Source organism: Sorangium aterium (assembly GCF_028368935.1).
Taxonomy (GTDB): domain Bacteria; phylum Myxococcota_A; class Polyangia; order Polyangiales; family Polyangiaceae; genus Sorangium; species Sorangium atrum.
Map to the genome: position 1 here is coordinate 1,267,991 of NZ_JAQNDK010000003.1, position 115,343 is coordinate 1,383,333.

The following is a 115,343-nucleotide window of genomic DNA, read 5'->3' on the forward strand; positions in this document are numbered from 1 at the left end:
GCCGTCGGCGCCGTCATACGTCCGGCTGGCCCCGCGCCCTCCGATCCCGGCCTCACCGATCTCGATGGTCGTGTTCGTGAGCGAAGGCTTGAAGCCCACGTACGCGACGGCGATCGAGTGGCCGCCGAGCCCGCCGCCGCCGCGGCCGCCATGACCGCCCCGGCCACCACGACCGCCGGGGCAGGCGGCGTTCAGCCCCGTGGCCTCGCCTCGGGTCCCGGCTGCCCCGTGGTCGCCGCCCTCGCCGCCCGCCTGGCCCTCACCCCCGGCGCCGCCATTGCCGCCGCGACCGGTCTTCAGGACCACGTCGTTCAAGTCGACGACCGCGCTCCCCACGAAGAGGGCGATGCTCACCCCGCCGGCGCCTCCGCCGCGGCCGCCGAGCCCCCCGCACCCGCCCGCGCCCCCGGAGCCGCCGCCGGCGCCGGCCGCAGAGGCCTCGAATGGACACATCTGCGCGCCGGTGCCGCCCTTCGCGCCGCCGCCTCCTCCGCCGCCCTGGCCCCGCGCGCCCGGCGCTCCGTCGCCGGCGAGCGGACCGGTATACCCATCCAGGAACAGATCACCGAAGCCCGTCGCACCGGCGCCCGGACTCCCGTCGACCCCGTCCGCGCCATCCTGCCCCGCGGTGCAGCGCCGGGTGCTGGTCTCGCCCTTGCCGCCGTTCATCACAGTGGTCGGAACCCCGCTGGTTCCATCACCCCCGGACGCCAAGCCACCCGTCCCGCCCGTGCCGCCGCGCGAGTCGTCCGACCGATCGTCGGGCGTACCGCAGCTGTTGTTCACGGGGAGTCCGCCGGAGACCGTCGTGGCCGAGCACGCGGCGTTGCCGAAGTTGCCGATCATCCCCTTCTCGGCAGCGCCGTCCACGAACGCCCCATCGCTCGCCCCCGGCGCCCCGTCGCCCGCCTCGAGGATGCACCGCGTGAAATCGACAGGGACCCCGGAGCTGTTCGCGGCGATCGCCGATCTGCCTGCCAGCTCGGTGTGGGTCGCCGGGATCGAGCGCGCGATCACGTGGAGATCCTCGATCACCGCCACGCCGTCGCCATTGTCGAACGAGAGCGGCGTCTCGCCCTCGGGAGCGGTGAGGGTGGTCTTCTGCTTGTCGCCTGTCCAGCGCCAGCCGTTGTCGCAGTCGAGCCCGCCGAAGAGCGCGTGTCCTCCCGGCACGATCACCGCCTCATCGAACGTCTGGGCGCATATATAGATGCGCCTTCCCCTGTCCGGGGAGAGCTGGAGCGCCTTCGAGATCGTCTTCAGGGGCGCCGTCGAGGTCCCCGCGTTGCTGTCGTGCCCCAGGGTGCTCGAGACCCACACCCCGCAGTCCGAGGGGACCTTCGCGTGCTTGCTCGGAGTGCAGGCCTCGTCGGACACCTCGTCTTCGATGTCTCCGATCCCGATGATATCTGCTGGCTCCTCGAAGCAGCCGCTCAGCGCCATCGCGACCGGAATGAACCCCACTACCCGTGCATCAACCTTGAATCGAATCCTCATACTATTCCTATTCCGGTCAGCCCTGCGCGTTTTCCAAGCAAAGCGACCTGCGCGTGCCGCCGGGCGCGATCGCTACGCCTGACCGGTCCCGTGCGCGCTCGCCGGGGGGCGCCGCCCGGATGGAGGAGGGGCCGCCGGAGTGGTGAGCGCGGGGAGCGCGTGAGCACGCAACCGCCCCGCGCTGCCGGCGCAGGGCGCGTCGGCCCAGTTGCCCATCGCCGGGTATTCCGTGCGAACATCCGCCCATGAGCGCGAACCTGAGGGACCTCGTGCGCGAGCTGATCGAGGGCGGCGGCGGCGAGCCGATCGAAGGCGGTCGCTTCCTGCCGCTCGTCACGCTGGAGTCCGGCGCCCGGGTGGGGCTGGACGGCTCGGGCGCCTGGATCTTCGCGCCCGAAGGCGGCGGGGCGGCTCAGGTCATCGCGCCGGAGCGCGGGCGGGCCTTCTTCGAGGTGCTGGAAACGAAGCGGGACGACTTCGACGCGAGCATCGAGGCGGCGGCGACGGCCGCGGGCCTGCCCCCCGAGGAGGTGGCCTTCTCGTTCCCGGCGGCGGACGTCGTCCGCGCGGTGCTCGCGAGGGGCCTGCCGAGCATGACGCGGCTCGCGCTCTCGTGGCTCCGGTTGACGGAGGTGCGCGCGCTCCGCGCCGAGATCATGGCCGTCTCGCGCGACCCGACGATGCCCGTGCCCGTCCGGGACCTGGCGGAGCGGCTCACCGTCCCCGAGTGAGCCCGCGCCGCGCGGCCGGGCCCCTGCCCGGAGGCGGGGCCGGCGCGGGGAGGGGGGTCAGACGGTCGCGAACGCGTCGGCCGGGATGTCGAGCGCGGACGAGTCCTCGCGCCCGAGGATCTCGGCGGAGAGCTTCGCGTGCGGCAGCACGTTGGCCGCGAAGTAGAGGGCAGCGTGCTTCTTGCCCTCGTAGAAGGCGCGGTCCTTCGCGCCGGCGTCGCCGGCCGGGAGGCCCTCCATCGCCTTGAGCGCGATGACCGCGCCGTCGAGCAGGAGCCAGCCGATCGCGAGCTCGCTCATCATCTCGAGGAAGCGGTTCGCCGCGAGCGGCACCATCGGCATCTTGCCCATCTGGAACCACGAGAGCAGCCGCATCGCGGTGCCGGCGACGGCCTCGTGCGCCTCGCGGAGCTCCTTGATGCTCGCGGCGAGGACGGGGTGCTTCTCGTTGGCCTTCACGAACTCGGCCACGTCGTTCAGGAAGGCCTGCAGGTTGACCCCGCCGCCCTGGCCGAGCTTCCGCCCGACCAGGTCCATCGCCTGGATGTGGTTCGTGCCCTCGTAGATCGAGAAGACCTTCGCGTCGCGGCAGTACTGCTCGACCGGGTAATCCTTCGTGTACCCGGCGCCGCCGAAGGTCTGGATCGCCGTCTCGCAGACGCGGAACGCCTGGTCGGACGAGTAGGCCTTCACGAGCGGCACGAGCAGGTCGACCTGGCCCTGGTTGTAGGCGGCCGCGCGGTCGTCCTTGCCCTGGTAGACGGCGACGGCGTCCTGGTGGCGCGCGAGCTTGATGATGAGCGCGCGGATGCCCTCCACGCGGCTCTTCATGTCGAGCAGCATCCGCCGCACGTCCGGGTGATCGATGACCGGCACGCGCGGCGCGGTCGCGTCCTTCCACTGGAGGATCGACGAGCCCTGCTTGCGATCCTTCGCGTACTCGAGCGCGTTCAGGTACGCCGAGGACGCGACCGACACGCCCTGCAGGCCCACGGAGATGCGCGCGCCGTTCATCATCCGGAACATCTGCGGCATGCCCTGGTGCTCGACGGTGCCGACGAGCTCCCCGAGGCACGCGTCGCTCTCGCCGAAGTTGAGCACGCACGTCGACGACCCGTTGATGCCCATCTTGTGCTCGATGTTGCCGACGACGACGTCGTTCGACCCGCCGAGCGAGCCGTCGTCGTTCACCCGGATCTTGGGCACGACGAAGAGGCTGAGCCCCTTCGTGCCGGGGGGCGCGCCCTCGACGCGGGCGAGCACGAGGTGCACGACGTTCTCGGTGAGGTCCTGATCGCCGCCGGAGATGAAGATCTTCGTGCCGCGGATGAGGTACTTGCCGTCCTTCTGCTTCACCGCGCTCGTCCGCGAGGAGCCGACGTCCGACCCGGCCTGGGGCTCGGTCAGGCACATCGTCCCGCTCCACTGCCCGCCGTACATCCGCTTCAAGAAGAGGTCGCGCTGCCTCGGCGTCCCGAAGTGCTCGATCACCTCGGCCGCGCCGTACGTCAGCCCGGGATACATGTTGAGCGCCGCGTTGGCGCCGCAGAGGAACTCCTCCACCACCGTGTAGAGCGTGAAGGGACCGCCCTGGCCGTCGTAGGTGGGCGAGACCGAGACCGACTTCCACCCGGCCTCATACAGCTTGTCCCACGCGTCCTTGAACCCCGGCGGGGTCTTGACCTGCCCCCCCTCGATGCGACAGCCGACCCGATCGCCGACCGCGTTGAGCGGGCCGAAGACATCGCACGCGAACTTGTACGCCTCGTCGACGACCATCCCGACCTCGTCTCGCCCCCACGCGTCGTAGGGCGCGCTGCCGAGCAGCTCGTCCAGGCGGAATTGCTCGAAGAGGAGGAAGCGGATCTCGCGGAGGTCGGCCTTGTAACGGTTCTGGTGGGTTTGAGCGTTCGACATGGGAGACCTCCTCGTTGCCGCGGCAGGGAGGCGCTGGCAGCCGGTTCCCTTCCCGGTCTTCCGCGCAGCTGCGGCACAGTTCTGCATTCGCCTAGCATGTCGCCGCGGCGCGTCAACAACCGTCCGCAACATGTGGGGAATCTCGTGGAGATCCGTGAAGATCGGGGCATCCGAGGCGGGTCCTCGGCGGGGCTGCCGCGCCGGGATCCATGGCGTTGAACTGGCGAGCGGCGCGGCGTAGGCTCGCTCGCGCTCGACCATGTCCGACCCGGCTTACATCACGCCCAGCGGGGCCAGGAGGCTGTCCGAAGAGCTCGCGCGGCTCCGCTCCGTGGAGCGGCCTCGCATCGTCCAGGAGGTCGCCGACGCGGCGGCGCAGGGCGATCGCTCCGAGAACGCCGAGTACATCTACGGCAAGAAGAAGCTGCGCGAGATCGACCGGCGGATGCACTACCTGACCAAGCGGCTGGAGAAGGCCGTCGTGGTCGATCCGTCCGAGCAGCGCGGCGACAAGGTCTTCTTCGGCGCGACGGTCGAGATCGAGGACGAGGACGGCGCGCGCCGCACGTACCAGATCGTGGGCGAGGACGAGATCGACAGCGCGGCAGGGCGCATCAGCTGGCGCTCTCCGGTCGGTCGATCGCTCCTCGGCAAGCGCGCGGGGGACGTGATCACGGTGCGCCGCCCGGCGGGCGAGGCGGAGATGGAGCTCATCTCGGTGCGTTACGGCTGAGCGCCGCGCTGGCGCCAGGGCCGGAGAAGGAGACGGGAATCGGCATGAGGATCTTGCACACGATGCTTCGGGTCGGCGATCTCGAGCGCTCGATCGGCTTCTACAGGGACGTGCTCGGGATGGAGCTCCTGTCGCGGCAGGACTACCCGGAGGGCAAGTTCACGCTCTGCTTCCTCGGCTACGGGAAGAACCCCGAGCACGCCGAGCTCGAGCTCACGTACAACTGGGGCGTGGACAAGTACGAGCTCGGCACGGCGTACGGGCACATCGCGCTCGGGGTCGACGACATCCGCGGGGCCTGCGACCGCATCCGGGCGGCGGGCGGGAAGATCACGCGCGAGCCGGGCCCGATGAAGCACGGCAAGACCGTGATCGCGTTCGTCGAGGATCCGGACGGCTACAAGGTCGAGCTCATCGAGGAGTCGAGCCGGAGCCGGTAGCCGGAGCTCGAGGCCGGCAGATCGAGGTCGTCGAGGCGCGTCGACGCAGGGGAGGGCGCGGAGCGGCCGGAGGCCCAGAGGAGCCTCCGCGCTGCCCGCGCCTCGTCGCTGCTGCGCGCTCGCTTCGAGTCCGCGAGGCGCGGACGATCAGGCGCTCACGACCGGCGCGGCGTCGTTCGCCGGCTCGGGGGACGAGAGCTCGCCGCCCTCTGCCGCGGACGCCTCCTCGTCGGGCGCCTTGGCCGGCGCCTCGGACGATGCGCTGCTCGCGGCCGCCGCGGCCTTCTCGGCGTTCGGGCGTCGGCCGCGCGGCTTCTGCAGCAGCGACGGGGCGAGATCGCCGTCGCCGCCCTCGTGCCAGCGCAGGTACGCGACGGCGCGGCGGCACTCCTCGTACGCCTTCGCGACCAGCGAGATCGCGCGGGCGCGGCGATCGCCGGCGTCGGTGATCTTCGGCGCCGCGGACGTGCCCTTGCCGGGCTTCGCGGCGAGCGCGGCGAGGAGGCGCACGCCGAGATCCGCTGCGCGCTCGAGCTCCTCGTCCTCGACCGCCGTCTTGGCGCGGACCTTGTCCCAGGAGCCGCGGAAGAGCTCGGCCAGGGCGATGAGATCGCTCGCAAGATCCGCGTGTCCCTTGCCCTTGCGGATGTCGGCGACGCGCTGCTTGTCGAGGAGGTTCCTGTGACCGAGCGCCTCGGCGGCGACGAGGAGCGCCTCGCGCAGCGTGCCGGCCTCTTCGGTGAGCTTCTTCGTGTCGAGCTCGCTCGCGGGCGTGCTGTAGAGCAGATCGGCGTACCAGGCCGCGAGGGCGTAGTCCTCGAGCTCGTCCAGCATCGCGATCGGGTGGTTCGGTAGATCCCGGACGATCTCGTCGCGGAGCTCGCGCAGGTGGGGCAGGGCGGAGAGCACGGAGCTCACGGCCCTGGGGACCTCGACGTAGACGGTCACGAGATCGTCGGGGCCGAGCTCGAGGAGCTTCGGCTCAACGCGGCCGTACGCAGCGAGCGCGGCGGCCGGCGAGGACGGGAGAACGGGAGCAGGTGCTGCTTTCGGGGGTCTCGCCATACAGGTGTCTCCAGCGGAGGGCGCGCACACTGCCAGACGGACGCGCGAAGGGAAAGGGGGACCGCGCGATTGCCGCCGGAGGCTCGGCCGGAGGGCGCCCTGGCGCGAACAGACTCTCCGGCCGGGCGCGCTGTGCTCTGGTAGATTGCGGCGCGAGGACTCACGACATCATGTACGCGATTGCGATCATTCGTTACAGGCGACCGCTCGACGAGGTGCTCCCGGCCGTCGACGCCCACCGCGCCTATCTGAAGGGGCTCATCGAGCAGGGACTCGTGCTCGCGTCAGGGCCGCTCGATCCCCGCTACGGCGGCGCGCTCCTGCTCCGGGTGCCCGACGAGGCGGCCGGGGCGACGCTGGATCGGATCCGGGACGGCGATCCCTTCACGGAGAAGGGGCTGGCGCAGTACGAGCTCTTGCCGTGGGCGCCGGTGTTCGGAAAGGAGGAGCTCGACCGGGCCTTCGCCCCGAAGCCCTGAAGGGGGCGCCGGGCTGTTCATCGCCCCGGCGCCGTCCGCGCGGCCGCAGCGCGCCGCGCGCTACGGCGTGTCGAACGAGAGCACGCCCGCGTCGTCCGTCGTGGTGCGCCCGCCCGGCGTGATGCGCATCGCGAGCTCCGGCTCCCGGGAGACGACGGCCACGTCGTAGCCGGTCTTCGGCAGGAGGCCGGTGATCACATGCCTGCGCGTCGCGCGAGGCACCTGATAGGACAGCGGCGCCGAGCTCGGTTGCGGGTCCGAGCGCAGATCCGAGCGGAAGAGGACGACCGTGCCTGCCACGAGCGCGCCGTCGAAGCCGGAGCCCTGCGCGCTGTCGATCCGCGTCGCCGTATCCATCGCCGCGCCCGCGTCGGCCCCTTGGAGCACGTGCAGGAAGCGGACGTCCGTCGGAGCGGTCGGATCCTCCACGACGAGGCGGTGGGTCGTCGGCTCCATGGCCGCCGGCTTGTCGACGTTCTCGATCGGCACGGCCGTCATGCGGGCGTTCCGCGGCAAGAGGCTCTGGATGAACAGCGTCTGCCCCCGCGGGGTCACGGAGCTGGCCGTCCGGCCGGCGATCCGCGGCGCCGAGGTGGTCATCAGGTTGAACCGCTTGAACCGGCCGGCGGTGCGCGACGTCGCGCGGTCGTAGAGGACCACGTGATCCGGCTGCAGCCAGACGACCGACCGGCTCGCGTGGACCATGTCGCGGGCGGCGTCCGTCGGCGCCCAGACGTTCTCGCGGGTGTTGTACAGATCCGTCGCTATCCCCTCGGCGAACACGTAGCCGGCGCCCCGGGTCATGCGGGTGATCGGATCGCCGGCGGCGCGCCCCTCGCGCCACTGGCCGCCTCGCGCGACGATCTCCTTCTCGAACCAGCGAATGTTCGACGGCTTGTCGTTCTGCAGGGAGAGGGTGTTGTGGTAATCGGTCGTGGACCCGATCAGGTTGTTCGAGTAACTCGTGTGCTCCTTCGTCAGCCACTCTCCCTTCCGGTAGAGCTCGATCTGATTGCAATCGCCGATCTGGTGGTTGATGGTGACCCAGCCGCACCGCCAGGTGAACCACGTCGCGCCCGCCGTCCAGTCCGAGCGCGCGCGGAGGGAGCCGCGCCCCGGCGCCCGCTCGAAGAAGGCAGTGGGCATCGCCGGGCGAGGATCCGGCGGGAGCGGCGCGGCCGGGTCGAAGAGCATGAAGCTCAGGATCGCCCGGCTCGGGGCGGGTGAGCCCCAGATCTTGGACGTGCGCGCGTAGAGCTCGGGCGCGCCGCCCGCGATCGTGTTGGCCACGATCCAGCGCGACCTCTGCAAGCGCGCCGTGTTGCCCGTGAGCTGGTCGTAGACGCCCAGCGAGCCGAACAGCTCCGCGAAGCGCGGCTCGACCCAGCCCTGCAGCGTGTCGCCGTAGTTCGCCACCTCGTAGACCGGCCCGAGGTCGCTCCTCGACGGGTAGGTGATCGGGCCCGGCGCGATCGAGTGCAGGAACCCGTCCGTGAAGCGGTCCCAGGTTCCGCTGCGCAGCAGCCCGATCTGAGGTCCTGACTGGGCCTGGGCGCCGTAGCCGGCCGTATAGAGCCCGAGCAGCGCCTGGTGGAGGGTCGCGACGCCGCCGCTGCCGTAGAGAAAGCCCTCCACGGGCATGCCGCCGCTGGCCACGCCGAGCCCGTCGGACGGGACCCCGAGCTGCTTGGCCGCGGTCTCGGAGGCCTCGAAGACGGCGAAGGCCTGGTAGAGCCACGCCCCGGTCGCGTCCGCGCGGTAGCTGCGCAGCGTGTTGCCGAGCGCCCCCGCCGGCGCGCTCGGATCGAGCGGAGGGTCGTCCGCGTCGTCCATCGAGAGCGACATCAGCGTGACGCTGCGCAGATGGCCGAGATAGTAATTGTTCGCAGCCCACCTGAGCTGGAGCGGATCGCGGAGGAGCGCCGGATCGTTCATGACGCCGACCGGGTGGGGGTGCTCGTTGCCCGCCGTCGAGGCGTGGAGGTTGTCGTCAATCCACCTGAGAAAGACCTGCCGTATCTTGGCCTTGTCCCCGGCGGAGAGCACCGGACGGCCGCCGCTGTCGGTCGCGCCGTAGATCCAGTCGACCGTCAGCGGGAAGCCTTCACCCCACCAGCGCGAGCGGTCGCCGGTCGCGAACCCCGGGCGGCGGAAGGGCTGGCCGTCGGCCCTGCCCTTGCTCGCCTCCTCGATGGCATGCATCAGGAGGTTGCGCGCCCTGACAGCGTGGGTGGGGCGGGCCGCTGCGTCGGGATCGATGAGCGACATGAACGCGAAAAACTCGGCATACGCCTCGGTCGGATACTGCTCGTAGGCGTTGGTGCCGCCGTCCGGCCACGTCGGGTTTGGCCGGCCATTCGGATAGAACCGGCCTTCGTAAGCTGCGATCGCGCCCCGAAGCGCGGGCACCATGGCTTCCGTGTACATGCGGTTTCGGCCGTCCGCGGCCCACCCGCGCAGCCTGGGGAGGTGTTCGTTCGTGAGCCAGAGTCGCGGGTGACCGGCGACAGGCTGCGCGGCGGCGCGCCCCTGCGCCCCGACAAGGCCCAGAGAGAGCACCGCGGCGGTGAGGATGTGGTGAATCGGTCGCATGCTGGTTCTCGGTATCGCTGGGCGCGAACAGCCGCGCCGGCCAGCGTTGACCCACGCTGAACAGCACGCGTCGTGCCGAGTATCTGCGTGCGCGCCGCGCGTCGCCAAGGAAGGAGCAGTGCGCGTCCGTGTCACATGGCCAACATCGACGGCGCCGCCGAGCGGCTCGCGCGCGGCGACCTCATCAGCCCTCGGGCCGAGACGCGCGCATCATCCCTGTGGTCGAGCGGCGGAGGACGGCGCCGCGCACCTCGCGTCGGTGGTAATGTTGCATACCATTCATCTGATAAGGAGACGCCATCCCGGATGAGGTGGCGCTCGCGCATCGTGGGGCAGGACGGCGACGACGTCGAGCGGCGTAGAGCGACGTAGAAATAGCGAGCGCAATCGAAATATCGAGCGGGGTGAGCCCTCGCCTCCGCGCCCCTCCGCGGCCCCGGAAGGCGCGGACACCTCGGAACCTCGGAGGACACGCGCACGGCGGACCGAGGGCACATGACGCGAATCCGCCACACCTCCGCGCGGATCTGTCGCTATACTCGGCGAAGATAGGAGCGCTCCGCAGTATGCCGACGCCAGACTCCTCCCAGTTCCTTGGCGATCCTCGGATCCTCCGCGAGGGGAACCTCGTGAAGGGCACCCTGATCAGCTCCCGCGCCGAGGCCCTGAGGCAGAGCTATGGCGAGCGGGTCGTGGCGGATCTGAGCCGCCAGCTCTCGCCGCAGGCGGCCCGCTACCTCGACGATCCGCCGATGCCGCTGGCCTGGCACGACATGGCGCCGCTCCTCGAGATCGACTGCGCGCTCCTGCATGGGCTCTTCGGCGGCAGGATGGAGAAGATGCGCTTCTTCGGCGCGGAGATCGCCCGGAAGGACCTGACGACGACCTACAAGACGATGGCGGCGGTGGGCTCGCCGTCGGTACTCTTCAAGCGCTTCGGCCTAGTGTACAAGACCTATTTCAGGTACGGCGACTTCAGCGCGACGGCCATCAGCGACGCCGCGGGGAGGGCCACCCTCTCGGGCGGCGGTCTGCCGCTCTACATGTGCAGCCATGGTATCTCGGGCTGGGTCGAGGCGGGCCTCGCGCTCCTCGGCAGCCGGCGCAGCTCGGTCGAGCATACGTCCTGCAGGCACCGCGGCGCGCCGCGGTGCACCTGGTCGATCTCGTGGTGATCGGCCCTTGGCTCTGCTGCGGGAAGTCGGCCGGGGAAGCGAACCGCCAAGCCGCCAAGGGCGCCAACAAAACCGGGGAATAGGGGGGATGCCCGGACGGCCCCTTTTCCCCTCTCCCCTTGGCGTCCTTGGCGGCTTGGCGGTTTTTCTGCTGATCCGGGGCAAATTCCCGCAGTAGAGCTACGCGGCGGCCCGCCCGTCGTCCCCGAACGCCGCGCGCGCGAGCAGCCGCCGCAGCGCCTCGGCGCTCTCCTCCCACGACGGCGGCGCCGCCTCGGCGAACGCGTCCTCGTCCCAGGCGCGCGCGAGCGCCTCGCGGAGCGCCCGGCCGAGCGCCCCCGCATCGCGCGGCGGGACGAGCAAGCCGGTGCGCCCCGGCGTCACCACGTCCGGGATGCCCCCGACGCGCGTGGCCACCACAGGACGCGCGGCCGCGAGCGCCTCGAGCACCACGTTCGGGGTTCCCTCCGCCCAGCTCGGAAGCACCAGCAGATCCGTCGCGGCCATGTGGCGGGCAACCGCGGAGAGCGGCCGCGCCCCGACGGCGAGGATCCGGCCGCGCCCCTCGCGCAGATCGGCCGGCGCGCGCTCGCGATCGCGCCGCGCGGCGGCCTGCTCGACCGCAGCCCGCTCCGGGCCGTCGCCGACGATCACGAGATGGACAGGCTCGCTGCCGTCGCTGCCGAGCGCCTCGAACGCGCGCAGCAGCTCGTGGATCCCTTTCTCCCGGCTGACGTGCCCGACGAAGGTGACGATGCGCCCGTGCGCCGGGAGCCCGAGCTCGCGCCGGGCCGCGCCCCGGTCGGCAGGGCGGAAGAGCGCGCGATCGACCCCGTTGCGGACGAGGACCGCGCGTTCCTTCGGCGCGCCGAGCGCCACGAGCGCCTCGACCATCGGCCGGCTCACGCCGATCGCGCAGGCGGCGGACCGGAGCGCGCTGCCGACGAGCGGCCGCACCGAGCGCCAGCGGGCCACGACGTTCACGTCCGTGCCGTGGGCCTTCACAGCGTAAGGGAGGCCGAGCATCCGGGCGAGCAGCGCCGCGGCGCAGGCGTCGGGGTAGAGCCACGCCCCCAGCACGACATCGAACCGCCCCCGCAGCCGCGGGATGTACGGCAGGAGCCCCGCCAGGTAGAGCGGCGCGTTCACGGGCGCCAGCACCCGACCCGCCCCCGGGAGGTACGGCGCGCGCGCGTGGACCACCGGGACGCCATCGATCTCGTCGCGCGCAGGCACCGCCACCAGCCGGCCCGGACGCGTGCGCTCGCCCAGGAGCGATACGCCCGGGTGGTACGGGATCGCCGCGAGCACCTCCACCGCACAGCGGCGTGACAGCGCCGCGAGCTGCTGCCGCTGGAATGCGCACGACAGCGGCTCAACCCGGTTCGGAAAGATGCGCGTCACCCAGAGGACGCGCGGCTGCCTCAGCCAGCCCGCCTCCTTCATGCCCACGTTCACGCCAGGCTTCATGGTGTAACATTTGTTACATTCCATCGGTCCGCCCTCAGCGGGGCAGCGATGGACTCCGAGGTACGTCCTGCCCTGTCGGCGCACGTCCACACCGCGAGCGCGCGCCTCGCACGACCTGGCCCGCTCTCCGGAGCGTCCCTGGCAGCGCCGCGCAAGCCCGGCGCGGCGCGCTCCCGTGAGACGCGCATGCCGAGGCCAGATTTGTAATGTTGCAAACATCATCGAACGTGGGACGCTCCGGGCGCCGGGCGTGCCTGCCGGGGAGGGGAGGGGCGGCCGATTCGGGTCGCTTCGTGCCGCGGGGCTTGCCGCTCGACAGCGAGGGGGCGCGTGTTCTCGTTCGTCTTGCCGATGTGGGACTCCGACGTGACGGCACGGGCGGCGGTGGAGCAGAGCGTGGCGTCGAACGTCGGGGACGTGGGCTCGGGAGCGCTGATGGCTGGCGTCGTGGGCTCGCTCGAGGGCTCTCTCCGGGGCGAGGTGTCGCGTTATGGACTGAGCGTCGATGGGAGCTACGAGCGGGTGTTTCAGGTCTCGCTCGACTCGGCTCGACTCACGCCCTCCGACAGCGCCTCGGCGCGGCTCGGCGGGGGAGCGGGCTGGGCGCTCTCGCCGCTCGCGGACCTCTCCATGGCTGCGGCCGGCTACCTCGCGACCCGCCTCGGCGTGCGCGCCGATGACGCGCTCGCCGCGCGCGATCCCTTCCTGTCCGGCGATCGCCTGCAATACACGCTCTCCGCCGGGCCGGCCCTCTCCATCACGGCGTCGCGGCGGTCCTCGGTGCGCCTCGGCGCCGGCTACGAGCAGGCGGGCGCGCTCTCGGCCGACGACCCTGCCGCGGTCGGGATCGACGCGCACACGGGGCGCGCCGAGGTGAGCACCTCGTTCGACCTCGGCGCGCTGGACACGCTGACACCCGAGCTCCGGTACGAGGTCACCCAGTACCGTCACGCGCTGCTCGACACCGATCTCACGCGCGGCGCGGCCCGCGTCCACGCCGGCGCCGCGCTCCTCTCCGAGTCCCACGAGCTCACGCGGAACGTCTCGACGCGCGTCGCCGGCGGCGTGACCGTCGCGAGCCCGCCGCCCGTGCTGTCGTCGCGCGACGCGGTGATCGCGCCGGCGGCGCGGATCGGGCTCACCTATGTCGAGCAGCGCTATCGGCTGACAGCAGGCTACGCCTATGCCTACACGTCGCTCGGGCCGAGGATCGGATTCGGGCACGAGCACGAGGCGTCCCTCGAAGCGAGCTTTCGGCCCGCCCGGGGCGGCGCGACCCGCGACCTCATCGTCACCGGAGTCGCCCGCTTCTCGATCGGCAGCGCCCCCGTCGCCGCCAATCCGCCGCTCCACCTCACCCCCGGCGCGCCGGCGCCCTCCAGGGAAGGGTCGCTGTCCACGACCACGGCGCTCGCCGGCGCGCAGATCTCCTATCCCCTCTGGCGCGGGATCGCGCTGAGCGGCGGCGTCGATCTCGAGTACATGCGCGCCGCGCTCGATCCGGCGCCGAGCACAGGCGAGGCCGGCGGCTCGCTGAGGAGCATCGTCAGCGCCGGGATCTCGGGGACGCTCTCGACGGATCGACACCGGACGCTCCGCCGCGATCCCGACGGCGCATGGGACGACGAGCGCCGCAGCGCGATGATCCAGGGGATGCCCTCGGGCCGCTGGCAGGCGCCCGAGCCAGGCCGCGAGCTCGACGATGGCGGCGACGCTTCCGGCGAGACCCCAGGCGCCTCCGGCGAGACCCAGCCCGCGCGCGCCGCGCAAGCCGGCCCGCGCGCGACGCGCGACGCGCGATAACCCCCCTCGACACGCCAATCGCTCTCCCGGCCGGGAGCGGCGCGACGGCTCAGCCGCCGGAGAGCCGCCGAGACTACAGCGCGCCGAGCGGCGCACCCCTGACGTGGCGCGCAGCGGCTCAGCCTCGGTCCACGTGACGCAGCGGCTCAGCCTCGGTCCACGTGACGCTAAGGACTCGACGTATGCAATCCGTCGACGGCGTTACTCGTGCCGCGACTCCCCACGACAGCCCGCACGTCATCGGCGCAATCCGGCCGCGAAATCGCCAATTTCGCCGGGCCCGGCCCCGCGTGCGGCGGATCAGTCCGCCGTCGTGAAATGAGATTCGTCGGAGGCATCTGGCGATCTGCCCCGGTCTGCTCTAGTGTGGGTTCAACTACAACCGTATGTGCCCCGTCAGAGGCGACGCGCCGTGACGTGCGACCGCCCGGGGCCGACGAGTGGAGGGACGATGCTGGAGCTGTTCCGGTCGCCGCGCCGGGCCATGGTGTGGTTTGTCGAGGCCAGCTTGCTCTCGCTCCTGGTGTGCTGCGCGCCGGGCGTGCTCGTGGGCTGGGAGCACACGCTCGATGGGGAGCGCTTCGGACGGACGGCGAGCATCTCGTTGGTGGCGCTGGCGTCGCTCTATTATCACGGCCTGTACGGGCCCGAGCCTCCCAGGGCGCGGGCGCTGGTCCTGACGACGTTCCGGGCGCTCGGCCTGGCGGCGGCGGTGCTGTGGCTCGCGTTCTGGCTCGTGCCGGACGCGCAGATCAGCGATCGGGTGATCCTGACGTCGCTCGGGGCGGCGGCGCTCGTGCTCCCCGCGTGGCGCGCGGCGTGTGATCGGGTGATGAGGAGCGAGAGCTTCTCGAAGCTCGCGGTCGTGCTGGGCTCGGGCGAGCTCGCCCGCTCGTGCGCGGCCCTCATCCGGAAGGATGGACAGGTCCTCGGGCTGCGCCTCGCCGGCCGGCTCGTCCGCGACGAGGAGCCGATCGACGAGGTCGAGATCGCGGGGAGGTACCGAGACCTCCGGCGCCTCGTCGAGCAGCGCGGCGTCGGGGCGGTGATCGTGGCGACGTCCGAGCGCCGCGCCGCCTTCCCGCTGGAAGAGCTGCTCGATCTGAAGCTCCGCGGCGTCGAGATCGAGGAGGGCATGGATTTCTACGAGCGGGTGACCGGCAAGATCTGCGTGCGCGAGCTGAAGCCGAGCCAGATCATCTTCTCTCACGGGTTCAACGTGCGGCGGCGGACGCTTTTGGCGAAGCGGATCTTCGACGTCGTGTGCGCGACCGCCGGGCTCGTCCTCGCGCTGCCGCTGATGGCGCTCACGGCCGCCCTGGTGAAGCTCGACTCCAGGGGGCCGGCGCTCTATTCGCAGATCCGGACAGGCGCTCTCGGGAAGCCGTTCAGGATCCACAAGTTCCGCTCGATGAGGACCGACGCCGAGAAGGACGGGGCGGCGTGGGCCACCGAGAACGATCCGCGCGTGACCCGCGTCGGGCGGTTCATCCGGAAGACGCGGCTCGACGAGCTGCCGCAGCTCTGGAACGTGCTGGTCGGCGAGATGAGCATGGTGGGGCCGCGGCCGGAGCGCCCCGAGTTCATCGACGCTCTGGAGAAGCAAATCCCCTTCTTCCGGCAGCGGCTCTTCGTGAAGCCGGGAGTGACGGGACACGCACAGGTGCGCTGCCGTTACGGCGCGTCCGCCGAGGACGCGCTGGAGAAGCTCCAGTATGATCTCTACTATATGAAGAGCTTCTCGCTCTGGTTCGATATCTCCATCCTCATCGACACCGTGAAGGTCGTGCTCTGGCGCATCGGCGCACGGTGAAATGATCCGGCTGCCGCGCCGTGCAATGGCTGCGCTCTTTAACGCCGGGCCCGGTGGCGCGCCCTCTGCAGAGCACGCGCCAGAGATCGGCGGGCGTCGGTCTCCGGGGGGATTCGGCGATGAAGACGTGGAGATGGGCGAGCGTCGTGAGCTCGGTGCTTCTGGTGCAGGGCTGTGCGGAGCTCGACCCGGCGCCGGGAGAGAGCGTCGCCGTCGCGGAGAGCAGCCTGAACGTCTCGACCTTCCGCTTCATGGAAGGCGGAGAGTTGCCCTATGTGCTCGGCTTCTCGCCCGAGACCGGCCAGATCCTCGGCGGCGCGCACCAGCTCCTCATCCCTCGAACCGGCGGCCGCGAGGCGATCGACGGCGCCAACCTGCCCTCGCAGCTGCACCCCGACCTCCGGGGCTCCCTGCTCCAGCTCAACTCGACGCTCCGGGAAGGCGAGGCGCAGTCGACCGCGTTCGCCTCGAACTGGTGGCCGCAGCGGCAGAACGGGATCGCCGATCGCTGGAACTCGGCCAACAAGAACTACTCCGATCGGACCTCCGACCCGGACAACCTCTCTCCCGCCGAGAAATACGATGTCCTCTTCCACCCGGGGCAGATGGAGAGGCTCGGGGGCATCGCCGCGTGGAGCATGGACGACCTCAGGCGGCCTCCGTACCTGCGCAATCCTCCCTATATCCAGCCGGCGGTGGTCGTGGCCGGCCCGGTCACGCGCTGGGAGCTACAGCATCACGGGCTCTACCAGGGTGTCTATCCGGAGTACTGGTGGGGGCATTGCAACGGGTGGTCGGCCTATGTCGCCGCCGAGGGGGCCGGGCCGCGCCGCGACGTCCGGGTGAAGCTCTCCGGCTCGACCGTGACCGAGTGCGCCGCGGCGGAGACCGGCTGCGTGCTGTTCCGCATGGCAGACATCGAGGCGCTCATGAGCGAGCTCTACTTCAGCGACTCGGTGACCTTCTCGGGGCGCCGCTGCGAGACGCGGGCGGATCGGACGATGCGCGACGTCTACGGCAGGCCCGTCGACCCCGCCTGCCGCGACCTCAACCCGGCCACGATGCACGTGGCCATGACCGGGCTGCTCGCGGTCGGAGCCAAGCCGCTCCACGGCGACTCGACCGAGCGACAGAAGCTCATGTTCATCGTCGACCACACCTGGGACGTCGAGGTGTGGAGCTTCCCCGTCAAGCAGTTCTCGATCGATGTCATCGAGGAGGTGGACGCCCAGCAGGCCGCGCGGCTCCTGTGCGGCGGCGCGTACATGGGCGCCGACTGCTACAATTACCGGTTCAACCCGAGCGCGACGCGCTTCGTCCGCGTCGCCGCGCGCTTCTGGATGATCTCCGATTCGGTCACCGGCGAGACGCTGCTCACGCCGCCCGAGCAGCGCACCGTCCCGCTCTCCGTGTCGGAGCTGCACTATGTGCTCGAGCTCGACGACAACCTCACCATCCTGGGCGGCGAGTGGATCAAGAACCCCTCGATCGTCAACGGGATCAACGGCAAGGAGCTCCACCCGGATTATCTCTGGATCCCGGTGCGGGCCCAGGGCACGGGCGAGGACGCCGACGATCTCGGGGGCAGCGAGGACAACCCCTACATCTCGTACGCGAAGGTCAAGGCGTTGCTCACGCTCTCGCGGCGGGACGACTGAGGCGCAGCGCCTTACGCGCCACGCCAGAAGCGCCCGGTCCCGCCAGGAGCGGCGGGCGACCGCGGACGGCGGCGCGGCGGAGATTCAAGAAGCGTTGGCGGGGTGGACGGGACTCGAACCCGCGGCCTCCGGCGTGACAGGCCGGCGTTATAACCAACTTAACTACCACCCCAGACGTCAGCGATACGATCGCTCGGCGAGCGCCGAGCCTGCTTGGCTTTCCTTCCCATGAGCAAGCTCGCCACGAGCCAGACCTCCTCGCCTGGCCTGCACCGAGCGATGCAAGCCAACCGAGGGAGGCTCAGGCGAGCATCGGCTCAGATGACAGGGAAGAAAGCTGGCGGGGTGGACGGGACTCGAACCCGCGGCCTCCGGCGTGACAGGCCGGCGTTATAACCAACTTAACTACCACCCCAGACTGACATCACTACAGATCACCCAGGCCCCTAAACCCAGGAAGTGGGCGGGACAGGGGTCGAACCTGCGACCATCGGCTTGTAAGGCCGACGCTCTGCCGCTGAGCTACCCGCCCCGTCGGAGAGGTGCGCGACTGTACTCGCCGAACGGAGTCCGTCAAGATTTATTTCTCGCGGCCTCCGTCCCTGGCTGATCGAGCCCGCGCCTGCCCCTGGATCTCCTTGGCTTTCGCCACGCGCCGCGCGCCTGCCGCGCGCCCGTCGCCACGCTCGCGATCCGCGTCCAGGCCTCGCGTCGCTCGTTTGCTGCGATGGCAAGCGCCGTCACGAACGCCGAACGGACGTGCGAACAGAGCTGCTGAACCGTGTGACAACCTGATTCATCGATACACTTCTGGCGCAAAATTCCCGTGTGTCCGCGCTACGCTGTGCGTCAGCGGCGCCAGCCGCGCGTAGGCGTAGTGGGAGGAGCAAGCAACGTATGGCGGAGAAGATCGGCATCCTCGTCGGCTGGGAACAGTCGTTCCCTCAGGCGTTCCTCGAGAGGTGCAACAAGGTGCCCGGCGTCCGGGCGGAGATCGCGAAGCTCGGCGGGACGCCCGAGCGGTTCGAGAGCCCGTACCGGGTGCTCATCGACCGGATCAGCCAGGAGGTGAAGCACTACCGCTTCTACCTGAAGGCCGCCGCGCTCGGCGGGGCGTTCGTGATCAACGACCCGTTCTGGTGGAGCGCGGACGACAAGTTCTTCGGCTACTCGCTGGCGTCGCAGATCGGCATCGCGACGCCGCGCACCGTCATGCTGCCCCAGCGCGACTACATCCCGGCGATCGTCAAGGAGCGCAGCCTCCGCAACCTCGAGTATCCGCTCAACTGGGAGGCGATCGTCGACTATGTGCGCTTCCCGGCCATCCTCAAGCCCGCGGACGGCGGCGGGTGGAAGGACGTGTCGGTGGTGCGGAGCCAGGAGGAGCTGCTCGCCGCCTACAACGCCTCGGGGCAGAACGTCATGACCCTGCAGGAGTTCATCGACTTCGACGACTACGTCCGCTGCATCTGCGTCGGCAAGGATCGCGTCCTCCCGATCCAGTACGACCCCAGGGCGATCGGCCCCACGGGGCTCCGCGGCTGCTACGTGCAGCACGACAGCGAGCGGTGGCTCCCGAAGGCGCTGCACGACCGCGTCATCGAGGACGCGATCAAGATCAACAAGGCGCTCGGCTACGACATGAACTCGATCGAGTTCGCGATCCGCGACGGCGTCCCGTACGCGATCGATTTCACGAACCCGGCGCCGGACATGCACATCGAGCACCTGCGGGAGCGGTACTTCAACATCGCCGTCGACTGGATGGTCGCGTTCGCCGTGGAGTGCTCGCGGGGCGACCGGCGGACGCGGGACGGCTACGCGTGGTCGAGGCTCGTCCGGCCCTCCGTGGGCAAAGTTCGGCTCGGGGCCTCGTCATGACCGACGTCGAGGGGCTCCTCGACGGCCAGTTCACGCTGGGCATCGAGGAGGAGTTCCAGATCGTCGACGCGGAGACGCGCGAGCTGCGGTCGTACGTGAGCCAGCTGCTCGAGGGGGGGCCGGGCCACGAGCTGCTGCGCGGCCGGGCCCGCCCCGAGATGCACCAGTCGGTCGTGGAGACGGGCACGGGCGTCTGCCGGGACATCCGGCAGGCGAGGGGAGAGCTCGCCGAGCTGCGCGGCAGCCTGAACACGCTCGCGCGGCGAGGGGGGATGCGGATCGTCGCGGCCGGGACGCACCCGTTCAGCGACTGGAAGAAGCAGGACATCACCGACGGCGAGCGCTACCGGTGCATCGTGGAGGACCTGCAGGACGTCGCCCGCGCCAACCTCATCTTCGGGCTGCACGTCCACGTCGGCGTCAAGGACCGCGAGGTGGCGATGGCCCTCGCGAACCAGATCCGCTACTTCCTGCCGCACATCCTCGCGCTCTCCACGAGCTCGCCGTTCTGGCTCGGCCGCCCCTCGGGGCTGAAGAGCACGCGCAGCGAGATCTTCAAGCGCTTCCCGCGTACCGGGATCCCGGGGCCCTTCGAGTCGTACGGCCACTTCCAGCGCTTCGTCGACCTGCTCGTGAAGACGGGCTGCATCGACAACGCGAAGAAGATCTGGTGGGACGTCCGCACGCACCCGTTCTTCGACACGGTCGAGGTCAGGATCTGCGACATGACCACGCGCCTCGACGACACCGTGGCGCTGGCCGCGCTCGTCCAGGCGGTCATGGGCAAGCTCTATCTGCTCTACCGGCGCAACCTCGGGTTCCGCGAGTACCGGCAGGAGCTCATCGAGGAGAACAAGTGGCGCGCCGTGCGCTACGGCCTCGACGGGCAGCTCATCGACTTCGGGAAGCAGGAGCAGGTCCCCGTCCGCCACCTCGTCGGCGAGCTCCTCGAGTTCGTGCAAGAGTCGGCGGAGATCTTCGGGTCGCAGGGCGAGCTCGAGCGGATCCGGGCGATCCTCCGCGACGGGACGAGCGCGGATCGCCAGCTCACGGTCTACGCCAGGACGAAGAGCTTCCACGCCGTGGTCGACGACCTGATCGAGCAGTCGAGCCTCGGGCTGTAAGGCCCCGAGCGGCCCGGCGGCGGAGGCCGCCGCGGGGATGCCGCGCGCCGGGGGGAGCCATCCTCCCGGCCGCGGGCGGCTCCGGCGGAGGCGCTCGGCGGGGCAGGGGCGGCGGGACGCACCGCCAGGCGGCCGCCGGCCGAGGCGGCCGCCGTGCGAGAATTTCTGCTCGCGCGCCGGCTCTGCTACCGTGCGGCCGTGGGAAACGCTCCGCATCGCTGCGTCGCAGCTCTCTCGGTGGGCTGTCTGCTCGCGCTGTCCGCCGCCGCGGGCGCCGCGGGTTGCGCGTCGACCGAGTACGTCAACGAAGGTCCTGGGCAGCCGACGCCGCGGGCCTCCGGCTCGCTGCCTCCCGGATCGGTGGGCGCCTGCAAGCAGCCGTTCACGAAGCGGCCGCCCATCGTGAGCGAGGAGCTCTGGGCGCACGCGAAGCCGTGCACGCCGCGCACGCCGCCCTCGACCATCCGGCTCGGCTACGCGAAGGACGGCTCCGCGGGCGCCGATCCGGAGGCGGAGCAGCTGGTCGAGAAGGTGCTGGCGGCGCTCGCCGAAGGGACGAAGCCCGACGGCGGCAACAACCAGGTCACGAGCGCGATCCGCGCGGTGCGGTCCTACGCGGCGAGGAAGGACGAGCTGCGCGCCCGGATCGCGCGGGACTCCGCCTCGGATCAGGCGTGCGACGTGACCTACCTGCTCAACACGATGTCCGCCGCGCGGAGCAAGCTGTCCGGAGGCGACGCCTGCACCGCGGAGGTGTTCGACCCGGAGACGCGCGCCGACGCGTGCCTCTTCGACGCGAAGCGGCCCGAGGGGCTCTGGCTGTCGAGCGGCTGGTCCTGCATGACGTTCACCGGGGAGCTCGGGAACGAGGCGTCCTGCCATCAGCTCTGCGGTTACGACGACTACTGCGCGCGGCAGGTGTACTGCGCGGCGGGCGACGTCAACCTGCTGCTCTGCGCGCTCGGCGTCTGCCTGCCGGAGCCGTCCGCCGGCATCAAGTGACGGTCGCGCGGCCGTGCGGAGCTGGTCGGCGCTAGTCCGCGCTAATCGGCGCTAATCGGCCAGCAGCGCGCTCAGCCGCTCGAGGATGCCGCGGAGCAGCTCGCGCGCGCCGCGGAGCAGCGCGCGCACGTCGCGAAGGGCGTCGTGGACCTCGCCGGGCACGGGCAGGAGGCCCGCGCGGGCGGCGAGCGCCGCCCCCGAGACGAGCAGCAGGACCACCACCAAGGCCAGGAAGATGCGTCGGGGCCACCGCCGCCGTCGGCGGGGCGCCGGCGTCATCAGGGCCGGAGGCGCGGACTTGACCGGCAGCTTGCGGCTGGACGGTGGCGGCGGGAAGGAGGACTTGGGCGGCGGCTCGTCGAGAGAGACGGGGAGGATGCCGGCGAACGTGGCGGGGAGCGGCGTGTTCCCGGCGGGCGGCCGCTTGCTGCTGCGCGGCTCGCCTCGCCGCCCGGACGTGGAGCGGGGCTCCCCCCGCGCCGACAAGCGGCTGTCCGCGAGCTGGATCGCCGTCGCGAGCTTCTTCCGGCGCTCGGCCACGGCGTCCCCGAGCGCCTCGCGGACGAAGCGGCCGACGTCGCCCTCCGTCACCGGGGCGCCGAGAGAGATCGCGATCTGGTCGAGCGTTCGCTGGAACGACGCGCAGTCGCTCCAGCGGTCCGCCGGATCCTTGGCCAGCGCGCGCTCGATCGCCAGCGCGAGATCGAAGGGGATGTCCGGCACGAGCTCGCGGATGGGGACGGGGGCGAAGCGAATGATGTTCTCCATCGTCTTCGCGTCCGTCTTGCCGCGGAACGGGTGGTAGCCGCTGAGGGTCGTGTAGAGGAGGACCCCGAGCGAGAAGATGTCGGCGCGCCGATCGACCTTGCCCGACGTGAGCTGCTCCGGCGAGAGGTACGGGATCTTGCCCTTGAGCTGGCCGGCGACGTGCGTCTCGTGCAGGCGGCCCGTGGCCTTGGCGACGCCGAAGTCGACGATCTTCACGATGCCGTCGAACGACACCATCACGTTCTGCGGGGAGATGTCGCGGTGCACGAGGTCGACGAGCCTGCCCTCGTCGTCGCGCAGCTCGTGCGCGGCGTGCAGGCCGGCGCAGATGCTCGAGGCGATGCGCAGGAGGATCGGCAGGGGGACGCCGACGCCCCCGGTCGATTTCACCTGCTTGTTCAGCGTGGCGATCGTGTCCCCGTCGACCCACTCCATCACGATGTAGAGCACGCCGTTCTCGTCGCCGAGCTCGACGATCTCGACCGCGTGGGGGTGCCGGATGCGGGACGCGAGGCGCGCCTCGTCGAGGAACATCGCCTCGAAGGCGGGGTCGTCGCCGAACTCCGGCAGCATCGTCTTGATGGCGACGATCTTCTGGAAGCCGCGGGATCCTACGAGGCGCGCCGCCCAGACGGCCGCCATCCCTCCGCGGGCGACCGGCATGAGGAGCTCGTAGCGGCCCAGCGTGTCTCCAGGCTTGAGGTCCGACAGGATCTGCACGCGGTGGTCGTCCTACTGGATGGGGAGGCGGAGTTTGGAGGGGTAGGGATCGAGTGCCGCCGTTACGTTCGTGGAGGCCCGTAGCCTCGACGTCTGCCGGAGCGACGCAGCGCCATCGCGCCTGCACGTCACGAAGGAGGTCCCGCAAAGCCAGGGTGCCACGAAGCGTATACGGACCTCAAGCTCGGGGGCGAAGGCGCATCGGATGGACGCATCGCAGCGGAGGGTAGGCGAGCGCGGCCCGAAGAGAGAGCGCGGCGAGCGCGGCCAGGGCGATCGATGTGACGCGCGAGGAGATCGGAACGGATGCGAAGCGGTGCGAAGCGATGGGAACCGATGGGAACCGAGCGCCGCGAAAGGGAATGATTCGTTGCGTGTAAAGACGCGTGTAAAAGTGCGCGTAAAGGTGCGAAAAGTGCGCCAGCTCGCGTTGAAGACGCGGGCGCTGGAGTCGTGATACACGGTGAGCGACCTGCTCGACGAGGCCTCATGGAAGCCAATTTGCGCCCGATCCCGCCGCCGCACGACGAAGACAACGAAGACGTGCACTGGGCGCTGTCGACCGCGACCGCGCTGTGGGGGCGCGGGGAGCGTGACGAGGCCCTGAAATGGCTGCGCCGCGCCGCGGAGCAGGCCTCGGATGCCAACGCCGACCTGCGCGCCCTCGAGCTCTTCAAGGCCGCCGCGGAGGTAGCGCAGAAGATCGCGGCGCTCGACGCGGACACGGCCACGGCCTCGCAGCCCCCGACCGCGAGCGCGCCGCCGAACGCGGCCTTGAGCGCGCCTCCCCAGGGGTCCGGCGCTCCTGCCGCAACGGCGAGCGCGCCGCCGCCCAGGCCGAGCGCGCCGGGGGCACCGGCGAGACCGTCGCGTCCGCCGGGCGCGGAGGCAGGGCGAGCCGAGCGCGGCGGCGCGGGCACGAGCGCGCCGCCCGCCGCGATGCGGGCGCCTTCGGTCCGCGCGCCTGCCGGCGATGCGCCGACAGGGCCGCTCGCCTCCGCGGTGGCGACGTTCCGCGACGGAGCCGTGCCCAGGCCCGCGGCGGGGGTGGGCCGGCCGTCGTCGGTGGTGCCGGGGCGCGCCCCTGCGCCGGTGAGCGCAGCGGCGCTGCGCGAGGTGACCCCGACGCAGCTGTCGCCCGCGGCCCGCGCGCCCAGCCACGCGCCAGGGCTCCCTGCGCGCCCCGGCGCGGCGACGAAGACCGGCGCCCCGCCGGGTGCAGCTGCCTCGACGGCCGCATCGCCGGGCCGCGCTGTCCCGGCGAACGCGCGTGCGATCACCGGCTTCGCGGCGTCGCCCCACGGGAGGGTGTCGTCGACGACCGCGGTGACCGAGGAGGTCCCGGTGGTCAGGCTCCCGGCCGCGGGCGCGTTCGCTGGCCAGGAGCCAGGGCAGGGCGCGTCGGAAGCGGCGCGCGAGAGTGACAGTGGGGAGCAGCCGGCCGACGCGGATCCTCCGGCCGATCAGCGCGCCACGGTGCCGACGCCGACGGCCATGGCCGCGGCGCTGGCGCGGCGGCCGGCGGTCCCGCTCGGCGCGGGCTCTTCGCAGGAGGCGACCGAGCGGCGCCCGGGGCTCTGGCCGAGCACGGACGAGGAGGGCACCGCGCGCCGCCCCCTGACCCCGCAGGAGCAGCGGGTGCTGATGGAGCTCCGGATCGAGGACCTGGACGAGGAGACGCCGATGCTCGCCCTGGAGCAGCTGGCGGGCGACGGCAAGGCGCCCGCTGCCGCACCGGAGGCGGGTCCCGCGTCCGATGACCGCGCCGACTGGACCGAGGCCGAGCCGGATGAAGCCGACGCTGGCATCGCGTCTGCGGATCAGCAGGGAGACGGGGAGCCCTCGGACGCGGTGCAGGGCCGGGGCGCGGAGGGGGCGGCGTCCTGGTCGCAGGGAGCTCCGACGGACGATCGTGGGGGCTCGTCGGAGGACTCGTCGTGGAGCGATCCGCCGTACGAAGGGGAATGGCAGGCACCGCCGCCGCGGCTGCCCGCGTCGCAGATCGAGCCGCTGCCGGCGCTGCGGATCGCGGTGATCGGCATCTCGAGCGCCGGGGAGCTCCGGCTCGTTCCGATGGACGGAAGGAACGCTCCGCCACGGGGCGCGGCGCTCGGGATCCTCGTCCCGTTGAGCCCCGGGGACGGCGAGACGATCGCGCGGCTGCTCCAGCTGCGCAGCTGAGCTGCCGCGGCGCCGCGCGTGCACGTTCGGCAAGAAGTGGGGCATCCCGCGCATCGGCGATAGCCTCGGGGGATGCATGACGAACGGACGGCCCCGAAGCGGATCCGCGTGACAGGACTGCAAGAGGCCCAGCTGCCGGCGCTCGTGGCGCTGGAGCAGGCCTGTACGGCGATGCACCGCGAGGCTGGCCCTGGGGTGGCGGAGGTCGAGGCGCGGACGCTCGCCGATCTCGCCGCGCTGACGCGGCGGCACGACGTGCGCGTGGCAGAGGCGGACGACGAGGTAGCCGGTTACCTGGCGTGGCGCGACGAGGCGCCTGGGGTCGCAGTCCTGGAGGAGCTCTCGGTGCACCCGGACCACCAGCGATGCGGCATCGGCACGCGGCTGCTCGCGGAGCTCCAGGGGCGAGCGCGCGAGCTCGGCCTGAAGCAGGTCGTGGTGCGCTCCAGGGAGAAGGCGAGCTGGGCCCGGGCTTTCTACGAGAAGAAGGGCTTCGAGCCGCTCGGCGACGACGCGCCGGCGGAGGTCCGGGCGTGGTGGAGCGAGCAGGAGGCCTCCGGGAGCCCGCTGACCCGAGCCGGCGAGGTCGTCCTGTGGGCGGCCATCCCGCCGCAACGCCCTGAAGCGTTGGACGAGGGCGACGCGGGCGACGAGCGCGGCGAGAGCTGAACCCAGCCGGGCGGACCGTTCGCTCGGGGCCGTCCCGAGCCGACGGGCGCCCGGACGAAGGCGCGCGGCTGCAGAAGCGCGCGGACGACTCGGCCAGGGTTCGCCTGGCTGCGCTCGGACCAGCCGTGGGGCCTGGAACCCCGCCCGGGCGCGCGAGTTGACATAATGTTTCTTATGCGATCCAATGCCGGTGCGGCGGGCAGGGGAGCTCGGCTCGATTTCGCGAGCAAATTCATGCATCTGGGGCCGATGCGGGCCGCATCCCGCGGCGGTCGCCGCCGTTGCCGCAACCCCGGTCGGCCTCGCTCACGGCAACCTGGGTCCGCCGCACCGGTCGCCGCCGTTGCCGCAACCTGGGTCGGCCTCGCCCACGGCCACCGCCCCGCCGGTGCTGCCCGCCACGAGACCTGGCCGGAGGCCCCCCGTCCAGCGTCCCCCCGAAGCACGCCTCAAGGCGTCGGCAGCGATGCCCTGCGCGCCCCTCGGCCCGCCGGCATCAAGCCGCCGCGCCTCAACCTGTGCGTGTGTTCAGCCCTTCGGAACCGGGGGCGTCTCGACGTCCAGGCTCAGCAGCGAGCCGCCGTTCGTCAGGACGAACGCGCGCCGGCCGTACGCCGCCGGCGTCATCGCGATCCCGCCGCCGGTCTCGATGCCGTCGATCACGGCCCCGTCCAGCGGAGAGAACAGGAAGATCCCGTAGCGCGTGGTCGTCACCAGCAACGCCCCCGAGAACGGCACGGGGGCCGAGATGCCGCCGTCTGGCAGATCCCGGCGCCAGATCGTGCGGCCATCCTCCGGATCGAGCGCCCACAGGCCGGTCATGCCGGAGGACGCGAGCAGCACCTTCCGCGCGGGCACGATCGGACCGCCTCCGCTCCGAGGCTGGTGCGCAGGCTGCTCCCACAGGAGAAGCTCGGTCACGCCGACCGCCGCCTCGTTCACCCAGGCCCGGGTCCCGTTCTCGGCGTCGAGCGCGAAGACCCCGCCCGCGTAACCCGCCACGAAGACCACATCGCCCGAGGCGATCTTCCCGAGGACCGGCGTGGTGTCCGTGTCGAGGTACTTCGGCGTCTGGCCGCCAGCGCTCTGCTCGGCCTCGGCGGCCAGGTCGACGAGCGCCCACTGCTCGGACCCGTCCTTGAGGTCGTAGGCCATCACGACCCCGTCCGAGAACGCGGTGTAGACCTTGTCCCGGCCGAGCGCCGGCCCCGCGTACCCGGCGATCTCCATCCCGCCCGCCGGCGTCCGGTGCTGGTGCCAGCGCATCGCCCCCGTCGCCGCGTCGAGCGCGATCAACGTGTCGTTCGCGTTCGTCACGTAGAGAACGCCGTCGCGCAGCACCGGCCGCCGCGCGACCTTCGCGTTGGTCATGAAGCGGTAGAGCAGCGTGCCGTCCGACGCGCGCACCTTGTAGAGCGCGCCGTCGTCCGAGCCGAAATAGACCGTGTCCGACGCGGCGTCGTAGAGCGGCTCGCACTGCACCGGGCCGAGCGTCTCGAAGCGCCACAGGACGTCGCTCGTGTCCGCACGCACCGCGTACAGGCCGTGATCGCTCGATCCGACGAAGACGCGCCGGTGCGCCACGTCGATCTCGGGGCGGCCGCGCTCGTAGGCCTCGCCGACCTTGCGCGTCTCGGCGGTGATCTCGCGGCGCATGGTGATGCCGAGCGCGCCGCCTGGATGGTGCAGCCAGAGCGGCGCATCGGGCGCCGCAGCGACGCCCAGGTTGCCGCAGCCGCTCAGCGGCGCGAGCCCCAGCCAGACGAGCGCGACGCCCGCTGCGCGGCTAGTGCGGCGCATCGCCCGCCTTCTTCTCCGCGTTCTCACGCGCCCGGCGGAGCAGCTGCTCGATCTCCTCCGGCGTCATCGACTGGCCCTTCGGACCGCCGAACGCGGCGCGAGGCGGCACGGCGGCCGGATCGATCTTGCGCAGCATCTCCTCGACGACCGCCTCGAGGAACTGGAACGGGCGGCCCTCCGTCGACGGCGCCTGGAGCTTCTCGTGCGCGCTCTTGAGCAGCTCCTTCGCCTTGTCGGTGTCGCCCTTGGCCAGGTAGAGCCGCGCTTGGTGGTACAGCGCGAGCTCCTTGTAGCCCTTCATGTCGATCGCCTCGAGCTCCTTGAACGACGCGAGCGCGCCGTCGAGATCACCCTTGCCCTCCCGGGCGAAGGCGATGCCCTCGATGGCGCGCCCCTTCACGTCGGGATCGGCCCCGGCCAGCGGCGACGAGACCACGACGCTGTACGCGTCCAGCGCGTGAGCGTAGTCCTTCTTGTCGAGCAGCACCCCGGCCTGCCCGAGCTTCGCCAGGGTCGCCGCGCCGGTGCCGGCGTGCTCGTCGATGACCTTGTTGTACTCGGCGAGCGCGGTGGCCGACCGCTCGTCCGCGGTCTTGAAGGTCCTCGTGACGTCGAGCTCCTTCTCCTCGTCGGTGCGCGTGTCCTCGGCGAGCACCCTGCCCCGATCCGCGGCGACGGCCGCGACGAGCGCCGACGTGGACGCGGCGTCCTTCTTCTCGGCCCGCGACAGGTAGAACAGGACGCCGCCGGTCGCGACGATCGCCGCCACCACGCCCCACTGGACGATGTGGAAGTTCGCCTTGATCCACCGGCCAGCGCCGCTGGTCATCCGGCTGAGCGCGTCCTCGACCATCTCGCCCGGCAGCAGCTGGACCGGGCGGCGCCCCTCGGCCTGCTCCCTGCGGCGAGCGAGCAGCTCCTTCGCGCGGGCGTTCTTGTCCTTGGGCAGCTCCTCGCCTGTCGCCTTCTTCTTGCGGCGGCGCGCGGTGGCCTCGTCGCGGCGGCGGGATGCGCGGTTCGGCGCTGCCTCGACCGCCTCCTCGCTCGCCGCCTCCGGCGCGGGGGCCTCTTCGGCCTCGCCGACGCCGAGCGCGTCGGCCACGCGCTGCGCGGCCTCGTCGTCGCCATCGCCGCCGGCGTCCTTCACCGGAGCGCCGCGCGGCGGCCTCGCCGGGGCCGCCTCCGCGGCCCCGTCCTCGTCGCCATCGCTCCGCGTGGCAGCGACATCGCCGTCGCTCTGCGCGGATTTCTCTTCGGCCTGCTCTCGGTCCTTGTCCGACACGCGGCGGACTCTAGTCTCGCGGCCTGCGGCGTCAATCTGGCCGGTGAGCGGCGGGTGCTTCGTCGTCCGAGCGCGCCGGCGCCCCGGCCTCGTCGGGCGACCAGGGCGCAGGCGGCGGGGGCGGGATCTCGTCGGCGAGCGGGACGACCGCGCACGCGGACACCTCGACGTTCTGGGTCGCGTACACCACGAAATCGCCGTAATTGCCGGCCTGCGCGCCCGCGGCGGGCGGCAGCGTCGCGAACGCCTCGGTCGGCTCGCTCCCCGGCGGGATCGCGAGCGTGACCGCGCGCTCCGCGTCGAGCTCCGGCGCGCTGGCCGGGACGAGCGACGCGCCGTCCCGCTTCGGCGGGCGCCAGCTGCGCGTGGGCCTGCCGAACCGCACCTCGCCGGGGCGGCCGTCGTCGGTCCGCGCGCGGCAGATGACGCGCACGCCCTTGCCGTTGCCGGCCTTCGGGATCACGACGCCGAGGCCCACCCCGCTCTTCGCGAAGCGGCGCAGGCGGCCGAGATCGCGCTCGCGCGGCCCGCCGAGCAGGTCGAGGATGTCGGCCCGGAGCGCGAGCCCGAGCCCCCCCGGAAGCGGATCGGGCGTGCCGAGCATGCGCAGGAGCGGCGCCCGGAGCTCGGGGCCGGCGCCGAGCTTCACGAGGGCCTCCGCGATCGCGACCCGCGCGGTCTGGTACGGCTCCTGGCTCAGCCGCTCCGCGAGCGCCGGCCGCGCGGCGTCCTCGCCGATGGCCGCGAGCGCGGCCGCGGCGTACGGGCGGAGCCGCACGTCGCCGAGCGCCGCGATGAGCGGCGGCAGCGCCGCCTTCACCCGGATCTTGGCGAGCGCGTCCACGATCTCGCGCGCCCGCTCGAACGAGGTCACCTCGCCCGCGTCGGCGCCGCCGTCCTGCTCGGGGCCGCGGACCACCTGCCGCAGCCACGCCACGAGGACGTCGTCGCCGCGGCGATCGCCCGACTCCGCCAGCGCGAGCGCCGCGAGGCGCCGCCACTTGCGGTCGCGATCGACGACGAGATCGCGGGTGAGCGGCGCGCCCTCGCCGAGCCGCGTGAGGGTCAGCGCCGCCCAGCGCCGCACCTCGTCGTCCTCGTCGCGCACGAGCGCGAGGCGCAGCGAGGGCGCCGCCTCGGAGCGGCGCAGATCGAACAGCACCTCGCCCGCCTTGCGCCGGATGGCGACGTCCGCGTCGTCGAGCAGCGCCGCGACCTCGACGACGGCGTCGGCGTCGCCCGCGATGCCGCGGCGGAGCGCGTCGGGCCATCCCTTGCCCTCCTGCCGGAGGCCGCGGACCTCGTAACGCCCGTGCGACGCCTCGATCGCGCGAAGCTCCGACCGCATCGCGCCGAGCTCCGCCGGGCGCAGCGCGGAGACGTCCTCCTGCTGGCGCGGATCGGTCGCCACGTCGTAGAGCGCGCACGCGCCGATCTTGCGCGCGCAGACGAGCCGCAGCGTGCCCTTGGCGAGCAGCGTCTGCGCGTCCGTCTCGGCGAAGGCGAAGCCCGGGAGCGAGGGCGGCCCGCCCGGCGGGGCCGCCTTGCCCTGCTCCGCCGCCTCGTCGCCCGAGGCGAGCAGCGGCCCGAGGTCGGCGCCGCGCACGCGCGCCGGCCTCGGGATGCCGAGCCCCGCGAGCACCGTCGGCAGGAGATCGACGAGCTGCACCGGCGCCCGGACCACGCGGGGCGAGAGCAGGCCGGGCGCGCTCACGACGAGCGGCACGCGCGCCTGCTCCTCGTACACGGTCGTGCCGTGGTAGCGGCCGCCGTGCTCGCCGAACTCCTCGCCGTGATCGGCCGTGACGATCACGACGGCGTCCGGGCGCCCCTTGCGGACCTCGTCCACGATCGCCCCTACCCCCGCGTCCGCCATGGCGATCTCCGCGTCGTAGCGGTCGATGTCGCGGTCGCCGAGCGGGTGCTCCGGGTGCGCCTCGTACGGCTCGTGCGGCTCGAAGAGGTGCACCCACATGAACGCGCGCTGCTCCGGCCCGAGCCCGGCGAGGTAGCTCCGCACCTGCTCCAGACGGAGCTGGGCGCTCGCGAACTCGACCTTCCGGTACTCGAAATCGAGCGCCCGGTCGCGCAACGCGCCGAAGCGCTCGCCGTCGATGAAGAACACCGCCGGCGGGTAGAAGCCCGCCGTCTTGTAGCCGTAGCGGCGGAGGTGCTGCGCGAAGGTCTCGGAGTCGTCCCCGAGCCCTTGCAGCACGAGCGGGCGGATGTACTTGCCCGTCATGAGCGACGACACGGCGTACGACGTGTGCGGCGTCGGCGTGTACGCCGCGTCGAACCGCACGCCCTCGGCCGCGAGGCGATCGAGGTTCGGGGTGATCTTCCTGTCGTAGCCGTACGCCCCCACGTGGTCGGCGCGCAGGGCGTCGACGCTGATCAGCACGATGTCGCGCCCCCGCAGATCGATGGCGTGCCCGCTTGCGCGCTCGTCGAGCGGCGCGGCGTCGAGCGCCTCGGGCGGCGACAGCACGGCGGCGAGCTCGACCACGTGGCCGAGCAGCGGGCTGTGCGTCGCGTAGATCAGCCGGATGTTGTCCGCCAGCGCGAGCCTGTCCGCCGCGCCGGGCGCGAGCGCCGCGCCGAACGCGAAGAGGACGAGCGCGAGCGCCGCGCGCACCAGCCTGGGCGAGCGCCGCCCGTGCGCGTCCTCCAGGCGAGCCGCGCGCGCGGGCAGCGCCGGCGTCGCGAAGGTCGCCGCCGCGAGCGTGAGCGCCGCGAGCCCCAGGTGGAAGGCGGCGTAGAGGCGCGGCAAGACGCGCACGTTCGCGACCTCGAGCAGCACGATCGCGCAGATCGCCGCGAGGAGGAGCCACCTGCCGGCGGCCGCGGCGCGCGCCCGCTTCAAGGCGCGCGCCGCGCGCGGCGCCGCGGCGAACGTCGCCGCGGCGGCGAAGAGCGCGAGCGCCGCGATGAAGGGCGCGCGCCGGCCGCCCTCGAGCATGCGCCCCGTCGAGACGCCGAAGGCCACCGCGCCGCCGAACGCGCCCGCGATCAGCGCTGCCGCGGCGCGGAACGCCTTGCGCTCGGCGCGCATGACGATCTCGAGCACCGCGCCGAGGACGGCGGCGCACGGCGCCGCGGCCGAGAGCGCGAGCGGCAGGAGGTCGCGCAGGGCGCGGCCGAGCTCGTAGGGCCCGAGCAGCTCTCGCCACCGCCACGCGCCGACGACCAGGAGCTCGGCGAGCGCGAGCGCCGTGATCGCGAGGTAGGCGTCCGCCATGCGCCACCCGATCTCCGTCTCCAGCTTCCGCGGAGGCGCGTCGGAGTTCCCGCTCGGGAACGTGGCGCGGCTCGGCGCGGGCGCCGGCGTGGACGGGCGCGCCGGCCCGGTCTGCGGACGCGGCGCCGCCGGGGCCCGGTGGCCGGCAGGCCCCGGCACGACGCCCTCCCCGGCGGCCGTCGTGTCAGGCCGGCTCCCCAGCAGGGGCCGCCCGGAGGGCACGGGCCCCCCGGGAGGCCGGCCGGCGCCCCCATGGCCCCGCGGGCGCATCGGAGCGGCCCCGTTGCGCTCGGTCATGCGAAGGAGACTTCGAGGATCTCGTACGTGCGCGGCCCGGCCGGCATGTTCACGCGGACCTCCTCGCCGACCTCATGGCCGAGCAGCGCGCGCGCGAGCGGCGACGCGATGGAGATGCGCCCGACCTTGAGATCGGCCTCCTCGGGCCCGACGATCTGGAAGCTCTGCTCCTCGTCCGTGTCCACGTTCGCGAGCTTGACCTTGGCGCCGAACTGGACCTTGCTGCCGCTCAGCTTCGACGGATCGATCACCTCGGCGCGCGAGAGCGTCTGCTCGAGGTAGCTGATGCGGGCGACGATCATGCCCTGCCGCTCCTTGGCGGCGTGGTACTCGGCGTTCTCGGAGAGATCGCCGTGCTCCCGGGCCGTGCCGATGTCCTTGACGACCTGCGGCAGGTCGATCTCTTTCAGCCGTCGCATCTCTTCGCGGAGCCGCGCTTGCCCCTCGGGCGTCATCGGTACTTTCTCGGACATGGTGGGACGCTTTTAGCATGGCTCCCGGCCGGGAGACGACGGCCCTGGGCGCGCCGATCGCCCGAGGCGCCAGGCGCCCGGACCGCAGCGCGGGCTCCGCGCCGCCGTCGCCTAGCCGCGCCAGCGGACGATCTTCCGCGGCAGCCGCCGCGCATGGGCGTCCGCTGACTTGGTCGCGCTCCGAACGAGGGCCGCCGCCGTCTTGGAGAGCTCCTCGGGATGCGGTCCGCCGTGCGGGACGGCCGCGGCGTCCACCGTCGCCGTGGCCGCGCCGGTCGCCTCGGCGATCCGCACCTCGACCGGGACGTCCGCGGCCGGGAGCCGCACGAGGCCCCGGTACACGAACTCCCCTGGCGTATCTCCGGCGTCGGCCTGCTCCAGCACGTAGCGCGCGCCGGAGGACGGCCGCCCGACAGCCTGCGTCACAGCTGCGGCCCCGCGGGGGCGCGGCCCGACGCCGCCTTCTTGGCAGGCGCGCCGCGCGGCCCGCCCATCTCGTCGAGGAACCGGCGCGCGGTCACGGCGAACGGGCCACCCCAGTCCCGGATGACGGACTCGAACACGGCGCGCGCCTCGTCGGGCTTCTTCATCTTGAGGAGCGTCTCGCCCTTGAGGACGAGCGCCTCCGGATCGAGCCCGGAGCCCGGGAAGGTCCGCAGCGCGTAGTCGATCCGCGCGAGGGCCGCGTCGAACGCGTCTTCCTTGAGGTAGTAGCGCGCGACGTAGAGCTCGTGGCGCACGAGCCGCCCCGTCACGACCTCGAGCATGTAGGCCGCGTCGTCGCGGTACCGGCTGCGCGGGTACTGCCGGAGGAACGTCCGGATCTCCTTGTAGGCCTCGAGCGTGGTCGCCTGATCGCGCTCCTCGGCCGGCGGCAGGAACACCGTGTCGTCGATGTCCAGGTAGAGCGCCTTCGCCATCCGGTACTTCGCGTACTCGACGTTCCGGTCCGTCCGGTGCTCCTGGATGAACGCGCGGTACTCCGAGATCGCCTCCGGGTACTTTCCCTGCTCGAAATCGAGATCCGCGATCCTGAGATCGGCGAGCCGGGCGTAGCGGCTGTAAGCGAAGAGCCGCTTCACCTCGCCGAAGAGGGCGCGCGCGTCCTCCCAGTCCTTGGCCTGGAAGGCGGCCATCGCCTCGTTGTACGCGGCGCGCGCGTCCTCGGTGTACGTGAGGGTCGCGGTGCGGCCGTCGTTGAGCTCGAAATCGCAGCCCACGAGCCCGCCGAGGGCAGCGAGGCACCCGGCGAGGGCGAGGACAGCGGCGGAGGGTCTCATCGAGCAGGCCTCGTACCCAATCCGGCGCCGGCGCGCCAGGGCTTCCGCCGCGGGGCCGGGCCTGTGCTCCCTCGCTCCCCGCGTCGTGGCGCACGGCTGAGCTGGGGTATGGTCGACCCATGCCCGCTTCCTCTCCGCCGCCCGCCGCCCCGCCCGGAGGCGCCGCCGCGCCCACCGTGCTCGTGGTGGACGACGAGCGCAACATCCGCCGCACCCTCGCCCTGGTGCTGCAGGGCGAGGGCTACCAGGTCGCGGAGGCGCCGAGCGCCGAGGCGGCGCTGGAGCTGCTCGCGCACGGCGACAGCCCCGTCGACCTCGCCCTGGTCGACCTGCTCCTGCCCGGCATGAACGGCCTCGATCTCCTCCAGCGCGTGCGCCAGGACGACGCCACCCGCGAGCTCCCGGTGATCGTGATCAGCGGCCACGCGACCGTCAACGACGCCGTCAAGGCCATCAAGCTCGGCGCCAGCGACTTCTTCGAGAAGCCGCTGAACCGCGAGCGCGTCCTCGTCGGCGTGAAGAACGCGCTGCAGAACTCGCGGCTCGCCCGGGAGGTCGAGGACCTCAAGGCGCAGGTGCAGGCGCGCTACGAGATGATCGGCCAGAGCGCGGCGATGCAGCGGCTTTTCAAGGAGATCGATCGCGTCGCGCCCACGAAGGCGAGCGTGCTCATCACCGGCGAGAGCGGCACGGGCAAGGAACTCATCAGCCGCGCCATCCACCGGCTGTCGCCGAGGGCGCGGGGCCCCTTCGTCCGGGTCAACTGCGCCGCGATCCCGCGCGAGCTCATCGAGAGCGAGCTCTTCGGCCACGAGCGCGGCGCGTTCACAGGGGCGAGCGGACCGAAGCGGGGCTTCTTCGAGCAGGCCCACGGCGGCACGCTGTTCCTCGACGAGATCGGCGACATGGACCTCGCCGCCCAGGCCAAGGTGCTGCGCGCGCTGCAGTCGGGCGAGATCTGCCGCGTCGGCAGCGAGCACAGCCGGCACGTCGACGTCCGCGTGCTCGCCGCGACGAACAAGGACCTCTCGCGCGAGGTCGCCGCGCTGCGCTTCCGCGAGGATCTCTTCTTCCGCCTCGCCGTGTTCCCCATCAAGAGCCCCGCGCTGCGCGACCGCATGGACGACCTGCGCGCGCTCGCCGACGCGTTCATGGCGGCGTTCTGCAACGAGAACGGCCTCAAGCAGAAGGGCATCGATCCCATGGTCTACGCCGCGCTCGAGCGCCGGAGCTGGCCTGGCAACGTCCGCGAGCTCAAGAACGTGATCGAGCGCGCCGCGATCCTCTCGGGCGACGTCGTCACGATCGCCGATCTCCCCGAGGATCCACACGAGAACCCGTTCGAGGACGACGCGCAGGGGGCCGCCGGAGACGGCGCGGCGGCGCCCCCCGGCGCGGCCGAGCCGCCCGCCGGCGCGGCCCGCCACGAGCCGGAGCGCCCTCGCCTCACGCTCCGCGAGTTCCGCGATCGGGCCGAGCGCCGCTACATCGTCGAGGTGCTGGCCAGCCTCGACTGGAACATCTCGCGCGCGGCCGTGCTGCTCGGGGTCGAGCGCACGAACCTCCACAAGAAGATCCGCGCGTACGGCATCAAGCGAGGTGAGGCGCCGTAGGCACGGCCTGCGCGTCCCGCCTACGCGGCCCCCTCGAGCGCCCTGCGGACGGCGCGGAGGAGCGACTCGGCCGTGAAGGGCTTCCCGAGCACCGCGGCGCCTGGCCGGACGGCGAACGGGCCGTCGAGGGCGTCGCCCGTGTAGCCGGACATGAAGAGCACCTTCATGTCCGGCCTGAGCTTCACGAGGCGAGCGGCGAGCTCGCCTCCGGACATCTCGGGCATCAGCACGTCGGTGAGCAGGAGGTCGACGCGCCCGCGCTGCGCCTCGCAGACGCGCAGCGCCTCGCGCGGCCCGCGCGCCGTCAGCGTCGTGTAGCCGTGCTGCCCCAGGATCCGGCTCGCGAGCGTGACCACCGCGTCCTCATCGTCGGTGACGAGCACCGTCCCGCCCTCGCCCGGGCGCGGCGCGGCGCGGCGCTGGTGCGCGGCGCGCGCGCGCCGCGAGGACGCCCCGCGCGCGGAGAGCGGCAGGTAGATCTCGACGCGCGTGCCCTGCCCGGGCTGGGAGGCGAGCTCGATGTGGCCGTGCCACTGCTTGACGATCCCGTACACGGTGGCGAGCCCGAGGCCGGTCCCCTTCCCCCTCGGCTTCGTCGTGAAGAACGGCTCGAAGGCGCGCGTCCGCACGTCGTCGCACATCCCGCTTCCGGTGTCGCTCACGACGAGGCGCGCGTACCGGCCAGGCGGGACCGCCGGGTGCGCGTCGTGCAGGCTCCCCGCAGCGCCGACGCGGACCGCGCGCGCCTCGATCGACAGCCGGCCGCCGCCTTGCATCGCGTCGCGCGCGTTCAGCGCGAGGTTCATCACCACCTGCTCGAGCTGCCCCGCGTCCGCCAGCACCCGGCAGGCCGACGGACCGAGCGCGATCGCGAGATCGATGCTGCCGCCGACGGCGGCGCGGAGCGCGCCATCCATGCCGCGCACGACGTCCCGCAGATCCAGCACGACCGGCTGCGCGAGCCCCCGCCGGCTCACCGTGAGCAGCTGCCGCGTCAGCGACGCGGCCCGCTGCGCGGCGCGCTTGATCTCGGCGAGATCCTTCTGCACCGGGCTCTGCTCGTCGAGCTCCTCGATCACCAGGCTCGTGTAGTTCAGGATGATCGCGAGCAGGTTGTTGTAGTCGTGGGCGATCCCGCCCGCGAGCCGCCCCACAGCTTCCATCTTCTGCGCCTGGCCGAGCTCCTCCGAGAGCTCGCGCCGGCGATCTTCGGTGCAGCGCGCGGAGGAGACGTCGACGATGGCCCCGACCACGAGCCGCTCGCCGCGCGCTTCCGCGACGGTCTCGGTCCTCATCACCCGGACCGCCGACCCATCGCGGCGCGTGAGGAAGCCCTCGACCACGCCGGCCGACGTCGGCGTCGCGCCCGCCGCGCCCTCGCCGAGGAGGAGATCGGCCGCCGCGAGCGCCTCCTCCCGCGAGCCATAGCCGAGCAGCCGGGCGAGCACCTCGTTGCAGTCGACGAGGTGGCCCCCGGGCGCGGCAACGTAGAGCCCCGCCGGCGAGCAAGCCGCGAGCAGCGGGCTGTGCGCCACCGGATCCCTCGACGATCGTCCGCTGCTCATCGACGCATTGCCGTGGAGAAACGTTCCGTCGGAGAGACATCTCCGACAACCAGAACTGAAGCGCGGACTCCCCGTCTTTGCAACGTCGTTCACACAGGCCGCACCGCGAGCGTCGCTGCAGGGCGACGCGGCGAGCCGCGCAGCGTGGACGGTGTCGCCGTCTCCCCTTCTCTCTTCTTCCTTCTCCCCTTCTCCCCTTCTCTATTGCATCGAACTGGCCTAGACCGCGCCGGGGCTCGAGCGAGCCCGCTGGAGCGATCCATGTTCTTCCTCGACAGCTCGAACCCGGACGAGATCAAGGAGCTCTTCTCCTGGGGCGTGCTCGCCGGCGTGACCACGAACCCCCTCATCCTCTCGCGCGACGCGGGCTGCGTCGATCTCGAGCGGCGCATCCGCGAGGTGCTCGCGGCGTCGGCGGGGCCGGTGTCGGTCGAGCTGACGAGCGAGGACGAGGCGGCGATGCTCGACGAGGCCCGCGGCTATCACGCGTGGGCGCCCGAGCGGATCTGCATCAAGGTCCCGTTCGGCGACGTCGGCCTCAAGGTGACGCACGCCCTCGCGAAGCGCGGCGTGCGGACCAACGTCACGTGCGTGATGAGCTTCAACCAGGCGTACCTCGCGGCGCTTGCCGGCGGCGCATACGTCTCGATCTTCAGCGGGCGCATCCGCGACATGGGCTACGCCGCGACCCCGGTCATCGAGCGCACGCGCGCGAGGCTCGATCGCGAGCGGCTGGGCGCCGAGATCATCGTCGGCTCGATCCGCCACCTCATGGACGTGAACGAGGCGCTCGACGCCGGCGCGCACATCGTGACGGTGCCTCCCGCCATCTTGCGGAAGATGCTCCACAACCCGAAGACCGAGGAGACGATCCGCGAATTCAACGCCGCCTGGGAGAAGCGTGCTAAGTAGCCGCGCGTGAACGCCGAGCCCGGCCACGCGCGAGGAAACGGGGGAGACGACGGGGAAGATCGCGGGCCGCGCCCTCTCGATCACGGGGACGCCCCGGGTCGGCGCTCGCCGCCCCGCGCCGCGCCGGAGGCCCTCGCCGGGCGCAAGTACGCGGTCGAAGAGGTGAACCGGGCCCTCGTCGCCGCCGCCGGCCGGCCTCGGACGGCGCTCGACGTCGGCTGCGGGATCGGGCTCAACGGCGCGGCCGTCAAGCGCACCGGCGCGCGCGTGACCGGGATCGAGATCGCGCCCGGCTCGCTCGCACGCGCCGGCGCGGCGCTCGACGAGGTCCTCGCCGCCGACATCACGAGCGACGCCGCCGTGCGCGAGGCGCTCGGCGACCGGCGCTTCGACCTGCTCCTGTTCGCCGACGTCCTCGAGCACACCGCCGACCCGCTCGCCGTGCTCTGCCGCTTCCTGCCCCACCTCGAGGAGGACGGCCACGTCATCGTCTCGCTCCCCAACGTCGCGGCCTGGCCGGTGCGCCTCGGCCTGCTCGCCGGCCGGTTCGACTACGAGCCGAGCGGCATCCTGGACGACACGCACCTCCGCTTCTTCACCCGCGCGTCGGCGGTCCGGCTCATCGAGCGCGCCGGGCTCGAGGTGCTCCGCGTCGAGCAGAACCCGATGCTCGTCCGCGGCGCCAAGGGGCTCATCCTCCGCGGCCTCGGCGCGGGCGACGACCCCACCGATCTCGCCAGCTCGCTCCCCTACAAGGCGTATCACGCGCTCGTCCGCCCGCTGGAGGACGTTGTCGCCGACCGCGCGCCCGGCCTCCTCGCGTTCCAGCACGTGATCGTCGCCCGGAAGCCGCCGCGCCCGCGCCGGATGCGGCTCACCGTCGGCATGCTGACCATGGATGAAGAGGAGAGCGTCGGCGCCATGATCGGCGAGATCAGGAAGGCCGCGCCCGACGCGGAAATCCTCTGCGTCGACAGCTCCACACGGGACAGGACCCCCGAGATCGCGGCCGGCCTCGGGGCGCGCGTGCTCCGGCAGGTGCCGCCCCGCGGCCACGGGCCGGCCATGGAGCTCCTCATGTACAGCGCCGCCGCCCGGAGCGATCTGCTCATCTACCTCGATTGCGACTTCACCTATCCGGCCGAGAACATCCCCGTGCTCAGGCGCCTCGTCGAGGAGGAGGGCGCCGACGTGGTGAACTGCGCGCGCACCCGCACGAAGCCGGCGGCCATGCCGGTCCCGAATTACATCGCCAACCGCGCCTTTGCCGCCATGACACACGCGATGCACGGCATCCCGACGTCGGACGTCCACAGCGGTATGCGCGCCTACCGCTGCTCGGTGATTCGCGCGTTCGATTTCGACGGTGAGGGCGACGCGTTGCCCATCGACACGCTGCTCTTCCCTGCGAAGTGCGGCTATCGCGTGGTGGAGATGCCCATCGAGTACAACGAGCGGGTCGGCACCTCGAAGCTGCGCAAGCTGGCTGGCACGGTGTGGACGATGATTCGCCTGCTGCGCGCGCTCCCCGTCGGCGCCCGGCTCGGCGACCGCTACGAGCGCCGCTAGGCGTCACGCCGAGCGGCGATGCAGACGAAGCGCGTCGCGCTCATCGGGGCGTGACGTGAATGTGGCGATAGCGACGCGGTGCGGCGTCATCTCGACCGCGTGGTCATCGCATTTCCGCCGCCTATACTCCGCACCTTGCAACACCAGAGGAGGCAAGAGATGCGGTTTTTGAAGTGTTTTTGCGTACTAGGTGTGTCCGCGCTGATGGGCTCGGCGGCGGGAGCGGGGTGCGGGGGCGACGACGCCGGCGAGACGAGCTCGAGCTCAGCAGGGGGGACCGGCGGCGGGGCTCCTGGCGACTGCTCGCCGACGAACCCGGTCTGCACGGCTGTCGCGTCCGACTGCATTGCCGTCCACGACAATCAGGGGGCGACCAAGTTCGGTCTGCGGATGGCGCAGCTGACGGTCACGAAGCCCGACGTGCTCGCGGTCGGCTATATCGCCCGCCTTGTCGCCGAGGGCCTGACGATGAATCTGCCCGTGTGCAACTTGAATGGCACCGGGACCTTTTCCTGGTTGCTCGAGTTCGACACGGCGACCGGCAAGCTGCGCACCGGCGGCGCGATGCCCACGAGCGACCCGCTCGCGGGCTACTGCTTCGCCAACATGTCTGCAGGCGCGTTCGAGATCGCGCCGAAGGAGCTCGACGCCCCCCTGACCGACGGCGCATGGAGCGGCGCGGCCGACATCCTGAACGTCCCGATCTTCCTGGACACGGGCGCGGCAGACGCGGCCGCCGAGCCGATCGTCCTGCCCATGCACGAGGTGCAGCTCACCGACGCGAAGGTGTCGGCGGACAACAACTGCATCGGACGGTACAACCGCGAGGGGCTCGACCCGATGGAGGCCTGCCTCCCCGGCCCGGACGGCGATCCCCCTGCGTTCATCAACGGCGGCAAGCTCACCGCGTTCATCACGCTGGAAGAGGTCGATCGGGTGATCATCCCCGGGATCGAGCAGAGCCTCTGTGTCGTGCTCTCGGGCGATATCGGAGAGTACGGCACCGGTGAGACCCCGAATACGTGCAAGCGCGACGAGAGCGGCAAGATCGTGCTGAAGGGCGACTGGTGCAGCGCGACGAACTCGGCCGCGACGGACGACTGCGCCGACGCCTATGCGCTTGGCGGCGAGTATGCCGCGAGCGCGGTCAAGATTACCGGTCTCTGTCCGCAGTAGCGCTTGCGGGGGGCTCTCCGGGGAGCGTACGATCTGTCGTGGCGTCCTGAAGCCCGCGCCCAGCGGGCGCGGCGCTGCGGGTCGTGCTCCCCCGGAGGGTTCCTTATGCCCCGCCTCATCAAGCATTTCTCCGCCATCCTTGCTCTCCTCATCATCGCCGGATGCGCCGCTTCGGGCGGCGGGTGCGCCGGCTGTGGAATGACCCCCCTCCCCGCCGGCTTCAAGCCCGCGGATCGCATCGAGAACGCCGGCGCGGCGCGGCTCACGCAGTCGGGCGTCGAGTTCCTCGAGCAGAACCTGGGTGTCCTCGGGCGCGCGCTGCTCGGGGGTGGGGACGGCGGCGTGATCACGTTCTCCATCCCCAGGTCTTCTGGGACCGGCTACACGGTCTGTCCCGGCGGAGCCGACCCGAACGCGAGCCCGCCCAGGTGCACGGCGGAGATCGACGTGGGGAGTGCGGCGCTCCAGATCGAGCCGAGGACGCCGCATAACCTGCGAATCCGGGGATCTCTGCCCGTGCGCCTGCAGAACCTCCCGATCCTGGTCAACCTGCTCATCACGGACAGCACGGTCATCGCGACCCTCAACGGCAACGACGCGTGCCCGCCCGACGACCAGACCTTCACGAACATCAACCTCGACATCGAGCTCTCCGTCGAGATCGACGTCAATCCTCAGCACTCGCGGCAGGGCTACTCGCGCGTCAAGATCGTCCGGCTCGACATCGGCAAGGATCAGCTCGAGTCGAGGCTGCGGCTCAACTGCGGCGACTCCATCGCCGGCGACATCCTCGATTTTCTGCGCCCCATCGTCCTCCCCCTCCTGACCGGCTCGCTCTCTGAAACGCTGAAGGCCCAGCTCGACCAGCAGCTCTGTCTGAAGGCGGATCCGACGCAGGACCAGGCCTGCCCCGACGGCACGAACGACATCGGCGGCGTCTGCCGCTACGGCACGCACGCGAACGACGAGTGCGCCTCGATCCTGCTCGGCGTCGAGGGCCACATCGATCTCGGCCGGCTGCTCGCGAGCATCTCCCCCGGCACGCAGGGCGGTTTCGACCTCCTGCTCGCCGGCGGCGGCATGAGCGAGCGGGACGACGGCTCCGATCTCGCGTGGGGCGACCTCAACCCGGTCGGCAACGGGCTCACCCTTGGCCTTTATGGCGGCGCCGAGCCGGTGCCGACATCGAAATGTGTGCCGCTGTCGAACATGGCGCTCCCGGCGGGCATCCCGATTCCCGATGAGCTCGTCGCCAACACCGTCTCCGACTGGCCAGCCGACCTTCCCGGCCCTCACGTCGGTCTCGCGATCTCCGAGCGTTTCGCGAATTATGCCATGAACGGTCTCTACAACAGCGGTCTTCTCTGTCTCGGCATCTCCACGGAGACGGTGCCTCTCCTCAACTCTGGCACGCTGGGGCTGCTGACCCCTTCCGCAAAGGATCTCGCGCTGCAGCGCGAGTCGCAGCAGGTCGCTGTCGTCATCCGCCCGCAGGCGCCGCCTCGGGTCACCTTCGGTGATGGCACGAACGGAAGTGACGACCCGCTGATCCGCATCCGGCTGGACCGGGCGAGCTTCGATTTCTACATCTGGTCGCTCGACAGGTTCATCCGGTTCATGACGGCGACGTTCGATGTGGACGTGCCCATGAACCTCTCGGTCACCCCCGAGGGTCTCACGCCGGTGATCGAGGCGCTCAGGGTCGAGAACGGCGAGGTGACAAACAACGGGCTGCTCCGGGAGAACCCCGAGAACATCGCGGAGGCGCTGGGCGGCCTCCTCAGCGGTCAGCTCGGGCAGCTGATCGGCGGCGGCATCCCGGCGATCGATCTCGACGGGCCGCTCTCGGCGCTCGGGCTCTCGCTGGTCATCCCGGAGTCGGCCGAGGGCGCGGGCTCCCCCGGCCTGAGGAAGCTCACGAAGGGGCAGGACAACTACCTCGGCATCTTCGCGGCGTTCGGAACGACGGCGCAGCAGCGCTCGCTGCGGAGCGACACGCAGGCCGAGCTGAGCCGCAAGGAGGTGCGCGCCGAGGGGCTCCGCCTGCCCACGATGACCCGCGACAACGGGCCGACGGCGCGGCTCGTCATGAGCTCGCCGCTCGACGACGGCACGCGGGCCGTCGAGTACTCGTACCGCATCGACAGCGGCGTGTGGCGCCCGTTCAGGCGCGAGCGCGTCGTCGACCTGCACGACGACTGGCTGCGGCTCCAGGGGCGTCACGTGATCTCGGTGCGATCGCGGATCGCGGGCGCTCCCCTGTCGCTCGATCCCACGCCGGCGACCGTCGAGATGGTGGTCGACGTCGATCCGCCGGTCATCTCCGTCGGCGCCGCGGTGGACGGCCGGGTGCCGCTCGAGGTGAGCGATCGGGTCTCGGACGCCGCGCGCGCGAAGGTGCGCGTGCGGCTCGATGACGGCGCGTGGTCCCCCTGGTCGACGGCGGCGGAGACGACGTCGGTGGACGTGGGCGACGCCGTCGACATCGAGGTCGAGGCCGTGGATGAGGAGGGCAACCTCGGCACGGCGCGGCAGGCGATCCTCCGCGGCCGGGTCCCCGTCGACCCGTCGGCGGGCTGCGGATGCGTCATGGCTGGCGGCGCCGGCGAGGCGCCGTGGGGCGTCCGCTGGCTCGGCCTCGCCGTCGCGGCGGCGGCCTTGCGGCTCGCGCGGCGCGGCGACCGGGGGTCGTCGCCTCGGCGCCCTGCGCGGCGCGGTGCGCGCGGCGTGAAGGGCGCGCTGGCCGGGGCCGCCGTCGTCGCGCTCCTCGGCTCGCACGCCGGATGCTCCTGCAGCGAGGAGCCGGAGGAGGTGGAACAGGGGTGCGTCGCGCCCGACTGCACGACGCTGGAGCACGGGCTCATCGGCGCGTACACCTCGGTCGCGGTCGCCGCCGACAAGCGCACGGTCTGGGTCGCCGGCTACGCGGAGGCCGACTGGCGCAACGCGTTCGCGTGGGGCGATCTCGTGGTCGGCACGTGGGACGGCGAGGCGGTCGCGTGGGAAGCGATCGACGGGGTGCCCGCGGAGCCCCCGGTCGACCCGGCCCGGTTCGACGTGAGCGGGTTCCGCGGGGGCCAGACCGAGCCCGGCGACGACGTTGGCCTCTGGACGTCCATCGCGGTGGCGCCGGACGGAAAGCCGGCGGTGGCCTACTACGACCGCACGAACCGCGCGCTCAAGTTCGCGCAGCGGCAGGGAGACACGTGGGCGGTGAGCTTCGTGCAGCAGGCGCCGAGCAGCGATATCGGCCGCTACGCGAAGCTGCTCTTCGTGAAGGAGTTGCCCGTCATCGCCTACCTCGCGATCGAGCCCGGCGAGGGCGGCTCGGTCACGTCGAGCGTCCGGATCGCGACCGGCGAGAGCGCCACGCCCGGGGAGGGCGCGTGGCGGTTCGAGGACGTGGCGAAGGACGAGGCGACGCCGTGCCGCGCGTTCCTCTGCGGCGCCGGGGCGAAGTGCATCCGGAGCACGGGGCGCTGCGCGACGCCGCTCGCGGCCGGCGACTGCGAGCCGGGGTGCGCCTCCGGGCAGGCGTGCATCGACGACGGCGGCTCGCCGGCGTGCGCCGCGATCTCCGACGGCAACCGGCTCGAGACGTACCCCGAGGCGATCGGCGACTACATCGCGATGGCGCCCGACGATGCGGGCGGGTTCGGCCTGGCGTTCTACGATCGCATCCACGGCGACGTGGTGATCGCGTCGAAGTCGATGGGCGCGTGGGAGACCCGCATCGTGGACGGCGCGGCGCCGGACGGGACGGACACGGGCGACGTGGGCATGGGGACGTCGCTGTTCATCGATCGCGCTGGCGACTGGCACCTCGCCTACGCGGACGGCCGCTCGGAGGGGCTGCGGTACGCGCGGGTGAAGGGAGGCACGGAGGTCGAGCCCTCCGAGGTGGCGGACGACGGGCTCGGGATCGAGGGCGCCCCCTTCGAGGACGGGCAGCACCTCATCGGCGACGACGCGAACGTGTTCGTGACGGCGGCCGGGGAGGTGCGCATCAGCTACCAGGACGCGACGAGCGGGGCCCTGCGGCTCGCGATCGGGACGAAGAGCGGCGACGGCCACAGCTGGCTCATCCGGGCGATCGAGCAGGAGGGGTTCGCGGGCGCCTTCTCGCGGATCGTGGAGGTGGACGGGCGGCTGCTCATCGCGAACTGGTGGCGCGTCGGCGGACAGACCACGAAGGGAGACGTGGCGCTCGTCGCTCCCTGACGCGCGCGCCGGGGCGCGAGCGCCCGGGCCGTGAGATGACCGGATCGCCGCGTGCGGCGTCCCCCTGGAGCGCTCGGTCGACGGATCGCCGTTGAGCAGGCGATCCGCCGACTGGGTATGCTCCTGGGTCGGCGCGGCCAGGGCGCGGGTGCGCCTTCTGCGAGGATCTGCAGGCAGAGCGAAGCGTCACAGGAAAGGCTTGGGACGATGAGAGCGACGGAACGAACGAGCAGCAACGCGGTGAGCAACGCATCTGCGCCATCCGATGGAGCGCAGGACCAGGCCGGCGCGCCCGCGCGGCGCGCCGCGCGGCGGCGGATCGGCGTCCCGTTCTCTCTGTGGCTGCTCCCCGCCGCGTCGGCCGTCGCGGCGCTGCACCTCGCCGGGTGCTGGCCGCTGTCCTACGCCGAGGATTGCAAGGAAGACTCGAGGTACTGCCCCCCCGAGCCGACGGGCGGCGGCAACGACCCTGGCCCCACGTGCGAGCCGGACCCGACCCAGGACGCGAGCACGGTGGTGGACCGGTGCGCGGTGTTCGCGAGCGCGGGCGCGGCGTCCGGAGGAGACGGGACGAAGGCGAGGCCGTACGCGTCGCTCTCGGAGGCGATCGCGAGCGCGAACGGCAAGCGGGTGCTCGTGTGCTCGAGCGGCGTGTTCGAGGAGAGCGTCACGGTCAAGGCGGCCATCGAGGTGATCGGCGGCTTCGACTGCAACGCGGGCTGGACGTGGAGCCCGGCGGCGCGAAGCACCCTCGGAGGGCCCGCGAACAAGGTGGCGCTCACGCTGACCGAGGACGCGGGCGGAACACGGGTGCGGAGCTTCACGATCAGCGCGGCCAACGCGACGGCTACGGGCGGGTCGTCGATCGGCGTGGCGGTCGCGGACATCGACGCGCAGCTCGATCACGTCGACGTCATCGCAGGCAACGGGATGAACGGCGCGAACGGCGAGACGCCGGCGGTCGCGCAGGACGGTTCGAACGCGCTGGAGGACGTCTCGAGCGCGTGCCTCGTGGCGGTCTACAGCGGCCAACCCGGCGTGACGACGTGCGGGGACGGCGAAACGAGCGGCGGCGTCGGCGGCCTGGGGGGACAGCCCGCGGTGGATGAGGGGCGCGGGCAGACAGGTGGCGACGGCACGCCTCCGGCGGTCTCCCCGACCGAGCTCGGCCTCGGCGGCACCGGACACGGACAGACGGGGGGAACGGGAGAGACGACCGAGTGCAGGGACGGCGCGAGCGGTGCGAGGGGCGCCTCCGGCAGCGCTGGCGCAGCGGGCGACCGCACCGCGCTGACGCTGGTCGGCGTCAGCGGAGGTGACGGCGGCGCAGGCGTCAACGGGACGCGCGGTCAAGGCGGCGGCGGGGGCGGGGGCGCGAAAGCAGGACGCTTCTGCATGGCCAGCGGAGGTGGCTACATCGACGGCGCGGGCGCAAGCGGCGGCGGCGGCGGGGCGGGCGGCTGCGGTGGAACGGGAGGCGGCGGTGGCAAGGCCGGCGGGTCGAGCGTCGGGATCCTCAGCCTGGGGACCAAGCTGGCGCTGACCGATGTGACCATCGCCGTCGGCAAGGCGGGCAATGGAGGTGAGGGCGGGGGTGGAAGCCCCGGTGGCTCGGGCGGCATGGGGGGCAAGGGGGGGAGTCGCGTCGCCGGGTCCGGCTCGCTCGCGGGTTGCATGGGTGGCAAGGGTGGTGCGGGCGGCGATGGCGGCCCTGGCGGCGGCGGCCGAGGCGGCCACGCGGTGGGCATCGCCTACAAGATCACGCCCAGCCCCGCGGCCGCCGAGGTGCCGTTCACCGGAGGCACGGCTGGCAACGGCGGCTCCGCCGGGCTCGGTGGCTCCCCCGGGAGCGACGGCGCGGCCGGGGTGAGCGGCGCCTGCTGGGATTTCGCCAGCAACACGAGCTGCCCGCAGCAGTGATCGGCGCCGACGCGCCGTCAGGCGACCAGCGACGCCGCGCCGATCTCCGCCGTCGCCGGGCCGCTCACGCGCGCGCGCTCCGCGGCCACGAGATCGAGGAGCTCTTTCCGGGTCGCCTGCCCGCTGTCGAGCAGCGCGCGCATCGCGCCGTCGACGCAGCCCTTCACCCGCGCCAGGCGGGGAGCGCTCTCCCCGCCCTCCTGCGCGGTCAGCATGTCGTGCAGCATCCGCCTGAGCCCCGCCATCGCTTCGGTCTTCGAGCGCATCGCCATCACCTCGCCCGATCGGCCTAGCGAAGGCGGCGCGATCCGGCCAAGTTTCAGGCGCGCGGCAGCTTGCCCAGCGCGAGGTCCGCGGCGTCGCGCTCGATCCCCGCGAGCGCGACCCCCGGGCCCTTCCGCGGGACGAGCACCACGCGGCAGCGGCCGCTCGTCGCCGTCTCCAGGTGCGACAGCCCGAAGTCGAGCGCCGCGCCAAAGGCGAAGACGAGCGCGCCCATGCCGAGCAGCTCCGGGGAGCCCGCGCGCGCGCCGTCGACGAGCAGCGACACGCCCAGGTACGTCCCCAGCCCCAGCGCGACGAGCCCTGCGTAGAGGGCGAGCCGCGGGTACCGCACCTCGCGCGTCGCCCGGAGGAGCGCCTCGACCGGGATGTACGTCTCCCGCTCCCGCAGCGTCCGGCCGAACAGCTCTGTCCGGCTCCGGACGGTTACGCCCTTCGGGCCGACCTCCAGCGCGGCGGGCCGGCGGTACCGCAGAAGGAACCGCCCGGCGAGCCGGAGGACGTGCATCGCGAGCAGGATCCCCGTCGCCGCCAGCAGCACGAGCGCCACCGGCCCGCGCGGCGGCGGAGACAGCTCGCCCGCGAGCCGCGCCGTCGCCCCGCCGTCGCGCTCCGGCGCCCACTTCTCGTCCCCGGCGGCCGCGGCGCCCTCCTGTGCGGCGCCGCTCGGGCTCGGCGCGCGGCTCGGCCGCCTGGCGGGCGAGAGCGCGTCGCGCAGCAGCGAGCGCACGATCGGATCGCGCACGTCGTCCACGAGCGCCGCGGCCTCGGCGCGCGCGTCGGGCGAGGTGCTCCCCCGCAGCGCCGCCGCGGCGATGATCGCGCCCGCCCGGCCCAGCTGGGGCAGCGCGCCCTGGTCGGCGCGCCGCACCAGCGCGGCGATCGACCGCCAGAGGCCCGCGGCGCGCTCGCCCAGCGCGGCGTCCAGCGCGGTCAGCGCATCGACGGAGGTGTACGTCGCCAGCCAGACGAGCGCCTCGGCGACGCGCCCCTCCGCCTCCGGCCCGTCGGGCGGCGAGAGAGCGACCCCGCGCGCGAGCAGCGTGGCCAGGAGCACCCGGGTCGCGCTCCCCGCGCCCTCGCTCGTGCCGCGCTCGAGCGCCCGGACCACGTTGCCGAACCGGGTCTCCGCGTCGGCGACCGACAGTCCCGCCCGGTCGACGAGCTCGGCGAGGCCGCCCTCCAGGGTCGTCCGCCGCTCATCCGCGGCGGCAAAGGCCGCGGTGTGGACGACCCGCGCGAGGTCGTCGCCGCGGGGGTGTCCGGCAAGCTCATCGAGCACGGCGTACGGAGAGTGTTCGGGCGTCATCGGCGCGGGCTGGTCGGATTAACTGAACGCCGCCGCTTTGGCTAGTGTTCCGCGCGGCCCGGGCGGCACTCCGCCCCGGCACGGCCGCCTTCGCCCCGGCGCGGCCGCTCTCGCCCCGGCGCAGCCGCTCTCGCCCCGTGCGCTACGGCTTCCGCGCGCCGCCCTGCTCCAGAAGCGCCTTCTCCACGAAGCCCATGATCAGCTTGAGCTGCCGGTTCGTGACGTGGAGCTTCGACCAGATGACCTTCCCGTCGGTGTTGAAGGCGATCTCATCCACCACATCGATCCTCGTGATCCCCAGGTCGATGGTCCGGATCGCGTTCAAGGTCTTCGTAAGCTCCTGCGCGTGAACCAGCGCATCTTCAGCAGATTCATCGCCCGCCGTGAGGGCGAGGTCCGCGCCCCCATCCTTGGTCGGCGTGACCGTGAGCCGCATCCACGCGAGGCTGCGCGGGACCGCCTGGACCCCGCGGAAGGCGTTCGCCGGTGTGAGCATCGAGATGACGATGCCCGCAGCCGAAGATTTGTTGAACCCTTTCATGGACTTCAACTTGGACAGCTGATCTTCTTCGGCAGCGGGAAGGACCACGAGCAGCCGCCGGTCCGGCACCATCGCGAAGATGCGCTTGCTGCGGTCGGCGGTGGCCCGGGCGGCGGGGACGGGGGCGTCTTCGATCCACGAGCCGTTCGACCGCTGGACGATGATGTCGACCGCCGCGCGCATGGTCTCCTCGGGCGCCCGGTAGTCCATGACGGCGACGACCTTGCTGGAGTCGCGGAGCTGCGGCCCGGCGATGAGGAGGTGGTCGATGTCCCGGATCGGGTCGATACCGGTGTCGCTGAAGAAGGACTGCCACTGGGGGATGGTCGTCAGGATGCGGCCGAACCACGCGCCGAGCTCGTGGCTGCGGAGCCGGTCGCCGGCGATGAGCACCTGGACGTTCGGGTCCTTCGACGCGAGCTTGCCCGGCGCGCCCGCGGCGCTCAGCGGGGTCCGCAGGTTCGGGTGATCGCCGTCGCTCTCCGTGCCCCCATCGCCAGACGCGTCCGGGCCTGCGTCGCCCGGCGGCTTCCGGCGCGGCCGTTCGGGCGCGCCCGCGTCCGGCGCCTCCGGCGAGGCGCTCGCCGACGCCGTGGGCGGCGTCGCGGGCGACGGCGTCGCGGGCGCGGCGGCGCCCGCCCCGGAAGGCGCCCCCTCACCGCCGCTCGCGGAGGGCGCAGCCGCCACCGCGCTGGGGTCGTCCGCGAGGAGATCCAGATCGATCGGCACGATCGTCTCGCCGGCGTCGTAGTCGGCCAGCTCGCCCCGGAGCGCGAACATCGCGTCGAGCCACGCGAACAGCGGGGTCGGGAGCAGGGGCAGGTGCAGGAGCGCCGCGACGACGGCCGCGGTGACGAGCGCGCGCCTGGATGCGGCGCGAACGAGCGGAACCGCCGCGGTGCCACGGCCCACGCGCTGGGCCTCCGTCGTGTTGTTCAAGCCACGCCCCGGGGTCCGTTCCGCCACGGCGGTACCCTAGCAGCAGCCGTCCGAACGGCATCCGAGCCCCGGAGCGCGCCCTCACCGCGCGTCGCGGCTCCGTGGCACGTCGTTCGCTCGGGCGATGGTCATGCGATGCCGCCTGCCCCGGCGCCCGCCATCGCCAGCTCGAGGGGCGCGCGCTCCGCAGAGAAGTGGATCGACACGTGAGTGACCAGGTACTAAGACCGCCGAGCCGACCCGACCCTACGGGTCGATCATCAGACCGCGAGGATCGGGAAGGCCGGTCCTCGCCCAACGCTGTGGATGCGATGAACCGCTCTCAGGCGCCCCGCCCCCGCGGGCAGAAGGACCCCGCTCGATCGCACGGCAGCGGCAATGTCCGCACCGACGACCTGCGGAACCCGCAACCGGCGCCGGGCGCCGAACGCGCCGGGGGCGGCGTCGTGCGCACCTCGCTCGTGTCCAGCGTGCTCGGGTTCGTCGCCGCGGCGGCCTTCGCCGGCACCGCGGCGTGGGCGAGCGGATGCCAGGGCGAGGCCCCTCCCGGCCCCTCCACCGAAGGCAACTCGCCGCCCGAGCGGACCTCGTCCCTCCCCCGCCCCGCGCCGACGTCCTCCGCGCGCGCCGCCGCGTCCGCCGAGGCGCCCAGGGAGGCCCCGGCCGCCGCGCCTTCCGAGGCCCCGGAGCCCCCCGCGCCCGACAAGCCGTACACGGGGCCGCTGCTCGGCTCGATCGTGCCGCAGGCGGCGGTCTATCCGACGATGGAGTTCTCCAAGCAGCGGCTCGGCTACATCCGGCTCGGCGGCAAGGTGCCGGTCGATCCGAAGCCCATCAAGGGCGGTAGCTGCGCCAAGGGATGGTACCGCCTCCTCGACGGCGGCTACGTCTGCGGGAGGTCGGCCACGACGGACCTGTCGAACCCGCAGGTCCGCCTCGGCATCACGCCGCCGAACCTCGACGACGTCCTCCCGTACAAGTACGCCTTCAACACGACGCACGGCACGCCCCTCTACCGCTCCGTCCCGTCGAAAGACGAGATGATGCGCTACGAGCCGTACCTCGATTCCGCGAAGCGCAAGCGGAAGGAAGAGGAGAAGCAGCGCGCCGAGGCGCTCTACGAGGAGACCGAGAAGGAGGTCGCCGCTGCGGCCGCCGCTCGCGCCGAGGCCGCCGCGAACCCCGCGCCGGTGGCCGCGGTCGCGGCGGATCCGGCTGCAGTCGAGGACAAGGCGGCGGCCGTCGCCGAGGCCGCGTCGCTCGGCATCGCGCCGGCGCCCGTCGAGGAGGAGCCCGAGAAGCCCTGGTGGGAGAACGTCGACGACAAGGGCAGGCCGCGCAACGTCACGCTCGCCGATCTCGACAAGGACGCCGACTCGACGGTCGCGAAGCGGATGGTCAAGGGCTTCTTCGTCGCGGTCGACAAGACCTTCGGCTGGAACGGCCGCAGCTGGTACAAGACGACCGCGGGCCTCGTCGCGCCGAGCGACCGCATGTACATCATCAAGCCGCCGGCCTCGCAGGGCATCGACTTCCCCGAGGGCGCGAAGTCGGTCGGCTTCATCCTCGCGAAGTCGGCGAGCAAGTACCAGTTCGACGCCGAGAAGAAGTCCGTCACCGTGGCCGGCTCGCTCGAGCGCTTCGCGGCGTTCGGGCTCACGGGCGAGTCCCACACCCACAGGTCGACGGTCTACCGGAAGACCACCGAGGGCTGGTGGATGAAGGGCGCCGACGGGACGTACACCGATCTCGGCGCCCCGCCGCCGGATCTCGCGCCGGGCGAGAAGTGGATCGACGTGAACCTGTCGCGCAAGACGCTGGTCGCGGTCGAGGGCGACAAGCCCGTCTTCGCGGCGCTCATCTCGCCGGGGAGGCGCTCGAAGGACAAGAAGAAGGATCACCCCACGCACACGGGGGTGTTCCGCATCCGCGAGAAGCACATCGCGACCACGATGGACGGCGACGGCACGGTCGCGGGCGATCTGCCCTACAGCATCGAGGACGTGCCGTTCGTCGCGTATTACGACGGCTCGTACGCCCTCCACGGCGCCTTCTGGCACGGAAACTTCGGCCGGGAGATGAGCCACGGCTGCGTGAACCTCTCGCCGCTCGACGCGAAGAAGGTGTTCTTCTGGAGCGAGCCCAGGCTCCCGCGCGGCTGGCACGGCGTCTGGGCCACGCCGGAGAACCGCGGCACGCTCGTGTCCATCCACGAGTGAGCGGGTGAGCGGGCCGCGCGCGCCGATCGGCCACGCGGACGAGGACGCAGCAACACGGTGCGCTCCCCCTCGAGCGGGGCGCGCGTGGACCGGCCGGACCGGGCTCGCCGCGACGCATGAGGACGAGCGCGCGTCGGAGCCGCGCCGCGCCTCGCCTGGGCCCGCCAGCGGGCCTGCCCGCCCGCCGCCCTGCCTCCGCCGGTCGCTGGAAATCCGGGCGGGTCGTGCTCGGAACAGCTTGAACGGTCGCTTTGACAGGGCTCCCTCTTGACTCGGGGCTCCCCTTCGCACACTTGTGGAGCCGCCATGGACCAGTTCTCGGCGCACCTCGACCGCGGGTGGGATCTCGTCCAGCGCGGGGACACGCGCGGAGCAGAGGCGTCGGCCCGACGGGCGCTCGAGCTAGATCCGAACTCGCCGGAGGCTCACAACCTGCTCGGCTTCGTCGCGGCCCTCGAGGGCGAGGGCGAGGAGGCCATCGAGGCGTACCGCCAGGCGATCGCCCTCGATGACACCTACCTGGAGGCGATGCTCAACGCCGCCGAGGTGTACATCCATCCGCTCGGCGATTTCGATCAGGCGATCGAGATGTGCGACCAGGCGCTGGATCTGGCCGAGGTCGACGAGGAGATCATCGACGCGCTCCTCCTGAAGTTCGACGCGCTCCTCGGCAAGGGCGATCTCGACGAGGCGGCCCAGGTCGCGGCGAAGATCCCCGAGGGCCCCTACGACAACCCGAACCACACCTTCCTCGTCGGCCGCGCGTTCTACGAGATCGGCCAGGCTGACAAGGCCGCCGCGCTCATCGAGGAGGCGGCGCTCAAGGATCCGCGGCACGCCGAGGCCCACTACTACCTCGGCCTCATCCGCGACGAGCGGGGCGACGTCCGCGGCGCGACGCAGGCCTTCCTGCGCTCCCGCGAGCTCGACGTCGAGCTCGGCATGCCCCCCTGGGCGCCGAGCCGCGACGGCTTCGTGACGCTGGCGCAGAAGACGGTCGCCGCGCTCAACCCCGTGCTCCGGCGCTACGTCGAGGGGGCGGAGCTCTACATCTCCGACGTGCCCGGGATGGAGCTCGTGGCCGAGGGCGTCGATCCCCGCGCGCTGGTCCTCCTGGACGGCCTCAACGCCGACGAGCGGGAGCGGGGCCTCCGCGGCAGCGCCGATGTCCACCCGTGCGCGCGGGTCTTCGTCTACGCCCTCAACGTCGCCCGCCTCGCGGGCAGCATCGAGGCGCTGGAGCGCGAGATCAACCTGGCGCTCGAGCGCGAGATCACCGCGACGTTCCTCGAAGCCGAGCAGAACGAGCGGACCGAGAAAGAGCTCAACTGAGCGGGCGAGGGCGCTCCTCGCCACGACCGCCGCGCCGCGTGGGCGCGCGGGGCGCCGCTTACTTCCACTTGACGGCGAGGATCTCGGTGCTGATGCCGGGTGACGAGCGGATGATGACGGAGCTCATCAGCCGATGCACGGCGCCGAGCCCGACGCCGAGCCCCTGACCGGGCATCCTCGGCGTCAGCCGCGCAGAGCTCGACGAGGACGGGCCGCGATCGCTCTTCGGCCCCACCTCCTCGAGCAGCGCCAGCTTCGGGTCCAGGCCTGGGCCGGAGTCGCGCACGATCACCTCGACGCCCCACCGGCCGCCGCCCGTCTGCGTGTCATCACGGATCGCGCGGATGCTGATGCTCCCCCCGCCGCCGTGGCGCACCGCGTTCGACACGAGCTCGGCGATCGCGATCGCGAGCTCGTGCTGGGCGCGCTCCGAGAGCCCTGCCCAGCGCGCGATATGCGCGCCCTCGGCCGCGCAGGCGAAGCGATCCTCCTCGCGCGTGACGGGGATGCTGAACGCGGGCGGGGACCTCTGCGTCACGCCGCGCCCCTGTCGCGGACCACGGCGACGACGCACGTCGCGTCGTCGAACGACTTCTTGTGGACGTCGACGATCCGGCGGGCCATCTCCTCGGGATCGAGGTCGCGGAACGCGCTGAGATCGAAGCCGCTGGAGATCCCGTCGGAGTGGAGCAGGACGACGTCGCCGGGCGAGATGGGGAAGCGAAAGCTGCGGAGCCGCCGCACGCGCCGCCCGAGGATCCCCGCCGAGCAGAAGCTCGGCATGGCCGTCCGCGTGATCGCCTTCATCGCGATGTTGCCGACGCCCGAGAACTCGAGCTCGCCCACGCTCTCGTCGATGCGCAGGAGCGCAGCCGCGGCCCCGCGCGTCGACGCGAGCTGCTCCCCTGCCCCGGTCAAGAGATCCTCGATCGGCATCGACGCGTGATCCTCCACATACCGGCAGAACGCGGAGGCGGCCTGCGCGGCGTGGGGACCGTGACCGAGCCCGTCGGCGAGGCCGATCAGCACCCAGGGGGACTGTCGGACCACCACCACCTCGTCGCCGGCGATCTCCTCGCCGGCGGCGACGCAGCACGCGGTCCCGATAGCGACCGTCATCCGAGGTACTTCCTGACTGTCACGGTCGTCCCCGCGCCGGGCGCCGTCTTGACGTCGAACGCATCCATCAGCGCCTTCGTACCGCGGAGGCCCGCGCCCATACCGTGACGCGAGCGGTACTTGCCGCTCAGGATCTCCGGCAGGTTCGTGATCCCGGGCCCGTTGTCCTGCGCGACGATCTCGATCGCACGCATCGGCGAGGTGAGCGAGCGGACGACGACCTGCCCGCTGCCCGCGTACCTGACGATGTTGCGCCCGAGCTCGGAGATCGCCGTGACGATCTTCGTCTGCAGGACGTCGCTGACGAGGTGCTCGATGCAGAGCTCGCGGCCGGCTGACCGCGCGCGCAGCACGTCCTCCTCGTTGCGCACATCGATGGTGATCTCACGCGGCGCAGGGGCGGCGTGGTCGAGCTCACCGAGCTCGGAGATGCACCGATCGAGCTGCGCCTGGTCGCGGACGAACAGCTTCACCCCGCGCTTCACCTCGACGAGGAGGCGCCGGAGATCACCCTCGCGCGCGACCATCGGATCGACCTTCGCCTGCCGGATCCCGCAGTCGATGACGCTCTTCCTCACCGCAGGCGAGAGGAACTGCGCCAGCACCGTCTCGATCTGATCGGTGATCGAGCGGCCGACGATCTGCGGAGACGACGGCACGGGGCCGCGCGCCGACTGCGGCGTACCCGGCATGCGCGTCGACACCGGTCCGCTGGACCGGCTCGACGGCGGCCCCGTGGCGCCGCCGCTGGAGGGCGGTCCGTCACGAGGAGGGATCTTCATGCGACACCTCGTTCGTGAGCTCCGGCGGCATCATGTCGTCCTCCGCGGACGGCGCGAGCATCTCGACGGCGCGCTCCAGGTTGAGCGCCGTCACCACGCCAGGGATCTCGAGATCCATCTCCACGAGCGCGATCGCGACCGCGGGGCGCAAGCCGCACACCGCCGTCCGGACGCCCATCAGCCGGGCCGTGAGCGCGATGTCACGGATGGCGCGGGTGAGATAGCTATCGAGAATCTCGACACCGGAGAGGTCGACGATGAGGCCGCGGGGCGATCGCGCTTCGATCGACCCGGTCACGTCGTCGCGCAGCTGCTCCACCTGGCCGTCGGTGAGCCCGCCCTGCACCGAGACGATTAAGTTCCCGAAGAGGCCCACGATGGGGACCCTACCCGCTTGCATCAAGTGGACGTCTCCTTCCTCGCGCTGAGCTGCAGCTGTGTCGTGGTCATTGCACCGCTGCCCGACGGATCGAAGGCGGCCCGTGGGCCGCCAGGGGTGAACGGCTGTCCTGTCTGCTTCTCGTTGTCTTTGGCCGCGCCGCGGCGGGCCCCCATGAGGGACGCGGGCGTCGGCTTCTGGCCGGCGAGCGCCATGCTCTCGCGCAGCGCATGCTTGAGGTTGCGCGCGGCGCGCACGGTGCCGAGGTTGATGCCGAGCTCCACCATCGTCTGCGCGACGGCGGGCCTGACGCCGGTGATCCGACACCGCGCGCCGAGCAGCTCGACCGCCTTCATCAGCTTCATGAAATGGTCGGCCGTCCGCGTGTCGATCACCTCGACGCCCGTCACGTCGATGATGACGTAGCGCGACTGGCGGCGGACGATCTCGTCGAGCAGCCGCTCCATGATCTGGGCGCTCCTGCGCGAGTCGACGACGCCGATGATCGGCAGCGCGAGGACGTCGTCCCACAGCTCGAGGATGGGCGTCGAGATCTCGTCGATCGCGTAGCGGAGCCGCTCGACGAGCTCGCCCTTGGCGCTCTCGCTCTCCACGAGATCGCGGTTCTTCGCCTCGAGATCCTCGATGAGGCGCTTCTTCTCGGTCGCGTCGCGGAACACGGCGACGGCCCCGGAGATCGACCCGTCCTTGCCCCGCATCGGGCTGGCGCTGACCGTCAGGAACAGGCCGGACACCGGTCCGTGCTCGATGCGCGGCTCGGTGAACAGCGAAGGCACGCGGACCGACCGCGGCTCGACGTCGTCCCCCTGCGGCCCCGCGGTGGGCGCGAGGGTCGGCATCGCGCCGCCCGCCACGCCGTTGGAGCGGCGGGCGACCCGCCCGTCCTGGTCGGCGGACTTCCTCGCGAAGAGCTCGACCTGATCGACCGTCTCGCCGCGCAGCGCGCGCGACAGCGGGTGCTCGGACATCGGCCAGGGGGTCGCGCGATCGGGGAAGAACAGCGTGGCGTCGCCGGGCCCCGCGTCGTCCCCCGAGCTGAGGTCGAGCGGCGCGCGGCCGAGCATGTGCTCCGCGGCCGGGTTGCGCATCAGGAGCTCGCCCCTGTCGTCAACGACGGCGACGCCGTCCGCCATGCTGTCGAGCACGAGCTTGAAGATGCCAGCCTGTCGCCGCAGCTCCTCGTCCGATCGGGCCAGCTGCTCGCCGCGCTCGCGCGCCTCGCGCGTCGCCCGGTCGAGCTGCGCGGCCTGCTCCTTCGCCGCGCGCTCGTGCCCCTCGATCTGCTGCTCGAGCGTCGCGATGCGCTCCGTGAGCCTCGCAATCTCTTGCCGCAGAGCTTCTTCGCTCATCGCGAACTCCCCGTCGTAAGCCCGCGCGCGCCGTGCGTGGCGCTAGGCAGCGCGTCCCTCCGGCGCGCGGCGCGGCGGATCCCCTTGCAGGATCGCTCCGCATGCGCGCGCCGGGAGGATGAGCCGCGCGGGCCAAACGAGACGGCCGCGGAGAGCGCGTGGCTCTTCGCCGTCCTGTCCGTCCTTTGCACGCTCGTGACGCTCATTTCTTCTCCTCGCAGGGTGCCCTGTCCCAAGCGGGGACCGTGTCCAGCACCAGTCGAGAAACACAGCTTATCGCCAACCGGGCAACCCACCGTCAAGCTTCGCGTCGGCCATGCGTGTCGCTTGTGGCGACGGCATCCACCGTCGCCCAGCCGAGGTAGCCCGTGTCCGCACAACTGCGCCCGTGCCCCGCGTCACGATCGACCACGCCAGCAGCAGCCTATGCCGCGCCGCAGCGCAGCCGAGCTCGGTCGGCGCGCACCTTCTGCTTCCGCTCCTCGGATGTGCGGATGGAGAGGGCCGGAGCTCACGTGAGGTTCCCCCCACGCGACGCGGGCTGTTCACCAGCGCGGCTCGCGTGACCGGAGCCACGCGCGGGACGATCGAACTCAATCGCCGAGGCTCTGACGCTCGCGAGCGCGCCGTCGCTTGGCCTTGCGCTTCGAGTCGGCCGGGCGCTGAGGGTCTGGGCCGCTCTCGCCCGTGGTCGGAGCGCCCGCGTCGAGCCAGCGCCACAGCGCCATCTGGTCCGCGGTCGCTCCGTGACGGATGGCGCGCTTCAAGATCTTCTTGGCGAGCACCAGCTTGCCGCATCGGGCGAGCGCGTGCGCGTAGCTCGCGGCGATGTCGGCCTCGCCTGTCTGCGCCTCGGTGGCCTGCGCAAGGAGCGGCAAGGCGTCGTGCGGGCGGTTCAGCGCGACGTCGTAGAGGTGCCCCAGGTTGTGCGCGTACCACGGGTTCTCGGGCACGATGGCCAGCGCGCGCTCGTAGGCGCGCGCGGCGTAGCGGTAGTTGCCGAGCAGCGACTGCGCCAGGCCGAGCACCGCCCAGGCGCCGTCGTCCTCCTCGTGGAACTGCAGCACGCGGCGCGCGAAGAGCGCGGCGCGCCACGGATCGTGCTCCACGCCCATCTCCGCGAGGTGGCGGTGCGCGTAGAGCCACGGCTCGCTCCCGGGCGACGTCGCGCGGGCCAGGCGCGCGAGCAGCGGGAGAACCCTGTCCGCGTCGAGCTTGTCAGCAAGCGCTCGATCGATGTCCCGTCGAAGCCGGTCGATGTCCTCCGCTCCACTGCGCCCCATCCCTTCCGTGATACGACCAGTGGGCGAGCTTGGCTAGCGCGTTGCGCGCCGAGAGGCGACGCCTGGACGACGTCGCACGCAAGCCCTCACCGACGTACCATCGACGTGCGCCGGCGGGCGGTGTCTTGCACGGCGCGGAACCGCGTGAAACGCCGGGTGGAGCCCGCTCCGCCGCCATGTGGCGGCGGATCGACGCTTTTGCGACGATCCGCGCGACCCGCGCTCAGGCGTCCTCCGCCACCTCTTCGGCGCTTGACGTGCGCTCACGAGCCTGCTCCGCGCGCGCCTCCTTGCCCGCGATCGTCGCGCCGTTCAGCGTGGCCACGACCCGCGCGAGCTCGGCCTTCGGGACGCTGACGAACGCGTTGCGCTCGCGCACCCGGATGCGCCGGATGTCCCCCTTGGCCATCCCGCCCCGCTCGATGAGCGCGCGCTGGAAATCCGCCGCGCGCGCGCCGTCGCGGCGGCCGAGGTTGATGAAGACCTCGACGAACTCTCCGTCCGCCTCGTCGCGCGCGGGCTCGGCGCGCGGCGCTTCGCCGGCCTCGCCGCTCTCGATCTCGACCGCGGCCTCGCCGGGGGCCGACGGCACGGCGCCGCTCGCGCGCTCTCGATCGCCGCCGCGCGACACCGGCGAGCCGGGCGCCGGAGACGGAGGCTCGCCGAGGATCGGCTCGTCGTCGCCCTCCTCTTCGGGCGGCTGCCACATGGTGAAGTCGGCGTGACGCGAGAACGGCTGTCCCGCCGCGCCGCCGTGAGGCTTGCCCGGCGCGGCGCCAGCGGCGCCAGCGGCGCCGGTCGCGCCAGCGGCGCCAGCGCCGCGGCGCGCCGACAGCAGCGTCGCGGCGGGCCGTTCGCGCAGGCGCTCCGGGCCGCGGCCCGGCCCGCCCTCGCCTCGCGGCGGCTCGATCCGCATCAGCGGCTCCGGCCGCGTGAGCGGCTCGACCGAGACGGGGCCGTCGTCGCGCGCCCGCGCCCCCTCGGGCCGGCGGGGCTCTTCCCCCCCGGGCGCGTCCGCGCCGCGAGGGCCTCGCCGCCCCTCGTCCCGGCGGAGGCGCAGCGATCGCCGATCGCGCTCCCGCCCCCGGTCACGGTCGCCCTCGCGCGCGAGCTCGCTGCGCTCCGTCTCGGGCGAGCGCGGCTCGGGCGAGCGCGGCTCGGCCGAGTCGGCCGCGCGGGGGGTCGCGTCCCGCGCTGCCCGCCCGCGCGCCGCCGGCTCGGGCTTGGTCGACGGATCCGTGCCGCGCCCCTCGCTGTCGCGCGCCGCCGCGCGCTGCGGCTGCTGGGCGCGCCGCGCGGCGCTCGCCTCCTCTTGCGCCGTCGGCCGCGCGCCGAGGTGATCGCGCAGGAGGCCCGCCACGATCGCCTCGGCCTGGTCGTGCGTGAGCAGCCGGCGCGCGAGCGAGAGATCGTCGCGGTGCGTGCCCTTCGACAGGAACGCCTCGGCGAGCATCGCCACGAGATCGGCCTCGGCGCGCGTCTTGAGCTCCCCCTCGGTGGGGAGCTGCTTCTCGAGCGGGCGGATCTTGTACGTCAGCCGGAGGATGTAGAGCGGCCCGACGTCCTGCGGCGTGATCAGCGCGATCGCCGTGCCGGTGCGGCCCGCGCGGCCGGTGCGGCCGGTGCGGTGCACGTACGCCTCGGCGTCCTGCGGGAAGTCGTAGTTGATGACGTGCGTGAGGTGCGAGATGTCGATGCCGCGCGCGGCCACGTCGGTGGCGACGAGGAAGCGCAGGCGCCCCTCGCGCGTCGCGCTCATCACCTTCTCGCGATCGGACTGCGGCAGATCGCCGTTCAGCCAGTCGGCGTCGTAGCCCTGGCGCTTCAGCGCCCCGGCGACCGCCTCGGTCTCGTCCTTGGTGTTGCAGAAGACGACCGCGTTCTCGGGGTTCTCGACCTCGATGATGCGGACGAGGGAGGTCAGCTTGTCGCCCGTGATCAGGTAGACGTAGTGCTGGATCTGGAGCGCGCCGACGGCGTCGCCCGAGAGGGTGATGAACTCGGGCGACCGCAGCTTGCTGCGCGCGATGCGCTCGATGTCGGGCGGGAGCGTCGCCGAGAACAGGAGCGTCTGCCGCTCCGGCGGCAGCTCGGCGAGGATCGCGGTGAGCTCGCGCTCGAAGCCCATCGAGAGCATCTCGTCGCACTCGTCGAGCACGAGCAGCCGGATGTGCTTGGCGACGATGGTCCCGCGGCGCAGGTGGTCGAGCACGCGGCCCGGCGTGCCGACGATGACCTGCGCGCCCGCGGCGAGCGCGTCGATCTGCCGCTGCATCGGCGCGCCGCCGTACACGGCGACCACCTTGATGCCCTTGCGCTTGCCGAGGCGCTCGACCTCCGCCGAGACCTGGAGCGCGAGCTCCCGCGTCGGGCACAGCGCGAGCACCTGCGCCTGAGCGAGCGAGCGCTTCACGGCGTGATCGACGATCGGGAGCCCGAACGCCGCCGTCTTGCCGGTGCCGGTGCGCGCCTGCACGACGGCGTCGCGCCCGCGCGTCACCGGCTCCCAGACGGCGAGCTGCACCGGCGTCGGGTGGACGTAGCCAATCTCCGCGAGGGTCTCGCGCAGCTCGGACGACAGGGGCAGCACATCGAAGGTAGGCGGCGGCTGGGGCTTGTCGCCGGTCTGCGCTTCACCCGCCACTGCGGCAGGGGGAGAAGGAACGGTCATGTCGGTCATATCGTCCTGCGTGATCGCCGCGTCGGGGTATTATCTCGGGGACGCGGGCCCAAGCTGGCCATCGACGATCGCCCGGACCCGCCGCCGCAGCGGAGCCAGATCGCCTGCCTCGCGCCGCGCTGCGTGCTCCTCCGCATAGCGGAGCCGCTCGATGGCGTCGAGAGCGCGCTCGTTGTCCTCAGAGCCCCGGCACGAGGCGGCCACCCCGTCCCGGTAAGTCCACGCCGGAGCGAGCGTGCTCCTGAACCGGGCGAGGGCGGCGTCCTCCCCGTCGGTCCCGGGGGCGGCCTCCCTGGCGCGCTCGACGGCCCGGACGAGCGCCAGGAGGCCCTCCTCGCAGCTCGCGTAGGGCGACGGCGCGGCCGGCAGAAAGAAGACCTGCCGGATCAGCTGGAGGGTGCACGAGGTGATGATGAGCGCGGCGAAGCTGTAGTACGCGACCAGGGCGATGCGCCGGCCACGGGCGCGAGGCCCGCCAGGGCGGCGCCGCGCTCCAGGAGGGCGCGCTCGCGCCTCGGTCCCTGGCACGGCCGGGGCGGGAGCGATGGGCGCGGGAGCTTGAGCGGGCATGAGAGCTGCGATTCCTCGGGCGGGCTGGGGTGCGCGGCCGCCGCCGGTCGGGCTCCGCTTCTGCGGTCCCTTCCTTGCGGGCCAGTGCTATCACCTCGCCGCGGGCGCGACGAGATGCTGTTGGACGGGAGCAGCGCGAGGTGACCGACATGACCGCGGCGCTCCGCATCATCGCCCGCCGATCCGCTGCGGCGCTCTCCGCGCTGGCCCTCCTCCTGGGCCCTCCCGGGGCCGCGCTGGCTCAGCCGCTCCAGGACAACGCCTACACCATCGACCTCTTCCAGGGGCCCATCCTGGCGCCGCTGCGCGTGACCGGGATCGCCGGCGCTTACGCCGGCTACGCCGAGGGGATCGCCGGCATGGTCGCCAACGCCGCGGCGCCCGCGCTCCGCGAGCCGTTCAGCATGCGCTGGTTCGAGTGGGACGTGGCCGCGTCGATCTCGCTGCCCATCGAGCTCTTCGAGAACAACGACTTCGACAACAGCGGCGACATCGATCTCGATTACTCGAATTTCGTGTACCTGACCCTCGGCGGCCAGCTCCAGGCGGGCGACTTCGGCGTCGGGGTCAACGCCGAGCTGCAGCGGTACTCCCTGACGGACGAGGCCGGCGCCGAGACCACGGTCGTGATCGGCAAGTACCATTTCCTCGGCGGCGTCCGCCTCCTCGGCGACGCGCTCGTGCTGGGCGCCGGCGCGCGCGCGGTGACGCTCAACCTCGGCGCCGAGCAGACCGACCTGACCATCGCGGGCATCTCCCCGGAGCTCGGGGTGCTCGTGCGCCCCGACTGGGCCTCCTACCGCCTCGGCGCCACGTTCCGCTTCCCGGTGAACGGCGGCGGCTTGCTCGGCGAGGGCGTGGTGATGGACGGGAAGGTCCGCCGCGCCGGCGGGCTGATCCTGCCGAACGAGGTCGTCCTCCCCTGGGAGCTCGAGGTCGGGCTCGCCGTGCAGGTCGGACCGCGCCCGCTCAACCCGGCGTGGATCGATCCGCACGTGCAGGAGCGGGAGCTCCGCGAGGCGGTCGCGCGCAGGCAGGCCGCGCGGGAGGAGCGGAGGGAGCGCGAGCTCGGCGCCATCCACGACCCGGAGGAGCGCGCGCGGCGCGAGCGCGTCTTCGCGATGGAACGGGCGCGCGAGCGCGCCGCCGACGAGCGCGAGCTCGCCGCGGGGCCGGCCGTCCTCGAGGCGGAGCGGCGCGCCCGCTACTGGAACTGGCCGCGCGAGCACCTGCTCATCACGGCGGAGCTCCTCGTCACGGGCCCTGTGTCGAACGGGGTGAGCCTGGAGCGCTTCCTGGCGCAGAAGCAGCCCGGGAGCGAGCACGGCCCGTCGGCGGTGGGCACCTCGGGCGCGCACGTGAGCTTCTCGCCGCGGTTCGGGATCGAGACGGAGCCGATCCCGGGCCGCGTGCACACGCGGTTCGGCAGCTACTACGAGCCGAACCGCTTCGGGCGCCTGGGGGGCGGGCGTGTCGGCCGGCAGCACTTCACGTTCGGCGCGGACGTCCGCGTGCTGTCGACGACCTTCTGGGGCCTGGTCCCCGACACCGCCTTGACGCTGCAGGCGTCCATGGATTTCGCGCCTCGCTACGACAGCGTGAGCGCCGGCATCGGCGTCTGGCACTGAGCGCCGCGCCGCCGCTCACGCGCCGATCACGCTGACAACGTGCGGCGGTGCTGCTCCGCGAGCAGCACGCGGAGGTGGCTCATCCGGGCGGGGTCGCGCTTGCCGAACTCGTCGAGCGCCGCGGCGACCGCGACCGGAGCGCCGCCGCGGGGCTCCTTCCGGAGCGCCCTCGCCGCCAGCGCGAGCGCGCGGGGGCACAGCACCTCCTCGATGCAGAGCCGCGCGGGCGGCGGCCGCCACGCGGCGTCGCGGTAGCCCCCCGGCGGCGTGGGCTCCGCGAGGAGCGCGAGGCCGTCCGCCTTCGCCTGCAGCGCCGAGAGGATCTCGCGCTCGATCGCGCTGCCCTCCTCGCGATCGCCGCAGCGCTCGATCGTGAACATCGGCATGGGCACGCCGCGCCGCGGGGCGCCGAGCCAGCCCTTCCGCCAGCGCACCGCCGTGGCCCTGCTGATGGTCGCCTCGCCGCGCGCGACGAGGCCCGTGAAGACGCTGAGCATCAGCACCTCGAACGGCGAGAACGCGTTGCCGCCCTTGGCCCCGGCGATGCGCGAGAGGTTCGCGGCGACGACGGGCAGCCCCGCCTCGATCGCGTCCGAGGAACAGAAGAGCGTCGATCCCGCGCTCGTCGGGTGGAACCCCGTCAGGCTCACGCCCTCGCCGGCGCCGTACCACCCGAGGAGCGTGCGCACGGTCCCCCGGCGGGCGCCGTCGGCCGAGCAGTAAGCCCACGTCGTGCCCCAGAGATCGAACAGCGACCGCACGATCCACCGCGCGAGCCTCGCGCCGAGCAGGACGCTCGCCGCGAACAGCCCCGCGGCCGGCAGGGAGTCGTCCGCGGCCCCGGCCAGGCCCGAGAGGAGCAACCCGTAGAGCGCCGTGTACGCGAGCAGCAGCCCGCTCGTGATCGCGCTCAGGAACAGCTCGATCTTCGGCGACGCGCCCCGCGGCTCGGACCGCCGCCACACGGCGCGGTGAGGCGGCTCGCCGCAACGAGCGCAGGGGTCCGCGGGGCCGCATCGCCGCCGCGTCCCGCAGCCGAGGCAGATGTCGATCGGGGGCAACCGGCTTGGCATCGGTGGTCCAGAATAGTGGCGCATCCGGGTTTCGTCGCCACGACCGTGACCCACGGCGGGGGCTCGCCGCGCCCACGGTTTCGCACACGCGCACAGAGCGGGAGCGCGCCCCTGCCCGCTTCGGGCTTGTCGTCGCGCCCTGTCCGGCGCATCGAGTCGCGCATGCTCCATCGCCGGCTCCGCATGGTCGCTGTCAGCCACCTCGCCGTCCTCGCCCTGTGCCAAGGCGTCGCCCTCGCGCAGCCGGCGCCTCCCCAGGGCCGACCGGGCCAGCAGGCTCAGGCGCGACCGGGCCAGCAGGCACCGGCGGCGGCCCCGGCAGCGCCTCCGATGACGGCGGCGCCCCCGGCGGCGACGCCGCAGCGCATCGAGGTGAACGACCCAGCGCTCGCGCCGGTCCCCCCGGCGGCGCGCACGCTGGCGAGCTGGAACGACGCGCGCGCGATGATCGAGCAGCGGTCGGTCGACTTCGCCATCGCCGTGCAGGAGGTCGCCCGCGCCGAGGGGGTCGCGCGGCGGGCGCTCGCGGCGGCGCTCCCGAGCCTCGACGCGCGCGGTGATGTGAATCACAAGCTGGCGGGCGGCAGCGCCGAGCGTCTCCCGTCGGACTTCGTGCCCCCCCCCGAGGATCCGTCGGACGCGCGCCAGGATATCGAGATTGCTCCGACGACCCTCACGGCGTCGCTCACGCTCCGTCAGCCCGTCCTCGCCCCGCGCGCCTGGTACGGCATCGGCACCGCCAGGCGCTCGGTGGACGTCGCCAGGCTGAGCCTGGAGGATCGACGCCGCATCACCGTCGGCGCCGCGGCGGACGCCGTCGTCTCGATCGTCACGGCCGAGCGGGTCAGCGAGATCAACCGGGTCGGCCTGCGCAGCGCGCTCGAGCGGCTCGAGCTGACCCGGCGGCGCGAGCGGCTCGGCACCGGCACGAAGCTCGATGTCGTCCGCGCGGAGCAGGACGTCGCGCTCGCCCGCGCGACGCTCGTGTCCGGCGACGAGGCGCTGCGCAAGGCGCGGGAGGCGCTCGGGGCCGTGCTGGGCGAGCGCGGCGAGGTCGGCGTCCCGCAGGGCTTCTCGCTGAACGCGATCGCGGCGGAGGTGCAGTCGCAGTGCGCCGAGGCGCGCTCGGATCAGCGCGCCGACGTCCGCGCCGCCCGGGCCGAGCTCGAGATCGCGGAGCGCAACCTCACCGACGCGAAGCTCGCGTTCGCCCCGAACGTCGATCTATCGAGCACGCTGAGCGCTCAGACCTCGCTCGGGGACGAGTCCACACACCGCACGCGGTCCTGGGGGTGGTCCATCGGCGCCGTGCTCACCGTCCCCCTCTGGGACGGCGGGGCGCGCTACGGCGATCTCGAGATCAACCGGGCCGTGGTCGAGCAGCAGCGGGTTCGCCTCGGGGCGGTGGAGCGCACCGCGGGGCTCGAGACGACGCAGGCGGTCCGGGGCGTCGCCGTCGCCGAGCAGGCGCGCGCGGTCGCCGAGCAGTCGCGCGACCTCGCGCGCGAGACCGCGCGCCTCACGCAGGTCGCGTTCGAGGCCGGCACCGCGACGAGCTTCGATCTTGTCGAGTCCGGCCGCAGGCAGCGCGAGGCCGAGCTCGATCTCGCGGTGAAGGAGTTCGAGGTGGTGAAGGCGAAGATCACGGCGCTGCTCTCGTCCGCCTCGTGCAGATGAGGTGCGCGCAGGACGTGCGCGCGCCGAGCGCGGCCGCGACGCGACGCGCACCGAGCGCGACAGCAACGCCGAGCGCGGCCGCGACCCGGCGCGGGGGTTGTGCCGAGCGACCGCGCGAGTAGGCTACGCGCCCGATGGAGCGGCTCGAGAGCTACGTCCAAGGTCAGTGGCGCGCCGGCCAGGGCGCGCCGCACGTGCTCGTCAACCCCGCGACCGAGGAGCCGCTCGCCGAGACGAGCACGGACGGCCTCGACCTCGCGGCCGCGGCGGTGTTCGCGCGCGCCGAGGGCGGCCCCGCGCTCCGCGCGCTCACGTTCGCGGAGCGCGGCGAGCTGCTCCGCGCCATGTCGCGCGCCGCGCACGCCGAGCGCGACGCGCTCATCGACGTCGCCATCCGCAACGGCGGCAACACGCGCGGCGACGCCAAGTTCGACGTCGACGGCGCGATCGGCACGCTCGCCTACTATGCCGACCTCGGCGCCCAGCTCGGCGACGCGCGGCTGCTCACGGACGGCGACGGCGTGCAGCTCGGGCGCTCGCCGCGCTTCTTCGGCCAGCACATCCTCGTCCCGCGCCCCGGCGTCGCGGTGCACATCAACGCCTTCAACTTCCCCGCGTGGGGGCTCGCGGAGAAGGCCGCCTGCGCGCTCCTCGCGGGCATGCCCGTCATCACGAAGCCCGCGACAAGCACCGCGCTCGTCGCGCTCCGGCTGATGAAGATCTTCACCGAGCGCGCCCCGCTGCCGCGCGGCGCGCTCTCCTTCGTCGCCGGCCCGCCGGGCGATCTCCTCGCGCACCTCGGCGGCGAGGACGTCCTCGCCTTCACCGGATCGAGCGCCACCGGCGCCGCGCTCCGGCTCATGCCGTGCCTCGCGCGGGAGGGCGTCCGCGTGAACGTCGAGGCCGACAGCCTGAACGGCGCCGTCCTCGGCCCCGACGCCGCCCCCGGCTCCGAGACCTACGCGATGTTCCTGCGTGACGTCGCGCGCGACATCACCCAGAAGGCCGGCCAGAAGTGCACGGCGATCCGCCGCATCTTCGCGCCCGCGGCCGTCGTCGACGCCGTGCGCGACGATCTCGTCGACCGCCTCCGCGACGCGCGGGTCGGCGATCCCACGCAGGACGGCGTCACGGTCGGTCCGCTGACCACGGCCGATCAGCTCCGCGGCGTGCGCGCGGGCATCGAGCGCCTGGCCGCGGATGCCGCGGTGGCGCTCGGCGGCACGGGGCCCTTCGAGGCGATCGGGGTGCCCCCGGGCAAGGGGTACTTCGTGCCGCCGACGCTGCTCGTCGCGAGCGGCCCCGACGGCGCGCCCGCCGCGCACGAGCACGAGGTCTTCGGCCCCGTCGCCACGCTCTTCCCTTACGACGGCGGCGCGGCGCACGCCGTGGCGCTGCTGCGCCGGGGCCGCGGGAGCCTCGTCTGCTCCGTCTACAGCGACGACCGCGCCTTCGCGGCGGAGGTGCTGCTCGGCGTCGCGCCGTACCACGGCCGCGTCCTGCTCGGCAGCGAGAAGATCGCCGATCAGGCGCCCGGCCCGGGCACCGTCCTCCCGCAGACGATCCACGGCGGCCCGGGCCGCGCCGGCGGCGGCGAGGAGCTCGGCGGCCTGCGCGGGCTCCATTTCTACTCGCAGCGCACCGCCGTGCAGGGGTCGCGGCCGGTCCTGGAGGCGATCCTCGGGGCGAAGGGCGAGCCGCGCCCCGCGCCGGCGAAGCCGTAGATCGCGAAGGCCGGGGTAGCTCTTTCCGTGGACTTTATGGTGAAGTCTCGCCCATGAGCGCCGGCCCGCAACTCATCGGCAAGACGATCGCAGGGCGCTTCCGCGTCACCGGGTTCATCGGCGAGGGCGCGATGGCGGCGGTCTACCGCGGCGAGCAGGACGCGGAGCCGCGCGACGTCGCCATCAAGATCATGCACCCGCAGCTGCTCGGCGACGAGACGTTCGTCACCCGCTTCTACCGGGAGGCGAAGGCGGCGTCGCGCCTCCACCACCCGAACACCGTGCAGATCCTCGACTCCGGCGTCGAAGGGCACCTGCCGTACATCGTGATGGAGCTCGTCGCCGGGCAGGACCTGTTCGAGGTCCTGCTCGCCGAGCGCCGCTTCTCCGAGGCCCGCGCCGCGCGGTTCCTGATCGGCATCACCGACGCCCTCGCCGCGGCCCACGCGCGCGGCATCGTGCACCGCGATCTCAAGCCCGAGAACGTGATGGTCGTGCGGGATCCGGCGGATCCGTCGGTCGAGCGCGTGAAGGTGCTCGACTTCGGGATCGCGAAGATGGTCGAGAGGAACGGCCGGTCCGGCGACGACGGGCCGAACAGCGCGCCCATCAGCGTCTGGGGCTCGGTCACCACGGTCGGCGTGGTCGTCGGCACGCCCGCGTACATGTCCCCGGAGCAGTGCCGCGGCGACGTCATCGACGGGCGCAGCGACGTGTACGCATGCGGGGTGCTCCTGTTCCTGCTCGTCACGGGCCGGCTCCCCTTCCCGCCGACGGCCGTCGCGTGGGAGGTGGCGATGGATCACCTCCGGAAGCCGCCGCCCGCGCCGAGCCAGTTCCTGCCGCAGATCCACCCTGCCCTCGAGGCGATCATCCTCACCGCGCTCGCGAAGTGGCCGAACCAGCGCCAGCAGAGCGCGGCCGAGCTGCGCGACGAGCTCGATCGGCTCCTCCCCCACCTGTCCGACGCGCTGCTCCCGGCCGCCCGGACGAGCGCGCCCGAGGACGCTCCGACCCTCGAGGTGGCGATGCCGCCGTCGCTCCGGAGCTCCATGACGGCCGCGCCGCCGATGCGCGAGGGCGACATGCCGCCGCCGGCGCAGCGGGGCGAGGCGCTGGCGAAGTCCGTGTTCCGCGAGGCGCCGCTGACGGAAGGGCCGCCGTCGAGCGCGATCCTGTCGCTCGCCGCGACGCTCCCTGGCCTCGCCCTCCCGCGCGAAGCGCCGGCCGGACCGACGTCGGACGACTTCTCGCGCACGCTCCCGGCGGTGCGGCGGCTCGTCGCGCCGACGAGCGATCCGCCGGCGAGCGACGTCGTGATCCACGATCGCAAGGACTTCGGGCCGATCTTCCCCGCCGCGGGCGCCCGCGCGCCGTCCCCCCGGCCGGACGCGCCGCGAGGCGCCGGCGCGACCGCCGCCGCCGCGCAGCCGCGGCCGCCCTCGCGGTCCTCCGCGGAGAACGTCATCGAGATCGCGCCGGCGCCGATCCGGCGCGATCGCCGCCCGCCGGCGCGCCCGACGGACCTGTGGATGGTCAAGCTCGTGGTGCCGCTGGCGCTGGTGATCGGGCTGGCGCTCGGGGTGCTCGCCTTCTTCCTGAGCCGCTGACGCCTCGCACGCTCGGCGATGGCGGGTACGGCGGGCGCCTCGAAGGCGGCCGTTCTTCCCGAGCCGCCGACGCCTCGCGCCTCAGGCGCTGGCCGTCGTGACGCGCGCCTCGAAGGCGGCCCGGAGCGCCTGCGCGCGCAGCTCGACCGCCGCGGACGCGGGCGGCGGGACCGGCGCCTCCGCCTCGGCCGACAGCGCCATCGCGAACGCGTCGATCGCGGCCTCGACGACGCCCTCGATCGGGCGCGCCGCGAGCTCGTCGGGCGCGTCGTGCACCGCCACCATGCCCATCAGGACGGCGCGCACGTGGGCCGCCGCCCGCGGCGACGGCGCGGCGCCCCCTTCGTCGGCGCCGCTCGCGCCCCGCGCGCCGCGCGCCGCCGGCTCCGCGCCGGCCCGCGCCGCCCTCGCGATCTCGGCGGAGAGCGGCCAGCTCAGCCGCGCTACGAGCCGCTCCTGCACGTAGGCGCGGACGCTCGCGTCCGTGCGCTTGCGCTCCTCGGGCAGCGCCGCGATCGGGCGCAGGTCGGACGCGAGCTCCCGGCGCGCCGGCTCGAGCGCCTTGTCGATCGCCGCGGCGAGCGCGCGCCGCTCGCGGCGCAGGTACGCCGCGCTCGCGCGGAGCCGGTCGGCCTCGGCGCGCGCCCTCCGCCCGGCCTCGCGATCCTCGGCCGCGCGGGCCGACGCCGTCTGGGCGAGCTCGGCCGCGATGCGGCCCGCCTTGCGGCGGAGCGCGCGCTCGCGGAGCGCGTCGCTCGCGTCGACGATCTGCTCGGCGAAGAGCGCCTCGACCTCGGCCCACCCCGACGCGGCGAGCGCCGCCTCGTCGCCGAGGCGCCCCTTCAGCGAGAGCCGCGCAGAGAACGCGATCGGCGGCGTCAGCGAGGCGATGGAGCTCGCCGCGAGGCTGTCGCGCACGTGCGCGAGCACCGTCTCCAGGGCGTCGGGCTTGAGCCGGTCGGCCTTGTTCGCGAGGATCTGCACGGGCACGCCGAGCGCGCTGATCTCGGAGAGCACCCGCCGCTCCGACTCCTTCATCGCCTGGGGCGCGTCGAGCAGCCAGATGGCGACGTGGGCCTCGTCGAACGCCCGCCGCGCCTCGGCGATGTGATCGGGGTCGGGCGCGTTGAAGCCGGGCGTGTCGAGGATCTCGACGCGCTTGAGCCGCTCGATGGGCGCGTAGATGAACACCCGCGCGACCTTGTCCCCGGCCGCCGCGAGCGCGCGCAGCGTGTCCTTCAGCGCCGCGTGCGGCACGACGCGGTCCTGCCCGCCGCGCACGACGATGCGCGCGAACGGATCGGGCGCCCAGGCGACCCAGTGGAGCGTCGCGGTCGTCGGCAGGACGCCGGTCGGCGCCACGTCCTCGCCGAGCAGCGCGTTCAGGAACGTGCTCTTGCCCGCGTTGAACTCGCCCACCACGGCCGCGCGGAGCGGCCGCTCCCGCTCCACCGCGAGGGCCTCGATCGCCGCGAGCAGGTCGAGCCGGTCGAGGAGCTTGGCCGTGCGCGCGAGCTCGCGCAGCACGTCGCTCCACGCGGCGGCGGCGCGGGCCCCGGCGGGGCCGTCCGCGGGGGGCACCCACGCCTGCGCGATCGCGCGGCGCATGTCGTCGGCCCACGCCGCGCCCTCGCCGGTCACCGCGTCGAGCGCGTCGAGCGCGCCGCTCCCCTGCCCCGCGGACGCCATCGCCGCGGCGTCGCGGAGCCGGACGAGGTCGGGCGGGAGCGGGGGCGCGGCGGCGCCGCGCGGCTCCTCGCCGGCGTCCTTGGCCTTGGCCTTGGCCTCGCCGCGCGCGACGAGCGCGTCGAGCGCGCCGAGGTCGCGCGTCTCGACGGCCATGCGGAGCAGCGCCGCCGCGGCGGCGCTGTCGCCCGCGGAGAGCCCGCGCGCGAGCGCCTGCCGCGCGTCGTCGCGCCGCCCCTCGGCGAAGGCGAACGCGGCGGCCCAGGTCGGCTCGTCGAGCGCGCCGGCGGCGCGGACGACGCGGCGCACGCGGTCGACGACGAGCACGTCGCGGGAGGCGGCGACCAGGGCGGCGCAGAGCTCCGCCGCGCCGGGGACGTCGAGCACGAGCGCCCGCAGCCCGAGGTCGAGCGCCCGCCCCACCACGGCGGGCGGCAGGGCCGCGGAGGAGCCCGCCGCGGAGGAGGCCGCCGCGGCGCTCGCCTCGGCCAGCGCGAGCCGGGCGAGCACGAGGGCGGCGCGCCCCTCGATCGCGGTGGGCTCGCCGAGGATCTCCGCGGCGGCGCGCGCGCCGTCGAGATCGCCGTAAGCGAGCGCGCACTCCGCGCGGCGGAGGGCCACGTCGCGGTCGGGCACGGTCGTGAGCGGCGCCGGGATGCGGTCGAGCCAGCGCTGCGCGCGGGCCGGGTCGCCCGCGGCGAGGTCGAGGTCCGAGAGATCGAGCAGCGCGAGGCGCGCCGCGTCGCGCTCCTCCGGCGCCGACGTGGCCCGCTCGATCGCGTCGCGCGCGCCGTCCCAGCCGACGCGCTGCCCCGCGCGCCCGAGGCGGAGCCACACGTCGGCGCGCCAGGGGACGCGCTTCGCGAGATCCGTGAGCGCGGCGACGACCTCCTGGTCGAGCCACGCGTCCTCCGCGGCGTCGGCCCAGAGCGCGAGCCCGACGGCCGAGTCGGGCAGCACGGACAGGATGGTGCGGGCGTGCTCGCGGGCCTCGAGAGGCATGCCCTTCGCGAGCGCGGCCTCGGCGGCGCTGCGCTCGTTCTCGAGGCCGAGCGCGAGGATCTCGACCCGCCCGAAGAACCGGTTCAGCGCCTCGACGAGCCTCGCCATGGGCCGGATGAAAGCCTTCCGGGAGGGCGGTCGTCCAAGGAAAAACGAAGGCCGGCGCGGCGGGCGGCCAGGCTCCGATCTGGCCGGCGGCTCCCCCGGGGAGCCTCGCTGGAGATCTCGACCTGGGCGGGGCCTCGAAAACGAGGGGACCGCCAGGTCCGGCCCAGGTCAGCCGTCTGGCGACGAGCGCTCGGACAGATCTCGACCTGGGCGGGGCCTCGAAAACGAGGGGACCGCCAGGTCTGGGCCCTGCTCAGCGTCTGGCGACGAGCGTTTTGCCAGGCCTCGATCTGGACCACGCCTCGAAAACGAGGAGACCGCCAGGTCTGGGCCCATTCAGGATCTGACCACCAGCGCTCGATCAGGTCGGGACCCAGTCAGGGTCTGGCGACGAGCGTTCGGCCAGGTCTCGACCTGGCCCGAGCCCGGAACGTGAGCGCTTGTTGTTAGAGTGGGCCCGTGCCGGCCGACATCGTTACAGGGCGCGTCGACGCGCTGATCGTCACCGCGCTGCAGGACGAGCTGGAGGCGGTGCTCGCCCTCGGCGAGGGCGGTCGAGACGGCTGGCGGGAGGCGCGGGATCCGGGCGGGTTCCCGTACTTCGTCCGCGACCTCCCGAACGACCGCGGCGAGCCGCTCCGCGTCGCCGCGGCGTGGTCGGGGCGGATGGGCGAGAGCGCTGCGGCGGCGAGGGCGCAGGGGCTCATCGAGGAGCTCGATCCGGGGTGCCTCGCGATGTGCGGCATCTGCGCCGGCAAGCGCGGCGAGGTGTCGCTCGGCGACGTCATCGTCGCCGACCGGGTCTACAGCTGCGACGAGGGCAAGCGCGTCGCCCACGGCGGTGGCGAGGGCGCGTTCTTCCACGACATCGAGACGTACAACCTCGAGCGCACATGGACCATGGATGCCGCGCTCTTCGCGCGCGAGTTCGAGCGGCAGGCGGCGTTCGCGGCCGAGCGCCCGCCGTCGAAGCCCTCGCAGGCGTGGTGGCTCCGGCACGCGCTCTACGAGAGCCAGGTGGAGGGGGGACCGCCGCCCGTCTCGCGGCCGGAGCGCGCAGCGCGGTGCCCGGGCTGGACCGAGCGCATCGGCGAGCTGGAGGCGGCGGGCGTGCTCCGCATCGGCGACGGCGGCCTCGAGCTCACGGAGGCGGGCGTGGCGCAGGTCCGCCGGGATCGCCTGCTCCACCCGGACGGCCCGCCGCCGGCCCGGCCGTTCCGCGTGCACATCGGCCCGATCGCCACGGGCAAGGCCGTGCAGGAGGACGCGGGGCTGTTCGAGCGCCTGAAGCCGATCGGGCGGAAGGTGCTCGGCGTCGAGATGGAGGCGGCGACGATCGGCCACGTCGCGGAGCGCCTCGGGAGGCGGTCGATCATCGCGAAGGCGGTCTCGGATCACGCCGACCACGAAAAGGACGACAGCTTCCGCGCGTTCGCGTGCCGCGCCTCGGCGGAGTTCCTCGTCGCCTTTCTGAGGCGCTTTCTCGCGCCTGCGCGCGCCGAGCACGCCGGCCGAGGCCCGAGGCTGCGCCGCTTCCCGGCGCGGGCGCGGGGCGGCCACGCGGATCCGCACGGCGACGACATCCTCCTGCCGGGGGAAGGGCGCAGCGACGATTTCCTCTCGCGGGTCGAGCGGGTGTGCAGGCTGCGCGAGCCCGAGGGCGTCAAGATCGAGTGGTTCGACGCGCCCCTCCCCTTCGGCGTCTACCTTCGCGTCTCGGTCAACGAGGGCGGCATCGTCCGGATCGCGCCGCTCGCGGCGCTCGAGAGCGGCATCTCGACCGAGGCGGTCTCCGCGTTCATCGAGAGCATCGACGCCTCGTACCGGCGCGAAGATCCGGGCCTCGTGTCCACGCTGGTCTACGGCGGCGAGCCCGCGCCGGAGGAGCTCGTGCGTTACGCGAGCGCGCGGCGCGTGCGCCTCGTGCGGTTCCTCGAGTACCAGGGGCTCATCGACTTCCGCGGCTACCTTGCGTGGCAGAACGCGAGCCTCGAGCGAGACCCCACGTATCCGCCGGATCTCTACGTCGACCAGCGCGTCGCGCTCACGACGGGCCAGGAGGAGGTGGCGCGCGAGCGCGCGCTCGACGCCGTCGCGGAGCTGCTCGACTCGGAGCACAGCCGGTTCGTGCTGGTGCTCGGCGACTTCGGCACGGGCAAGACGTTCCTCCTGCACGAGCTCGCGCGGCGAATGGGCAGGGCGGGCGGCCCGCTGACGCCGGTGCTCATCGAGATGCGCGCGCTGGAGAAGGCGCGCGACCTGAACGCGCTCATCGCGCAGCACCTGGCGCTCGCGGGGCTCGGCAAGATCGATCTGCCCGCGTTCCGGCACATGCTGGCCGAGGGGCGGATCGCCCTCCTGTTCGACGGCTTCGACGAGCTCGCCTTCCGCGTGACGTACGACCGCGCGGTCGAGCACTTCGACACGCTGATCCAGGCGGCGCAGGGCAAGGCGGCGAAGGTGGTGGTCACGAGCCGGAGCCAGCACTTCATCTCGGAGCAGCAGGTGCGGTCCGCGCTGGCGGAGAAGGCCGCGCTCTTGCCCGGCTACCGGCTCGCGCGGCTCTTGCCGTTCACCGAGGCGCAGATCCGCAGGTTCCTCCTCAACCGGCTCGGCGGCGAGGAGGCGGCCGACGCGCGCATGCGGTTGCTCGCGGACGTGAAGGATCTGCTCGGCCTGTCGGCGAACCCGAGGATGCTGGGGTTCATCGCCGAGATCGAGGAGGCGCAGCTGCGGCAGGCGAAGTCGGGCGACGGCGAGATCACCTCGGCGGGGCTCTACAGGCTGCTCCTGGATCGGTGGCTCGTCTGGGAGTACGAGCGCGCGCACCCGAAGGGCGCGCAGCCGGGGCTGTCGGTGGCGCAGCGGTGGCGGGCGGTGACGGAGCTCGCGACGCGGCTGTGGCAACGGACGGAGCAGAGCGTGAACGTGCGCGAGCTGCCGGCGGAGCTCATCGCGGCGCTGCAGGCCCTCGGACGGCACGAGCTCGATGTCGGGGTGACGGCGCACCAGATCGGATCGGGGACGCTGCTCGTGTGGGACGACCAGGAGAACTTCCGGTTCATCCACCAGTCGGTGCTCGAGTGGCTCGTGGCGCGAGAGGCGGCCGAGGAGGTGCAGCGCGCCGGGCAGGCGGCGGCGCTCGAGCAGCGCGAGCTGAGCGACCTCATGGCCGATTTCTTCGGGGCGCTCGCGGGCCGGAAGGCGGCGGAGTCATGGGTCCGCGCGGCGCTCGGCGGGGCGTGGGGGACGGTGGCGGCGGCGAACGCGCTGCGGATCGACGGGCGGATGGGGCTCGGGGTGAGCGAGCGGATGAACCTCGCGGGGGCGGACCTGCGGGGGCAGGACCTCTCGGGGAAGGATCTCAGCGGGTGCGACCTGCGGGGGGCAGATCTACGGGAAGCCAAGCTCGTAAGGGCGAACCTAAGCGGTGCGCTGATGGCGAGGGCGCTGCTCGACGGCGCGGACCTCACCGGCGCGAACCTCACCGGGGCGGATCTGACGGGGGCGACGGCGATCCGGGGGCGCCTTGTGGGCGCGGATCTGACGGGGGCGACGCTCGCCTCGACGAGGCTACGCGGGGCGAAGCTCGTGGGGGCGCGGGGGGCGCGGTTCGACGGGTGCGACACGTTCGGCGCGGCGATGCCGGAGGCGGCGAGGTTCGAGCCCGCCTGGGTGCAAGGGAGCCGGTGCAACGCCGTGGCGATCAGCCCCGATGGGACCCTGCTCGCATCGGGTCACTCCCACGGGATCGTGGTGTGGGACATGGCGACCGGGAGCGCGCTGCGCAGGCTGGACGGCCATACCGACAGGGTCACGAGCGTCGCCTTCAGCCCTGACGGGGATACGCTCGCGTCCAGCTCGGCCGATTGCACCGTCCGGCTGTGGGACGTGTCGACTGGCAACGTGCTCTGCGTGCTCAAGGGGCACTCCCGACACGTGAACAGCGTGGCGTTCAGCCCTGATGGCGAGACGCTGGCTTCCGGCTCTTCCGACCGCACCGTCCGGCTCTGGCAGGTGGCCACCTTCCAGCAGATCGCCGTGCTCCTCGGCCATCTGGATGGAGTGATGGCCGTCAAGTTCAGCCCTGACGGCGAGACGCTGGCCTCCGGAGCTCACGACACCATCATCCGGCTCTGGAAGGTCGCGACGGGCGAGACGCTCCGCATCTTGAGCGGCCACCGGGCTGGCGTGCTCAGCGTCGCGTTCAGCCCCGACGGCGAGAGGCTGGCCTCCGGCTCCCTGGACTACGACATCGGCCTCTGGCGCGTATCGACGGCCGAGGTGCTGCACATGCTGAAGGGCCACGCGCGACATGTGAGGAGCGTCGCGTTCAGCCCCGACGGCGCGACGCTCGCCTCTGGCTCGAGCGACGGGACCGTGCAGCTGTGGAATCGATCAGGCGTCGCGTTACACGCGCTCGAGGGCCACTTGGGTGGCGTGACGAGCGTCGCGTTCAGCCCTGACGGCGCGACGCTCGCCTCGGGCTCGAAGGACAGCGCGGTGCGGCTGTGGCACGTGTCGACCGGGGGCGCCTTGCGCGTGCTGAAAGGACAGCCGAACGTGTCCATGGCGATGGCGTTGAGCAGTGATGGCGCGACGCTCGCGCTCGCCTCCGAGGACTTTGGCGCTCATCTCTGGCGGATGTCGACGTGGACCGCGCTGCCGCCGCTCATGGATAGCGGCATCTCCTCCGCGAAGCTGGCCTTCAGCCCTGACGGGACGACGCTGGCGTTCGCACAGCGCGACCACACGGTCTGGCTCCGGAGGCTCGGCGCAGGCCGCACGGCGCGCGTGTTGAGCGGGCATTATCATGACATCACGGAGTTCGCCTTCCGCCATGACGGTGCCGTGATCGCGTCAGGCTCGCTCGACAGGACAGTGCGACTCTGGCACACCGAGACGGGGGAGCCGCTTCGCGTGCTGGAAGGCCACGACGATGCAATCAGCAGCGTGGCGTTCAGCCCTGATGGATCGACGCTGGCCTCAGGATCGGTCGATCGAACCATCCGGCTGTGGAAGGTGGACGGCGAAGGAGCGGTGCGCGTGCTGGAAGGTCATGGCCACGTCGTGCAGAGCGTGGCGTTCAGCCCTGATGGATCGACGCTGGCCTCGGCATCGGACGACACGACCGTGCGGCTCTGGCCCCTCGCCGAGGGCGGTGAACCACGCGTGCTGCGCGGCCACGCCGGCCCGGTGATAAGCCTGGCTTTCGGCCCCGACGGTGCCTGGCTCGCATCGGGGTCCGACGACGGCAGCGTTCTCCTCTGGCGCGTGTCCGCCGGCGAAGTGGTGCGCGTCCTCCAGGGGCACACCGGCGAGATCGTGAACATGGCCTTCATGCCGGATGGCGAGACGCTGCTCTCCAGCTCCACCGACGGCACCGTCCGCTTCTGGGACGTGCTGACCGGCGCTTGCCGCGCCGTGCTCCTCAAGCTCCCCGAGGGCTGGGTCGCCTTCCGCCCCGACGGCCGCTACAAGCTCGGCGGCAACGTCGCGGGAGGCTTCTGGCACGCCGCGAACCTCTGCCGCTTCGAGCCGGGCGAGCTCGACGCGCTGGTGCCTGGCCTGCGCATCCCGGACGACGAGCCGCTGCTCCCCGTGTCGCCTGCGCTCCACGCCTCGACGGCCAGGGAGAGCGTCTCGACGACCAACCGAGTCCGCCTCTTCTTCAGCTATTCCCACGAGGACGAGGGGCTCCGCAACGACCTGGAGAAGCACCTCGCCCTCCTCGAGCGCGACGGCCTGGTCCGGGGCTGGCACGACCGCCGTATCGCGGCCGGCGATGACTGGGCTGGCCAGATCGACAGGCACCTCGAAGACGCGGACGTGATCCTGCTCCTCGTGAGCGCCGATTTCCTCGCCTCCGATTACTGCTTTGACAGGGAGATGAAGCGCGCCCTCGAGCGGCACGACGCCGGTCAGGCCCGCGTCATTCCGGTCCTCCTCCGGCAGACCGACTGGCACGGCGCCCCCTTCGCCCGGCTCCAGGCGCTCCCGGCCGATGGCAAGCCGGTCACGTCCTGGCAGAACCAGGACGAAGCCTGGACCGAGGTGGCCAAGGGCATCCGGCGCGCGGTCGAGGCGCTCCGCGTCGCCAAGACGCGCTGAGGGCTCGATTGATCTCCTACGCCGTCCCGCCGATCGCCTCGATCACGATCCCGCCGAATCGGGCCTCGTCGGCGCGGCACCGCACGCCCCGGATGACGCATGCGTGGCTGTCCCGAGGCTCGCCGGTATCCGCGTAGCGCGCCTCGAAGCCGCCGCCGAATGACGTGTTGAAGAACTCGAGAGGCCGCCCGGCCTCGTCCGTGGCCTCATGCTTGCAAAGCCCGCACACAGCGCGCGGGTGGCGTGGCCACAGGTCCAAGGGATCGCCGCAGATCGGGCAGCGGTGCGTCCCGTCCGGCATCCCGCTCCCGTCGGCGGTCACGAGGCGCGCGCCGCGCTCGCCCGCGGCGGACCGGTACGGGCCGCTCAGCCCAGCGATGCTGGCGCGGTCCTCGCTCGCGACCGCGAACAGGCCGGCGCCGGCGAGGGTGAGCGCTTCGAGCGCCGCCACGAGGCCGGGCCGCTCGCCGATGTCCTCCCCGCGATCCTCGTGCCAGGCGGCGATCTCGACGCCTTCCCGGCTGGCCCAGGCCTCGATCGCCTGGCGCTGCTCTGGAGCCGAGGCGCACGCGGCGTCCGTGGAGATGCGGACGTAGGCCACGGCGCGCGCGGGACTGCCGCGCTTGAACCGGCACGCTGTCATCGGGGATGAGAGAATCCGAGGCGGCGCCGGTTGTCCAGCACTGTGGTCACGGGTGGCTCGTCAGCGCGCGGCGGAGATCGCCGGGCTACCGACAGCTCGGGGGCGGAGCGTTCGCGCTGCTCATCGTCGAGATCGACGCGGCGGCGGAGGCGGAGGACGACGATCTGCTACCGTCGTTCGGGCACAGCGAGGCCCGGACCGTCGAGGCCCGAAGGTGATTCTCGCAGCAGTCCGGGTAGCCTCCGACCAATGCTCCTCCCGCCGAGAACGACAGGCCTCGCCGCGCCCGCGGGCGTCCTGCGCCCGTGGCCCTCCGTGCTGGCGACGTGGGGCCCTGGAGAGCGGAGCACGCTGCACGCCCACCATTGCTGGCACCTCGTGCTGGCGCTCGACGGGGAACTCCAGATCCAGACGGCCGACAGGGGCGCGTTCCAGCGTGGAAGCGCCGTCCTCACGGCCCCGGACACCGCGCACGCGATCGACGCGTCGGGCGCCCGTGTGCTCATCGTGTTCATCGAGCCGGAGAGCGACGTCGGAGATGAACTCGCCCAGGCGCTCGGGGCGTCGCCCATCGAGGTCATGGGCAGCGAGAGGGCGGATCGGCTGCGGTCGCGCGTCGCCGAGCGTGGAGAGGCCGGGCTCTCGGTGGCGCTGCCCGGCGTGTTCGAGGCGCTGGGGATCGCGGTCCCGCCGTCCTCGCCGAGGCCGAGGCACCCCGGGGTCCAGCGGGTGCTGCGCCACCTGCGGGCGAGCGCCGCAGACGCGGACACGTCGCTCGAAGCGCTGGCCGGCATCGCGCGGCTCTCGCCGGGGCGGTTCATGCACGCCTTCACGGAGAGCGTCGGTGTGCCGCTGCGCCCGTACCTCCTGTGGCTCAAGCTGGAGCGCGCCGGGGCGGCGATCGCCGGCGGCGCGGCGCTCTCGGAGGCCGCCAGCGCGGCCGGCTTCGCGGACGCGGCGCACATGACCCGGACCTTCCGCCGGATGTTCGGGGTGAACCCCTCCGATCTGAGACGCCGTAGCCAGCTCGTTCAAGACGGGTGAGGGGCGGGTCGCCACCTTGAGGGCATGGCACCTCTCCTCGTCCTCTCGATCTCGTTCGCGCTGTTCGTTGTCCTCGGGCGCCTCGGCGTCAGGCACCTCGCGAGCTGGGTGACCTGCTTGCGGTACGCCCTCGCGGCGATGTTCCTGCTGACCGGATCGGCCCACTTCGGGAGCCGGCGCGCCGAGCTCGTGGCGATGGTGCCGCCGGCGCTGCCCTACCCGGAGCTCCTCGTGGCTGCGACGGGTGTCCTGGAGATCGCGGGCGCGGCGGCGCTCCTGGTTCCGCGGCTCGCGCCGTGGGCGGCCGCGGGGCTGACGGTGCTGCTCGTGGCGATGTTCCCTGCGAATGTGTATGCAGCGCGCGCGGGGCTCAGCCTGGGCGGTAGCCCGGTGACGCCGCTCGTGCCGCGGACGCTGATGCAGATCGTGTTCGTCGCCGCGGCGGTCGGCGCTCGTGGCGGGGAGCGGACGAAGCGTGAACGAGCGCGGGGTGCGCTGCGCGGCGCGCCAAGCGCTGCCGATCGATGCGACCGCGCCAGCCGGGTGACGGGTTAGCTCAGGTCGTTTCCCAGTCCTCCAGACGGAGCTTTGTGACCCGTGAAAACTCGGAGACATTGTGGGTGACCAACGTGAGATCGTTTGCGAGCGCGATCGCGGCGATGAGCAGGTCGTTGGCTCCGATGGCCTGTCTGCGTCCCTCGAGATCAGCTCGAATCACGGCGTACGTCTCTGCGGCTACGTCGTCGAACGACAGCGATTTGTAGCGAGCAAAGAAGGTCCGCTGAACGGCGAGGTTCCGTTCGCGTCGCGCGCTCCGCTCCGACCCGTAGAACATCTCCGCCTTGACGACGCTGCACACGCAGATGTCTTCATCGGGTGTCTCGGTCAGACGATCGATAAGCGCCTGTGACCGCTGGTTGAGGAACCGAATGCAGGTGTTGCTGTCGAGGAGTTACTTCATTCGATCGGCAGCCGGGTCTCGAGGAGCGGCTGTGCGGGACGCGCGATGGGATCATCCGACAAAGCGCCGGCCAACGCATCGAGCTCGGCCCGCTTCTTCTCCAGCGCCTCCGGCGGGGTTTGGGCGCCATCGATCTCCTGCCAGACGAGCACGACCTCGACTCGACGGTGAGGGACGCCGACCTCCAGGTCAACATGCACTGTGCCTTGCTCGTCGCTCTCGTACAGCTTGCGAACCGTGTTCATCCAGGGTGCGCCTCCGGAACGAGCGGATGGGGCGATCTTTCTAGCACGCCGACCCGAAGGTGACGCAGCAGGCTCCGCGCGACGGCTACCGTTGCTTCTTCGCGCGCTGGGTTTGCGGTTCGGGTAGGTTCGTCTGCCCGACCGCTCTCGGCAGCGGGATGGATCGACGCGACGCGGCATCGGTCGATCGAGGCGAAACCGGAGCCGGAGCAACCCCGCAGCGGGCCCGAGGTGGCGCGGAACGATCTACGGCGCACTCGGGCCAGCGCTGCACCGGATTGAGAGGGGTCGCGGCGGCGTTCTGCCGACTGGCGGCAGCGAGGAGGTCGTCTGTTAGACTGGCGCCGTGGTGAGAGAGCTCATCGACTTCGGCATCGAGCGCAGCCGCCACGAGCACTTCTTCGGTCGAGAGGACGTGCTCGCAGCCATCGATCGCCACCTCGACGGCGCGGGGACGTCAGGCCGCTGGGTGCTCGTTACCGGCGGGCCCGGCATGGGCAAGAGCGCGCTCCTCTCGCGGTGGCTCGACGTGGAAGAGCAGCGCGGTCGCAGGGCGCCGCACCACTTCCTCCGGCGCGACGTCATGGACTGGGATCGACCCGAGGCGGTCGCCCGCTCCCTCTCGGCGCAGATCGAGGCGCTCTACCCGGCGCAGAAGGACCCCGAGGCGCGGCCGGAGAGCCGGCTGATCGAGCTCCTGGCGAAGGTCTCCAAGCACGAGCTCGTCCCCCTTGGAGAGCGCCTGGTGCTCGTCGTGGACGGCCTCGACGAGGCGCGAAACGATGGCGTCGGGCAGAACCCGCTGCCGAGCTTCCTGCCATACGCGCTGCCGCCGCGTGTGCACGTACTCTGCGCGTCGCGCCCGCAGTACCCGCACCTCGGCTGGCTGGAGAGCCGCGGGAATGTGCGCCGCATCGACCTCGACGCACCCGCGTGGGCGGGCTCGAACGAACAGGCCTGCCGCGCGTTCTGGAGCGATCAGGCGCCGCGGTTCACGCCGCGGCTCGGCCCGAGGCTTCTCGAGGAGGCTGTGGTACGGGCCGAGGGGAACCTGCTCTATGCGGTGAAGCTGCGGGAATGGCTGGAGGAACAGCCGATCGAGCAGAGGCGCGTGGAGCGCCTGCCTCGCGGGCTGAGCGGTTTTCTGGAGCAGATATGGCAGCAGCTACGGAGCTTGCCGCGTGAGCAGTTCAGGCTGGTCGCGAACGGGCTTGGGCTGATCTGCGCGGCGCGCGAGGCGCTGCCGCTCGAGGAGATCGAGGTGGCGGGGGGGTGGAACGACGTGGGAGACGGCGAGGACTTCCTTCGCGCCGCGCGGGCGCTCCTCCTGGAGGAGCCGGAGGCGTGGCGCGGCGCGCAGGCGTACCGGCCTTACCACGAGGCGTTTCGCGCGTTCGTCACAGAGAAGCTCGGGCCGACGCGCATGGCCGAGTTGCACCGGCGGCTGCTGGACACGGCGGCCCGGTGGCCTGTGGCAGAGGGGGAGCGCGAATTCCGGAGCGGGTATGCGGCGCGGCACGCGATCGCGCATGCGCTCGCGGCGGGCGAGCGGGAGAAGGTGCGGCGGCTATGCCGGGATCTCGAGCTCCTCAAGGCACTGTACCGCGAGGATGGGCCTGCGGCGCTCGAGGATGCGCTGCGCATGGGCGCGCAGGAGCTTGGGGACGGTGAGATCGACCTGCTCTACCGGGCGGTGCGTGTCGAGTCGCACTGGCTCCGTGAGGCGCCGGAGGCGCTGCCGGCGCTGGTCTACAATCGGCTGCGGTCGGCCGGGTGGGAGGCGGAGCGAATCGCACGCACGCTGCGTTTTCCGCACGGCTTACCGAGGCTTCGGCTGCGGCATCCGGTACGGATGTGGACTGGAGAGGATCGCACGTTGGAGCGCCACTCCTCTGGGGTCAATGCTTGCGCGATCAGCCCCGATGGCCAGCGCATCGTCTCCGCCTCCAACGACAAGACGCTCAGGGTCTGGGACCTGGCGACCGGGCAGCTCCTCTCCACCCTGGAAGGCCACTCCGCTTCGGTACTTGCCTGCGCGATCAGCCCGGATGGCCAGTGCATCGTCTCCGCCTCCAGCGACGAGAAGCTCAAGATCTGGGACCTGGCGACCGGGCAGCTCCTCTCCACCCTGGAAGGCCACTCCGGTTGGGTCAAGGCCTGCGCGATCAGCCCGGATGGCCAGTGCATCGTCTCCGGCTCCTACGACAAGACGCTCAAGGTCTGGGACCTGGCGACCGGGCAGCTCCTCTCCACCCTCGAAGGTCACTCCGATGGGGTCATGGCCTTCGCAATCAGCCCGGATGGCCAGCGCATCGTCTCCGCCTCCAGCGACAAGACGCTCAAGATCTGGGACCTGGCGACCGGGCAGCTCCTCTCCACCCTCGAAGGCCACTCCTGGCACGTCACTGCCTGCGCGATCAGCCCGGATAGCCAGCGCATCGTCTCCGCCTCCTACGACAAGATGCTCAGGGTCTGGGACCTGGCGACCGGGCAGCTCCTCTCCACCCTCGAAGGCCACTCCGAAGAGGTCACTGCCTGCACAATCAGCCCGGATGGCCAGCGCATCGTCTCCGCCTCCGAGGACAGGACGCTCAAGGTATGGGACCTGGAGACCGGGCAGCTCCTATCCAACCTCGAAGGCCACTCCGCTTCGGTCGCTGCCTGCACAATCAGCCCGGATGGTCAGCGCATCGTCTCTGCCTCCGGCGACAGAACGATCAAGGTATGGGACCTGGAGACCGGGCAGCTCCTCTCCACCCTCGAAGGCCACTCCAGTTGGGTCAATGCCTGCACGATCAGCCCGGATGGCCAGCGAGTCGTCTCCGCCTCCGGCGACAGAACGCTCAAGGTATGGGATCTGGCGACCGGACAGCTCCCCTCCACCCTCGAAGGCCACTCCGCTTCGGTACTTGCCTGCGCGATCAGCCCGGATGGCCAGCGCATCGTCTCCGCCTCCGACGACAGGACGCTCAAGGTATGGGATCTGGCGACCGGGCAGCTCCTCTCCACCCTCGAAGGCCACTCCGAAGAGGTCACTGCCTGCGCGATCAGCCCGGATGGCCAGCGCATCGTCTCCGCCTCCAGCGACGAGACGCTCAGGGTCTGGGACCTGGCGACCGGGCAGCTCCTCTCCACCCTCGAAGGCCACTCCGCTTCGGTCACTGCCTGTGCGATCAGCCCGGATGGCCAGCGCATCGTCTCCGCCTCCTACGACGAGACGCTCAGGGTCTGGGACCTGGAGACCGGGCAGCTCCTCTCCACCCTCGAAGGCCACTCCGATTCGGTCTATGCCTGCACAATCAGCCCGGATGGCCAGCGCATCGTCTCCGCCTCCAGCGACGGGACGCCCCAGGTCTGGGACCTGGCGACCGGGCAGCTCCTCGCCACCATCGAAGGCCACTCCGATTCGGTCTATGCCTGCACAATCAGCCCGGATGGCCAGCGCATCGTCTCCGCCTCCAGCGACGGGACGCTCAAGGTCTGGAACCTGGCGACCGGGCAGCTCTTCTTCACCCTCGAAGGCCATTCCGAAGAGGTCACTGCCTGCGTGATCAGCCCGGATGGCCAGCGCATCGTCTCCGCCTCCAGCGACAAGACGCTCAAGGTCTGGGGCCTGGCGACCGGGCGGCTCCTCGCCACCCTCGAAGGCCACTCCGCTTCGGTCACGGCCTGCACGATCAGCCCGGATGGTCAGCGCATCGTCTCCGCCTCTAGAGACAAGACGCTCAGGGTCTGGGAGATGTCGACAGGGGAATGCCTGGACACAGTGTACGGAACCAGCTTGTTCGTCAGCATGGCTGTATCACAACAGTTTCTTTGCGCAGGCGACGCAAACGGCAACCTCTGGCATCTCTATTTCACGGCCCCGGCACCGCTTGCGAAAGTTTTCCCGCTGAAGAAAGCCATCCGCCTCTTCTTCAGCTACTCCCACAGGGACGAGGCTCTCCGCGACGAGCTGGAGACCCATCTCGCCCTTCTCAAACGCGAGGGCCTCCTCCAGAGCTGGCATGACCGACGCATCGGCGCCGGCGAGGAGTGGGCTGGCCAGATCGACAAGAACCTCAACGAGGCCGAGGTGATTCTCCTCCTCGTCAGCGCCGACTTCATAGCCTCGGATTACTGCTTCGACCATGAGATGACGCGCGCCCTGGAGCGCCACGACGCCGGCCAGGCCTGCGTCATCCCGGTCCTCCTCCGAAAGACCGACTGGCACAGCGCGCCGTTCGCCAAGCTCCAGGCGCTCCCGAAGGATACCAGGCCGGTCACCCTCTGGCAGGACCGCGATGAAGCGTGGCACGACGTGGCCCTCGGCATCCGGCGCGCAATCGAGGCGCTCCGAGGGCGCTCGGAGTGACTCCCCCGGCCAGGTCCCCGGCGGCACATCCCTGGCCATATCCTGACATGGTGAGCCGCCCGCCGACCGGTAATGCTCAACTTTGAGCCCGAGTGCTCAAATTAGCCTGATTCGCGTGGCGAACGTCGATCTCGGTCCATAGCGTTCGGCGCAAAGAAGTGCAGCCCGCGGGTGTTCCAGCACCCCGGGCTGTGTGGCCGAAGGCCTGCCAGGAACACAAGAAGGCAGGCTTCCAGATGACTCAAGAGGACGTCGACCGCATCGTTGCGGAGCACGGGTTCGAGCCCGTGAGGCTCCCCGAGCCCGAAAAGGGGCGATCGTTGTTCACGCTCCGCCAAGCGGGCGAAGCATGTTCAACGGCTCGGGCAGCTTCGGCATCTTCTAGTGCCGCCCCGCAGTTTTGACGATCCGTTTCGCCCGGCTCGTGCGTCTGGGCAGGCGTGAGCGAAGAACGAAAGCAGCCGCGGGCCCGGTTCAGGGGGCTCCAGCTCAGCCAGGAAGACCAGCGAGTACTGCGCCGACGCGAGCGGGAGGGCCCCCTGGGCATGCTCGTCGCGCGGCGGATTCAGGCCCTACGTTTGCTCGACAAGGGCTGGACGATCACGCAGGCGGCGGAGGCGACGGGAACCTACCGCCGCGAGGTGCGGCGTGTAGCCAACCGTTTTCTGGAGGGCGGCGTCGAGCATGCGCTGAGCGAGGAGCCCCGGCGGCGCCGCTCCAAGCTTCTCGACAGCGCGCAGACCGCCGCGCTCATCGCGATGGTGTGCGGTCCGCCACCCGAGGGGCGTGCGCGATGGACCATCGCCCTGATCGCCGATGAAGCCGCACGGCGAAAGGTCGTTCGCTCGGTCAGCCAGGAGACCATACGAAGAACCCTCGCCGACCAGGACATCAAGCCCTGGCGGGAAAAAAATGTGGTGCGTTCCGAAGATCGACACGCCGTTCGTCGAGCGGATGAAGGACGTGCTGGAGCTATACGCCCGGCCCCACGACCCGAGCGAACCGGTCGTAGCGCTCGATGAGCGCCCCGTCGTCCTGCACGACAGCGCAAGGCCCGACAGGCCGATGCGCCGAGGGAAGCCACGGCGCATCGACTACGAGTACGTCCGTCGGGGAACGGCCAACATCTTCTGCATCGTGGAGCCGAAGACCGGGCGCCATCTCACCCACGCGACCGAGGATCGGACGCGTCCTTCCTTCGCGCTCGCCGCCGAGCGCATCGCCCGCGCCTACCCGCGGGCGAGTCGGATTCACCTGGTGCTCGACAACCTCAATACTCACACCCCTGCATCGCTCATCAAGGCCTTCGGGGCCGAGCGGGGCCACGCGCTTGCCTCGCGTTTCGAGTTTCACCACACGCCGAAGCACGCGAGCTGGCTGAACGCCGCGGAGATCGAAGCCAGCCTCGTGTCCAGGGAGTGCCTCGGCCGTAACCGCATCCCGACGCTCAAGGAACTCCGGGCTCGCGTCCAGCAATGGAATGCAGCTGCGGACCGAGGCCGCCGCAGGATCAACTGGAAGTTCACCGTCCGCGACGCCGAGCGAATTTTCGGATCCGACTGGTTCAACAGAATCGTGTCAGAGCACTAGCCGGGCAAGTCGCTGCGCCAGCGGCGGGCACCCCGCCGCTGGCGCTTTCCCCGCCGCCATCCTCGGCCATCTGCGCCAGGATGGCGTCTTCGTTTCGTGTCTCGCCGGGCGCGCGCCCCCGGCGGATGGGTGGCAGAGCGTCAAGGCGGCGGGTCGTGGTGGCAGACGGGGCGTTAGGTGAGCTTCTCGGGGCCTTACGTCTTGTCGTCCCACCCGGTCACAACGCCGTTGTCGAGTGTGACCCTGAGCGCGTACCGGTTGATGCCCGTCTGGCCGTACTTGTAGACGTGCTTCGTTTTGGTCTTAAGGACCTTCTCGTCGATGTCCTCCGGCGACCCCTTCGAATGCGTCAGCATTTCCGCGGTCATGCCGACCCACAACTCGCCACGGTGGATGCGTGCAGCCAAGTCAGGGCCAAAGCGTCCACAGAGATGGTTCCACCGCTGCTGCTCCATCGCAGCTTTTTCCGCTGCGCGACGGGCCGCTTCGGCGATCGCAGCCTCTTGCTCTGCGCGGCGTGTAGCTTCCGCAGCACGCAGCGCGGCGCGTTGCTTCACCTTCCCAAGGATGAACCCGAAAGCTAAGAGGGCGACGACACCGAATATCCCGTACGGAAAGTCCATCGGCCCATGACGATATCGTCGGGCGTCCCGACGAGCAATCCGGAGCCTGTGCCATCTACGGGGCGCCGCATCGCTAGCCGAGGATGCAGCTCGCATCGCGCCGCCGATCGACCCGGCGGCGCACTTTGCGCACATCGACCGGCTAAAGCCGGACAGGTGGGATATAACAAACGAGCGGGCGCTTCGGCTGTGGCTCATGCACCGGATCGACCGTCAAGGCGACCCGGGGCTCATTGCTCAAAATTGAGCACTACCCGCCGACCAGCCGCCGCCCATATCGCGACATGCCCGCATGCCCCGCTGGCCAGCCCCCGGCGATGTCCCGACATTCTCGCCCGCCCTGCCGACCAGCCCTAGGCCATATCTCGTCCCCCGCCGCCCTCGCTCCCCCTCACCGGTACGGCCCGCCCCGCCCCTCCCCCCGCATCTGCCGCGCGAGCGCCAGCATGGGCCGCAGGACCTCCCGCGCCGCCGCCGGATCCGCGAGCGGCGCCCCGATCACCACCGCGATCGCGCCCGGCGCCACCGCGACCCCCTCCTCCGCCTCCGCAACGCCCCCGACGCGCGCCGCCTGCTCCAGGATCGCCGCTGCGATCGCCTGCTCCGCAGCGTTCCTCGGCCTGGCCGCGCCCTCGATCGGCGGATCCAGCCGCAACGAGACCCGTGTCCTCGCCGGAACGGCCCCCTTGAACAGCGTCTCCAGCTCGAAACGCGCCCCTTCGAGCGTCCCCGAGAGCCGCATCGAACCGACCCGGAGCGCCCCGTCGCTCTCCTCCGCGAAGCGGCGCCACGCGGGCAGCCACGCCGCCATCGCCGCCGGCGGCGGCAGCGCCGCGCCGGCCTCCGCGAGCGCCTGCGCGAGCGCGTTGACCTGCGCCAGGAACGCGTCGAGCGCCTGCTCGTCCGACGCCTCCGCGGCGCTCCACACCCACGCCTCCCTGTCGTCCACGTCGGCCCGATGGAAAACACGCAGCGCGCGCCGGAGCGCAGGCCCGAGCGCGGCCAGCACCTGCGCCTCCTCCCGTCCGACCAACCGGAAGCGCCGATCGAACCCCTCCTCCCCCGTCTCCAGCCCATCGAGCTCCAGCACGCGCCGCCACTGGACGTCGAGGCGCAACCCCCAGGGCTCCGCGAACCGCACCGTCGCGCCAAGGCCGGGCCTCAATCCCTTCACGGCAGAGGTCACCTCGACGGTGCAGCCCGCGCGCACGCCGCGGAGCCGCAGCCCCCGCTCCAGCGAGAGCCCCACCCGCTTCCCCGCGCGCGCCCAGACCGCGCGCCAGCGATCCGCGCCGACCCGGGGCCGCTTGCCATCGCGCCCGGTCCGCGGCTCGAACAAGCCGACGATCACCGGCACGCGGTGTCGCACCAGCTCCCCGCCCGCCAGGTGCTCGATCGTCACCTCCAGCGCGTACTCCAGGGCGACCTCGCGGAGGCTGAAGGACGGCGCGAGATCGCTCGGCAAGGAGATGCGGAAAGGCACCTCCGTTCCCTCGGCGATGCCTGTGACATCTTGAAAGAACACGTTCGGGCAGCTCTCGTACGAACCGCTGCGCGCGTTCACCTGCTCCACCCCGTTGCCGACCAGCGCGACGCGGAGCCCGAAGGGGTAGCGCCCCGGGAGACCACCGAAGGCGACGGCCCCGGTCAGGATCGCGCCCGGGGTGAGGGTCCGGCCCGGCAGCGACACCTCGACGAAGGCGCCGCGCCCGCGGTGGCTCGCGTCGATGAACGGCTCGTCTTCCGGCCGCTGCGCAGACCTGGGCCGGACGAGGACCTCCCGGCTCTCCCGGGCGTCGAGCCACCACGGAATGGAGACGTGCGCGCGGACCTCGCACCGGCACGCCTGGAAGGCGCCGGCGAACGTCGGCGGGAGATCACCAGGCAGCGCGAACGAGACCCTGTAGCGGTGAATCCCCTCGCCGAGCCACCCCTCCCCGGCCACCTCCTCGCTGAGGAGGAGCAGGTCGCGGACCTCGAAGGTCCCCTCGCCCGGAACCAGCTGCTCGTGCGTGTGCCGCAGGGCCACACGCACGAACTTGATGGGCGTCTCCGCAGCGCTTTCCAGCGAGAGCCCGACGTCGAACATCTCGCCCGGATGCACGACCCTGGGGAGGCGCAGCGTGATGAAAGGGCGGCTCCTCATCGCCGCCTCCCAGTGTAAACGACCTGGCCGACAGCCCTCCGGCGGGGCGTCGCACCGCCCGCTCGTTCGCTGTCGGGAGGTCGCGCCGCCCGCTCGCTAGCGGTAGGAAATGGCCAGCTCCTGCCTCGTGGACGGCAGCGGGTGAAACTCCGTCCGCGAGAACCCTGCGCGGCCGAACATCGCGCCGAGCTCCGCTTCCGTGTACGCGTCGCCTCGCGATGTCTGGACGAGCATCGTCATGGCGAACGACGCCGCGCCCGGGGGCGAGACGCGGTCCTCGTTCGGGACCATCTCCACCGTGATCGCCCGGCCGCCCTCGGACAGCGCGGCGCGCGCCTTGCGCAGGAGCGCTTCGCACGTCGGCACGTCGAAGTGGTGCAGGAAGTTCGTCAGCAGCACCATGTCGTACCCCTCGCCGAACGGCTCATCGAACGCGCTGCCGCGGAGCGGCCGCCACCGCTCGGCCACGCCGGCAGCCTCGGCGTTCTCCCGCGCCACCTCCAGCACAGCGGGCCAGTCGAGCGCCACGACCTCGACGCTCGGATGGCGCTGGGCCAGCGTGATCCCGAAGACGCCGTGGCCCGCCGCCACGTCGAGCACGCGCACCGGCCTGCCGCCCGGCACCTCGACGATGTTCGCCATGAGCTGCGCCGACAGCCTCATCAGCGGGGCCATGCCGCGCGCGAACCTCACCCACACCGGGTGCTCGGGCGCGATCGTCCCCTCGTCGGGCAGCACCGTCCCGCCCTTGCGCACGGCAGCGGCGATATCCCGGTGAGCCTCCATCACCATCGGCGAGAGGACGAACTCGGTGACCCCGCCCAGGTACAGGGGCGAGCGCCGGTCGAGGAACGCAGCCGAGTCGGCCGTCAGGCGGTAATGCCGCCGCTCGTCCTTGGTCAGGAACCCGAGGATGACCAGGTAATCGCAGAGAATGCGGATGCCGCGCTCGGAAGCACCGCAGGCGCCGGCCAGCTCCGCGACGGTCTCGTTGCCCGCTGCGATCGCGGTGAACAGGTCGAGCTCGATGGCCCCCTTCAGCGCCGCCGTACGCACGTGGGCGCCCAACGCATCCATCAACAGCGCGGGAGACGGCCCCGCATCCTGATGCGACATCATGACTTCCCCCTCTCGTTCGTGCCCGTCGGCTTGCTCGCCCGTCGCAGCGCACGCCCGCGATGACAGGCCTGTCGCCCCCCGGCGCAGGCGAGGAGGAAGCTACCGGATCCGATCTCGCGGTCGACCGGAATAACACCGGCGCGGACCACCCCGGCGGCGCAGCGGCGGGCGCGCCGCCTGCGCAGCGCGCCTCGTCACGAGCGATGAGCGACGAGCGCGCTCGGCTACTCCGCCGCCTCGCCCAGCCACGCCCGCGCGAGCTCGAGCGTGCGCGCGTTGTCCGCCGCCCGCTCCAGGAAGTGCGCCCGGAACGCGCGGTCGCTGATCTTCCCGGCGCGCGCGAGCAGGCGATCGCGCGCCTCGGCGATCGCGCGCGCGGCCTCGGCCCCACGCCCGCAGACCGACAGCGCCTCGGCATAGACCAGGCGCACCACCGACTCGCCCTCCTCCACGCCCACCTCGTCGAGCAGCGCGCGCGCGCGCTCGGCGGCGGCGAGCGCGTCGCCGGGGCTGCCGAGGTGGAGCAGCGCGCGCCCGAGCACCGCGACGGCGTAGGCGCGCATCGGCGGGGCCCGCTCGAGGATCGCGTCCGCGGCCCGCGCCTCGCGCGCCGCCGCCTCGGGATCGCCCGCGAGGAGCAGGATGCTCGCGAGGTAGACGCGCGCGCAGCCCTCCATGCGCACGTCGCCGTGGCGCTCCAGCATCGCGCACGCTGTCTCCTCGACCGACCTCGCCTCGTCGAGCCGGCCTCGGTAGGCGAGCACCAGGCCGAGGTTCTGGAGGACGTACGCCGTGGTGCCGCGCAGCTCCATCCGCTCCGACTCGGCGAGCGCCAGCCGCAGCGCCGCCTCGGCCTCCTCGAGCTGACCCACCTGGCCGTAGGAGTAGCCGAGGTTCATCCGTGCCATGCACGCCCGCCGCACGTCGCCGGCCTGCTCGAACGCGGCGAGCGCCGCCTCGATGCCCGCGAGGCTCGCGCCGGGGTCGCCGCCCGCGTGCGCGCGGATGGCGCGCGCCTCGTGGAGGTTCGCCACGGCCTCGAGATCCGGCGCCGGGGCGCCCTCGATCGCGCGCTCCGCGCCCCCGATCAGCGCGTCGGCCAGCGCATAGCGGCCGCCGAAGATCAGCATGAGCGCGGCGGAGCTCAGGCACACGCTCTTCGCGGAGCTCCCGTCCTCGAGGGGCGCGGGCGTCTCGCGCGCGACGGCGGCCCAGCGCTCGACGCGCTCGAGGCTGCCCGTGGCGCCCGCGGCGATGATGATCCGGGTCAGCGCGGCGAACCAGGCGGCGGAGCCCTCCGCGAGGTGCTCCGCAGAGACCGCGGCGCGCTCCTCGGCGAGCGCGAGATCGCCGCGCCAGAAGTGCGCCTGGCTCTCGAGCAGGCGGAGCTCGCCCACGGTGGCGGGCGCCGGATCACACGCGATGCCGCGCGCGGCGCGCGCCAGCACCGCGCCGAGGTCGTTGCCCCGGAGCGCCTGCCGCGCGGCCGCGAGGTACGCCGTGGCCGCGCGCGCGGGCTCGCCGCCGCGCTCGAAGTGCTCGGCGAGCGCCATGGGATCGGCCTCGCCGCGCTGCGCGAGGAAGCCGCCGGCGAGCGCGTGGCCGAGCCGCCGGTCGCCCTCGGTCAGCATGCTATAGGCGGCCTCGCGGATGAGCGCGTGGCGGAACCGGAGCGCGGCGTCGCCGGCCGCGCTCCGCGGCCCGATCCGCACGATCGCCTCGTGCCGCACGAGCTCGTCGAGCTCGCGCGCGACCTCCGCCCGGCCCACGAGCGCGGCGACCCCCGCCTCGGAGAACGCCTCGCCGAAGACGCTCGCGGCGCGCAGCACGCGGCGCGCCTCCGGGTCGAGCGCGTCGAGCCCGGCCTGCACCATCGCGAGCACCGTCTCCGGCGGCGCCGCGGTCCGGCCGCGGGCGGCGGCGCGGATCTGCTCCTCCAGGTAGAACACGTTGCCGTCGGCGCGCTCGACGAGCGTCCTCACGAGCTCCGCGCTCGCCCTGGCGCCGAGCGCCTCCCGCACGAGCCGCTCGCCGCCCGAGGGCGCGAGCGGCGAGAGGCGGACCTCCCGGGCGAGGTGAGGCCCCCAGAGCCCCGGGAAGAGCTCGTGCACGCCGGGCCGCGCCAGCGCGAGCACCGCGAACCGCCTGCCCTTGAGGTTGCGCAGCGCGGCCTCGACCAGCGTCACGGTCGGCAGATCGCCCCAGTGCAGGTCGTCGAGCACGAGGAGCACCGGCTGCGCGGCGCACTCGGCGTCGAGGAAATCCTCCCACGCGAGGCGCAGCTGGTCGCTCATCAGGAGCGGTCGCCGCCGCGCCGCCCTGAGCTGCACGTCGTCGTCGTCCGGGAACGGCGCGCCCGCGAGCTCACCGAGGAAGGGCGCGATGCGCGCGGCCGCCGCGGCGCCGCAGCGGCGCTCGACGCGCGCGCGGATCTTGCGCCGCTTCGACTCGATCGGCTCTCCGTCGCGCAGGCCGAGCCCGCGGCGGAGCGCGCGCTGGAGCAGGCCGAAGGCGGAGCCCGCGCTCATCGGGTCCGCCTGGCCGAGCCACACCGCGAGGGGCTCGGCGCGCGACCCGAGCGCGCGGACGAGCTCGTAACAAAGGCGCGATTTGCCCGACCCCACCGCGCCCGTCACCAGCACCGCGCCCGGCGCCGCCCCGCGGACGCAGGCGTCGATCTCGGCCTCGATCAGCCCGAGCTCGCGCTCGCGCCCGACGTAGGGCGCCGGTCGGCCGAGGAGCGAGGGCTGCGTCTCGGGCTCCTCGCGCGCGCCGTGGAGCCAGCACCCCGACGCGTCCCGGGTGGCGTCGAACCGCGCGCCGAGCAGGCCCGCCGTCGTGTCGTCGATGCGGATCGCCGCCGGATGGAGGGGCTCGCGGCTGCCCTGGACGAGCTGCACGAGGCGATCGATCACCGCGCCGACCGGCAGCCGCGCCGCGACCTCGGCGCGGCCGGTGACGAGCGAGAGGCGGGCGCCGCCGAGCAGCTCCCTGAGCGAGAGGGCGCAGCGGGCCGCCTGCGCCGCGAGGTCCGTGGGCGCGGCCGAGCCCGAGAGCGTCACGAGCAGCCACCGCGCCTCCAGGAGCTCGATCCGGCCGCGGTGGCGCTCGACGATCTCGCGGATCGCCCGCGCCCTCGCCTCGTCCTCGACGTCGGAGAGCGTCGCCGCCGCGTCGGCCTGGCCCTCCCGGGCGAGGAGGAGGCACATGACCTTCCGCTCGCTGGTCGTGATCTCGCGGCCGCGCTGCGCCGGCGGGTGGGACGACGGGGGCTGCAGCGACGGCGGGCCCGCGTCGAGGCGGGGATCCAGCGCCTCCGCGGCGAGCGCCGCCGCGACGACGCCCGCGTCGCGCGGCCGGGACTCCCGCGCCTTCGACAGCATCCGCGCGACGAGCCGGTCGAGCCAGGCCGGGACGTCGTCGCGGAGCTCCCTGAGCCGCGGCGGCTCCTCGAGGAGGACCTTCATGAGCACCGAGAGCGGGTCGCTGCCGTCGAACGCGGCGCGCCCGGTGACGCACTCGAAGAGCACGCTGCCGAGCGCGAACACGTCGGCGCGCGCGTCGATCTGCGGCTCGCCGCGGGCCTGCTCCGGGGCCATGTACTGGGGCGTGCCGCGGATGTCGCCGAGCGTCGGGAACTCCTCTTCATCCCCGGAGAAGCGCGAGACGCCGAAATCGATGAGGCGGACGCGCTGGAGGTCGCCGCCCTCGAGGATGAGGTTCTCCGGCTTCACGTCGCAGTGCACGAACCCCAGCTGGTGGACGGCGGCGAGCGTCTCGGCGATGCGCGCGGCGAGCGTGGAGGCCTCGGCGAGCGTGAGCGGGCCGCGATCGAGCCGCTCCGAGAGGGTCTCGCCGTCGAGCCACTCCATCGCGAGGTAGAGCCGGCCCCCGCCCGTCGCTCCGTGCGCGACGTAACGGGCGACGCCGGGGATCGCGAGCGTCGCGAGGGCGAGATGCTCGCGCGCGAGGGCGCTCAGCGACGCCGTGGCAGCTGTCTGGAGGAGCTTGAGCGCGACGAGCTCGCCAGACCGGAGGTCGCGCGCGCGGTACACGCGCGCCGTCGCGCCCGAGGCGGCGTGCTCCTCGATCTCGAACCGGTCGTCGACGACCTCTCCTGCCTGCATCGAGCTGACGCGCTCCTGGCGGGCGCTCTGCCGCTATTGCACAGCGTGCCAGCGGCGCGCGCCGTCCGTCCACTGTCACCTCGCTCGACGTCGCGCGGCGTGCGTGCCGGCTCACCGCGGCCGATCACCGCGCGGGGACGCATGTCGCGGCGCAGGCGCTCGCGTCGGCGCGGCGCACACGCTGGCGCACCGGCGCGCCTCGCCGCCTCACCTACCTGTCGCGCTGCGCGCCCGTGTCAGGGGGCGCTTCGCCTGCATCCGCGTCGCCTGCGCGCCGCCGCAGCACCACGTAGCGGAGGTGCGGGACGCCGCTCACCGCCACCGGAGCGAACGCGTCGCCAGCGCCGGGCAGGCGCGCGACGCGCTGCTCCACGCCGCGCGCGAACCGCGATGCGGTCCACGGCGACGCGGGCGCCTCGCCCTCGGCGAGCAGCAGCACCAGCGCGTCCACCCGGCGCGCGTCCAGCAGCGCCCCGGGGATCCGCTTCGTGGTGTGCCCGCCGGGCAGCGCCGCGATCGCCGGATCCGTGACCCCCGCGAGATCGACGAGGGTCGCGCCCGTCGCCGCCCCGAGCCAGCCGATGTCGAGGGCCGCGACGACCTCCGCCCCGGCGAGCGCGCCGCGGAGCTCCTCGACGACGCGCAGCCGGTCGCTGCCCACCCGCGCGGCGGTCGGCCCGACCCGGACCATCACGAAGAGCTCCCCCGCGAGCGCGAGCGCGAGCCGGAGCGCCGTGGCGCGCGCGTCGGCCACCGAGGCGACGTGGGCCGCCGCGAGCACCACGGCGGGCAGCGCCGGGACGACGAGCCGCGAGAGCGGCATCCAGTCGCCGCCCGCCGCCGCGACCGCGAGGAAGTGCACCGCGACCGCCGCGAGCAGCCCGCGCGGCCACGCGGGGAGCGCGCGCCACGCGGCCGGCGCGATCAGCGCCACCGGCCCGGTCAGGAGGAAGCACGCGAGCGCGTACCGGGCCCCGAGCGCCGCGTCCGGCGCCTTCGCCAGCGCAGAGAGCGGCGCGGCCCGCCCGAAGATGGAGAGGCGCGCCGCCGCCACGGCGACGAAAGGGAGGCCCGCGAGCGCGAGCGCGGCGAGCGCTCGGGCCCACGCGGGCCGCGGCGGCGCGTTCCCTGCGGCGTCGCGGCGCGGCGCCGCCTGGGCCGAGAGCGCGACGATGAGCGCGAACGGCAGGAGCTCCGGCCGGAGGGCCGCCGCGGCCCCGGCGCAGGCCGCGCCGGCGAGCGCGCCGCCGAGCGCTGGCAGCGCGACGGCGAGCGCCCCGAGCGCCGCGACGACGCCCGTCTCCATGCCGGCCACGCTCCAGGCGGCGAGCGGCGCCGACGCTGGCACGAGCGCAAGCGCCGCGAACCGCGCGGGCCGGGCGGACGCCCGATCGACCGCGAGCGCCAGGACGCCGGCGGCGAGCGTCCACGCGAGGGCGCCGAGCGCCTTCGCGGCCGCGAGCGCGGCGAGCGGCCCGCCGGCCGCGAACGGCGCCAGCACGAACGCCCACCCGAGCGGCGTCACGCCGTCGGTCACCGGCCCGGCCGCGTTGAAGCGGTAGCCCAGCCCCCGAGCGAGGTGGTGCGCATAACGCGCCGTGATCAGGGCATCGTCGACCGTGAACCCCGAGAGCGCGAGCGCCGGGAGCAGCGCCGAGAGCGCGCCGGCGAGCGCAATGAGCAGCGAACGCTCCCGCCGCGTCACGCCGCCTGTGCGTCCGCGCGGCACTCCGATGGACACGAGGCGGAGGCGCCCGCGCTGGACAGCAGCCCGCGCCGCTCCGCGCGATCTCCATCGAGGACGCACCGACAGCGGAGCAAGCGCTCAGGGTGGACGGCCATCAGCACGCAGCGATCCTGTGACAGGCGCACGAAGGACGCAATTGCGCTCGCCTGCTCGCAATCATGCGAGCAGGCGAGATGCGAGATGCGACCACGCGGACGCGCGGGCACGTGCGCGAACGTCGCGAACACCTGGGCTCGCCGCGGGGCGCACGCCTCGGACAGCGGCAGCGCCGCTGCGCCTGGTGGCAGCCATGCGCCCTCGTGGACGGTATAGTTCCCCGCATGGCACTTCCTGCCGCGCTCCTGGCCGCCGTCGAGCGGCATTCGTGTTTTACCGGCTGCTATCGCAGCGAATCGGAAGTCCAGGTCTGCATCGATCCGGCGCAGGCGCTCGCGCCGACGGTGCCTGTCTGTTGCAGCGATTGCCTGAACTTCCACCCGGCGGCGCTCGTGAGCCTCTTGCCCCTCGGCATGACGTCGTACGCGCTCGCGAACGCGCTGACGACACACGTGCGCTCGCTGCGGGGGTACAAGTGGGCGACCGGCGGCTATCACACCGCGGGCACCGGCTTCTGGCTCAACGCCGCCTACTACGGCAATGGCCTCTTCCTGGTCGACGCCGCGCGCAACCGCAACGCGAGGACGGACGTCGACATGCTGATCGAGGCCTTCCAGCACGGGATCGTGCAGCCAGAGGACCCGCGCATGCTCGATCCGGCGCTCTACACGATCGAGCTCGCCTACATCAACATGTCGCGGCCCATCCTGCCGGTCCGCAACAAGCAGGATCTCCTGGCGTCGCCGCAGCGCAGCGCCACGCCGAGGCAGGGGTTCTCGCGGGTGTCGATCGTGGAGTTCCAGCCGCTCGCCGTCGCGGGGACGTCCCCTTCCGCGCAGCCGGCGAAGCCGGCGCCGCAGCCCCGGGAGCTCAAGCTCGGCGAGACGTGCCCGACGTGCGGCGCCGCCGTGATGGAGCGACCGCTGTTCTCGGGCACGTTCGTGGGCTGCCTCTGCTGAGGGCGCGCCGCGGGCCACGTCGACGACCGGCTCGACGACCGGCTCGACGACCGGCTCGACGACCGGCTCACGGCGACGGCGGCGTGGTCGCGCGCCACGCGGTCTCGCCGGTCGCCGGGTCGATCGCGCGCAGCGCAGCGCCGCTCACCGCGGCGCCGCTGACGACGTAGACGTAGGGGCCCGACGCCTTCGCCGCCGTGAGCCGGTCGCCGAGGTAGGCTGCGGCGCGCTCGTACCGCACGGCCCCGGACACCGGATCGAGGGCGATGATCCGCGGCTCGGTGCCGTTCACCACGTCGACGCCGACGACGACGGCGGCGCCGCCGCTCGAGACGAGGAACAGGTCGGGCCGCCCGCCGGAGAGCGGCGCGCGGGCGGCGAGCTCCTTCTTCCAGAGCGACTCGCTGCCGCGCCGCCCCTCGGCCGTGAGCCGCGGCGGGCCCTCGGTCGGCACGGTGAGCACGACCTCCACGCCGCCGGCCTGGACCACCTGGGGGTTCTTCTTGCGCTCCCAGAACTGCCCCGTGATCGCCGACGGTTGCGGCGCCGTCGGGCAGTCGGCCGCCGCGCCCCCTTCGAGCTTGATCCCGGTGGCCGTGCCGTCCTTCATCACCACGGTCGCGCAGCCGTTGCCCCCTGCGATCTCGTCGGGGACCCCGGGGAGGTTCGCCACCCACCGCTCCTTGCCGGTGCGGGCGTCGAGCGCGCGCAGCGCGGCGTCGCCCCCGCCCGCGAGCACCATGTTCGGGTCCGGGCAGGCGAGCGCGTCCGGCTCCTCGATCTCCCGCGAGGCCCAGATCCCCTGCCCGCTGCGCCCGTCGATGGCCACCACGCGCCCGCGGGTCTTGCCGTCCTGCCACAGCACCGGGTCGGGCGCGTCGTCGCCGTTCGCGTCCACGAAGCAGAGGGCGTCGAGCTGCGTGGAGAGCGGGCGCGCGCGCGGCGCGGGCTCCTGCGGCGGCTCGACGCGCGCGAAGAACATCACCGCGAAGCCGATCCCGACCGCAGCCATCGCCACGGCGAGGAGCACCTTCGTCGCACGGGACGGCCCCGGCGCGGGCGCGCCCTGCGGTGCAGCCGCGCCTGCGACGCCGGGGGCATCAGCGCCGCAGCGCGGGCATGCGATCCCATCATGACTTGCCTCCAGCGAGGCACCACAGCTCCTGCAGGGCCGCATCCGGGCAGTCTATCGCCGCCGGGTGCCCGTGATCGAGAGCGACCGTGCGCGGCCCGCCGGACCGGGGACTTGCCTCTGCTACTTCGCCCAGAGCACCGAGAGATCGATCTCGAGGGCCTCGAAGGGCACGGCCCGGACCCGCGCCGCGTCTCGGTGGACGGGGCCGGGCTCCCAGCCCCGGCCCGCCGCGAGCGAAAAGACCTCGAGGGTGCGCCGGATTGGATCGACGAGCCACGCATGGAGCACGCCTTCGCGCGCATAGAGGGGCATCTTCTCCGTGCGATCGACGTCCTCGGTCGACGGGCTCAGGACCTCGCAGATCCAGTCGGGAGCGAGCGGGAAGAAGGCCGTCTCGGGCAGCTCGGGCATGCGCTCGATCCGCCAGCCGGCGAGGTCGGGCACGAGCGCGTCGAACTCACCAGCCGTGTGCGGGTCGGGGAAGTGCAGCTCAGGCTCGACCAGGATGGTCCAGCCGCCGGGCCCGCCTTCGCCCAGGTCGAAGGGGCCGGACAGCTTCCCCCCAAGCCTGGACGCGGCTCGCGCATGTCGCGGCGCCGGCCGGGGGAACACGTGCAGGGTGCCGCGGACGAGCTCCGCCACCTTGTTCGACGGGACGGCTTCGAGGTCGGCGTACGTGGCGCGGGGCTGTTTCTCCGCGGGCTGGCCCATGACCGGAGCCTGCCTGGGCGCCCAGGGAGAGGCAAGTCGTGTGGCGCCACAAACCCGAGCGAGGCCGGCGCGCGTCGGCGCGCGCCCGCCCCTCCCCGCTACGGCTTCGGTATCCTCAACGTGCCGCTGACCATGGCGCTGCCGCTCACGGCATAGACCAGGCTGAGCGGGTGGAACACCCAGGGGCCGATCGCGATGGACCCGAGCCAGAGCTGCTCGTGCACGCGCTCCTTGGCGAAGAGCACCCCGAAGAGCAGCACGATGAGCAAGCTCGTGGGGATCGGCGTCCCCTCGTAGTAACGCACCTTTCCCCGCTCGTCCGACAGCTCGGCGGCCGTCACGTTGTACCGCGCGAGGCGGCTGATCCCGCAGGCGACGAAGTACACGAGGGCGGCGGCGTCCCACAGCCCGCGCAGGCCGAGCGCGAAGCCGAGCACCGCCGGCGCGACGCCGAACGAGACCACGTCGGCGAGCGAGTCGAGATCGGCCCCGAGCGGCGAGTGCTTGCGACGCCAGCGCGCGATCGTGCCGTCGAGGACGTCGCACGCCAGCGCGAACGGCAGGAGCCCGAAGGCCACCCAGATGTAGATGCGCTCGCGCTCGGCCACGTAGTTCAGGCAAAGCAGGATGCTCAGCGTGCCGCTCGCCGCGTTCGCCAGCGTGACGAAGTCGGCGAGCACGAACGATCGGAGCATCGAGAAATGGGGCGGTTTATCGGGAGGCATGGCGCTCGGGGCGCGCAGTTTCGCACGTCCGGTTCGATTGCCAAACAACCTGCGCGGCGCGCGTCGCCGTCATCGGGCCGTCATCGACCCATCGCCCCATCCTCTCGTGGCAGGGCGCCTCGGGCCGCGGCGCGCCCGGCGCTGGCGCCGTCTAGCCAGGTGGCACGTGCTTGTCCACTCCGCGGCGATCCGCGCACAAAACTTAGGACCAGGCCGCGCGCTGCCTAGCATCCGTCGGCGGATGCCCGGACTGTCACTTGTCGCCGACAACACCCGATGCTCAGCGGAGCCCGAGCGCACGTCGCTGCACGATGTGCTCGACTTCGTCCTGGAGGGGGCGCGCAACGCGTCTCCTCCGCTCGATGGAGCGGCGCTGCCGCTACGCGCCGAGGCCGAGGCGCTGCCGCTGCTCTGCGAGCTCGCCGAGGCCGCGGGGGAGCTCGCCTCCGGACGCCGCGCGCGCGCGGTCGTGCGCCTGTGCCTCGAGCCCGACCCCTGGGAGCTCGGGCTGGAGCGCGTGGGCCGCGACCTCCTCGTCACCGTCTTCCAGGGCGGAGACGTGCCCGAGGTCGCCCTGCACGAGCGGCGCTTCGACGGCGAAGCGCTCTGCGCGCGCCTCCTCGCGACCATCGACCGGTTCGCCTCGCACAGGGGCCCCGGCGCGCGCCGCGACGCCGCCTTCGCCGACAACGACGCGGAACTCGGCGGGCTCGGCGGGCTCGGCGAGCAACGGCTCTCGGCCGCCCGGCGGTGCCTCGCCACCTCCCTGCCGTTCTCGCCCGACGAGGCGGGAGGAGAGCCGGCGATCGTGGGCGTCGAGCCGACCGGCGAGATCCCGATCGCCATCGCGGCCGAGGCGCTCCTGCGCACGTCGCAGGGCGCTGCGCTCACGCAGCCGGCCGTGCTCCGGGCCGACCTGTTCTCGCTCCTCTTTCGGGGCAAGATCCGCGTGCTCGTGGGCGAGGAGGCGCGGGAGCTGCCCGACGTCTTCGTCTTCCCGTTCGCCGAGCAGCTCGCGTCGCTGTCGCTCGAGTCGCTCGACGCGTGGGCGCGGCGCCAGCCTTACCACCGGCGGCTGACCGTCGGCGGCGCGATCCTCGGCGTCCGGCTGCACAGCGAGGGGGCGCTGTCGCTCACGCTCGGCGTGCCCCGCGTGGGCCGCGTCCCCTCCGCCGATCCCCGCGCGCCCGGCCCTGGCCGCGTACCCTCGTTCGCGGCCGCCGAGGAGCGGGCGCAGACCTGGACCTTCCCGGCCGTCGACGTGGCGGCGCTCGCCCAGGGCGTGGTCGCGTTCGGGCGGGCGCTCGCGCGCAGCCTGGTGCGCCGCGATCGCGGGCAGACGTCGAACCTGCGCCTGTTCGAGTTCCGGGCGCGCGTCCGCGAGCTCGCCGAGCGGCTCCGCGAGCTCACGCGCAACGACGCGAAGATCAACGTGGCCCCGGAGACGTACCGAGCCTTCGCGGCGGCGGCGCGCCCGCAGGCCGCGGCCGAGGACACGTTCGGGCGGACACGCCTGCGCTTCACGGCCCGGTGGATCGCGGCGATCCCGTCGCTCGACCTCCGCGCCACCTTCCTGTGCGGCGACGTGCTCGTGGTGGGCTCGACGCGCGAGCTGACGTGCATCGATCGGCGCACCGGCGAGTGCCTGTGGCGCAAGCCTGCGCCCCGCGCGGTCTCGGTGATGACGCCGGTCGGCCTCGGGAGGCTCCTGCCCGACGGCACGCTGCAGCTGCACGATCTGGCGAGCGGCGAGGTCGCCTGGTCGACGCGGCTCTCGCCGCGTGTCGGCGCGAACGCCTCGGGCGCGGTGGTGAGCGCCCCCGGGCTGCCGCGGATGCTCATCGTGAGCGAGGGGACGCGCCACCTCGCGGCCGTGGACCTCTACTCCGGCGAGGTGCGCTGGCGCTACGCCGCGCGGCGCGGCGAGAACTTCCGGCTCCGCCGCGCGGGCAAGCTCGTCCTCGTGGGCAGCGGCGAGCCGGCCCTCGCGGCGCTCGACGTGCTGAGCGGCGAGGTCGTGTGGCGCTTCTGCGACCGGCTTCCGTTCGCGTCGCCGGTGGCGGTCGATCACGACGCGCTCTTCGCCCTGGCCGGCGACGGCGCCTTCGTCGGCCGCGGCGGGGCGCGGCTGCACCACCTCGACCCGTGGTCCGGCGAGGCGCGGTGGACGGTCGATCTGCCGAAGCACGTGGCGCCGGTCGGCGCGCCGCTGCTCGGGCCCGAGACGGTGTGCGTGGTGACCCACGGGCGGCGCGGCACGGGTCTCGTGGGGATCGATCGCCGCACCGGGGCGACGCGCTTCGACCTGACCGCGTGCGCGGCGACAGCCTCGTGCCTCATGGTGGACGATGTGGTCGTCGTGAACAGCGAGGCAGGCGAGATCGTCGGGGTCGGCGCGCACGACGGCGCGGTCCGGTACCGGCACGTCATCGCGGGCGGCGTCGAGGGCGACAGGCCGCGGCGCCTCGAGCCGGTGCTCCGCTCGGGCGCGCTGTTCGTGCCGCAGAGCGAGGTGCACGTCGTCCGGCCGCGGGACGGCGCGCTGCTCGGCAAGGTGCCGACGGACCTCATCCCGGATCTCCTGCGGGTGGACGAGCGGTGCGACGTCTACGTGGCCGAGGAGAGCGGCCACCTCGCGGCCTTCGCCGCGGCCCCGCGGCTCAGCCTCGTCCAGTAGGCGCCGCGGCGCGCGCAGTAGGGGCCGCGGCGCGCGTCAGCGCGGCCCCCGGGCCGGCTTCCAGATGAGCTCGAGCGTCACCTGGGTGACGCCGTCCTCGATGAGCCCGATCCGCTCGGCGGCCTTGCGCGATAGGTCGATGATCCTGCCGCGCTTGAACGGGCCGCGGTCGTTGATCCGCACGCGCACGCGGCGGCCGTCCCGGCGGACCACGTCGACCACGGCGCCGAAGGGCAGCGTCCGGTGCGCGGCCGTGAGCGCGCGCGGGTTGTAGCGCTCGCCGCTCGCGGTGCGGCGGCCTTTGAACTTGTCGGCGTAGTAGGTGGCCCGCCCGCGCTGGATCGGCGTCCCTTTCGCCGCGCTCCGCGCGCTCGCGGGCGCGGTCGGCGTGGAGATGCCGTCGCCGTCGTCCGGCTCGTCGCCCTCGGCCTGGTGGCGCGGGCGCGCCGGCGGGGTGCTCGGCGCGACGCCGAGCGCCATCGGCGCGTCGGCTCCCGTGCGGGGCGCTGCCGGCTGGTGAGCGGAGCAGGCGGGGGTGAAAAAGAGGAAGAGGAAGGCGAGCGTCCTCGCCACGCCGCGGCGTCCACCGGGCGTCGTCACGTCGCCTCGGACGCGGCGCGCTCGGCCGACGAGGGGTCGAGGTCGGCCGCGGGCGAGGTCACCGCGGCGACAAGGGCCAGGGCCGAGGGCTCGCCGCTCCCTGCCCCGTCCGCGGACGGCGCCGCCTGGGCCCTGGCCTTGGCCCGCACGAACCCGGCCAGCTCGCGGAACGGCACGCCGGTCGGGCAGATCCTCTCCTTCTCGGCGAGCACCTCCTCCGGCACGTGCGCGAGCGCGAGCGCCGCGGCGTCGAAGTCCGGCATGCTCCGCGACGACGCGAGCACCACGGTCATGAGGCCGCGGTAGGCCCCCTTGGAGGCCGCGATGCGCTCGGCCTCCCCGAGATCGCAGCGCCCGCACGCGATGCAGCGGGAGAAGCGGGGCAGGGCCGCGCGCTCGGCGGGCGAGAGCGGCGGCAGGCCATCGGCGTCGTAGTTCTCGCGGAAGAGCGCAAGCCCGCTCGGACCGTCGTCGAAGAGACGGCGCACCGCGACCTTGAGGAGCGACCACGCGAGGACCGCGAGAGCCAGGGCACGACCGGAGAGCACGATCCGTCCATAACCCGAAACAGGCCCGCGCGCCGAGCCGATGCGCGCGGGGTCTCAAGAACCGCGCCGGGCACGTGAACCCGCGTTAACAGCGCCTCGGGCACACGCAGGTCCGCGACGACCCGCCGCCGCTGCGATGACGCCTGCGGCGCGCGCTCGTCGCCCGATCTCCGCGGCGCCCGAGATCGCGGGCCGCGCCGGCGCTCCGCGGCAGATCGCGCGACGGCGGCCGCCGCCGGGCGAGGACGCCGCGCAGCGACGCGACCCCTCCGCGCGTCGGTCCTCGCTGGCACGTCGGGTGCACAGGCGCCAGGCATGCCCAACGACTTGCTTCTCTGCGACAACGGACGCTCGGAAAACCTCGGCGAGCTCGCCGAAGGTGCGCTGGTGGAGGCGATGATCGCGGGGGACGAGCGCGCCTGGCGCGCCTTCCACGCCCGCTACGATCGGCTCGTCCACCGCTGCATCAGCGGCGTGATCGCCCGCTTCTCTGCTGTAGTCGCGCAGGACGACATCCGCGACATCCACGCTACGCTGCTCGTGCAGCTGCTCTCGAACGACATGCGCAAGCTGAGGAGCTTCGACGCGGGCCGCGGAACGCGGCTGAGCTCCTGGATCGGCACGCTCGCCGTCCACTGCGCGTACGACCATCTGCGCTCGAGGAGGCGCGCGCCGCGCTGTGCCCCGCTCGACGACGCGGCGGTCGAGCTCCCCTGCGAGCGCCCCTCGCCGCAGGAGCAGGCCGAGCGCCGCGAGCGCGCCGCGCTCGTGGGGCGGGTGCTCCACGCCTTCTCCAACAAGGACCGCGAGTTCGTCGCGCTCTACTTCGCCGAGGGCCTGCCCCCGGAGCAGATCGCGGAGCGGATGGGGATCAGCGTGAAGACGGTGTACTCGAAGCGCCACAAGATCCAGAGCCGCCTGGAGGCGATGCTGTCCAGCGTCAGCCTCGCGGCGTGACGTTTCCATCCCCCGAAGGGGGCTCGGCGGCCGTCGGCCCTGTGGTATGAGCCGGAGTGGATGGCTCGACCGCCCCGCACCTGCTCCGCGCTCCCGCTCATCGCGGCCGCCGCCCCGCTGCTCGGCGCGTGCGGCGGCGGCGACGGAGACGCCACCGCGATCCCCCTCGCCGACGAGCGCGGCGGCGGCGCTCGCATCGCCGAGATCGTCGGTGACGCCGGGTGGCTCGCCCCGGAGGACGACGAGAGCCGGCGCTGCGCCGTGCCGCCCGCTCGCCGCGCGCACGTCACCGGCGCCACGATCGTCGCCATCGACCGCTTCGACGAGACCGGCGAGGGCGCGCGCGGCAACTACTACGTGCAAGACAGCGCCGACGAGCCGGTCCCCTACTCGGGGATGACGGTCTTCCAGCCCGCGTTCAGCCCCCCGGACCTGCGGCTCATCCCCGGCGACGTCATCGACGTGCTCGGCGAGCTCACCGAGTTCCTCGGCCCCTCCGCCGGCCGCTTCGGCGGCTGCCGCACCCTGCCCGAGATCGGCGGGACCTTGAGCTTCCGCTTCGAGGACCACCCCGCCGTCCCGATCCACGTGCCGCTCGCCCACCTGAGAGGCTACGCGTCGGCGCGCCCGTACATCGGCATGCTCGTGCGGGTCGAGGGCGTCAGCATCGCCGGCGACCCATCGAGCCGCGACGGCCGCTACGCGGCGTCGATCGACGTCGGGGCCGGCGTGCCCCCCGCCGACGTCCCGCGCCTCTCGAACGAGCTCTACGACCTCGAGCGCGAGGGGCCGCCCCTCGCGGACGGCGCCTCCTTCCGGTCCGTCACTGGCGTGCTCACCTACTTCTACGGCTTCAAGATCGCCCCGCGTTGCCCGGCCGATTTCCAGCTGGAGGGCGCGCCGCTGCCTTCCGACGACGCATGCGCTCCCTGAGGCCCGCGCTCCTCTCGCCGCTCGTCCTGCTCGCGGCCTGCGGCGGCGCGGCGCCCGGCGGCCCGCCGGCGCACGCGCTCGCCTCGACGCCCGAGGGAAGCGTCGGGCGCATCGAGGTGCGCAACCTCGACGCCCGGCCACGGCTCACGCTCGTCTCGCGCGACGGCGATCCCGCGCCCGCGCTCGTCGTCTCGGTCGCGACCGATCTCGGCTCGGTCGCGACCACGGCGCTCGCCAGCGTGGTCGAGGCGCGCCTGCTCGCGGCCGGCTTCGACGTGGACGCGCGCATCGACCGCAGCGCCTTCCGCGTGCGCCTGCTCGTCAGGGACGCGGCGCGCGTAGCGCCGTTCCTGCGCGCGCTGTCGGCGGCGTTCGCGCAGCCCATCGCGGCCGGCAGCCCGGAGGTCGCCCGGGCGGCGGAGCGGACGCAGGCGCTCCGATCGAGCCCGCTCGACGCGCCGGAGCTCTCGCCGATCGCGGCGTGCACCGGCCAGCTGGGCCTCGCGGGCGCGGAGCCCGTGGTCGACCCGGCGACGCCCGCAGGCGCGCGGGAGCTCGAAGGGTGGCGCGCCGCGGCGCTGCACGCCGGGCGCACCTCGATCGCCGCCGTCGGCCCCGCCGCGTTCTGCGAGGAGGCGGCGCGCGCGGCGGAGGGCATCGACGCCTGGCCGGCGGGCAGCCCGCCCGCGGACCCCTGGCCGGCGGCGGACACGGTCGGCGTGTACACGACGAACCAGCTCGGGCGGCGGGCCGCCCGCGTCACCGTGGCCGCGCGTGTCGCGAGCCCCCAGGCGGCCGTCGCCGCGGCGGAGCGGCTCGGCGCGCCTGGGTCCCCGCTCCGCGCGCGCCTCTCGGCGCTCCCGTCCCCGTTTCGCGCCGTCGAGGTGCTCGGGGTCGCCCGCCCGCGCGGCGGCTGCGTGAGCGTGACCATCGAGGCCGCCGATCTGCCCACGGCCCCGGCCGTCGAGGCCTCGGCGGCGCTCGCGGCGGCGGTGGCGCGGCAGGAGATCCGCCGCGGCCTCTCGGCGCCGCCGAGCCCCGCCGTCGCAACGCGGCAGATCCTCACCGCGCAGGACCCCCGCGACGCCGGCGCGCGCGCCTCGTGGTGGGCGCTCTCCGGGAGCGCCCCGGGCGCGCCGCCGGAGCGGTGGGCGACGGCGCTCGGCCTCCCTCCGAGCGCCGACCCGCCGAAGCCCGCGGCGCCGGGCGAGGCCGGCGCGCGGCGCTTCGAGGCCGAGCTCTCGCGCGCGCTCGCGCCGGGAGCCCAGCCCGCCCTGGAGCGGCGGGCGCTGGTCGAGCGCGGGCAAGGCGAGGTCTGGGTCCTGCTCGGGAGCCCGTGCGGCGTCGCCGAGGAAGGGCTGTACGACGCCGGCGCGACGGCGCTCGCCGCGCTCGCCGCCGTGCAGACCCGGCGGCGCGAGCTCGACGTCACGATCGAGCCGTGGGTCACGGCGGATGCCGTCGGCGTGATCGCGCACGCGCCGTTCCGCGACGAGCGCGAGACCCCGGCCGAGCTCGGGCGGCGCGTGGCGAACGCCGCCGCGCGCACGGTCGCGGCGACCACGCTGGGCCCGGAGGCGCTCACGCTGGCGCGCGCCGCGGCGCTCCAGCACCTGGAGCACCTCTCCGGAGGGCGCGCCGCGGCGCTCGAGGCCTTCGCCTCCGCGATCGCGCCGGACCACCCGTCCTGGATCGAGCCGTTCGGCGTCTGGGACCGGGTGGCGAGCGGCGCGCTCGAGACCGTGCAGCTCCGCTGGCAGGCGCTCGCGACCGGCCCGCTCCGGCTCGCGGTCCTCGCGAACGCCGACGCTTCCCAGGCGGCCGCCGCGGCGGAGGCCGCCGAGCGCTGGCTCTCGCCGCGGCTCACCGCGCGCGGGTGCGGCTCACCGGACGGCGCTGTGGTGCCCCGGCTCGGTCACCACGACGCCCGCCTGCCGGCCGGGGCGTCCCTCTCGCAGGCCGTCGTCGGCGCGCGGCTCCCTGCGGCGCGCGAGGCCGCTCCCACGGCGCGCGAGCTCGCCGAGCTCACGGTCTCCGCCCTCAACGGCGAAGGCGGCCTGCTCGCGGCTGCGCTCTCTCCTGCGGCGAGCACGGCGTCCCCGGCTCCAGCCAGCGCGGCGCCGGCGAAGCGGCCGCTCGCGGCCCGCGCGAGCGCGCGCGTCCTCGGCGGGACACGCGCCGCGGCGCTCGCCGTCGAGATCAGGGCAGAGGCCGGCGAGCTGAGCGAGGCCTCGGCCCGCGTGAAGGAGCTCCTGGCCGGCCTCGCGCAGCGGGTGACCGACGCCGATCTCGGCCGCGCCGACGCCCTCCTCGCCCGGCGGGAGCGCGACGCGCTCGCGGAGCCCAGGCGCAGGCTCATCCAGCTGTTCAACGGCCGCCCCTCCCGCGCGGCCGCCGCGAAAATCACGCTGGCCGCGTGGCGCGCCTTCCTGGCGGGCGCGCTCGGCGCGGACGCGATCGTGACCGTCGAGGCCCGGCCCGACTGATCACTCCCCGCCGTCGAAGTCGCCGGCGTCCTCGAGCTCGGCCGTACGCCCGGCGCGGGTCGCCTCGAGGCCCTCGTCCTCGTCCTCGCCGTCCGCGCTCGTGGCCTCGTCCTCGTCCTCGTCCTCGTCCTCGTCCTCATCCGGCTGGGCCAGCACGGGGAGCCGGCGCTTGCCGACAGGACCCTCGTCGACGTAATCGCGCAGCGCCGACATGTCCTTCAGCGCCTCTAGCTTCGCGAGCGCCTTGACCTCGACCTGGCGGATCCGCTCGCGGGTCAGGTTCATGATCGCCCCCACGTCCTCGAGCGTCGTGCCGCCGCGATCCGCGACGTCGAGCGCGCACGTCTCGTTCATGTCCCAGACCTCGAGATCGGGGAAGTTCAGCTTGATGGCGCCCGTCCTGGCGGAGACGTCGAGATAGAGGTGGTGCTGGCACGAGACGTACGGGCACGGCCTCGGACCGTCGACGCACTCGGCGCGGGCCCGCGGCTTGTAGTAATCGGTCTCGGGGTAGAGCATCCGGCCGATCTCGAGCTCGCGCTTGGTCATGCGCTTGACGCTGATCGTCCGCGCCCGGATCTCGCGCTTCCGCCGCGACCTGCGCTGCTCGCGCGTGATGGCGTTCCCCGACTCCGCGGGGTCCGCCTGGAGCGCGAGCGCGCCCTCCACGACGGGCTCCGTCGAGCCCCCGGGGTCGCGATCGCCCTCCGCCGCATCCGCACCGTCCAGGCTGAAGATCTCGAGCTCGCTGTCAGACACCGTCGCCATGCGCTGCCTCCGTTTGGTAGCGTCTCCGCTCTCAAGCGCGCGCGTCTCTCCCCGTACGTCCGAGTCCCAGCTCGAACGCAGAGGGATCCGCTCCTTAAGCCCGACGTAAAGCCGGATGCCGTCCCTAAAAAATTGCGACGAAACGAGCCGATGCCCGTCCCGTCGATCGCATCAAACCCAGGCGGGGCCGCGCCCGCGGCCCCATCTACTTCACGACGACGAAAACCCCGCGACTCGGCCCCTCAAGAGGAAGCCGCCTGTTTCGTGAGCCGCGCCTGCGCCATCAAGCGCTCTTCTATCAACGCCAGCTTGGCGACGAGCTCCCGCGCGAGCGACTCCGCGCTCGCGAGGTCCTGGGCTATCGCCCTGCCGCTCGTCTCGCTCCGCCTCTCTTTGGCGGCATCCCTGAGCGCATTGAAGACCTTGGCCATCGTGCGCTCGAGCTCCTCGATATCACCTCTCACGAACAGGAATTCACGCTGGATTTCTTCGATGGTGTAGTCCTGGGCCATCATCTCTTTGATGCGCTGAACCTGGCGGACTACCGTGGCCGGATACATCCCCTGCGAGCCCTGGTGCTTGCCCTTGCGCCCCACCCGCACGCTGCGCGGGAGCAAGCCGAGCTGCACATACTTCCGGAGCGTCGCCTCGCTGAACTTGATGCCATGAGCCGCGAACAGCTCGAGGATATCGCTCGAAGTGATCCCCTGGGCGTGCTCCCGCTCGATGCGTTCAAGCACCTCCTCGGGGATCCTCTGCACCGGTCCTCCCATCGATTGCCGGAGGCCCTACCCAACCGACGCGGGCGACTCTATTCCACTGAATGGAATACAGTCAATTGACGCGACTACGATTATTGTGTGGCTGTCGCGAGACGCGGTGCTTTGCCGGGGTTCTTGACATGCCTCGGACATTTTTCGTCCGTCGGAACGACGCGTCGGCCCGCCCGGCACGGCGCAGGTCGGGGGCCGGGGTGGGAAAAAAGCGACGCTCGGTGCAATGGGTGCGAGCAAGGGGGCGCCCGACACCCAGCGGGGCTCGTGCAGCGGCATGCCCCGCACCCTGACACACATCGGTCCTTTCAGACAAAAGGGCTGATAGTCTCGCCGCCACCATGGCCAAGACCCTCGCCAGCGAGGGTCGGAGCTCGGCCTCGCCCGCCGCCCCCCGACCCGTCGAACGCGTCATCAGGGATGTCACCGCCCGGGGTGTCAGGATGCGGGTCCTGGTCGCCGGCGCGGGCAACGGCCCGGCGCTGCTCCTGATCCACAGCTTCCTCGTCAGCCACCTGGAGTTCGATGACGTGATCGACACGCTGGCCCAGCGGTTCCACGTCATCGCCCCGGACCTCCCGGGCTTCGGCGAGAGCGAGAAGCCGAGCCCGGCGCGGTACGCTTACGGCATCGAGACGTTCGCCGAGGCCGTGGCCGACCTCATCGCCGCCTTCGGCGTCGGCCGCGCGCACCTCGTCGGCCACGCGATGGGCGCCGCCGTCGCGATCACGCTGGCCGCCAACCACCCGGAGCTCGTGCAGCGGCTCGTCCTGGAGGACGCGCTCTGTTACCCGTTCCCGATGAGCTTCAAGATGAAGCTCCCGCTCCTGCCGATCGTCGGCGGCATCGTCTTCAAGCAGCTCCACGGCCGCGGCACGTTCCGGTCGTACTTCCGCGACGATGTGTTCCGGGCGGACGCGGCCGTGCCGCTGTCGCGCGTCGACCGGCACTACGACCTCTTCAACGCCCCCTCGGCGCGCGAGAGCGCCCACGCGGTGATGCGCTCGGTGCTCGACGCGCGCCCCGTCGTCGCGCGCCTCACCCGGATCACGGCGCCGACCCTCGTCGTGTGGGGGCGCGACGACCGCATCTTCCCGGCGGCGAGCGCGCAGCGGCTCGCCCGCGAGATCTCCGGCGCGATGCTCGAGATCATGGACGCCGGACACTCGCCCCACGAGGAGCGCCCGGGGGAGTTCGTCGCGCTCGTGACGCAGTTCCTCGAAGGGAAGCGGTGACGGCGGCGGCGCGCTGGGCTCGGCTTTCGCGCGGCGCGGCGCGAGCGGCCGAGCGCGCCGGGCGCGCCGTCCTCGGCGAGGACGCGGCGCGGCGGTTCCTCGGGGACCGCTCGGCGCTGCTCGGCCTCGGGATCGTCGCGCTGCTCTCGCTGTTCGCCGCGGTGGGGCCGGCCGTCATCGCCCACGACCCGAACGCGAGCGACTTCACCCTGGCCCGCGACGCCTCCGGAGCGCCGCCCGGGCCGTCGGCCGCCCACTGGCTCGGGACGGACCCGCTCTTCCGCGACCTGCTCGCGCGCCTCGCGCACGGCGCGCGGCTCTCCCTCGCCATCGCGCTCTCGTCGACCGCCCTCGCCACGGGGCTCGGGGCGCTCGTCGGCGTCACGGCCGGCATGGCCGCCGGCACGCGGGCGGACGCGCTCGACGGCGCGCTCATGCGGCTCGTCGACGTGATCCTCGCCCTGCCGTACCTCCTGTTCGTGACCGCGATCGGCGTCGCCGTGGGGCGCGCGGACGTGGGGACGATCCTGCTCGTGCTCGGCCTCACGGGGTGGACCGGCGCGGCGCGGGTGGTCCGGGCCAAGACGGCAGAGCTCGCGCAGCGCGATTTCGTGGCCTCCGCGCGCGCGCTCGGCGCGGGGCCGCTGCACATCGTCCGGCGGCACGTCCTGCCGAACGTCGGCGGGACGCTGCTCGCGCTCGCGACGATCAGCGCCGGGCAGATGATCCTCGCGGAGGCCGCCCTCGGCTACCTGGGCGTCGGCGCGCAGCCGCCAACCGCGACCTGGGGCCGCATGCTGCACGAGGCCGAGCCGTACCTCGGGGTAAGGCCGCTCCTTGTGGCCGCGCCGGGCTTCGCCATCGTGCTCGCCGTGCTCGGCTTCCACCGCGCGAGCGAGGGGCTCCGCGACGCGCTCGATCCGGCCGGCGCGGCGCTCCCGCGCGGCCGTCGCCTGCCTGTCGATCTGCTCGTCGCGGGCGCGGCGCTGCTCCTGCTCTCGGGCGGCTCGGCGGGCGGCGTCCGCGCTCCCCTCGGCGGCGAGCCGGCGTCCCGCGCGCCCGTGCGCGGCGGGACGCTGCGCCTCGCGACCACGGTCAACGCGCGCGCGCTCGATCCGGCGATCGCCTACGACGAGCTCTCGAGCACCGTCGCGGAGCTCGTCTTCGCCCGCCTCGTCGCGTGGGACCAGGGCGGCCGCATCACGCCCGATCTCGCGCGCGCGATCGAGGTGGAGCGCGGGGGGCGGACGTACGTCTTCACGCTGCGCGAGGGCGTGCGGTTCCACGACGGCGCGGAGCTCCGCGCCGCCGACGTGAAGCGCTCGATCGAGCGGACCCTCCACCCGAGGACGCCGAGCCCGGGCGCGAGCCAGTACGACATGATCGAGGGCTTCGCCGAGTACCGCGCGGGCGCGGCGCCGCACCTCGCCGGCGTGCGGGTGCTCGGCGACCACGCCGTCGCGATCGATCTGCGCGCGCCGGACGCGACGTTCCTGCCCCTCATGACGCTCGCGTTCATGGCGCCGGTGTGCCCCTCGTCCGGGGCCGCGGTCGACGCGGCGAGCCCGCCGCCGCCGTGCGGCGCCGGCCCGTTCCGCGTCGCGCGGTGGGACCAGGACGGCAGCATCGGGCTCGCCCGCCACGAGGGGTACTTCCGCCCGGGCCTGCCGTACCTCGACGCCATCGAGTGGCAGACGGGCGTGCGCGCGACGACCCAGCGCTACAAGTTCGAGGAGGGCGAGCTCGACACCCTGCGCGATCTGACCGCGATCGACGCGGCGGCCTACCGCGCCGCGCCCGGGTGGGAGGGGCACAGGCGCTGGCTGACGCGGAACAGGACCAACGCGGTCTTCCTCAACACCGAGCTCGCGCCGTTCGACCAGCTCGCCGTCCGGCGCGCGGTCGCGTTCGCCCTCGACCCCACCGTGCTGGAGAAGGTGCGCCCCGATCTGCTCGCGCTCGACCGGGTGCTGCCGCCGTCGATCCCGGGCCCCCCGCGCGACGCGCCGATGCGGCAGCACGACCTCTCGCGCGCGCTCGAGCAGATGGCCGCGGCCGGCTACCCGTTCGATCCGGCGACCGGGAGGGGCGGCTACCCGGGCGTCATCGACTACATCGCGGTCCCGGACACGCTGGAGCAGGCGATCGGCGAGATCGTCCAGCAGCAGCTCGCCAGGATCGGCCTCCGCGTCCGCCTGCGGCTCGTCAGCTGGGCGACCTACCTCGCCGAGGCCTCGCGGCGCCGCGCCGTCCCCATGGGCTGGGTCGGGTGGCAGGCCGATTTCCCCGACCCGGCGAGCGTCTTCGAGCCGACGCTCTCCACGCGCGCCATCCGCGACGAGGGCTCGCAGAACTACGCCTTCTTCAGCGACGAGGAGCTCGATCGCACGCTCGACGCCGCCCACGCCGAGCAGGATCGCGCGCGGCGCCTCGCGCTCTACGACCGCGCCGAGCGCATCGTCCGCGACCGCGCGCCGTGGGTGCCCACGTACACGGCGCGGCAGCTCGAGCTCTGGCACCCCTACGTGCGCGGCCACGAGGGCGCCGCCGCGCTCACGTCCCGCCTCCACGAGGTCTGGCTCGACCCGTCCGCGCGGCCCCCGGCCGGCGGAGGGCCGCGCGCCGCCGCGCCACGAACCGCGACGCCGCTCCGCGCGCTGCTCGCGCGCGCGGCCCTCCCCCGATGAGCACCACGCGCGCGCGCCGTGCCTCCACGCCCCGCCCGGGCCGCGCCTCCGCGGTGGGCTCCGCGCTCGCGCGCCTGCTCCGGCGCCTCGGCTGGGCCGCGATCGTCATCGCCGGGGTCACCGCCGTCTCGTTCGGGATAGCGTACCTCCTGCCGGGAGACGCCGCGCGGATGCTCGTCGGGCCGCAGGCCTCGGCGGCGGACCTCGAGCGCGCGCGGGCCATCCACGGGCTGGATCGCCCGGTCCCCGTGCAGTTCGCGCGGTTCGTACGGCGGCTCGTCCACCTAGGCCCCGCGCGGGGCGGCGACGGCAGCGGCGCTGGCCCCGACGCGGGCGCGCGCGCCGATCCGGAGCACCGCAGCTGCGCGGCGGGTCCGCTCGGCCTGCACGTCGACCTCGGGTACAGCTTCCACTACCGCAAGCCGGTCGTGGATCTGCTCGAGGCGAAGGTGCCGCGATCCGTCGAGCTCGCGCTGGCCGCCCTGCTGGTGCAGCTCCTGCTCGGCCTCTCGCTCGGGATCGTCGCGGCGGCCCGCCGCGGGACGGCCTGGGAGGACACGGCGCTCGGCGCCACGCTGCTCGGCGCCAGCGCGCCGACCTTCGTGCTGGGCCCCGCCCTCCAGTACGTGCTCGCCTACAAGCTCCGGCTCTTGCCCTACGACGGGTACGGCGCCACGGCGGCCGATCACCTGCGCTCCCTCGTCCTGCCGGCGCTGACCCTCGGCGTGTTCGGCAGCGCCCTCTACGCGCGCATCGTCCGCGAGGAGCTCCGGACGCTGCTCCGCCAGGACTTCATCCGCACCGCGCGGGCCAAGGGCGCCTCTCGCCTGCGCGCGCTCGTCGTCCATGCGCTGCGCAACGCGCTCTTGCCGCTCGCCACGCTCGCCGCGCTCGATCTCGGGGCGCTGGCGGGCGGCGCGATCGTCACGGAGAAGCTCTTCCGCTGGCCCGGCGTCGGGAGCATGG

The 115,343-nt window shown here is 72.9% G+C and carries 80 protein-coding genes, 3 tRNA genes and 1 pseudogene (2 of these 84 running past the window's edge); 40 read left to right on the top strand and 44 right to left on the bottom strand.

Annotated elements, in window-relative coordinates:
• Positions 1-1,464: the 5' portion of a PGRS family protein gene (locus POL72_RS28980; RefSeq protein WP_272099179.1), read on the bottom strand. The gene continues 45 nt to the left of window position 1, outside the view; 1,464 of the gene's 1,509 nt are visible here — the first part of the coding sequence; it begins with the start codon at positions 1,462-1,464; its stop codon lies off the left edge, out of view.
• A 278-nt stretch (positions 1,465-1,742) separates the two neighbouring features.
• On the opposite strand from POL72_RS28980, the gene POL72_RS28985 reads away from it, so the two are divergent.
• Positions 1,743-2,228, top strand: coding sequence for a hypothetical protein (locus POL72_RS28985; RefSeq protein WP_272099181.1), 486 nt, complete (start codon positions 1,743-1,745; stop codon positions 2,226-2,228).
• Positions 2,229-2,285: 57 nt separating this feature from the next.
• Here POL72_RS28985 and POL72_RS28990 read toward each other — a convergent pair whose 3' ends face one another.
• Positions 2,286-4,145 (bottom strand): acyl-CoA dehydrogenase, encoded by a 1,860-nt coding sequence (locus POL72_RS28990; RefSeq protein ID WP_272099183.1) that lies wholly within the window; start codon positions 4,143-4,145, stop codon positions 2,286-2,288.
• A 259-nt stretch (positions 4,146-4,404) separates the two neighbouring features.
• On the opposite strand from POL72_RS28990, the gene greB reads away from it, so the two are divergent.
• Positions 4,405-4,878, top strand: coding sequence for a transcription elongation factor GreB (gene greB, locus POL72_RS28995; RefSeq protein ID WP_272099185.1), 474 nt, complete (start codon positions 4,405-4,407; stop codon positions 4,876-4,878).
• Positions 4,879-4,922: 44 nt separating this feature from the next.
• Complete coding sequence (gene gloA, locus POL72_RS29000) at positions 4,923-5,318, top strand: lactoylglutathione lyase (RefSeq protein WP_272099187.1); 396 nt, start codon at positions 4,923-4,925, stop codon at positions 5,316-5,318.
• 147 nt (positions 5,319-5,465) lie between these two features.
• Here the strand turns inward: gloA and POL72_RS29005 are convergent, their stop codons facing one another.
• The gene (locus POL72_RS29005; RefSeq protein ID WP_272099189.1) at positions 5,466-6,383 is read right to left on the bottom strand and encodes a hypothetical protein; all 918 of its coding nucleotides are present in this window, start codon (positions 6,381-6,383) and stop codon (positions 5,466-5,468) included.
• A gap of 170 nt (positions 6,384-6,553) precedes the next feature.
• Between POL72_RS29005 and POL72_RS29010 the strand changes: the two genes are divergently transcribed.
• The gene (locus POL72_RS29010) at positions 6,554-6,862 is read left to right on the top strand and encodes a YciI family protein (RefSeq protein WP_272099190.1); all 309 of its coding nucleotides are present in this window, start codon (positions 6,554-6,556) and stop codon (positions 6,860-6,862) included.
• A gap of 60 nt (positions 6,863-6,922) precedes the next feature.
• Here the strand turns inward: POL72_RS29010 and POL72_RS29015 are convergent, their stop codons facing one another.
• Positions 6,923-9,454 carry a hypothetical protein gene (locus tag POL72_RS29015; RefSeq protein WP_272099191.1) on the bottom strand — a complete coding sequence of 844 codons (2,532 nt, stop codon included), beginning with the start codon at positions 9,452-9,454 and terminating at the stop codon, positions 6,923-6,925.
• Positions 9,455-10,020: 566 nt separating this feature from the next.
• On the opposite strand from POL72_RS29015, the gene POL72_RS29020 reads away from it, so the two are divergent.
• Positions 10,021-10,629 carry a hypothetical protein gene (locus POL72_RS29020; RefSeq protein ID WP_272099193.1) on the top strand — a complete coding sequence of 203 codons (609 nt, stop codon included), beginning with the start codon at positions 10,021-10,023 and terminating at the stop codon, positions 10,627-10,629.
• A 180-nt stretch (positions 10,630-10,809) separates the two neighbouring features.
• Here POL72_RS29020 and POL72_RS29025 read toward each other — a convergent pair whose 3' ends face one another.
• A complete protein-coding gene (locus POL72_RS29025) occupies positions 10,810-12,099 on the bottom strand; it encodes a glycosyltransferase family 4 protein (RefSeq protein WP_272099194.1) in 1,290 nt (429 codons plus the stop codon).
• 330 nt (positions 12,100-12,429) lie between these two features.
• Here POL72_RS29025 and POL72_RS29030 point away from each other — a divergent pair, with 330 nt between their 5' ends.
• The 3 genes from POL72_RS29030 (at position 12,430) to POL72_RS29040 (ending at position 17,373) form a co-directional block, all read left to right on the top strand.
• Positions 12,430-13,902, top strand: coding sequence for a hypothetical protein (locus tag POL72_RS29030; RefSeq protein ID WP_272099196.1), 1,473 nt, complete (start codon positions 12,430-12,432; stop codon positions 13,900-13,902).
• A 451-nt stretch (positions 13,903-14,353) separates the two neighbouring features.
• Positions 14,354-15,715 (top strand): sugar transferase, encoded by a 1,362-nt coding sequence (locus POL72_RS29035; protein ID WP_272099198.1) that lies wholly within the window; start codon positions 14,354-14,356, stop codon positions 15,713-15,715.
• Positions 15,716-15,834: 119 nt separating this feature from the next.
• Positions 15,835-17,373: a hypothetical protein gene (locus tag POL72_RS29040; protein ID WP_272099200.1), complete on the top strand. Its 1,539-nt coding sequence runs from the start codon at positions 15,835-15,837 to the stop codon at positions 17,371-17,373.
• 95 nt (positions 17,374-17,468) lie between these two features.
• Here the strand turns inward: POL72_RS29040 and POL72_RS29045 are convergent.
• From POL72_RS29045 to POL72_RS29055, 3 genes are all read right to left on the bottom strand, one after another.
• Positions 17,469-17,545: transfer RNA gene (locus POL72_RS29045), tRNA-Asp, on the bottom strand.
• Positions 17,546-17,711: 166 nt separating this feature from the next.
• Positions 17,712-17,788, bottom strand: a tRNA-Asp gene (locus tag POL72_RS29050).
• Between the two features lie 45 nt (positions 17,789-17,833).
• Positions 17,834-17,905 (bottom strand) — tRNA-Val (locus tag POL72_RS29055).
• A 365-nt stretch (positions 17,906-18,270) separates the two neighbouring features.
• Between POL72_RS29055 and POL72_RS29060 the strand changes: the two genes are divergently transcribed.
• From POL72_RS29060 to POL72_RS29070, 3 genes are all read left to right on the top strand, one after another.
• Positions 18,271-19,254: an ATP-grasp domain-containing protein gene (locus tag POL72_RS29060; protein ID WP_272099202.1), complete on the top strand. Its 984-nt coding sequence runs from the start codon at positions 18,271-18,273 to the stop codon at positions 19,252-19,254.
• Positions 19,251-20,378 carry a carboxylate-amine ligase gene (locus POL72_RS29065; protein WP_272099205.1) on the top strand — a complete coding sequence of 376 codons (1,128 nt, stop codon included), beginning with the start codon at positions 19,251-19,253 and terminating at the stop codon, positions 20,376-20,378. The genes POL72_RS29060 and POL72_RS29065 overlap by 4 nt, the downstream gene beginning before the upstream one ends.
• A 153-nt stretch (positions 20,379-20,531) precedes the next feature.
• Positions 20,532-21,380, top strand: coding sequence for a hypothetical protein (locus POL72_RS29070; RefSeq protein WP_272099207.1), 849 nt, complete (start codon positions 20,532-20,534; stop codon positions 21,378-21,380).
• A 51-nt stretch (positions 21,381-21,431) separates the two neighbouring features.
• On the opposite strand, the gene POL72_RS29075 is transcribed toward POL72_RS29070, so the two are convergent.
• Complete coding sequence (locus tag POL72_RS29075) at positions 21,432-22,868, bottom strand: serine/threonine protein kinase (RefSeq protein ID WP_272099209.1); 1,437 nt, start codon at positions 22,866-22,868, stop codon at positions 21,432-21,434.
• Between the two features lie 489 nt (positions 22,869-23,357).
• Here POL72_RS29075 and POL72_RS29080 point away from each other — a divergent pair, with 489 nt between their 5' ends.
• Entirely contained in the window at positions 23,358-25,049 is a 1,692-nt protein-coding gene (locus POL72_RS29080) for a hypothetical protein (RefSeq protein ID WP_272099211.1), read from the top strand.
• Positions 25,050-25,121: 72 nt separating this feature from the next.
• Positions 25,122-25,718, top strand: a complete 597-nt coding sequence (locus POL72_RS29085; protein WP_272099212.1) for a GNAT family N-acetyltransferase — start codon at positions 25,122-25,124, stop codon at positions 25,716-25,718.
• Positions 25,719-26,246: 528 nt separating this feature from the next.
• Here the strand turns inward: POL72_RS29085 and POL72_RS29090 are convergent.
• The 6 genes from POL72_RS29090 to POL72_RS29115 form a co-directional block, all read right to left on the bottom strand.
• The gene (locus tag POL72_RS29090) at positions 26,247-27,518 is read right to left on the bottom strand and encodes an outer membrane protein assembly factor BamB family protein (protein ID WP_272099213.1); all 1,272 of its coding nucleotides are present in this window, start codon (positions 27,516-27,518) and stop codon (positions 26,247-26,249) included.
• On the bottom strand, positions 27,505-28,800 hold the full coding sequence (locus POL72_RS29095; RefSeq protein WP_272099215.1) for a tetratricopeptide repeat protein: 1,296 nt from the start codon (positions 28,798-28,800) through the stop codon (positions 27,505-27,507). The genes POL72_RS29090 and POL72_RS29095 overlap by 14 nt, the downstream gene beginning before the upstream one ends.
• Before the next feature lie 31 nt (positions 28,801-28,831).
• Positions 28,832-32,197, bottom strand: coding sequence for a sulfatase-like hydrolase/transferase (locus tag POL72_RS29100; RefSeq protein WP_272099216.1), 3,366 nt, complete (start codon positions 32,195-32,197; stop codon positions 28,832-28,834).
• 134 nt (positions 32,198-32,331) lie between these two features.
• Positions 32,332-32,808, bottom strand: coding sequence for a transcription elongation factor GreA (gene greA, locus POL72_RS29105; RefSeq protein ID WP_272099218.1), 477 nt, complete (start codon positions 32,806-32,808; stop codon positions 32,332-32,334).
• Between the two features lie 111 nt (positions 32,809-32,919).
• Positions 32,920-33,234, bottom strand: a complete 315-nt coding sequence (locus tag POL72_RS29110; protein ID WP_272099219.1) for a hypothetical protein — start codon at positions 33,232-33,234, stop codon at positions 32,920-32,922.
• A complete protein-coding gene (locus POL72_RS29115) occupies positions 33,231-34,088 on the bottom strand; it encodes an outer membrane protein assembly factor BamD (protein WP_272099220.1) in 858 nt (285 codons plus the stop codon). Before POL72_RS29115 ends, POL72_RS29110 begins: the two co-directional genes overlap by 4 nt.
• Before the next feature lie 119 nt (positions 34,089-34,207).
• On the opposite strand from POL72_RS29115, the gene POL72_RS29120 reads away from it, so the two are divergent.
• Positions 34,208-35,701 carry a sigma-54-dependent transcriptional regulator gene (locus POL72_RS29120; RefSeq protein ID WP_272099221.1) on the top strand — a complete coding sequence of 498 codons (1,494 nt, stop codon included), beginning with the start codon at positions 34,208-34,210 and terminating at the stop codon, positions 35,699-35,701.
• 20 nt (positions 35,702-35,721) lie between these two features.
• Here POL72_RS29120 and POL72_RS29125 read toward each other — a convergent pair whose 3' ends face one another.
• Positions 35,722-37,266 carry an ATP-binding protein gene (locus POL72_RS29125; RefSeq protein WP_272099223.1) on the bottom strand — a complete coding sequence of 515 codons (1,545 nt, stop codon included), beginning with the start codon at positions 37,264-37,266 and terminating at the stop codon, positions 35,722-35,724.
• 261 nt (positions 37,267-37,527) lie between these two features.
• On the opposite strand from POL72_RS29125, the gene POL72_RS29130 reads away from it, so the two are divergent.
• The 5 genes from POL72_RS29130 (at position 37,528) to POL72_RS29150 (ending at position 47,064) form a co-directional block, all read left to right on the top strand.
• The gene (locus POL72_RS29130; RefSeq protein ID WP_272099225.1) at positions 37,528-38,178 is read left to right on the top strand and encodes a transaldolase family protein; all 651 of its coding nucleotides are present in this window, start codon (positions 37,528-37,530) and stop codon (positions 38,176-38,178) included.
• Between the two features lie 6 nt (positions 38,179-38,184).
• Positions 38,185-39,747 carry a methyltransferase domain-containing protein gene (locus POL72_RS51335; RefSeq protein WP_272099227.1) on the top strand — a complete coding sequence of 521 codons (1,563 nt, stop codon included), beginning with the start codon at positions 38,185-38,187 and terminating at the stop codon, positions 39,745-39,747.
• A 204-nt stretch (positions 39,748-39,951) separates the two neighbouring features.
• Entirely contained in the window at positions 39,952-40,923 is a 972-nt protein-coding gene (locus POL72_RS29140) for a hypothetical protein (protein ID WP_272099229.1), read from the top strand.
• Between the two features lie 105 nt (positions 40,924-41,028).
• Positions 41,029-45,144, top strand: a complete 4,116-nt coding sequence (locus POL72_RS29145) for a hypothetical protein (protein ID WP_272099231.1) — start codon at positions 41,029-41,031, stop codon at positions 45,142-45,144.
• Between the two features lie 240 nt (positions 45,145-45,384).
• Positions 45,385-47,064 carry a hypothetical protein gene (locus POL72_RS29150; protein ID WP_272099233.1) on the top strand — a complete coding sequence of 560 codons (1,680 nt, stop codon included), beginning with the start codon at positions 45,385-45,387 and terminating at the stop codon, positions 47,062-47,064.
• A gap of 17 nt (positions 47,065-47,081) precedes the next feature.
• Here POL72_RS29150 and POL72_RS29155 read toward each other — a convergent pair whose 3' ends face one another.
• From POL72_RS29155 to POL72_RS29165, 3 genes are all read right to left on the bottom strand, one after another.
• Positions 47,082-47,330, bottom strand: coding sequence for a hypothetical protein (locus POL72_RS29155; protein WP_272099235.1), 249 nt, complete (start codon positions 47,328-47,330; stop codon positions 47,082-47,084).
• 53 nt (positions 47,331-47,383) lie between these two features.
• Positions 47,384-48,655 carry a hypothetical protein gene (locus POL72_RS29160; protein WP_272099237.1) on the bottom strand — a complete coding sequence of 424 codons (1,272 nt, stop codon included), beginning with the start codon at positions 48,653-48,655 and terminating at the stop codon, positions 47,384-47,386.
• Positions 48,656-48,797: 142 nt separating this feature from the next.
• Entirely contained in the window at positions 48,798-50,162 is a 1,365-nt protein-coding gene (locus POL72_RS29165; RefSeq protein ID WP_272099239.1) for a hypothetical protein, read from the bottom strand.
• 284 nt (positions 50,163-50,446) lie between these two features.
• Here POL72_RS29165 and POL72_RS29170 point away from each other — a divergent pair, with 284 nt between their 5' ends.
• Together POL72_RS29170 and POL72_RS29175 are read left to right on the top strand one after the other, a co-directional pair.
• Positions 50,447-52,354 carry a L,D-transpeptidase gene (locus POL72_RS29170; protein WP_272099240.1) on the top strand — a complete coding sequence of 636 codons (1,908 nt, stop codon included), beginning with the start codon at positions 50,447-50,449 and terminating at the stop codon, positions 52,352-52,354.
• 306 nt (positions 52,355-52,660) lie between these two features.
• Positions 52,661-53,686: a tetratricopeptide repeat protein gene (locus POL72_RS29175; protein WP_272099242.1), complete on the top strand. Its 1,026-nt coding sequence runs from the start codon at positions 52,661-52,663 to the stop codon at positions 53,684-53,686.
• 58 nt (positions 53,687-53,744) lie between these two features.
• Here the strand turns inward: POL72_RS29175 and POL72_RS29180 are convergent, their stop codons facing one another.
• From POL72_RS29180 to POL72_RS29215, 8 genes are all read right to left on the bottom strand, one after another.
• Complete coding sequence (locus tag POL72_RS29180; RefSeq protein ID WP_272099244.1) at positions 53,745-54,224, bottom strand: ATP-binding protein; 480 nt, start codon at positions 54,222-54,224, stop codon at positions 53,745-53,747.
• A complete protein-coding gene (locus tag POL72_RS29185; protein ID WP_272099246.1) occupies positions 54,221-54,805 on the bottom strand; it encodes a SpoIIE family protein phosphatase in 585 nt (194 codons plus the stop codon). Before POL72_RS29185 ends, POL72_RS29180 begins: the two co-directional genes overlap by 4 nt.
• Positions 54,802-55,587, bottom strand: coding sequence for an anti-sigma regulatory factor (locus POL72_RS29190; RefSeq protein ID WP_272099248.1), 786 nt, complete (start codon positions 55,585-55,587; stop codon positions 54,802-54,804). Before POL72_RS29190 ends, POL72_RS29185 begins: the two co-directional genes overlap by 4 nt.
• The gene (locus tag POL72_RS29195) at positions 55,568-55,987 is read right to left on the bottom strand and encodes an STAS domain-containing protein (protein ID WP_012236242.1); all 420 of its coding nucleotides are present in this window, start codon (positions 55,985-55,987) and stop codon (positions 55,568-55,570) included. Before POL72_RS29195 ends, POL72_RS29190 begins: the two co-directional genes overlap by 20 nt.
• Entirely contained in the window at positions 55,987-57,336 is a 1,350-nt protein-coding gene (locus POL72_RS29200; protein ID WP_272099252.1) for an STAS domain-containing protein, read from the bottom strand. Before POL72_RS29200 ends, POL72_RS29195 begins: the two co-directional genes overlap by 1 nt.
• A 593-nt stretch (positions 57,337-57,929) precedes the next feature.
• A complete protein-coding gene (locus POL72_RS29205; RefSeq protein WP_272099254.1) occupies positions 57,930-58,619 on the bottom strand; it encodes a tetratricopeptide repeat protein in 690 nt (229 codons plus the stop codon).
• A 223-nt stretch (positions 58,620-58,842) separates the two neighbouring features.
• A complete protein-coding gene (locus tag POL72_RS29210) occupies positions 58,843-61,290 on the bottom strand; it encodes a DEAD/DEAH box helicase (RefSeq protein WP_272099256.1) in 2,448 nt (815 codons plus the stop codon).
• Between the two features lie 39 nt (positions 61,291-61,329).
• On the bottom strand, positions 61,330-61,869 hold the full coding sequence (locus POL72_RS29215) for a hypothetical protein (RefSeq protein WP_272099258.1): 540 nt from the start codon (positions 61,867-61,869) through the stop codon (positions 61,330-61,332).
• Positions 61,870-62,018: 149 nt separating this feature from the next.
• Here POL72_RS29215 and POL72_RS29220 point away from each other — a divergent pair, with 149 nt between their 5' ends.
• Positions 62,019-63,497 carry a hypothetical protein gene (locus POL72_RS29220; RefSeq protein ID WP_272100030.1) on the top strand — a complete coding sequence of 493 codons (1,479 nt, stop codon included), beginning with the start codon at positions 62,019-62,021 and terminating at the stop codon, positions 63,495-63,497.
• A 26-nt stretch (positions 63,498-63,523) separates the two neighbouring features.
• Here POL72_RS29220 and POL72_RS29225 read toward each other — a convergent pair whose 3' ends face one another.
• Entirely contained in the window at positions 63,524-64,462 is a 939-nt protein-coding gene (locus POL72_RS29225) for a hypothetical protein (protein ID WP_272099260.1), read from the bottom strand.
• 270 nt (positions 64,463-64,732) lie between these two features.
• On the opposite strand from POL72_RS29225, the gene POL72_RS29230 reads away from it, so the two are divergent.
• From POL72_RS29230 to POL72_RS29240, 3 genes are all read left to right on the top strand, one after another.
• On the top strand, positions 64,733-66,247 hold the full coding sequence (locus POL72_RS29230) for a TolC family protein (RefSeq protein WP_272099262.1): 1,515 nt from the start codon (positions 64,733-64,735) through the stop codon (positions 66,245-66,247).
• Positions 66,248-66,381: 134 nt separating this feature from the next.
• Positions 66,382-67,971 (top strand): 3,4-dehydroadipyl-CoA semialdehyde dehydrogenase, encoded by a 1,590-nt coding sequence (locus POL72_RS29235; protein ID WP_272099263.1) that lies wholly within the window; start codon positions 66,382-66,384, stop codon positions 67,969-67,971.
• Positions 67,972-68,024: 53 nt separating this feature from the next.
• On the top strand, positions 68,025-69,581 hold the full coding sequence (locus POL72_RS29240) for a protein kinase domain-containing protein (RefSeq protein WP_272099264.1): 1,557 nt from the start codon (positions 68,025-68,027) through the stop codon (positions 69,579-69,581).
• Positions 69,582-69,662: 81 nt separating this feature from the next.
• On the opposite strand, the gene POL72_RS29245 is transcribed toward POL72_RS29240, so the two are convergent.
• Positions 69,663-72,377: a dynamin family protein gene (locus POL72_RS29245; RefSeq protein WP_272099266.1), complete on the bottom strand. Its 2,715-nt coding sequence runs from the start codon at positions 72,375-72,377 to the stop codon at positions 69,663-69,665.
• 459 nt (positions 72,378-72,836) lie between these two features.
• On the opposite strand from POL72_RS29245, the gene POL72_RS29250 reads away from it, so the two are divergent.
• Positions 72,837-78,488: a WD40 domain-containing protein gene (locus POL72_RS29250; RefSeq protein ID WP_272099268.1), complete on the top strand. Its 5,652-nt coding sequence runs from the start codon at positions 72,837-72,839 to the stop codon at positions 78,486-78,488.
• Positions 78,489-78,504: 16 nt separating this feature from the next.
• Here POL72_RS29250 and POL72_RS29255 read toward each other — a convergent pair whose 3' ends face one another.
• Positions 78,505-79,131: a recombinase family protein gene (locus tag POL72_RS29255; protein ID WP_272099270.1), complete on the bottom strand. Its 627-nt coding sequence runs from the start codon at positions 79,129-79,131 to the stop codon at positions 78,505-78,507.
• Between the two features lie 5 nt (positions 79,132-79,136).
• On the opposite strand from POL72_RS29255, the gene POL72_RS29260 reads away from it, so the two are divergent.
• The 3 genes from POL72_RS29260 to POL72_RS29270 are packed head-to-tail and all read left to right on the top strand — an operon-like array spanning position 79,137 to position 80,730.
• Complete coding sequence (locus tag POL72_RS29260; protein ID WP_272099272.1) at positions 79,137-79,349, top strand: hypothetical protein; 213 nt, start codon at positions 79,137-79,139, stop codon at positions 79,347-79,349.
• 31 nt (positions 79,350-79,380) lie between these two features.
• Positions 79,381-80,175, top strand: coding sequence for a helix-turn-helix domain-containing protein (locus POL72_RS29265; RefSeq protein ID WP_272099273.1), 795 nt, complete (start codon positions 79,381-79,383; stop codon positions 80,173-80,175).
• A 24-nt stretch (positions 80,176-80,199) separates the two neighbouring features.
• Positions 80,200-80,730, top strand: coding sequence for a DoxX family protein (locus POL72_RS29270; protein WP_272099275.1), 531 nt, complete (start codon positions 80,200-80,202; stop codon positions 80,728-80,730).
• Position 80,731: 1 nt separating this feature from the next.
• Here POL72_RS29270 and POL72_RS29275 read toward each other — a convergent pair.
• Both POL72_RS29275 and POL72_RS29280 read right to left on the bottom strand, forming a co-directional pair.
• Positions 80,732-81,115, bottom strand: a pseudogene (locus POL72_RS29275) (type II toxin-antitoxin system VapC family toxin); the annotation flags it as partial.
• Positions 81,116-81,132: 17 nt separating this feature from the next.
• Positions 81,133-81,381 carry a hypothetical protein gene (locus POL72_RS29280; protein ID WP_272099277.1) on the bottom strand — a complete coding sequence of 83 codons (249 nt, stop codon included), beginning with the start codon at positions 81,379-81,381 and terminating at the stop codon, positions 81,133-81,135.
• A gap of 349 nt (positions 81,382-81,730) precedes the next feature.
• Between POL72_RS29280 and POL72_RS29285 the strand changes: the two genes are divergently transcribed.
• The 3 genes from POL72_RS29285 (at position 81,731) to POL72_RS29295 (ending at position 87,325) form a co-directional block, all read left to right on the top strand.
• A complete protein-coding gene (locus POL72_RS29285; protein ID WP_272100032.1) occupies positions 81,731-85,735 on the top strand; it encodes a TIR domain-containing protein in 4,005 nt (1,334 codons plus the stop codon).
• A gap of 545 nt (positions 85,736-86,280) precedes the next feature.
• Positions 86,281-86,757 carry a helix-turn-helix domain-containing protein gene (locus tag POL72_RS29290; protein WP_272099279.1) on the top strand — a complete coding sequence of 159 codons (477 nt, stop codon included), beginning with the start codon at positions 86,281-86,283 and terminating at the stop codon, positions 86,755-86,757.
• The gene (locus POL72_RS29295) at positions 86,690-87,325 is read left to right on the top strand and encodes an IS630 family transposase (protein ID WP_272099281.1); all 636 of its coding nucleotides are present in this window, start codon (positions 86,690-86,692) and stop codon (positions 87,323-87,325) included. The genes POL72_RS29290 and POL72_RS29295 overlap by 68 nt, the downstream gene beginning before the upstream one ends.
• 194 nt (positions 87,326-87,519) lie before the next feature.
• Here POL72_RS29295 and POL72_RS29300 read toward each other — a convergent pair whose 3' ends face one another.
• The 5 genes from POL72_RS29300 to POL72_RS29320 all read right to left on the bottom strand — a co-directional run bounded on the left by POL72_RS29300 (position 87,520) and on the right by POL72_RS29320 (position 97,045).
• Positions 87,520-87,948 carry a hypothetical protein gene (locus tag POL72_RS29300; RefSeq protein WP_272099283.1) on the bottom strand — a complete coding sequence of 143 codons (429 nt, stop codon included), beginning with the start codon at positions 87,946-87,948 and terminating at the stop codon, positions 87,520-87,522.
• 391 nt (positions 87,949-88,339) lie between these two features.
• On the bottom strand, positions 88,340-90,094 hold the full coding sequence (locus tag POL72_RS29305) for a vacuolar protein sorting-associated family 26 protein (RefSeq protein WP_272099284.1): 1,755 nt from the start codon (positions 90,092-90,094) through the stop codon (positions 88,340-88,342).
• 96 nt (positions 90,095-90,190) lie between these two features.
• Positions 90,191-91,213 carry a methyltransferase gene (locus POL72_RS29310; protein WP_272099286.1) on the bottom strand — a complete coding sequence of 341 codons (1,023 nt, stop codon included), beginning with the start codon at positions 91,211-91,213 and terminating at the stop codon, positions 90,191-90,193.
• A 224-nt stretch (positions 91,214-91,437) separates the two neighbouring features.
• Entirely contained in the window at positions 91,438-95,340 is a 3,903-nt protein-coding gene (locus POL72_RS29315) for a serine/threonine-protein kinase (RefSeq protein ID WP_272099288.1), read from the bottom strand.
• A gap of 211 nt (positions 95,341-95,551) precedes the next feature.
• Complete coding sequence (locus POL72_RS29320; protein WP_272099290.1) at positions 95,552-97,045, bottom strand: DUF8728 domain-containing protein; 1,494 nt, start codon at positions 97,043-97,045, stop codon at positions 95,552-95,554.
• Between the two features lie 362 nt (positions 97,046-97,407).
• On the opposite strand from POL72_RS29320, the gene POL72_RS29325 reads away from it, so the two are divergent.
• Entirely contained in the window at positions 97,408-98,142 is a 735-nt protein-coding gene (locus POL72_RS29325) for a hypothetical protein (protein ID WP_272099292.1), read from the top strand.
• A 67-nt stretch (positions 98,143-98,209) separates the two neighbouring features.
• On the opposite strand, the gene POL72_RS29330 is transcribed toward POL72_RS29325, so the two are convergent.
• The 3 genes from POL72_RS29330 to POL72_RS29340 all read right to left on the bottom strand — a co-directional run bounded on the left by POL72_RS29330 (position 98,210) and on the right by POL72_RS29340 (position 100,683).
• On the bottom strand, positions 98,210-99,154 hold the full coding sequence (locus tag POL72_RS29330) for an outer membrane protein assembly factor BamB family protein (RefSeq protein ID WP_272100033.1): 945 nt from the start codon (positions 99,152-99,154) through the stop codon (positions 98,210-98,212).
• A gap of 243 nt (positions 99,155-99,397) precedes the next feature.
• A complete protein-coding gene (locus POL72_RS29335) occupies positions 99,398-99,988 on the bottom strand; it encodes a Uma2 family endonuclease (RefSeq protein WP_272099294.1) in 591 nt (196 codons plus the stop codon).
• Between the two features lie 98 nt (positions 99,989-100,086).
• Entirely contained in the window at positions 100,087-100,683 is a 597-nt protein-coding gene (locus POL72_RS29340; protein WP_276597258.1) for a CDP-alcohol phosphatidyltransferase family protein, read from the bottom strand.
• Positions 100,684-100,954: 271 nt separating this feature from the next.
• Between POL72_RS29340 and POL72_RS29345 the strand changes: the two genes are divergently transcribed.
• A complete protein-coding gene (locus tag POL72_RS29345; RefSeq protein WP_272099298.1) occupies positions 100,955-103,390 on the top strand; it encodes a PQQ-binding-like beta-propeller repeat protein in 2,436 nt (811 codons plus the stop codon).
• A gap of 36 nt (positions 103,391-103,426) precedes the next feature.
• On the opposite strand, the gene POL72_RS52325 is transcribed toward POL72_RS29345, so the two are convergent.
• The gene (locus POL72_RS52325; RefSeq protein ID WP_272099300.1) at positions 103,427-103,990 is read right to left on the bottom strand and encodes a septal ring lytic transglycosylase RlpA family protein; all 564 of its coding nucleotides are present in this window, start codon (positions 103,988-103,990) and stop codon (positions 103,427-103,429) included.
• On the bottom strand, positions 103,987-104,538 hold the full coding sequence (locus tag POL72_RS29355) for a hypothetical protein (RefSeq protein WP_272099301.1): 552 nt from the start codon (positions 104,536-104,538) through the stop codon (positions 103,987-103,989). The genes POL72_RS52325 and POL72_RS29355 overlap by 4 nt, the downstream gene beginning before the upstream one ends.
• 315 nt (positions 104,539-104,853) lie before the next feature.
• Here POL72_RS29355 and POL72_RS29360 point away from each other — a divergent pair, with 315 nt between their 5' ends.
• From POL72_RS29360 to POL72_RS29370, 3 genes are read left to right on the top strand one after another with little or no spacing between them, the layout of a single operon-like run.
• On the top strand, positions 104,854-105,495 hold the full coding sequence (locus tag POL72_RS29360; protein WP_272099302.1) for an RNA polymerase sigma factor: 642 nt from the start codon (positions 104,854-104,856) through the stop codon (positions 105,493-105,495).
• Positions 105,496-105,555: 60 nt separating this feature from the next.
• The gene (locus tag POL72_RS29365) at positions 105,556-106,428 is read left to right on the top strand and encodes a hypothetical protein (RefSeq protein ID WP_272099304.1); all 873 of its coding nucleotides are present in this window, start codon (positions 105,556-105,558) and stop codon (positions 106,426-106,428) included.
• A complete protein-coding gene (locus POL72_RS29370) occupies positions 106,416-108,914 on the top strand; it encodes a hypothetical protein (RefSeq protein WP_272099306.1) in 2,499 nt (832 codons plus the stop codon). The genes POL72_RS29365 and POL72_RS29370 overlap by 13 nt, the downstream gene beginning before the upstream one ends.
• On the opposite strand, the gene POL72_RS29375 is transcribed toward POL72_RS29370, so the two are convergent.
• Together POL72_RS29375 and POL72_RS29380 are read right to left on the bottom strand one after the other, a co-directional pair.
• A complete protein-coding gene (locus POL72_RS29375) occupies positions 108,915-109,682 on the bottom strand; it encodes a sigma factor-like helix-turn-helix DNA-binding protein (protein ID WP_272099308.1) in 768 nt (255 codons plus the stop codon).
• A gap of 242 nt (positions 109,683-109,924) precedes the next feature.
• A complete protein-coding gene (locus POL72_RS29380; RefSeq protein ID WP_272099309.1) occupies positions 109,925-110,443 on the bottom strand; it encodes a MerR family transcriptional regulator in 519 nt (172 codons plus the stop codon).
• Positions 110,444-110,898: 455 nt separating this feature from the next.
• Between POL72_RS29380 and POL72_RS29385 the strand changes: the two genes are divergently transcribed.
• The 3 genes in view from POL72_RS29385 to POL72_RS29395 are tightly spaced (each overlapping or abutting the next) and all read left to right on the top strand, a layout consistent with a single transcriptional unit that may run on beyond the window.
• Positions 110,899-111,690, top strand: a complete 792-nt coding sequence (locus POL72_RS29385; RefSeq protein WP_272099311.1) for an alpha/beta fold hydrolase — start codon at positions 110,899-110,901, stop codon at positions 111,688-111,690.
• Positions 111,687-114,377 carry an ABC transporter substrate-binding protein gene (locus POL72_RS51340; RefSeq protein ID WP_272099313.1) on the top strand — a complete coding sequence of 897 codons (2,691 nt, stop codon included), beginning with the start codon at positions 111,687-111,689 and terminating at the stop codon, positions 114,375-114,377. The genes POL72_RS29385 and POL72_RS51340 overlap by 4 nt, the downstream gene beginning before the upstream one ends.
• Positions 114,374-115,343, top strand: the 5' portion of a protein-coding gene (locus POL72_RS29395; RefSeq protein WP_272099315.1) for an ABC transporter permease. It continues 143 nt past the right edge of the window; 970 of the gene's 1,113 nt are visible here — the first part of the coding sequence; its start codon is at positions 114,374-114,376; the stop codon falls past the right edge of the window. Before POL72_RS51340 ends, POL72_RS29395 begins: the two co-directional genes overlap by 4 nt.

Bases quoted from the DNA above. Each gene is read 5' to 3' on its own strand.
- POL72_RS28985 (WP_272099181.1), top strand. From the start codon at position 1,743: ATGAGCGCGAACCTGAGGGACCTCGTGCGCGAGCTGATCGAGGGCGGC.
- POL72_RS28990 (WP_272099183.1), bottom strand. From the start codon at position 4,145: ATGTCGAACGCTCAAACCCACCAGAACCGTTACAAGGCCGACCTCCGC.
- greB (WP_272099185.1), top strand. From the start codon at position 4,405: ATGTCCGACCCGGCTTACATCACGCCCAGCGGGGCCAGGAGGCTGTCC.
- gloA (WP_272099187.1), top strand. From the start codon at position 4,923: ATGAGGATCTTGCACACGATGCTTCGGGTCGGCGATCTCGAGCGCTCG.
- POL72_RS29005 (WP_272099189.1), bottom strand. From the start codon at position 6,383: ATGGCGAGACCCCCGAAAGCAGCACCTGCTCCCGTTCTCCCGTCCTCG.
- POL72_RS29010 (WP_272099190.1), top strand. From the start codon at position 6,554: ATGTACGCGATTGCGATCATTCGTTACAGGCGACCGCTCGACGAGGTG.
- POL72_RS29015 (WP_272099191.1), bottom strand. From the start codon at position 9,454: ATGCGACCGATTCACCACATCCTCACCGCCGCGGTGCTCTCTCTGGGC.
- POL72_RS29020 (WP_272099193.1), top strand. From the start codon at position 10,021: ATGCCGACGCCAGACTCCTCCCAGTTCCTTGGCGATCCTCGGATCCTC.
- POL72_RS29025 (WP_272099194.1), bottom strand. From the start codon at position 12,099: ATGAAGCCTGGCGTGAACGTGGGCATGAAGGAGGCGGGCTGGCTGAGG.
- POL72_RS29035 (WP_272099198.1), top strand. From the start codon at position 14,354: ATGCTGGAGCTGTTCCGGTCGCCGCGCCGGGCCATGGTGTGGTTTGTC.
- POL72_RS29040 (WP_272099200.1), top strand. From the start codon at position 15,835: ATGAAGACGTGGAGATGGGCGAGCGTCGTGAGCTCGGTGCTTCTGGTG.
- POL72_RS29060 (WP_272099202.1), top strand. From the start codon at position 18,271: ATGGCGGAGAAGATCGGCATCCTCGTCGGCTGGGAACAGTCGTTCCCT.
- POL72_RS29065 (WP_272099205.1), top strand. From the start codon at position 19,251: ATGACCGACGTCGAGGGGCTCCTCGACGGCCAGTTCACGCTGGGCATC.
- POL72_RS29080 (WP_272099211.1), top strand. From the start codon at position 23,358: ATGGAAGCCAATTTGCGCCCGATCCCGCCGCCGCACGACGAAGACAAC.
- POL72_RS29085 (WP_272099212.1), top strand. From the start codon at position 25,122: ATGCATGACGAACGGACGGCCCCGAAGCGGATCCGCGTGACAGGACTG.
- POL72_RS29090 (WP_272099213.1), bottom strand. From the start codon at position 27,518: ATGCGCCGCACTAGCCGCGCAGCGGGCGTCGCGCTCGTCTGGCTGGGG.
- greA (WP_272099218.1), bottom strand. From the start codon at position 32,808: ATGTCCGAGAAAGTACCGATGACGCCCGAGGGGCAAGCGCGGCTCCGC.
- POL72_RS29115 (WP_272099220.1), bottom strand. From the start codon at position 34,088: ATGAGACCCTCCGCCGCTGTCCTCGCCCTCGCCGGGTGCCTCGCTGCC.
- POL72_RS29120 (WP_272099221.1), top strand. From the start codon at position 34,208: ATGCCCGCTTCCTCTCCGCCGCCCGCCGCCCCGCCCGGAGGCGCCGCC.
- POL72_RS29125 (WP_272099223.1), bottom strand. From the start codon at position 37,266: ATGAGCAGCGGACGATCGTCGAGGGATCCGGTGGCGCACAGCCCGCTG.
- POL72_RS29130 (WP_272099225.1), top strand. From the start codon at position 37,528: ATGTTCTTCCTCGACAGCTCGAACCCGGACGAGATCAAGGAGCTCTTC.
- POL72_RS29140 (WP_272099229.1), top strand. From the start codon at position 39,952: ATGGGCTCGGCGGCGGGAGCGGGGTGCGGGGGCGACGACGCCGGCGAG.
- POL72_RS29145 (WP_272099231.1), top strand. From the start codon at position 41,029: ATGCCCCGCCTCATCAAGCATTTCTCCGCCATCCTTGCTCTCCTCATC.
- POL72_RS29155 (WP_272099235.1), bottom strand. From the start codon at position 47,330: ATGCGCTCGAAGACCGAAGCGATGGCGGGGCTCAGGCGGATGCTGCAC.
- POL72_RS29160 (WP_272099237.1), bottom strand. From the start codon at position 48,655: ATGACGCCCGAACACTCTCCGTACGCCGTGCTCGATGAGCTTGCCGGA.
- POL72_RS29170 (WP_272099240.1), top strand. From the start codon at position 50,447: ATGAACCGCTCTCAGGCGCCCCGCCCCCGCGGGCAGAAGGACCCCGCT.
- POL72_RS29175 (WP_272099242.1), top strand. From the start codon at position 52,661: ATGGACCAGTTCTCGGCGCACCTCGACCGCGGGTGGGATCTCGTCCAG.
- POL72_RS29185 (WP_272099246.1), bottom strand. From the start codon at position 54,805: ATGACGGTCGCTATCGGGACCGCGTGCTGCGTCGCCGCCGGCGAGGAG.
- POL72_RS29190 (WP_272099248.1), bottom strand. From the start codon at position 55,587: ATGAAGATCCCTCCTCGTGACGGACCGCCCTCCAGCGGCGGCGCCACG.
- POL72_RS29195 (WP_012236242.1), bottom strand. From the start codon at position 55,987: ATGCAAGCGGGTAGGGTCCCCATCGTGGGCCTCTTCGGGAACTTAATC.
- POL72_RS29200 (WP_272099252.1), bottom strand. From the start codon at position 57,336: ATGAGCGAAGAAGCTCTGCGGCAAGAGATTGCGAGGCTCACGGAGCGC.
- POL72_RS29205 (WP_272099254.1), bottom strand. From the start codon at position 58,619: ATGGGGCGCAGTGGAGCGGAGGACATCGACCGGCTTCGACGGGACATC.
- POL72_RS29210 (WP_272099256.1), bottom strand. From the start codon at position 61,290: ATGACCGTTCCTTCTCCCCCTGCCGCAGTGGCGGGTGAAGCGCAGACC.
- POL72_RS29215 (WP_272099258.1), bottom strand. From the start codon at position 61,869: ATGCCCGCTCAAGCTCCCGCGCCCATCGCTCCCGCCCCGGCCGTGCCA.
- POL72_RS29220 (WP_272100030.1), top strand. From the start codon at position 62,019: ATGACCGCGGCGCTCCGCATCATCGCCCGCCGATCCGCTGCGGCGCTC.
- POL72_RS29230 (WP_272099262.1), top strand. From the start codon at position 64,733: ATGCTCCATCGCCGGCTCCGCATGGTCGCTGTCAGCCACCTCGCCGTC.
- POL72_RS29235 (WP_272099263.1), top strand. From the start codon at position 66,382: ATGGAGCGGCTCGAGAGCTACGTCCAAGGTCAGTGGCGCGCCGGCCAG.
- POL72_RS29240 (WP_272099264.1), top strand. From the start codon at position 68,025: ATGAGCGCCGGCCCGCAACTCATCGGCAAGACGATCGCAGGGCGCTTC.
- POL72_RS29245 (WP_272099266.1), bottom strand. From the start codon at position 72,377: ATGGCGAGGCTCGTCGAGGCGCTGAACCGGTTCTTCGGGCGGGTCGAG.
- POL72_RS29255 (WP_272099270.1), bottom strand. From the start codon at position 79,131: ATGACAGCGTGCCGGTTCAAGCGCGGCAGTCCCGCGCGCGCCGTGGCC.
- POL72_RS29260 (WP_272099272.1), top strand. From the start codon at position 79,137: ATGAGAGAATCCGAGGCGGCGCCGGTTGTCCAGCACTGTGGTCACGGG.
- POL72_RS29265 (WP_272099273.1), top strand. From the start codon at position 79,381: ATGCTCCTCCCGCCGAGAACGACAGGCCTCGCCGCGCCCGCGGGCGTC.
- POL72_RS29270 (WP_272099275.1), top strand. From the start codon at position 80,200: ATGGCACCTCTCCTCGTCCTCTCGATCTCGTTCGCGCTGTTCGTTGTC.
- POL72_RS29280 (WP_272099277.1), bottom strand. From the start codon at position 81,381: ATGAACACGGTTCGCAAGCTGTACGAGAGCGACGAGCAAGGCACAGTG.
- POL72_RS29290 (WP_272099279.1), top strand. From the start codon at position 86,281: ATGCTCGTCGCGCGGCGGATTCAGGCCCTACGTTTGCTCGACAAGGGC.
- POL72_RS29295 (WP_272099281.1), top strand. From the start codon at position 86,690: ATGAAGGACGTGCTGGAGCTATACGCCCGGCCCCACGACCCGAGCGAA.
- POL72_RS29300 (WP_272099283.1), bottom strand. From the start codon at position 87,948: ATGGACTTTCCGTACGGGATATTCGGTGTCGTCGCCCTCTTAGCTTTC.
- POL72_RS29305 (WP_272099284.1), bottom strand. From the start codon at position 90,094: ATGAGGAGCCGCCCTTTCATCACGCTGCGCCTCCCCAGGGTCGTGCAT.
- POL72_RS29310 (WP_272099286.1), bottom strand. From the start codon at position 91,213: ATGATGTCGCATCAGGATGCGGGGCCGTCTCCCGCGCTGTTGATGGAT.
- POL72_RS29315 (WP_272099288.1), bottom strand. From the start codon at position 95,340: ATGCAGGCAGGAGAGGTCGTCGACGACCGGTTCGAGATCGAGGAGCAC.
- POL72_RS29325 (WP_272099292.1), top strand. From the start codon at position 97,408: ATGGCACTTCCTGCCGCGCTCCTGGCCGCCGTCGAGCGGCATTCGTGT.
- POL72_RS29330 (WP_272100033.1), bottom strand. From the start codon at position 99,154: ATGGCTGCGGTCGGGATCGGCTTCGCGGTGATGTTCTTCGCGCGCGTC.
- POL72_RS29335 (WP_272099294.1), bottom strand. From the start codon at position 99,988: ATGGGCCAGCCCGCGGAGAAACAGCCCCGCGCCACGTACGCCGACCTC.
- POL72_RS29340 (WP_276597258.1), bottom strand. From the start codon at position 100,683: ATGCTCCGATCGTTCGTGCTCGCCGACTTCGTCACGCTGGCGAACGCG.
- POL72_RS29345 (WP_272099298.1), top strand. From the start codon at position 100,955: ATGCCCGGACTGTCACTTGTCGCCGACAACACCCGATGCTCAGCGGAG.
- POL72_RS29360 (WP_272099302.1), top strand. From the start codon at position 104,854: ATGCCCAACGACTTGCTTCTCTGCGACAACGGACGCTCGGAAAACCTC.
- POL72_RS29365 (WP_272099304.1), top strand. From the start codon at position 105,556: ATGGCTCGACCGCCCCGCACCTGCTCCGCGCTCCCGCTCATCGCGGCC.
- POL72_RS29370 (WP_272099306.1), top strand. From the start codon at position 106,416: ATGCGCTCCCTGAGGCCCGCGCTCCTCTCGCCGCTCGTCCTGCTCGCG.
- POL72_RS29375 (WP_272099308.1), bottom strand. From the start codon at position 109,682: ATGGCGACGGTGTCTGACAGCGAGCTCGAGATCTTCAGCCTGGACGGT.
- POL72_RS29385 (WP_272099311.1), top strand. From the start codon at position 110,899: ATGCGGGTCCTGGTCGCCGGCGCGGGCAACGGCCCGGCGCTGCTCCTG.